Here is an 85,660-nt window from a genome sequence, read left to right on the forward strand (position 1 = left end):
GGCGGGGCGGGGGGCGGGGCGGGGGCGGGCGGGGCGGGGGGCGGGGCGGGGGGCGGGGCGGGGCGGGGGCGGGCGGGGCGGGGGGCGGGGCGGGGGGCGGGGCGGGGCGGTCAGGACGGGTTTAGTACTACCTTGATCACTCCGTCCTTACGGTGGTTGAAGCGGCGGTAGAAATCGGGGGCGTCGGCGAGGCTGCCGTGGTGGGTGACGATCATGCTGGGCCGCGCCCGGCCCGCGACGACCAGATCCCGCAGCAGGACGGTGTAGCGGCGGTCGTGGGTGCGGCCGAACCGGACCGCGACTCCCTTGCTGAACAGCGCACCCCAGGGCGCGACGATGTTCTCGTGGTTGTCCGCGCCGGGGCCGGGGTGCGGGTCCCGGTCCGGGTACACGCCGGCGACCGCGATCGCGCCAGCGGCGTTGACCAGCCGGGCCGCGTCGGTGATGACCTGGTTCGGACGCTCCCGGTCGGGGTGTTCCCGGTCGCGGGCCTGGAACCCGACCGCGTCGATGACCTTGTCGACTCCGCCGATCTTCTCCTCACCGAGGGGCAGCCCGGTCCGGGCTCGGTCGGCACGGATCTGCTCGACGGGGTCGCCGCGGCGGAAGTCGATCGGCACGGCGCCGATCTCGCCGGCCTTGTCGAGCCGGGCGTCGACGCCGTCGACGCAGTACACGACCCGGGCGCCGCGCAGCAGCGCCGAGTACGCGCCGAGCAGACCGACGGTGCCGGCGCCGAACACCGCCACGGTGTCGCCGGGCTCGACCTCGGCGAGGGTGGCGGCGGCGTGCCACCCGGTGACGAACGCGTCGGCGAGCAGCACGAAGTCGTCCTCGTACGCGTCCCCCGGCTCGCCTGGAAGGGGTACGCAGTTGGCGTCGGCCCACGGCACGCGCAGCAGGTCGGCCTGCGCCCCGCGGTACGGGCCCATGCCGGCGTATCCGTACGCCGCGCCCGGTCCCTCGGCGCGGGCCCGCAGGCAGGCCGCCGAGAGTCCGCGAGCGCACATCACACACGTGCCGCAGAACAGGTGGGTGGGGATCACCACCCGTGTGCCGGGCCGGACGGTCTGCACGGCGGCGCCCACCTCCTGCACCACACCCAGCGGCTCGTGACCGAGGACCAGACCGGGCTCGGCGCTGGTCCGCCCGTCGTACATGTGCAGGTCGGTGCCGCACAGGGCGGTGGAGGTGATCCGAACGAGCACGTCGGTCTCCGCCTCGAGCGTCGCGTCGGGCACCTCCCGCAGCTCGACCGCCCGGACGCCCGCGTACACGACGGCTCTCATCCCGGCTCTCCTGCTCGGCGGCGGAACGGCCGGTCTTCCCCCGACCGGGCCGTTCATGCCCGTCCCGGAGCGACGTGTATCTTAGGGTGCCTAAGTTATTTCCTAGCGAAGGATAGTTTCGACATGCCACGGCAGGGCCTGACCAGCGCGCGCGTCTCGGCTGCCGCAGCCGAACTGGCGGACGAGGTCGGGCTGGCGCGGTTGACGGTCGCGGCCGTCGCCAGGCACTTCGGGGTCACGGACGCCGCCCTGTACGTGCACGTCCGCAGCCGTGACGCCCTGATCGAGCACGTCGCGGTCCGGGCGGCCGCCACGTTCGCCGACGCGCTGGCGATCGCGGTGGCGGGGCGGGCCGGCCGCCAGGCCCTGGTCGGGTTCGCCGACGCCTGGCGCGCCTTCGCCGTCGCGCACCCCGGGCAGTACGCGGCGACCCAGCTTCAACTGCCGCCCGAGGTCGGCACCCAGTCAGCCGGGCACCTGCGCCTGATCGAGTTGAGCTACGCGACGCTGCGCGGGTACGGGCTCGACGAGCCGGCTCTGACCGATGCGGTGCGATTCGTTCGCAGCACCTTCCACGGCTTCGCGAGCCTGGAAACGGTCGACGGATTCGGGCATCCCCGCGCTGTCGACACGTCGTGGCAGTCGATCCTCGACGCGGTGCACACCGCGTTGTGCAACTGGCCAACCCAGGAACGGGAGTAGCAGTGAACAGCCACGATCAGTCGGTCCGCTCGGCCGACGGAACCCGCCTGGTGGTTCGGCGCCTGGGCGTCGGGGACCCGGTTGTCCTGGTGCACGGCTCTGGTGGCGGGCTGCACTCGTGGGCCGCCGTCGCGGAGCACCTCGCCCACGACCACGAGGTGTGGCTGCCGGCCCGGCGCGGGTACGGCCCCAGCGACGTTCCGGCCGGCATCAAGTCCTTCCCGGACGAGACAGCCGACCTGCTCGCCGTCGTCGAGGCGGCCCGCAGGTCCTCGGGCCGCCCGGTCCATCTCGTCGGCGCTTCCTACGGAGCGACGCTGGCGTTGCACACCGCCCGGACAGATCTGCCTGACGTACGCTCCCTGGCTCTCTTCGAGCCGCCGCTCTACGCGGCCGGGGCGGCTGTCGCGCCGCTGCTGGACAGGTACCGTGCCGCCTTCGAGCGCGACGACCCCGCCGCGATGGCGGCGGCCCTGAACGAGGTGACGCGGGTTCCGGCGAAGATCGTCGACGCGATGGCCTCCGGTCGTCGGGTGCCCGACCCGGTCGAGGCACGCCGCTCGGCGGTCGGCTGGTTGCACGATCTCGAGGCCCTCGCACAGGACAGCACGGACCTCACCCGGTGGTCCGCGATCGCCGTGCCGACCCTGCTGATGGCCGGCGCCGACACCTGGGAGCCGATGCCCACCACGATGAACGCCCTGGCGAGGGCGATTCCGTCGGCCCGCTACGTCGTCTGGTCGGGCCAGTCGCACTTCGTGACCATGACGGCACCGACCCTGGTAGCCGACGCGCTACGGCAGTTCTTCAGCGAGGTGGCCGCGGCCGCCTGACGCCGTCAGCCCATCGACCGCACCCGGTCAGGCTCGATGGTCAGGATGATCCGAACCTGGTCACGGCCGCCGAACCACGGGTACGGCCCACCGAGGTAGCGCTGGGCCAGCCGGTCGATGTGCTCGGCGGCGCCCTCGGTGCTGGTGCGCACCACCCGCCCCCGAACCTCGTGGTAGCGGCCCGGCTTCTGCGGGTCGGAGACCGCCACCGCCACTCGGGGATCCCGCCGGACGTTGCGGGTCTTCTGGTGGGTCTCCACCGTGTTGATCAGAATGTGCGTGCCGTCGGTGTCCACCCAGGTCTGGGTGAGCTGTGGCGAGCCGTCAGGCATCAGCGTCGTGACGAAGCAGGTGCTCGGCTCGCGCAGCAGCGTGAGCAGGTCCTCTGGCAGATCCACGGGTCGGTCTCCTTCCGGGTGACCAACCACGTGCTGATCACGCGTCAACGGTCGCACAACATGATCAGTGCCGCAGAGTGGCGACGGCCGGTGATCGACCGGCGCGCGATGAGGTCGCGCGCGGGTGTCTCACCGGCCGTCGCCGGGCAGGATCTTCGCGATCGAGGTGGACGTTCCGCAAGGCTGGCGGGCATCGGGTTCTACTGAGGTGCCTGTTGCCTGCGGAACTGTTCGACCGGGAGGCCACCGCGACCCCAGTTCTCGGTCTCGACCTCGTCGATCACCACGAAGGTCGACGTCAACGGCTTGTTGAGGACGTCGCGCAGCAGTTCACTCACCCCCTTGATGAGGGCGGCCTTCTCGTCGGCGGTCGCCGCGGTCGCGCCCGGGGTGCTGCCCTCGCGGGTGATCTGGATGGTCACGATCGGCATGGTCGCTCCTTCTCGCTCGGGCCCGGAATCAGTGACCGGCGTTCTGGCCACCGTCGACGTGCAGGATCTCGCCGGTGACGAACGGGGCGGACTCGAGGTAGACGACGGCGTCGACGACGTCGCTGGTCTCACCCATCCGGCCCACCGGGTGCAGGCCCGCAAGCGTCTCGTGCGTCTCGACCGGGTGCATCGGGGTCTTGATGACGCCCGGCGCGACGGCGTTGACCCGTACACCGCGACCCGCGTACTCGATGGCCAGCGACTTCGTCGCCGAGCTGAGACCACCCTTGGTCAGCGACGCGAGCACCGACGGAACGTTCGAGTTGGGCTGGTCGACGAAGCTGGTCGTGATGCTGACGATGTGACCGGCGCCGCTGTCCAGCAGGTGCGGCATGACGCGCCGGGTGAGGTGGAAGAAGCCGGCGAGGTTGATCGCGGTGACCTGGTCGAAATCCTCGTCGGTGTAGTCGGTGAACGGCTTGGCGACGAAGACGCCGGCGTTGTTCACCAGGGTGTCGATCCGCCCGAACCGGTCCAGAGCGGCACGCACCACCCGCTCGGCCGTGTCGGCGTCGGCGATGTCGCCCCGAACGGTGACGATCTCCGGGTCGTTGGAGGCGCTGATCGAGCGTGAGGTCGCCACGACGCCGTACCCGAGCTTGCGGTAGGCGTCCACGAGACCGGCACCGATGCCCTGCGAGGCGCCGGTGATCACAACGACCTTCTGTCCCTGAGCGCTGTTCATGACAAGACCACTTTCACTAGACGACTGGTCTACTAAAAGCTAGACGACTGGTCGTGTATCGTCAAAGCATGGGACGGACAAGTGACGCGAAGAACAAGATCCTCGACGCGGCCGCCTCGCTGATCGAGCAGCGCGGCTACACGGCCCTCGGCGTCGCCGAGATCTGCGCGGCGGCCGGGGTGCCGAAGGGCAGCTTCTACTACTTCTTCGAGTCCAAGCAGGCGCTCGCCCGCGCCGTGATCGACGCGCACTGGGTCACCCAGCGCCGCCAGTGGGAGCAGGTGCTCGGCAGCGAGCGCGACCCGCTCCAGCGGCTCCGCGACCTGTTCGAGGCCACCGAGGAGGTCCAGCGCGTCGGCCAGCAGAATGCCGGCGTGGTCGCGGGCTGCCTGTTCGGCAACCTCGCCCTCGAACTCAGCAACCAGGCCGAGGAGATCCGCGGGCGACTCCAGGAGATCTTCGAGGAGCAGATCGGCCTCATCGAGCAGGTCGTCACCGAAGCGAAGGAGCGCGGTCTGGCCGGCCCGTCGGTCGACACCCGGGAGGCCGCCCGATCGATCGTCGCCCAGATCGAGGGGCGGGTCCTGCTCGCGAAGCTGCTCAACGACCCGACCCAGTTGGAGACGCTGTGGCGCAACTGCCTGGATCTCCTCCAGGTGCCGGCGCAGGCGCGGGACCAGCACTGACTGAGGTGCCCGCGCAGGCGGACCAGCACTGACTGAACGGACGACGGTCGCTGACCGTCCACTGCGGGCGTACTGCGCGGTCGCTCAGTAACATCGGCGGGGCACGATTTGCAGGCGGACCCCTCCCGACCGGATCGAGCAGTCGACATGACGACCGAGCAGACCACGTCTCCCCCGCGCGCCGGTGTCGGCATCGCCGCCCAGGGGCTCACCCGCAGCGTCCGGAGCGGTCGCCAGATCCTGGCCGACGTCTCGCTGAGCATCGTGCCGGGCGAGCTGGTAGCGATCATCGGTGCCAGTGGCGCCGGCAAGACCACCCTGCTGGAGGTCCTCGCCGGGATCCAGCGACCGACGACGGGCACCGTGACGTACGACGGCACCGCCGGGGCCGGCGCGATCGGCGTCGTTCCACAGGACGACATCATCCACCGCGAACTGCCGCTGGCCCGTACCCTGCGGTACGCCGCCCGGCTGCGCCTGCCCGCCAGCACCGGGGCGACCGAGATCAGTGCCCGGGTCGCCGAGGTGCTCGCCGAACTGCGACTCACCGACCGGGCCGCCACGCCGGTCGGGCTGCTCAGCGGTGGTGAGCGCAAGCGCGCCAGCATCGCCGTCGAGTTGCTCACCCGGCCCGGTGTGTTCTTCCTGGACGAACCCACCTCCGGGTTGGACCCGGCAATCGCCGTGGAGTTGCTCCGGGTGCTCCGCGCGCTCGCCGACGCGGGAGCGACGGTCGTGCTGACCACCCACCAGGTCACCGACGTGGACCACTGCGACCGGGTCGTCGTGCTGACCCGTGCGGGCCGCCTGGCGTTCAGCGGCTCCCCGGCCGCCGCCCGGGAGTTCTTCGGCCTGAGGTCCCTCGTCGAGGTGCACCTCCGGCTCGACGAAGCGACGCGACCCACCGAGTGGCCCGACCGTTTCGCCACGCAACGTACGACCGAGCAACGTCCGACCGAGCAGCAGCCTGCGACCGCGCAGCGTACGACCGAACGGCCCGCGGCCGAGCAGCCTGCGACCGCGCAGCGTACGACCGAACGGCCTGCGGCCCGCACGGCCGACGACTGCGGTCTCGCCGCGACGCCGACGCGACGGGTCGGCCGGCTGCGCCAGTGGGCGGTCCTCACCGCCCGCAACGCGGAGATCGTCGCGCGCAACCGGCTGACCCTGGCGATCCTGCTCGGCTCCCCACTGATGGTGCTCGGCATGTTCGCGCTGCTGTTCCGCCCGGGGGCGTTCGAGCCGACCACCCCCAGCCCGACGGTGACCGTGATGATCCTGTTCTGGATCGCGTTCGGCGGCTTCTTCTTCGGGCTGACCTACGGGCTCCTCCAGATCTGCACCGAGCTGCCGGTCCTGCGCCGGGAGCGGCTGGCCGGGGTCCGGCTGGCCCCGTACCTGTTGGCGAAGGTGGCGGTGCTCCTGCCGCTGCTGGCCCTGGTCGACCTGGCGCTGCTCGGGGTGCTGCGCGGCATGGACCGGCTGCCGCCGGTGGGCGGCAGCGACTTCGCCGCCCTGTACGCGACCCTGCTGCTCTCCTCGGCGGCAGCGCTCGCCCTCGGCCTGCTGTGCTCGGCTGCCGTCTCCGACGCTGCCCAGGCGACGCTCATGCTGCCGATGCTGTGCTTCCCCCAGGTGCTGTTCGTCGGTGCGATCCTGCCGGTGCCGGCCATGGCGGTCGGCGGGCAGTGGCTCAGCTACGCGATGTCGAACCGGTGGGCGTTCGAAGGGCTGGGGCACACCGCCGGGGTGGAGAGACTCTGGCGCGACGGCGGTTCCCCGCTCGGCCCGCCGCTGCTCGCCACGTACGGCGAGAGTTTCTCCCGGCCGGTGTGGGTCGACTGGCTGGTCCTCGGCGGGTTCGTGCTGCTCTTCCTGGGTGCGGCCTGGGCGGTCCTGCTCCGACGGGACCCCCGTCGTGCGTCCTGAGCCGGGCGCGCACGCCTCCCCCACCACGCTGCCGGGGTACGCCGCCACCGGCCGGATCGACGAGCTGCGCGCCACCGAGTACCGGCACCTGGACACCGACGGGCAGGTGTACCTCGACTACGCCGGGGCCGGGGTGGCGGCTCGGGCCCAGATTCGCGCCCACCACGACCGGCTGCTCGCCGGCGCGTACGGGAACCCGCACTCGGAGAACCCCACGAGCGTGGCGGCGGGTTCGCTTGTGGAGTCGGCGCGACGCGCGGTGCTCGAATTCTTCCGCGCCGACCCAGCCGAGTACACGGTCGTCTTCACCCCGAACGCCAGCGGCGCCTGCCGGCTGGTCGGCGAGGCGTACGACTTCGGTCGGGCCGCGCCGCTGGTGCTGACCTGGGACAACCACAATTCGGTGAACGGCATCCGCGAGTACGCCAGGTCGGCCGGCGCCACCGTGCGCTACGTGCCGCTGAGCGGGCCGGAGCTGCGGGTCGCCGAGTCGGAGCTGGTCGCGGCGCTCGATGCCGGCCGGGGCGGCCTCGCCAGTCGGTGGGGTCGGCCCGGCCGTCGCGGGCTGTTCGCCTATCCGGCGCAGAGCAACTTCTCCGGCGTGCAGCACCCGCTCGACTGGGTGGAGCTGGCCCACCAGCGGGGCTACGACGTGCTGCTCGACGCCGCCGCCTTCGCGCCGACGAACCGACTGGACCTCAGCGTCGTCAGGCCGGACTTCGTCTGCCTGAGCTGGTACAAGCTCTTCGGCTACCCCACCGGGGTCGGCGCGCTGCTGGCCCGCCGCACGGCGCTGGCCCGGTTGCGGCGGCCGTGGTTCGCCGGCGGCACCATCCGCGCGGTGAGCGTGCAGGGCGACTGGCACCGGCCGATGGACGACGAGACGGCGTTCGAGGACGGCACGCTCAACTTCCTGAGCATCCCCGACGTGGAGTTCGGGCTGCGCTGGCTCGACTCGATCGGCGTGGACGTCGTCCACTCCCGGGTCGGCCTGCTCACCGAATGGCTGCTGGCGCGGCTGGGCACCCTGCGACACGACAGCGGTGGAGCCCTGGTGCAGGTGTACGGGCCGACAAAGGGTGCGGGGCGCGGTGGCACGGTGACGTTCAACCTCCGTCACCCGGACGGCACGCTCGTCGACGAACGGCTCGTCGCACGGGAGGCGGCGGCGGCCGGCTTCTCCCTGCGTACCGGCTGTTTCTGCAATCCCGGCGCGGGCGAGGGCGCGTTCGGCATCAGCCGGTCGTCGACACGACAGCGGCTGTTGGAAAGGGTCGGCACGATTGACCAGTACCTCGCCGCGCTGCGTCTGCCGACGGGCGGCGCGGTGCGTGTCTCGTTCGGACTGGCCTCCACGGCGACCGACGCGGAACGCTTCGTCGCCTTCGCGCAGTCGACCTACCTCAACCGCGACGTCGGTGCCGGGTCACCCCTGCCACCTCGGCTGCGCTGTTGACCTGCCCGCCCGCTGCGGCTAGCCGACCTGGGCCACCGGCGACGGGCGGTGCTTGATCTCCTCCATGAACGGGAACCGGACGGTCAGCTCGGCGATGGTCAGGCCGGCCCGCCAGGCCGCCGCCACCTGGGCGACCTTCAGCAGGTCCATCACGTCACCGCGGGCGAGGACCTCTCCCGAGACGCGAAGGTCGATCATGAAGTATCGGGCCTGCGAACCCAGCCCGACGCACACCACGCCCTCGTCGGAGTGCAGTTCGGCGGAGGTGAACCGGGCCCGCCCCTGCTCCGGTGCGGTCACCCGGCCGACGTCGAGCCCGTGGCGGGTGGCGGTTTCGATGAGCGCGGGGGCAAGGCCACCCCGCTCGACCAGATCCGGGTAGAGGCGCACACCCAGCGCCGTCGAAGCCTCGCTCATGACTGACTCCCACTTCCTTGTGACAGAGACCAGCAGCGCGCAGGTTACGGGAACGTTTCCAGCACGCCTCGCCATCCTGTCCCGGGTGGACGCCCCACGGCAATAGGAAGGGTCGATTCGACCGCCATCGAGTAGCCCCGGCTCTCGCCGACCTCCGTCGATGGGCGCGCCGAAACCCTGAGACGGTCAGCGCCGTCCAACTCGGAGACACCGGCCGACGTCACCCCGCTGAGCGACACTCGCTCACTCGTCCGCATCGGGCGGTAACGGACGGTCGTGATATTGGAAACACTCTTGACAGAAAGACACGATATCAACATGCTTCGCTATAGAGAGCGCTCTCTATCCTGGTAGATCCCCTCCACCGCCCCCACGCTGAGGAGCCTCCCGTGTTCACAGCCCGGCCCAGCCTCCGCTTCCGTCCCCTCGTACTCCTGGCGGTCGCGCTCGTCGCGACCACGACGGCGCTCGTCGTCCCGGCGCACCCCGACCGGGCCGAGGCCGCCATCGGCCCGATCAGCTGGCAGGACGAGTTCAACTCCCCGGCCGGTACGCCCGTCGACCAGAACAAGTGGCGGTTCGACACCGGCGGCGGGGGCTGGGGCAACAACGAGCGGCAGTACTACACCAACAGCACGAGCAACGCCGTCCACGACGGCCAGGGCAACCTCGTCATCACCGCCCGCCGGGACAACCCCGCCAACTACCAGTGCCACTACGGGCGCTGCGAGTACACGTCGGCGCGGTTGCTGACGGCGGCCACCTTCACCCAGACGTACGGGCGCTTCGAGGCCCGGATCAAGATCCCGCGCGGTCAGGGCATCTGGCCGGCCTTCTGGATGCTCGGCACCGGCGGCGGTTGGCCGGACGCGGGCGAGATCGACGTCATGGAGAACATCGGCCGGGAGCCCAACACCGTCTACGGCACCGTGCACGGGCCCGGCTACTCCGGCAGCGGCGGCATCACGGGCAGCCGTACCCTCGGCGCGCCGCTCGCCGACACCTTCCACACCTACCGGGTGGACTGGGAACCGAACGTGATCACGTGGTACGTCGACGGGGTGCAGTACCACCGGGTCGACCCGGCGCGCCTCGGCGGCAGCCGCTGGGTGTTCGACCACCCCTTCTTCATGATCCTCAACGTGGCGGTCGGTGGTAACTGGCCCGGCTACCCGGACGGCTCGACCCAGTTCCCGCAGCAGATGCTCGTCGACTACGTCCGGGTGTCCAGCTACACCTCAGGCGGGGGTGACCCGGCTCCCGGCACCAGCCGGATCCGGGGTGCGCAGAGCGGTCGCTGCATCGACATCCCCGGCGCCAACCCGGTGGAGGGCGCCAAGCTCCAGATCTGGGACTGCAACACCACGGCGGCCCAGAGCTGGACCTTCGCCTCCGACGGGACCGTCCGCGCGATGGGCAAGTGCATGGACCCGGCCTGGGCCGGCACCGCCAACGGCACCGAGGTAAATCTGGTCAGCTGCAACGGCAACACCGCGCAACGCTTCACCCTCAACGCCGCCGGCGACCTGGTCAACCTCAACGCCAACAAGTGCGTGGACGTACGGGAGGCCAACCCGAACAACGGCGGCAAGCTGCACCTGTGGGAGTGCCTCGGCGCCGCCAACCAGAAGTGGTCTCGGATCTGACGAACCGGCACGATCTCGTGGGCCGTCCGAGGACAACTCGGGCGGCCCACCGCCGTGCGGCCCCCGCTCCCGACCGGATTGGCGCGATGGGCCGAGAGCCGGACTCACGCCCACTATGTTCGGATTAGTCCAGAATCCGGCAGTTCCGGGAGTGAGCTCATGTCGCACCACCTCGATACCCCCCTCGCCGCCCAGGGCGGCCAGTTGTACATCGACGACCTGTACGTCTTCGACGGCGACCGGGCAACGGTGTTCGTGATGGACGTCAACAGCTCGGTGACCAAGGCCGACATCAAGCGCGGCTTCCACGCCGAGGCACGCTACGAGATCAAGATTCACATCAACGGCGCCGAGATGGAGGATCTGACCTACCGGTTCGCCTTCGGCGAGCCGGACGGCGACGCGCGGCAGACCCTCCAGCTGTACGAGCTGACCGGCGCGGACGCCCGCGACGACGCCGCGATGGGTACCCCGATCGCCGAGGGACGGACCGGCGAGGTGACCACCGGCGGCAACGTCCGGATCTGGGTCGGGCGGATCACCGACCCCTTCTTCGTCGACCTCGACGAACTCGCCACCATCAACGGCGCGGTCAAGAACGGTTCGCCGGTGGACCGCTCGGCGTGGCGGGTCGACCAGGCGAAGAACAGCTTCGCCGGCACCACCGTCGAGTCGATAGTTCTCGAGGTCTCCCACGACGAGCCACTCCTGCGCGACGGCACCGAGATCGGCGTGTGGTGCCGCACCATGCTGGCCACCGACGCGGGTGGATGGCGGCAGATCAACCGCGCCGGGCACCCGATGATGTGGCCGATCTTCTGGCCCCACGACACCGACTTCTCCGACCCCGCCAACTTCCGGCACCCCGGCAGCGACCTCACCGAGGGCGGCGAGGAGATCGCCAACGCGGTCGCCGGGGTCGTCAAGGCCAACGGCACCGCGCCGGACCCACAGGCGTACGGCTGGAGCGTTGCTCGGCAGCTCTACCCGGACCTGCTGTCCTACACGGTCGGTACCGCCGCGAACTTCGGCTTCGCGATCCGCAACGGCCGGGCCCTGGCCGACAATGCACCCGAGGTGATGTTCTCCCTGGTCCTCAACACCGGCACCACGTCCGGTCTCAGCTCGGAGGTCACGAAGGCCGCCCGTTCGGCCACGTTCCCGTACGTGGTCGCGGCCTGAATCCGCTCGCGGCGCTCGGCGGCCAGCACGCCGCCGGGCCCCTGCCGTGCCCGCCCTCCGCACGAGCCCAGCACGCGCGCAGCGGGCCACCATGATCGCGCACACACGACGCCACGACATCCAGGATCGAGCACGATCATCGAACGCCCACGGGTGATGCCCGCGCCATTCTGGCCCATATGGGCGTTTTGCGTAGTTAGTCTCTTAACTGCTTGTCAGGGTTCGTTTCGGACAAAGGAGACTTGATGCGTAGAAAGATTCTCGCGGGCATGGCCGGCGTCGCCGCCGTCGTCGCGCTTGCCGGGCCGGCCGCCGCGGACACCACCGGGGACACGATCGTGACCCTCACCGTCGACGCCGCAGGTGGCCTGTCGATCACCGTACCGGCGACGGCGAACATCGGACACGGCGTGGAGGGCTCCACCGTCACCGGTCAACTCGGCCCGGTCACCGTGCTGGACCAGCGCGGGTCGCTCACCCCCAACTGGACCGCGAACGTCATCTCCACCGACTTCGTAACCGGCGGTGGCTCCTCCGGCGAGACGATCCCGAACATCAACGTCCTCTACTGGTCCGGCCCCGCCACGGCGACCGCCGGCGGTGGCACCTTCACACCGGGTCAGCCCACCGCGGCCCAGCAGGTGATCATCAACGTCCCCCGGACGGCGATGAGCCACACCGGCGGCACCGGCAACAACTTCGCCACCTGGAACCCCACCCTGGTGGTGAACATCCCCGTCGGCACCGTCCAGGGTGTCTACACCGGGACGGTGACACATTCGGTGTTCTGAGCCGCTCGGCCGGCTGGTGCTGCTGGCCTCGGTCGCCCTCGTGGCGCTCGGGGTTTCGGCGGCACCAGCCGTTGCCGTGCGGGAGCAGCGACAGGACCCGGCCGACGAGGCCGCGATCAGCATCCGCATGCTGGACATTCCGGCCAGTCGGGTGCAGGATCCCCGCGCCCAGGTGTACATCGTGGACCACCTGAAGCCGGGGACGACGATCCACCGCCGGGTCGAGGTGCAGAACACCTCCGGCGAGACGCAGAAGATCGAGTTCTACTCGGGTGCGGCGTCGGTCGAGAACAACGCCTTCACCGTGCCCGAGGCACGCACGGGCAACGAACTCAGCGGGTGGATCCGACTCAGGACCGCCACGATGGAGCTGGGTCCGGGCGAGCGACGTCCGGTCGAGGTCGAGATCGCCGTGCCGAGGAAAGCGTCGAAGGGCGAGCGGTACGCCGCGATCTGGGCGCAGGTCACCAGCGCGAAGGAACGCACCGGAAATGTCACCCAGGTCCACCGGGTGGGCATCCGGGTCTACCTCGACATCGGTCCGGGTGGTGAGCCGCCGACCGACTTCCGGATCGACGGTCTGGCCGCGGAACCCGGCACCGGTGAGTTCCCGGTGGTCACCGCTAAGGTCACCAACACCGGCCAGCGCGCGCTGGACATGACCGGGACGCTGACGTTGCGCAAGGCGGCGGTGCAGGCCGGTCCGTTCAAGGTGACGAACGGCGTGACGATCCTGCCCGGCCAGAACGGGCAGGTGCGCATCGAGGTCAACCAGTCCCTGCCGGCGGGCACCTGGGAGGTGCACGCGAAGCTCGCCAGCGGCACCGTCGAGCGCACCGCGACCGGAACGATCGTCCTCCCCGTCGCCGCGCCGATGGCGGTCGCGACGTCGAGCGGGCCGAGTTGGCTGGTCTACACGGTTGGCGGGATCGCCCTGCTGGTGCTCGTCACCCTCGGTGGCTGGTATCTCGTCCGCCGAAACCGGATGCAGTTCGCCTGACGTCGTCACCCCTCGACACTGCCCGGCCGTTCCCCCCGGAGCGGCCGGGCAGAACTGTCCGACCGGGTCGATCATGGAGTTGTGGTGCCCGGCTCGGGCACCACAAGAATGGTTTGTCACCCACCACAACTCCATGATCGACGCCCGCAGGCGGCGGGCGCGACGGGCAGCCCCGGGGCCGGTCGGGGGGCGGTCAGATGACGGAGTGCGTGACGACCGCCGCGTAGGTGCCGACCACGACCCCGGACGGCAGCGTCACCCACAGGGTCGGGTTCCAGGTGGCGGTGTTCGGGCCCCCGGCCTGGCCGGACCACCCGGCAGCGGTACGCGGGGTGTTCAGCACCGCCCCGGGCTGCGGGACGAACGTTCCGACGCCGGTGGTCGCGACGGCCGCCCCGGAGGCGTACGTGATGTTGCCGTTGGGGATGGTCTCGCCGGCCGTGCCGGAGCCCGTGGTCAGGTTCGTGCTGGAGACGACGGTCACCCAGTTCCCGGAGAACGGCCCCCGGTCGTCGGTGACCGTCACCGGGCCGAGCTGGCCCGAGACACCTGTCGCGCCCGAGCTGACGGTGCCCAGCGCGGAGATCGCCGGGACGCTTATGGAGAGCCCGCCGAGCGGCGTGATGACCAGCTCCACCGGCCGGGTCGCGGACCTGTCGAACGAGTCGGTGACCCGCACGGTGAACGGGAACGTCCCGGCGACGGTGGGGGTGCCGGCGAGCAGACCGGTGACCGGGTCGAGGGTCAGCCCGGCGGGCAGGCTCCCGGCGCTCACCGCCCAGGTGTACGGGGCGGTGCCACCGGCCACCGTCAACTGGTACTGGTACGGCTCGTACGCCTTGCCGGGTGGCGGCGGCGGGAAGGTGAGCGTGGGCGGCGCGTTGACAGTCACCGCCGCGGTGGGCCCCGACTGCGGGCCGGTCCCGGCGGCATTCGTCGCGGCCACCCGGAAGGTGTACGTGGCGCCGCCGGTCAACCCGGTGACGACCTGGGTGGTGGCGGTTCCGGTGAACGTCTGCGGCGCCTGGGCCACACCGTTCAGGTAGGGCGTCACGGTGTAACCGGTGATCGACGACCCCCCGTTGGCGGGGGCCGTCCAGCTCACCCGGGCGGCGTTGGTCCCGGCCGTGGCCGAGGCGTTCGTCGGCGCGCCCGGCAGGGTGTACGGGACCACCGCCGCCGAGGGCGGGCTGGCCGCGCCGGTCCCGAACGCGTTCACCGCCGCGACCTGGAAGGCGTACGACGAGCCCGCGGTCAGCCCGGTCAGGGTGCGGCTGGTGGTGGAGGCGTCGAACGTGAGGGTCGGTTGGGTGACCCCGTCCCGGATCGGGGTGATCAGGTAGCTGGTGATCGGGCTGCCGTTGTTCGCCGGCGCGGTCCAGCTCACGGTGGCGCTGGTGACGCCGGCGACCGCGGTGGGCGTGGTCGGCGTGCCGGGCGTGGACGCGTACACGAAGTTCGCCGACCCGGCCGAGCCTCGGGTGACGACGCTGACCGTGACCGTCGCGGGGCCGGACCGGGCGGGCATGGAGGAGACGGCGAGGGTGCCGTTGGGGTTCACGCTGAAGCAGCCGGCGGCGGGGCCGGAGGTGCACGGCACCAGCAGCACGGACGTGCCGGCCTGCTGTTCGGCGGCCGTGCCGATGGTGATCGCGGTGGCGCCGGCGAGGTTGCTGCCGCCGACGGTGACCGGGATGCCCCCGGAGACCGAACTCTGGGCCGGGGTGACGGTGACGCCGCTGGGCGCGGTGGCCGGCGCGACAGGTGTGGTGCCGGTGGCGAGACCCGGGTTCGCGTCGATCGAGGACGAGGTCGCCACCGTCGCGGTCTGGATCTGCGTCGGCGTGACCCCGGTGCCGGTGACTGTCGCGACGACGGTGATGGGCGGCAGCGAGGTGCCGCCGGCGAACGGGCCGTTGCTGTTGGTGCAGGTGACGGTCTGGCCGGACGGTGCGGCGCAGACCCAGCCGGAACCGTAGGCGGCGCGTGGGACGACACCGGCGGGCACGGTCTGGGTGACCGAGATCGGCGACGGTTCGGTCGCGCCGGCATCGACCCCGGCCGTGATCGAGTAGGTGACCGGGTCGCCGGGCTGGGGGGCGGCGCCGACGGCGCTGGTCTGAGCCACGTTCAGGTCCGGCACCGGGTTGAAGCTGACCGCCCGGGCGTTGTCGACCTCGTGGAAGTCGGTGACCGAGCCGGTCGAGCCCACCCAGCCGAAGGCGACCTGCCGTGGATAGCCGCTGGGGGTCAGCCAGGTCGACGACGGGTACAGGCTCGGCGACACCACCGGAAGCGCGCCCTCCAGGGTTCGGGCGGAGCCGCCGACCGGGGTGAACCGGACCCGGTACTGGCCCGCCGGAGTGGTGATGCCGGTGTCGGTGGTGTACGGGGAACTGGTCGTGTTGATGACGACCTCGACCGGCACCACGGACGCCGCCCGGGTGCTGGCCCGCAGCGGGAGGGCGGGGGCCGAGGTGCTGCCGGCGGTGCTGTTGATCGCGCAGTAGCCCACGCTGTTGCGGCCCGGCCCACGGATCACCACCTGGCCGGGGACCCGCCCGCCGGTGGTCGAGATGTACGGCGGGTTCGTGCAGCCGGTGCCCTGGTAGGTGCTGTTGCTGTAGTTGCCGAAGACGTCCAGCCCGACGCCCAGGTAGCCGTTGGAGAGGCCCGCGGACACGCCGTTGAACGCCGCCGAGTAGCCAAGCGAGCCGCCGGGCTGGCCGAGGGTGGTCGGGGGTCTCGGGTTGGCCGGGTCCACCGCGGCCAGGACGAAGGCGAGGCCGTCCGCGCCCGGGTTGGTGCCGCCGTACTGGTAGGTGTTGAAGGTGACGTGCAGGCCCTGCGAGGTGGGCACGCTCACTGCCCCGAACACCCCGCCCTGGCGGGTGACGGCGGCAGGGGTGAGGCGCAGTTTGCCCGAGCCCTGCGGGTCGGTGGAGCTGGTGCAACTGAGCAGCGGGCCGGTGGTGGTGTTGCCGGCCGCGCTCAGGCAGGCGGCGTTGGTGGCGAGAACGCCGGGGACCGCTGGTACCGCCACCGTGCCGATGCCGTTCGCGGTGTTGTTGCGGAATGGCTGGTCGAACAGGACGGAGCCGGCTGCCGACGCCGGCAGCGGCGTGACCGCGAGCACTCCCACGGTCACGGCTGTCACCAGCGCTGCGATGCTGCTCGGACGACGCCGACCCCGAAACGACATGTCCACTCCCAGCTTTCACTTCAGTCCCGATCTGGACTATAACCCCCCAAAACGCCCATAATTCCCGTACTCGGAAGCTCGCCCCTTCACCGCGTTCCTCAGGAGACAGCCGGACAGTTGTTGCTCACCCGCCGGAGAATCTGTTCGCGTTCGTCGGTGGTGATGCCCGACGGCGCACCGTCGAAGTGGGTCTCGACCTTCTCCCAGCCACGCCGCTGCTCGTAGTGCAGATGCGGCGCGCCGGAGTTGCCGGTACTGCCGAGCCGCCCGATCTGGTCACCCTGCGCGACCTCCTGGCCGACCGTGACCAGTGGCGGTTCGAGCAGGTGCAGGTACTGCGTCTCCCACTTCCCCCCGTGGTCGATCTTGACCCAGTAACCGCCACCTCGACCCCGTGGACCCTCCGGGTTCTCCGGGTTACGACCACCGAGCGAGCCGTTGATGCCCGCCACGGTGACCGTGCCGGCGTACGACGCGAGCACCGGCCGCCCCCACGTCTCGCCCTCGACCGGGAAGAAGTCGACGTCGTAGTCGTCGTGACCGGGGTAGGTGCTGAGCTGCCACGTCTCGCCGCAGGTCACCGGCATCTGGAAGAGCGGGCGCGGCCCGGCCGGTCGCAGCATCGGCACCGCGACCACGGCGATGCCGAGGAGGGCCGCCAGCGCGACGAGCGCGAGGAGGATGCGGAGGGCACGACGTCGGGGGCGGCGGTGGGAGCGGGCGGTGCTGGGGCGGCCGGTCGTCACCGGCCCGAGCATGGCAGATGCCGGCAACCGCGTCGCCGCGAGGCCGCACCCCGGCGGCGGTGACATTGCAGTCGCATCGTGAACGAGATACGGTCATGTCCAATGCAGTTGTATTGCAACGAAGGTGGGCTGCCATGCACGTGATCGCACTGTCCGAGGTGACCGCCGCCATGACCGCTCTGGTCGGCGGCAAGGCGGCCGGGCTCGGCGAGCTGATCCGGCACGGCGAGCAGGTCCCCGACGGATTCTGCGTCACCACCGAGGCACACCGGCTCGGCGTCGTCCCCGTCGCCGAGGTCGTCGCCGCGTACGAGCGGCTCGGCGCGGGCCCGGTGGCGGTACGCTCCAGCGCCACCGCCGAGGATCTGCCGGACGCGAGCTTCGCCGGGCAACAGGACACCGTCCTCGACGTCACGGGCACCGCCGAGCTGATCGCCGCCATCGAGACGTGCTGGGGCTCGCTGCACAGCGACCGCGCGACCGCCTACCGCGACGCCCGGGGCATCGACCACGACACCGTGTGGATGGCCGTCGTCGTGCAGCGCATGGTCACACCGACGGTGGCGGGGGTGTTGTTCACCGCGAACCCGCTGACCGGTCGCCGCGACGAGATGGCTGTCGACGCCGCCCCCGGCCTCGGCACCACGGTCGTCGACGGCGCCGCGACAGTCGACCACTACGTGCTCGACGAGGTCACGCACGACGACACCGGCTGCCTGACGTCCGGGCAGCTTGCCCGCCTGCGCGCCGCCGGCGAGCGGCTGCAGACCCGGTTCGGCGGCCCGCAGGACGTCGAGTGGGCCATCGACGCCGACGACGTGCTGTGGCTCCTCCAGTCCCGACCGATCACCAGCCTGTTCCCCGCCCCGCCGCCGAGCGGGAAACCTCTCCCCCGGGTCTACCTGGAGTTCGGGCACGTCCAGGGCATGCTCCAACCGGTCACCCCGATGGGCATGTCGACGCTGCGGGCGCAGATCGCCGCGATGCTCGCCGCACTCGGGGTGCGGGTCGAGATCGTCGACATCGGCGGCCGCCTCTACGGTGACCTGACCGACCTCGCGCGCGACCGTTCGTCCCGCAAACGACTGGTGAAGCTCCTGGCGGTCGACTTCGGGCCCCGCGCCCAGGCCGTGATGCAGCACGTGCTTGCGGACCCCCGGTTCGCCCCGACCGGCGGCGGTGCCGCGCGCGGCGGGGCACCGGAGGCCGCGTCGCTGCGGACGGCCGGCCGCGCGGTGGTGGGGATCCTGCGGGCGCTGGCCCGTCCCGACGCCGCGCGGACCAGGATGTTCGCGGCGGTCGAGCAGTTGCGAGTACGCTCAGCCGCCCCCGCCGACCTGCGGACCACCGCCGACCGGCTGCGCTTCGTGCAGGAGCGCGACGGCGACGACGGCAGCGCCGACGCGATCATGTGGCCGATCGTCGCCGGCATGCTCGCCGCCGCGCTGCCGACCGCGCTGCTCAAGGGCGTCGCCGGCCCGGACGAGGTGCACGCCGTGCTGGGTGGCATGCCGCACAACGTCACCATCGAGATGGACCTGGCCCTGTGGCGGCTCGCCCAGGGCGCGGGCGAGCACCGACAGCTCCTGCTCGACACCCCACCGGCCGAGCTGGCCGCCCGCTACCTGCGCGGGGCGCTGCCCGACATCGGCCTGACGGCCTTCCTGAACGACTACGGCCACCGGGGCGTCGCCGAGGTCGACCTCGGGGTGCCGCGCTGGGCGGAGGACCCCACGCCGGTCTTCGCCGCGGTCGCCAACTACCTGCGGGTCACCGATCCGCAGCAGGGCCCCGACAAACGCTTCGAGCGGTCCGCCGCGGCGGCGGAGACGGCGCTACGGGAACTGGTCACCCGAGCCCGCCGTCGACGCCCGGTGCGGGGCCGGCTGGCCGGTTTCCTGTTGCGCCGGGCGCGATCGTTGGCCGGCCTGCGCGAGGCCGGCAAGTTCGCCGGGTTGTACCCGCTGCGGGAGACCCGACGCCAACTGCTGCTCATCGGCGAAGACCTGCACGGTTCCGGGCTGCTGAACCAGCCCGACGACATCATGTTCCTGACCCTCGACGAGGTGCACACCGTCGTACACCAGGGTGTCGACCTGCGTGGGACCGTGACCGCCCGACGGGCGGTGCACCGCCGGGAGCTGCGGCGGACGACGGTGCCGGTGGCGCTGCTCTCCGACGGCACGGACGTCGAGACAGTCCTGCCGGGGACGCCGGCCGACGACGGGACGCTCGCCGGAGTGGGTGCGTCGGCGGGCCGGGTGACCGGGCCCGCACGGGTCGTCCACGACCCGGGCACCGCCCACATCGAGCCCGGCGAGGTTCTGGTGGCCGCGACCACGGACCCCGGCTGGACCCCGCTGTTCCTCACCGCCGCGGCGCTGGTCACCGAGACCGGCGCGATCATGGCGCACGGCCCGACGGTGGCCCGGGAGTACGGCATTCCCGCGGTCATCTGCGTGCCGGACGCCACCCGGGCCATCTCCACCGGGCAACTCGTCACCGTGGACGGTGCCGCCGGGACCATCACCCTCCACTGACCGTCGGCCCCCGAGCGAAGAAGGACCACGATGACCGACACGAAGGCACCCACCACGGCGCGGGTGGGCCCGCTGCTGCGTCGGGCGGCCAGGGCCGAGGCCGCCACGTGGCGCAGCTTGTACGTCTGGGCCCGCCGCCGCCCACTACCGCTGGAGCCCGGCGACGAGCCGTTCGGCTACCTCGGCGTGGTCAAGCCGATCCTCGGCATCTTCATCGCCCTGTCGGTCGTGGAGATCCCGATCTTCGACATCGTCGTCACCCACGTGGTGCCGTGGCGGCCGGCCCGGTGGATCGTGCTGGCCCTCGGCATCTGGGGTCTGCTCTGGATGATCGGCCTGTTCGCCAGCATGACGATCCACCCCCACCTCGTCGGCGACCAGGGCCTGCGGGTGCGGCTCAGCTCGGGTGTCGACATCTGGATCCCGTGGACCGACGTCGAGGCGCTGCGCAAACGCCACCGCTCGTTGCCGTCGAGCAGGTCGGTGCAGGTCGAGCAGGAGGGCGACCGCCGGGTGGTCTCCATCTCGGTCGGCAGCCAGACGAGCATCGACGTCCTGCTCCGCCGGCCGCTCACCTTCGACCTGGCCAGGACCGGAGCCATGCCCATGAACGAACTGCGACTGTACGCCGACGACCCCGACGGGCTGCTGCGCAGCGCGCGGGGCACTCCCGCCGGCACCACCGTCAGCCGGTGACCGCCGCCGCTGGCGGGGCAGCCGGATCACCCACTGTGAAACGATCGAGGCCATGCCCAAGAAGGTCGACCACCAGGAGCGACGCACCCTCATCGCGGACGCGCTGATGCGGGTCGCCGCGGATCAGGGCCTGGAGGCCGTGAGCCTCCGACACGTGGCTGCCGCGGCCGGGGTGTCCGCCGGAATGGTCCAGCACTACTTCCGGACCAAGGACGAGATGATGGCGTTCGCCCTGAGCGTGGTACGCGAACGCAGCCAACTCCGGGTCACCGGGGCGGTGGCGGGGCTCGGTGCGAACCCGGCGCCTCGGCTGCTGCTGCGTACGATGCTCGCCGCGCTGCTGCCGCTCGACGACCGCACCCGCGACGACGGGCGGGTGGCGCTCGCGTTCCTCGCCTACACGGCGGTGCGACCATCGGCCGCGCCCGGCCTGCACGAGGACACCGCACAGTTCACCGCGTTCATCGCCAGCGTCCTCCCCGACCGTCACGGTGCCGCCGCCGCGGCCGGCCTGCTGGCGTTGATGGAGGGGCTCGGTGTCTACCTGCTCGGTGGTCAGTACACCGCCGACGAGGCCCTGAACGCCCTCGACGCCCACCTCGACCTGCTCTTCGGCTGATCGCGTCACAGCTGGGCGTTGGCCCCCGGCCACCGTGCCGAAGAGACCAGGATGGGCGGATGAGCCGCGTCCACCGAGCCCGGCCGGTGCTTGTCGAGGAGGCGCACCGGGCCACCACCTTCGAGATCTTCTTCGACCTGGTCCTGGTCTTCGCGCTCACTCGGCTCATCGGTTTCATGGCGGAGTCGCTGAGCCCACTCACCCTCTACCAGGGGCTGCTGCTCCTGCTCTGGTTCTGGTACGCGTGGAGCTGCTATGCGTGGCTGGCCAATCAGGTCCGCGCGGACAACGAGCCGGTGCTCGCCGGGATGCTCGCGGCGATGGCCGCCATCTTCGTGGCCGCGCTGGTGATTCCGGAGGCGTGGCAACGCCACGACGGCGCGCTGAGCCCGCCGCTCACCCTGGCCGTCGCCTACATCGTGGTACGCGGGCTGCACCTCGCCCTGATGACCTACGCCTCGTCCGGCAACGCGCGCTACCGCCGGCAGACGCTGCGCTTCGCCGTGTCCACCACGCTCGCCTGGGCTCCGCTGGTGGTGGGCGCGGCCCTCGGCGGGGCCGCGCAGACGGTGCTGTGGACGGTGGCGTTCCTCCTCGACTACGGCGGCGGTCGGATCGCCACCGCCGCCAGCTTCGGGGAGGTCCGCAGCGGAGCCCACTTCGCCGAACGCCACGGCCTGGTGCTGATCATCGTGCTCGGCGAGTCCCTGCTGTCGGCCGGGGCCGGCGCGGGCCTGACATCGATCGCCTGGCCGGTCCTGCTGGCCTCGGTGTTCGGCTTCGCCGCGACCGTGTGCCTGTGGTGGCTCTACTTCGTGCGCGTCGCCCCGGCCGCCGCGACGGTGCTGACCTCGGCGTCGCCGCGCTCCCGGCGTCGCCAACAGGTGGCGTCGGACGCGTACACGCTGGCACACCTGCCGCTTGTCGCCGGGGTCGTCTACTTCGCCCTGGGCATCCACCTGGTCCTCGCGAGCCTGACGGACCAACCCCGGCACCCCGCCGGGGCGCCTGTGGGGTGGACGGCGGCGACGGTGCTCTACGGCGGTGCGGCGCTCTACCTCACCGGTCGACTGCTGATCCTCCGGTTGACCGTGGGTGGCTCGCCGACTCGGCTCGCCGCGATCGGCGTCGTCCTCCTGGTGCTGCCGGTCGCCCGGACGCTGCCCGCGCTGGCGGCCCTCGGGCTGCTGACGGCCCTCCTCGCCACCCTGGTGCTGCACGAGCGGCTGACCAACGCCGCCTGACCGCGTCGTAGCGGGATTCGTGCCGCCCCCGCCCACCTCGGCCACCCCGTCGTCCCGTGGCGGGAACGACGGGGTGGCGAAGGCCGGCGGCGAACCCGACCGGGCCGTCTGACCGGGGCCGGTCACCTTCAGTGCGTCGTCGCACCCGCCCGCGCCTTCAACCGGCGCAGCTCGTCGGCGGACATCAGCCAGGTGGAGTTCGTCGTCCCCAGCCCGAGGAGCACCTGGTCGAAGGAGTTGCCGTCGTTGTCGTCGGTGTAGCAGACGCTCACCTCACCCCACGGCGACGCGGCGACGGCGAAGTGCTCCTGGCGACCCGTCGTGGTCTGGCTCAGCGCCTGGGCGGCGAGCCGGCCGGTGGACGTGCCGTCCGGGTTGAGCCCGCGCGCCCAGACGTCCGGGTTGGCGCCGGACACCGTCCAACCGACCACGGCGTTGTCCTGGTCGTCGATGCCGACGCTGGGCACGACGGCACCGGTGCCGGTGGACACCTGAACCTCGTCGTGCCGGGCGGTGCCGGCAGCGGTGAACGACCGGGCCCAGACGCCCCGGGTGCCGGTGTGGTCGGACTCCCACCCGACGGTGAAGTCACCGGCGAAGTTCGCCGCCACCGAGGCACGTTGCTGCTGCCCGCCGCTCTGCGCGTTGGCCGTCCGCCGGGACAGCACCACCGCACCGTTGGACCGGGCCAGCCGGGTCAGCCCGATGTTGTACGAGCCGTTCGCGTCGGCGTCCTCGTCCCAGACCACCAGGGCCTCGCCGGAGGCGGACACCGCCACGTCGGGGCGGTGGTGCTGGCCGGTCGTCTGCGAGGCCGTCACCTCGTACGCCTTGGTGGTGGCCGCGGTGAAGCCGGCGGCCTTGACGGTGGCGGGGGCGGTGCCCTGCACGTCCTCCCACACCACGGTGAAGCCGACGGCGGCGGTGTTGCTTGGCGCGCCGTCCGGGTCGACCGAGACCTTCGGCCAGATCTGCTGCCCGGCGTCGCTGGCGTTGACCTGGCCCGACCCGAGCACCGCGCCGGCGGGTGACACCACCCGGTACTGGATGTTGTAGACGCCGTTGCCGTCGCCGTCGGCGGCCCAGACCACCACGGCGTTGCCCCGGTCGTCGAGCCCCACGTCGGGGCTGAGGTGCCGCCAGGCGGCACCACTGGTTCCCCCGGCGGAGAGCTTCAGCTCGTACGCGGGTGTGCCGTCGCGGAACAGCCTGAGGTAGATCTCGCTGCGCGTGTCGTCCTGCGGGGCGGTGCTGTCCCGGTCGTCCTCCCAGACCACCGCGACGTGACCGTTGCGGTTCATGGCGATGGAGGGCAGGTCCTGGTCGCCGGTGGCGACGCTGTTCGCGGTGGTCCAGGTGACCGCCTCGGCGGTCATCGCGGTCGGGGCCGGCACCACGTTCGGGACCAGCAGGGACACGGTGAGCAGTGCGGTTATCGGGGTCATGGTTGCTCTCTCCCTCAGCCGGCCTGCAGGCCGGGCTGGCCGTCGAGGATGACGAACGAGCGCACGGTGGAGGCCGCGGCGCCGTGTTCGGTCACCGTGTTCACCGCGCGGAAGTCCGCGCGGACCTGGCTGCGGCTGATCGTGGTACGGACGTAGCCGCGCCGGTCGGAGTGGAACTTGAGGTGCGGGTTGGCCGCCGCGTTCGGGACGGTGGTGCTGCCGCTGCCGTTGCCGGTCGAGCTGATCGAGGTGCAGACCAACTCGGTGCCGATGGTCGCCGAGTTGGCGTCTGCGTAGTCGGCCTTGAGGTCGTTGGCCCAGGAGCGGTGCACGTCGCCGGTGAGCACCAGCGGGTTGCGTACCCCACGCTGCTGCCAGCCGGTCTGGATCCGGCTGCGGGAGGCCCGGTAGCCGTCCCAGGCGTCCATGCTCGCCGCCCCGTTCGCGTCGAGCTGCTGGGCGAAGAAGACCTGCTGGCCGAGGATGTCCCAGGTGCCGTAGCGCTGGGCCAGCCCGTCGAGCAACCAGGCCTCCTGGGTGGCGCCGGTCAGCGACCGGGAGGCCAGGTCCGCGTCGGCGCAGACCTTCCAACCGTCCCCGCAGGCCTGGTCGTCACGGAACTGCCGGGTGTCGAGCATGTGGAAGGTGGCGAGCTGCCCCCACCGGACCCGTCGGTACAGCGGGATGCTGTTGCCGGTGGCGGCGGAGGCCGGCCGCAGCGGCATGTTCTCGTAGTAGGCCCGGTACGCGGCGGTCCGCCGCGCGGTCCACTGGGCCGCGGTGAGCGTGGGGCTGCTGTCGTTGCGGACCATGTTGGCGTAGTTGTTCTCCACCTCGTGGTCGTCCGGCACCACCAGCCAGGGCGCCGCCGCGTGGGCCGCCTGCAGGTCCGGGTCGGACTTGTAGAGCGCGTACCGGCGGCGGTAGTCGGCGAGCGACACGATCTCGGTGCCGACGTGCTGGCGCACCGTGGAGCTGCCGACACCGCCCTCGTAGATGTAGTCGCCCAGGTGCAGGATCAGGCCGGGGTTGTCCTCGGCCATCCGCCGGTACGCGGTGTAGTAGCCGGCCTCGTAGTGGGCGCAGGAGGCGAAGGCCATCACCAGGTCGCGGCCGAAGGCGCTGGGGGCGGGGGCTGTCCTGGTCCGCCCGACCGGCGAGATCTGCCCCTGCGCGCGGAACCGGTAGTAGTAGTCGGAATCGGCGGCGAGCCCGCCCGCGATGGCGTGCACGGAGTGCGCGTCGGCGTACCGGGCCACCACCGAGCCGGACGCGACGAGCGAGGTGAACCTGTCGGTGGTGGACACCTGCCACTCCACCGTCACGTCGGCGTTGGCCATGCCGCCCTGCCCGTCGGCGTTGAGCGGGGATGGTGCCAGCCGGGTCCAGAGGACCACGCTGTCGGGCGCCGGATCACCTGACGCCACACCGAGTTTGAAGGGGTACGGCACCGCGGCGCGGGCACCCTGACGGGGTGTCAGCGCGACTCCGGCGGTCACGAGTCCACCGAGGACGAAGATGCGACGGCTCAGCCTTGTCATGGTCAACAGCCTCGGGAGCGTCGATGAACGGCGATGGCTGCGGGGCGGAATCCGACATGACGGAATGCTGTCCGCGTGAAGGCATTCAGGTGTCCGGGCCGCCGGGCCCGGGACGACCCGTCAGGTCAACGGCGACGGCGACTCAGCGCCGGGGATCATCAGCGCCGGCGCACCGGAGCCGTCCGCCGGGACGCTCCACACGTCGGGCTGACCGTCGTCCCGGCGCAGCGTGTAGGCGAGTTTCCCGGTGTCCAGCCAGGCGGCCTGGTCGTCGACGCTGCGGGTCTCGGCGGTCGCGGTGACCCGCATGCTCGCCAGGTCGAGGACCGACAGCCGCCAGCCCTTCGCCGGGTCGGCGTCGACCGCCTCCTTGAACGCGAGCCGGGTGCCGTCCGGGGACAACGACGGGCACTCGACGTTCTCCTTCAGCGTCTCGACGGTACGGGCGGCGAGGTCACCCCGGACGAGGTACCGCTTGCCCCCGGTCGACATGCTCGCGTAGAAGCGGTTGTCGTCGGCCGTGAAGGTGACACCCCAGTAGTTGACGTCCGGGTTGCGGTAGGCCCGGCCCTCCCGGGTGATCGTGAACTCCTCGAGCGAGGACACCGTGGCACCGGTGCGGCCGTCGAGGATCCCGGTGCGGGTGGAGAAACCACCTGAGGTGTACGAGTCGCCACCGACGAAGGTGGTCCAGGAGACCATCCGGCCGGAGGCCGAGACCCGGGCCCGGTTCGGCAGACCCGGCACGCTCACCGCCCGGGTCTGACGCAGCGTCGCGTCGAGCACGACGACCTGGTACGACCACGCCGTCTCCGGCTTGAGACAGACCCCGGTGCCAGCCGCGGCGTACACCCGCAGGCATTCCAGGCCGGCGACGGTACGCGGCCCGCCGGGGTCCGTCGCGGCGACGGTGGAGACGTGCCGGTCGGTGATCGCCAGCAGGCGCGGCCCGGGTGTCAGGGTGACCGCCTGCTCCCCGCTGGTGGCCGGCGGCGGCGGCGCCTCTGCCGCCGTCGCGGCGTAGCCGGCCGCCACCGCGCCCAGCAGCACGGCCGAGGCGACCACCACGCCGAGCTTGGCTCGGTTCGACATCGCGGTCATCGGGGCACCTTCCGGGTGGTGAGTCGGGACGGGGGGACCAGCAGGAGCAGCGTGCCGACCAGGACGCCCGCGACGGCCACGGCCGCCGCGCGGACCGCGTTCTCCGGCCCCCACGCCTGCCAGGCGAGACCGAAGAGCACCGAGGAGACGAGGTACGCGAGGGCCTGCCCGGTCTGCACCAACGCGATTCCGGTGGTCCGCAGCCGGGCCGGCAGCACCGGGCCGGCAAGCGCGATGAGCACGCCGTCGGTGGCCGCGTAGAACGCGCCGTAGAGGGTCAGCGTCAGCGCGATCAGCGGCCACCCGTCGACCGGGCCGGCAAGCAGCAGGTACGTCACGCCGAGGGCGGTGTAGCCACCGATCACCACGGGCAGGCGGCCGACCCGGTCGGCGAGGACGCCGAGCGGGGCGGCGAGCAGCAGGTAGGCCAGGCTGGTCCCCACCGCGAGCAGCGGGAACCAGCGCAGTCCAAGGTCCATCCGGCGTTGCAGCAACAGGTAGACGAAGCCGTCTCCGATGGTGGCCAGCCCGAGCATCGCGGCGGCCAGCACCAACCGCCGGGCCGGCCCGCCGCGGAGCAGGCCGAACGCCTCGCGGACGGAGACCTTCGCATCGTTCGGCCCGTCCGCCGTCTCGCCGTCGGCCACCGCGCCGGGCGGGTGTTCCCGGACGAAGAGGACGAGCACCACGACGGCCAGGGCCGCGACGCAGAAGCTGGTGACGAAGACCGCGTCGTACGACTGCCCGACGACGAGCAGGACCGCGAACGCGGCGAGCGGCCCGAGGAACGCGCCGACGCTGTCCATCGCCCGGTGCACCCCGAACGCCCGACCCAACGCCTCGGGCGGCGTGGAGAGCGTGATCAGCGCGTCGCGCGGGGCGCTCCGCACGCCCTTGCCGATCCGGTCGACGGCGATGACGGCGCCGATCGCCGGGATCGACCGGCCGGCGAGCAGCAGGCCGAGCTTCGCGACCGCGGAGAGCGCGTACCCGATGCCGGCGATCAGCTTGCGTCGCCGGAACCGGTCGGCGGCGAACCCACCGACGACCCGGAGCAGCGCGGTGGCACCGGTGTGGACACCGTCCAGCACGCCGAAGGCCACCGGGCTGAGGTGCAGGCCCAGCACCAGATACAGCGGTAGGACCGCGGCGACCATCTCGGCGGAGACGTCGGTGATCAGACTGACCGTGCCGAGCGCGACGACGTTGCCGCTGACCATCGCGAACCGGCGGCGTCGGGGTCCCGATCCGGGCTGGTCGGCGACCGGACGGGAGACGGTCGACAGGTACACGCGCATCTCCTCGGGTCGACGACTGACGGTCAGCCATCGTGGCGACCGGGCCGGAAGGGCCGCAAGGGACCGTGGGTGTCAGGCGGACATGCGACGGATGAACACACGACTAACATCGAGGAGTTTCGCTGTTTCAGCGTACTGTTCATGTGGCGGCAGTGCGCCGGTTCATCGGCCTTCCTACATTCCTTGCGCTCTTCCCACGAGGTAAGGAGTCCTGCATGGACATTCGATTCCCCCGCCCGTCGGTGACGCTGGGGGTGGTCACGGTGGTCGTCGCCGCGACCGCCGCCGTCGTCGTGACCGGCGCCGGCGTGGCGTCGGCGGCGAGCGTGACCTTCACGCCGGTCGCCGACACCTACGTCCAGAGCGACACGGCCGCCACCAACTACGGCACGTCCACGCAGGTCGTGGTCGACAACTCACCGGCGCGGCGCTCGTTCCTGCGTTTCACCGTCAGCGGTGTCAGCGGCACCGTGACAAGCGCCAAGCTGCGGCTGCGCACGATCAGCGGCAACAGCGGCAGCGACGCCGGTGGCACGTTCCGCCGGATGTCCAACACCACCTGGTCGGAGACCGGCACCACCTGGAACAACCAGCCGGCCATCGACGGGGCCACGCTCGGCACCGTCGGCGCGGTCAGCGGCAACAGCTGGTACGAGGTCGACGTCACGGCCGCGGTCACCGGCAACGGCACGTACAGTTTCGGTGCCACCTCGGCCAGCGGCGACGGCGCCTACTACGACACCCGCGAGAGTGGCGCGGACGCCCCGCAACTGGTGGTCACCACCGGGACCACCACGCCACCCCCGTCGGGTGACCCGGTGCTCGTCGGTGCCGGCGACATCGCCGACTCGGGCTCCGGCGACAGCGCCACCGCGACGTTGCTCGACACCATCTCCGGGACCGTCTTCACCACCGGCGACAACGTCTACGACAGCGGCACCGCGTCGCAGTTCAACAGCTACTACGAGCCCACCTGGGGTCGGCACAAGTCCCGCACCCGTCCGTCGCCGGGCAACCACGACTACAACACGTCGGGCGCGACCGGCTACTACAACTACTTCGGTACGTCCGCCGGCCCGAGCGGTCGCGGCTACTACTCGTTCGACCTGGGCAACTGGCACGTCGTGTCGCTGAACTCGAACATCAGCATGTCGGCCGGCTCGACTCAGGAGCAGTGGCTGCGCGCCGACCTGGCGGCCAGCAGCAAGCCCTGCACGATCGCGTACTGGCACCACCCGCTCTACACGTCCAGCTCCAACCACGCACCCTCGACGTCGACGCGCCCGCTCTACCAGGCCCTCTACGACTACAACGCCGACGTCGTGGTGTGGGGACACAACCACGTGTACGAGCGGTTCGCCCCGATGAACCCGTCCGGTGGCGCCGACTCCAGCCGGGGCCTGCGCAGCTTCGTCGCCGGGATGGGCGGCGCGAGCCACTACGGCTTCGGCACCATCCAGCCCAACAGCGAGGCGCGCAACAGCTCGGCCTGGGGAGTCCTGAAGTTCACCCTGCACAACACCAGCTACGACTGGCAGTTCGTACCAGTAACCGGCCAAACCTACACCGACACCGGCACCGCCACCTGCCACTAACCCCCACCCTGCCCTGCCCTGCCCCACCCCACCCCGTCGATCTTGCAGTTTGTGTCGCGACTTTTGCCGCGAAAGCCGCATAACGTCGACAGAAAGTGCAAGATCGCGGGGTTCGGGCTCACCTACGCAGATGGCCCCTGACCGTTGCCGGTCAGGGGCCACGTGCGTGTCGGGCCAGGTGTCAGCGAGCCGTGCCGGCGCGACGCTTGTTGTAGACGTCGAAGGCGACCGCCACGAGCAGGACGAGCCCCTTCACCACCGACTGGGTCGACTGGTCGATGCCCATCAGCTGCATGCCGTTGCTCATCACCGCCATGATCAGACCACCGACCATCGCGCCCACCACGGTGCCCACGCCGCCGGTGACCGCCGCGCCGCCGATGAAGGCCGCAGCGATCGCGTCCAGCTCGAACATGTTGCCGGCAGCGGGCTGCGCGCCGTTGGACCGCGACGAGTAGATGACGCCGGCGACCGCCGCCAGGAAGCCCATGTTGACGAACATCCAGAAGTTGACGGTACGGACCTTCACCCCGGACAGCGCCGCCGCCGACAGGTTGCCGCCGATCGCGTAGACCTGGCGACCGAAGACGGTACGCCGGGTGAGCAGGCCGTAGACCAGCACCAGGAACGCCAGGATGATCAGCACGATCGGCAGCCCTCGGGCGTGTGCCAACTGCCAGGCGAAGTACATGAGGACCGCGCCGACGAGCACGACCCGGGCGACGAAGAGCGGGAACGACTCGACGGGCTGCTGGTAGCGGATCCGTGCCACCCGGGTGCGGAAGCCGCTCACCGCGTAGCCGGCCACGGCGATGGCGCCGATCAGCAACGTGAAGGCGTCGAACCCGTTCCCGCCGAGCAGGCCGTTGAGGAAGCCCGCCGCGACCTGCTGGTACTCCGACGGGAACGGCGACAGCGAGATGTTGTCGAGCACCCGCAGGGTGAGACCCCGGAAGAGCAGCATGCCGGCGAGCGTCACGATGAAGGCCGGAATGCCGGCGTACGCCACCCAGAACCCGTGCCAGGCACCGACCGCGACGCCGACGACGAGCGCGGCCACGATGCCGACCCACCACGGGTGACCCTGCTGGATCACCAGGACGGCGGAGACCGCTCCGGTAAGCGCGACCACCGATCCGACCGACAGGTCGATGTGCCCGCCGATGATCAGGATGACCATGCCGATCGCGAGGACCAGGATGTACGAGTACTGGAGGACGATGTTGGTGATGTTGCCGGGGCTCAGCAGCACCCCGTCGGTCAGGACCGCGAAGAGCGCGACGATGACGACCAGGGCGACGTAGATCCCGCTCTGCCGCAGGTTGTTCAGCACCAGCGCCCGCAGGTCGCTCGTCCCGCTGTGCAGGGCGGCGGCGGGTGCGCTGTCCGAGGGCGTCGGGCGCTCCGTCGAAGGGGTCTTGATGTCGGTCATCCGACGAGCTCCTTGTCCTTTGTCATCAGCTCCATGAGGGTCTCCTGAGTTGCCTCGGCCACCGGCATCTCGCCGGTGATCCGGCCGGCGGCGAGGGTGTAGATCCGGTCGCACATGCCGAGCAGCTCCGGCAGCTCGGAGGAGATGACGATCACCGCCTTACCGGCTGCCACCAACCGGTTGATGATCGTGTAGATCTCGTACTTGGCGCCGACGTCGATGCCCCGGGTGGGTTCGTCGAGGATCAGCACGTCCGGGTCGGTGAACAGCCACTTCGACAGCACGACCTTCTGCTGGTTGCCGCCGGAGAGCTTGCCGACCACCGCCATGACGCTCGGCGTTCGGATGTTCATCTCCTTGCGGCTCGTCTCGGCAACCTTGATCTCCTCGTTGCCGTTCACCCAGCCCATGCGGGACAGCCGGTCCAACGCGGCGGCGGACACGTTGCGCCGCACGTCGTCGATGAGGTTGAGGCCGTAGCGCTTGCGGTCCTCGGTGACGTAGGCGATGCCGTTGTCGATCGCCTCGGCGACGGTGCGCGCCTGCACCTCCCGCCCGTGGACGAAGAGCCGGCCGCGGATGTCCCGGCCGTAGGAGCGGCCGAACACGCTCATCGCCAGCTCGGTCCGCCCGGCCCCCATCAGGCCCGCGATGCCGACGACCTCGCCGGCGCGGACGGACAGGCCGACACCCTCGACGACCATCCGGTCCTGGACCGGGTGCCGCACCGTCCAGTCCTCGATCCGGAGGACCTCGTCACCTGGCGACGACTCGCGGTCGGGGTAGAAGCTGTCCAGGTCGCGCCCGACCATGCCCCGGATGATCCGCTGCTGGCTGACGTCCTCGGCCTTCATGTCGAGGGTCTCCACCGCCCGCCCGTCGCGGATGACGGTGGTCGAGTCGGCGATGGCGGTGATCTCGTTGAGCTTGTGCGAGATCATGATGCAGGTGATGCCCTGCTCCTTGAGTGCCCGCAACAGGTCGAGCAGGTGAGCCGAGTCGATGTCGTTGAGCGCGGCGGTCGGCTCGTCCAGGATCAGCAGGCGCACCTTCTTCGACAGCGCCTTGGCGATCTCCACGAGCTGCTGCTTGCCGACGCCGAGCTGGATCACCGGAGTGACCGGGTTCTCGTGCAGCCCGACGGACGCCAGCAGCTTCGCCGCCTCGGCGTTGGCGAAGTTCCAGTCGATGAGCCCGCTGCGGCCGCGCCGCTCGTTACCGAGGAAGATGTTCTCCGCGATCGACAGGTACGGCACCAGGGCGAGCTCCTGGTGGATGATGACGATGCCGTTGGCCTCGCTGTCGCGGATGCCACGGAACTGCATCGGCTTACCGTCGAAAAGGATCTCGCCGTCGTACGAGCCGGACGGGTAGACGCCGGACAACACCTTCATCAGGGTGGACTTGCCGGCGCCGTTCTCACCGCAGATGGCGTGGATCTCGCCGCGGCGCACGGCAAGGGTGACGTCCTCCAGCGCGGTCACGCCGGGGAAGGTCTTGGTGATACGACGCATCTCGAGGATGGTGTCGTCCATGGTCACTGTCCTCCGTCAGGTCTGGGCACGGTACGCGCCCAGGCGTCGGGCCCGGCGGGTGACCGCCGGGCCCGACGAGTGGCTTACTTCTTGGCCTGACCGGCGGCGACCTCTTCCGCCGTCCAGTAGCCGGAGTCGATCAGCGTCGCCTTGATGTCGTCCTTGTAGACGGTCGCGATCGGCAGCAGGTACGCCGGGACGACCTTGACGCCGTTGTCGTACGTCTTGGTGTCGTTGGCCTGCGGCTGCTTCTTCTGCAGGAACGCCTCAGCGGCGTTGACAGCCTGCTCGGCGAGCAGGCGGGTGTCCTTGAAGACCGTGGAGTTCTGCACGCCGTCGTTGATCAGCTTGATCGAGGCGATCTCCGCGTCCTGGCCGGTCACCACCGGCAGCTTCTTCGCGCCCTTGCCGTAGCCGGCGTTCTGCAGGGCGGTGATGATGCCCCGGGAGATGCCGTCGTACGGCGACAGCACCCCGTCGACCTTCGAGCCGTCGTTGTAGCTGGAGGTGAGCAGGTTCTCCATCCGCTTCTGCGCGGTCTCCTGCTGCCACCGCAGGATGGCGACCTGCTCGGGGGTGGTCTGCTTGGACTTGACGACAAGCGTCCCGTTGTCGATGAACGGCTTGAGCGTGTCCATCGCACCGCCGTAGAAGTACTGGGTGTTGTTGTCGTCGAGCGAACCGGCGAAGATCTCGACGTTCAGCGGCCCCTTGGCCGTGCCCTTCGAGCCGTCCTTGTTCAGCAGACCGAGACCGACGAGCAGGGCGGTGCCCTGGGCGACGCCGACCTTGTAGTTGTCGAAGCTGACGTAGAAGTCGACGTCCTTGCTGCCACGGATCAGCCGGTCGTAGGAGATGACCGGGATCTTCGCGGCTGCGGCGGCCTGCAGCTGGCTGTTGAGCGCCGTGCCGTCGATCGCCGCGATCACCAGGACGTCAGCACCCTGGGTGATCATCTGGTCCACCTGCTGTGACTGGGTGGGGATGTCGTCGCCGGCGTACTGGAGGTCGACCTTGTAGCCCTTCGCCTCGAGCTTGGACTTCACCGCGTTGCCGTCGGCGATCCACCGCTCCGAGGTCTGGGTCGGCATCGACACACCGATGGTCAGGTCGCTGGGCTTCTCGCCGCTCTTGTCGCCGTCGCCGCCCGCACCCTCACCACTGCACGCCGCCAGGCTCAACGCCAGCGCCGCGCTGCCGAGCGCAACCAGGAATTTCCTGCGCACGGGGTTCTCCTCTCTGGACTCCCCCGCCGACTGCCGGGGCCAACTGTCATCTTTCGGGTAGTGTTAGCGCTCACATAGATTGCGTCAACACCAGATCCGAAATACCGGTGTCACGGTCTCGTAACGGAGCATCCAGGCGAGCGTAGCCATCGGGTCAATCGGCCGGAAGTGAGGATACGACGACTCTCCGACATCGGCTGACCCCCCGCACAGTGGTGCCCGCGGACGACGGGGTGTCGTCCACGGGCACCAGCACCAGTGTCGGGCCGAGGGGGCGTCGCGACCTCGGCGGTCGGCGGATCAGTCGGCTACCGCTGTGACCACCGCTGGTTGGCCGCCGCGGTGCAGGTCCAGAGGATCACCGTGGTGCCGTTGGCCGTGGCGTTGTTGTTGACGTCGAGGCAGAGGCCGGACTGCCCGTTGCTGATCGTCCCATTCGCGTTGGTCGTCCACTGCTGGTTGGTGCCGCCGTTGCAGTCCCAGATCTGCACCTTGGAGCCGGCCGTCGCGTTCGCCGGGGCATCCAGGCACTTGCCGAGGGACTGCAACGTCTGACCGTTGCGGGTCCACCGCTGGTTCGCGGCGCCGTTGCAGTCCCAGATGACCGGCTGGGTGCCGTTCGTGGTGTTGCTGTTCGGCACGTCCAGGCAGCGACCGGATGCGGCGCTGGCGTACGCGCTCGACGTGGTCGGCGGCGGCGTGGTCGGCGGGGTCGTCCCGCCACCACTGACCCGGTACACCACCGTGCCGTGCGCGGGCACGCTGGCGCTGATCGTCCCGCTGCTCGAGCTGGTGCCACCGGTCCACGCGTCCACCAGGGTGAACGACGAGCCGGACTTGCCGATGGCCGCAGCCGTGGTGGAGATCGTCGTCGTCGAGCCACCCTGGTTGAACAGGGCGACGGCGACGTCACCGTTGGCGAGGCGCTTGGCCAGCACCCGACGTGTGCCGTCGAAGGACACCTGCACGCCCTGCAACCCGAGCGTGTCCTGGTTGATGGCGATCAGGTTGGCATTCTTGAGGATGGTCTGCGTCGCGGCGTTCATGTTCCGCACGTCGTTCCCGGCGATCAGCGGCGACGCCATGATCGCCCACATGGCGAAGTGGCTGCGCATCTCGGTGTCGTTCATGCCACCGCGACCGACCTCCATCATGTCCGGGTCGTTGAACCCACCCGGGCGCGCGTAGGAGGCCAGCGGAACGGTCACGTTGATGATGTTCTGGATGCCCATCGGGTAGCCGTTGGTCTGGCCGGTGTCCCACGCGTTGGTGATGTCCTCGGTGGTCCGCCACATGTTCGCCACGTCGCCCCAGTTGCGCTGCGGGCCGGTCTTGGCGTGGATGCTGTTCGAGTTGATGCTGTAGACGATCGGTCGGCCGGTGGCGGCCAGCGCGTCGCGCATCTTGGCGAAGGTGGTCACCTGGTCGTTGATGCTGCCCTCCGGCGAGCACCAGTCGTACTTCAGGAAGTCCACACCCCAGGCCGCGAACTGCCGGGCGTCCTGCACCTCGTGGCCGCGGCTACCGGTGGCACCGGGGTAGGCGCCGAAGTACTGCGCGCAGGTCTTGTCGACCGGCACCTGGTAGAGGCCGAACTTCAGGCCCCGGGCGTGCAGATAGTCGCCGAGCGCCTTCATTCCGCTGGGGAAACGGGTCGGGTCGCCCTGGATGTTGCCGGAGCTGTCCCGGTTCGGGTTGAACCAGCAGTCGTCGACGACGACGTACTCGTAGCCCAGGTCGCGCATCCCGCTGCTGACGATCGCATCCGCCGTGCTGCGGATCAGCGCCTCGTTGATGTTGCAGCCGAACGTGTTCCACGAATTCCAACCCATCGGGGGAGTACGCGCCACGCCGTTGTCGAGCGCCTGCGCCGCCGGGGCACGAAGGCCGACCAGGGTGCCGGCGAGCAGGATTCCGGCTGCCAGCACGCTCCCCCAGCGACGACCTCGGGTAGTGCGGTTCATCGAGCCTCCTTGTCGGTGACGCACGCCGATGACTACGATCTCTGGCCGGTGCGCCGATAGTTGGACGCCAATTTTTGTTAGCGTTAACAGAGACGCCCATCATGTTACGGCGGCATTTCATGAGTTTCAATACCTGAGCGCCACCCCATCGTCCGACATCGATTGACTACGCTCTGCGACAGATCGAACCGTGTCTTATCTGCGGCGAGGTCAGGAATTGGCGCGCACGCTGGCATTGGCGCGCACGCGCGTACACCACTCGGCAAGGAGTGGGTCCCGCCGCCCCCGACGGCCGGCACCGGCGGGTGCGGCAGTCAGCGACGAGGTGGGGCGACGCTGTCGCGCGAGACCAGGGCCGGGGCGATGGTCTGCCGCAGCGCCCCACTGACGCCCGACTCGATCTGGGACAGCAGCATCTGCAGGCTCGCCCGCGCCACCGCGTCGAAGTCCGGTCGGACGGTGGTCAGCGGCGGAATGAAGTAGGCCGCCTCCGGCACGTCGTCGAAGCCGACCACGCTGATCTCGTCCGGAACACGCCTGCCGAACTCGTGCAGCGCCCGCAGCACGCCCAACGCGAGATGGTCGTTGGCCGTGAAGACGGCGGTGACCTCCGGCATCCGCGCCAACATCTGCCCACACCGGTAACCCGAGGAAGCGGACCAGTCCCCCGGCATCGGTGGCGGCGGATCCAACCCGGCGGCCAGCAGCGCCTGCCGCCAGCCGTCGATGCGACCGACGCTGTCGAACCAGTCGGTCGGACCGGAGACGTGCCAGACCGTATGGTGCCCGGCGTCGAGAAGGTGTTGCGTCGCCGCCCGGGCACCCGCCACCTGGTCGACCGTCACCAGCGGGACCGGCCGGTTCGGGTCACCGTCGACGGTGACCAGCGGGACATCCTTGGGCAGCCGTTCGAGTGCCTCACCGGCCGACTCGACCGGGGCGATGACCACGATGCCGGCGACCCGGTGCGACAGGTGCCGCTCGACGGCCGCCGAGATGGAACTGTGGTCCAGGTTGCGTACGCTGCCGACGCTTACCGCGAAACCCTCCTGGGCGGCGGTCTGCTCCAACGCGGCCAGCAGCGACGCCGGGCCGTAGAGCGTCGTGTTCTGCGCGACCACGCCGATGACCTGCGACCGGCCCGTCACCAGCGCACGTGCCGCGCCATTGGGCCGGTAGCCGAGCTCGGCGATCGCCGCCCGCACCCGGAGCCGGGTCTGCTCACGGACGTTGGGATGCCCGTTGAGCACCCGCGACACCGTCTGATGGGAGACACCGGCGAGACGAGCGACGTCTGTCATCGCGGGACCGTGGACGGCCATTTCACTCCCCCCGCTACATCGCCGGACCGCAGCCCGTCGACGTCGACTGGAGCGGCCCGGCCCGATCCCCCTCGCTCAGTCACCACGCCGGTGCTGAATCCCAGGTGACCAGCGCTGGATCGCCGATAGTCTACGCCAGCAACAGCCTCGAACACGGCATGGCTGCGCGGGGACTGCCCGACGCGCCAGTGCCGTACAACGCGGTGCCCACAAGGAGTACGCCTCCAGCAGGTGCCGGGCACCGTACCCATGTGGTGCGCCGGCCCGCCCTCACTCCTGGACAGAGCGTGGAGCAGGCCGGCGCGGGCCGGACGCGATGGCGCCGACTCCGCACGCGGCAGGCATGCGGTGCCGACGCCACCGGTCAGACCGATCGTCGGGTGACTGGTGTCACGGGGTTGTCAGGTCGAACCGCCGCACGGTGACCGCGCCGCCGAGCGCCTGTGTGGCGTGGTTGAAGATGGCGAATCGGTAGCCCATGAAGAACTGCCAGTTGTTCGCGAGCGTCAGGGCGTTGCCGAACGAGGTGAAGTTGACCCCGTCGGTGCTGTACGAGAAGCGGGCCTGTCGGCCGGAGCCGGGTCTGATGTCGGCGTTGGCACGCAGCCAGATCCGGCCACCGGAGACGGCGGTGCTCGCCACCTCGCTACCGGTGCTCGTGGTGTTCCAACTGCCGTCCATCGTCAGCCCGTTCTGCATGACCAGCCGGGTGGACCCGTTGTCCCGTCTGATGCCGATCCAGGCCGACGAGTTACGCAGCACCGCCAGACCGGTGCGATCACCGTCGCGCATCGTGGAGTAGTCCAACTCGATCGTCGCGGTCGAGGTGGGACCCTGGATGCGGTGGGTCAACGTGTTGCGAGCCTTGTACAGGTCGCCGGTGACGGTCGCGGTCTGCAGGTTCAGCCCGTTGTTGACCGACCACTTGCTGTTGTCGGGGTTGTGGTTCCACTCCCACTGCGGGCCGAGCGTGGTGCCGGCGAACGTGTCGGTGCCGGTGAGCGGCTTGACCGCCCGGGGCGGCGCGGGCAGGTTCGGCTTCGGGTAGGTGCTGCCCCACGCGCCGTTGACCGTCTGCAGCACCGGCCAACCGTCGCCGGTCCAGGTGATCGGCGCCAGGGCCGGCATCCGACCACCGGGGTACGCGTCGACGAAGGACATGTAGTACCAGTCGCCGTTCTGGGTCTGCACCAACCCACCCTGGTGTGGCACGCCACCGCCGGAGATCGGGCCGGGCAGGTTGAGCAGCACCTGACGCTGCTCGTACGGGCCGAACGGGCCGTTCGTCGACTTCAACACGTACTGGCCGTTTGCCGGCCGGGTGAGCCAGATGTAGTAGGCGCCGTTGCGCTTGTAGAAGCGGGCGCCCTCGAGCGTCCCGATGCTCGACGGCGTCTGGTACACCTGCTGGGCCCGGACCTGGGACTTCCCGTCCGCGGAGAGCTGGGCGACGCTGATGGTGCCGTTGCCGTACGCGACGTACGGGGTGTCGTTGTCGTCGAACAGCAGGCCGGCGTCGTAGTAGCAGTTGGGGATCGTGGTGTGCTTGCTCCAGGTGCTGTCGACGGCCGACGCGGTGTAGATGTGGGTCTGCGCGAAGTCGATGCACCCGGCCCAGTAGTACTGCCTGTTGCTCGGCCGGTAGTTGAGCGTCGACGCCCAGATCCCGTCGACGTACGCGTTACCGCCGCTCATGTCGTACTTCGAGCCGAAGTCGAGCCGGGGCACGGCGTGACCTGCGAACTCCCAGTTCACCAGGTCGTACGAGCGCAGGACCGGCGCGCCGGGCGAGTAGTGCATGGTGGACGACGTCAGGTAGTAGACGTTGTCCACCCGGATGATGTCGACGTCGGCGAAGTCCTGCCAGATGGCCGGGTTCGAGAACGTGCCGTTCGACGGGGGCGGCGTGGTGGGGGGCGGCGTCGTGGGGTCGGTTCCGCCGTCGACGCGGACGAACTGCCACTGCTGGTTGGTGCCGTTCCAGTCGTCGTACTGCACGATGTTGCCGCCGTCGGCGGTCGAGGCGCCCTGCACCTCCATCACCTTGTTGCTGTTCCGGTTGATCAACCGGACATAGCCGCCGTCGGAGTCGGCCAACCGGAACTGCTGGTTGGTGCCGTTGTTGTCGCTCCACTGCACGATGCTGCCGCCGTTGGCGGTCGAACGGCCCGACACGTCCAGCACCTTGCCGGAGAGCCGCGACTTCACCCGGTAGTAGCCACCACCGGAGTCGACGAACTGCCACTGCTGCTGGTTGCCGTTGTTACGGGTCCACTGGGTGATCCGCGCACCGTCGTTCGTGGCCAGGTTGTACACGTCCAGGGCCTTGCCGCTGTTGCGGTTGACCAACACGTACCACGCACTGGTGTCCACGGTCGCCGCCGAGGCCGGTGACGGGGCGACGGCGGCGAGAGCCGTACCGATCACCACCGCCACCGCGGCGGCGAGTAGTGACAACCTCGCGCGCCGGCGCGGCGCTCCCCGTGGAACCTGTCCGGTGGAAATCATGATCCTCCTTAGCTGGCCTGAGGTGCCGGACGTTCTCAGCCGGCATCCGCATCGCTGGTCGGCACGCAGGCCGGACCGCTGATGTGATCGCTAACAGCACCCTCCGCCAAGTCCCGGAGATCGTTCGACCTCGACGGGGAGGCGCGCGGATCAGAGCCGGTGCGGCGCAGGAATCGAACTCTGTTGATGCTTACTGTTATCGATAACAAGACCGTAGTCAAGCCGAAACATGGGAGCGCGGCCGAGCGGACGCGCGGGCCTCGAAGAGCGCGAGGGCGGGCGGAGTCCGCCGGGGGCGCGGGGAGCGCGGGCGGAGTCCGCCGGAAGGCGCGAGAGGACGCGAGACGTGCGTGTGGCGCGGTCGGGGACGCGCGATCGGTGGCAGCTCAGCGGTGCGGTGCTCGGCGTGTCAAGTGGCTAAGCTGCCACCGATCGCCAGGTCAGGACGGGGCCACTCGGCCGCCCCATCGGCGCCGGCCTACGCCCCGCTGATCACGTGCAGGACAACACGATCCACTCGGGTTTCTTGATGTCGGGCCTTCCGCACCTGTCGGATACCGCGCTTTCATGCAAACCGAGTGGATCAACCCCATGTCGGGGGTCAGGCAGGTGGTACGGAGGAGCGCGGGTGTGATCGACCCGGACCGGCGAGGGTCCGGGTCGATCACGCCACGGCGGCAGGGGTCAGAAGCCCCGGGCCAGCCGGTGGTAGGCCTGGTTCCAGCGCAGCTCGTCGGCGAAGCGGCGCGGCTGCGTGTCGGCGTCGATGACGACCAGCTCGGTGCGGCTCATCTCCGCCAGGTCGTGCAGCTCCTCCACGCCGACCGCCTGGGACAGCACGGTGTGGTGCGGGGCGCCCGCGGTGATCCACGCCTCGGCCGAGACGGGCAGGTCGGGGCGCGGACGCCAGACGGCCCGGGCGACCGGCAACCGGCGCAGTGGCTGCGGCGGGGCCACCACGTCGATCTCGTTGGCCACCAGCCGGAAGCGCTCACCCATGTCGGACAGGCCGAGCACCACCGCCGGGCCGGGTGCGGCGTCGAACACCAGCCGGACCGGGTCCTCCCGCCCACCGATGCTCAGCGGGTGGATCTCCACGTTCGGCACGTCGGACGCGATGGTCGGGCAGACCTCGAGCATGTGGGCGCCGAGCACCAGCTCGTTGCCCGGGGTGAGGTCGTAGGTGTAGTCCTCCATGAAGGACGTACCGCCGCTGACGCCCACCGACATCGCCTTGAGCGTGCGGACCAGGACCGAGGTCTTCCAGTCACCCTCGCCACCGAAGCCGTAGCCGTCCGCCATCAGCCGCTGCACGGCGATGCCCGGAAGCTGACGCAGCCCCCCGAGGTCCTCGAAGTTCGTGGTGAAGGCCCGGAACCCGCCAGCGTCCAGGAAGGCACGCATGCCCAGCTCCAGGCGCGCGGCGTACCGCAGCGAGTCGTGCTGGTCGCCACCGGGCAGCAGCGCGCCGACGATGCGGTAGGTGTCCTCGTACTCCTTCACGAGATCGTCCACCTGCGCGTCGGTGACCTCGCCGACCACCTCGACCAGGTCGTTGACGCCGTAGGTGTTGACCGAGACCCCGAACCGCAGCTCGGCCTCCACCTTGTCACCCTCGGTGACCGCGACGTCGCGCATGTTGTCACCGAAGCGGGCCAGGCGCAGCGACCGCATGGCCGACCAGCCCAGCGCGGCGCGCGCCCAGGCTCCGACCCGTTCGGTAACCCGCGGGTCGCTGACGTGCCCGGCCACCGTCTTACGGGCCACGCCCAGACGCGTCTGGATGTACCCGAACTCCCGGTCGCCGTGGGCGGCCTGGTTCAGGTTCATGAAGTCCATGTCGATGTCGTTCCACGGCAACAGGACGTTGGCCTGGGTGTGCAGGTGCAGCAGCGGCGTCTGCAACGCGTCCAGACCGGAGATCCACATCTTGGCCGGTGAGAACGTGTGCATCCAGGCGATGACCCCGACGGCACCCTGAGCGGCGGCGTCCCGGCAGACCTGCAGGATCTCACCGCTGTTGGTCAGGACGGGCTTCCAGACCACGCGGGCGGGAATCTGCGGTGAGTCGTCGAGCGCTGCCGCGATCTGGCGAGACTGCTCGGCCACCTGGCGGAGCGTCTCCTCGCCGTACATGCCTTGGCTGCCGGTGAGGAACCAGATCTCGGGTTGTGTGTGTGGTGCCATGGAGTTGCCTTCCGCGAGAGGGGCGGTCACTTGTAACGGATTCCGATGAGACGCTGGAGGAGGATGAACGCGAAGAGCAGGCCGCCAATCACGATCTTGGTCCACCAGGAGTTGAGGCTCCCATCGAAGGTGATGAGGGTCTGGATCACGCCCAGGACCAGGACGCCGAGCACCGTCCCGAAGACGTAGCCCGCGCCGCCGGTGAGCACCGTGCCACCGATGACGACGGCGGCGATGACGTCCAGCTCCATCCCCACGGCGATCAGCGGCGCGCCGGAGAGGGTGTAGAAGGACAGCAGGATCCCGCCGATGGCCGAGCACAGACCGCTGATCGTGTAGACGGCGATCCGGGTGCGCCCCACCGGCAGGCCCATCAGCAGCGCCGACTGCGGGTTGCCGCCGATGGCGTACACGTTGCGACCCAGGCGGGTGTAGGCCAGCGTGTACGCGGCGACGACGACCACGGCGAAGGCGATCAGCACGCTGATCGAGACGAAGTTGCCGGAGGGATTGCCGATCCGCTCCTGCGACATCGAGGTCCAGAACCCATCGGTGATCGGGATGGACGCGCCGGAGATGAACGTACACATGCCCCGGGCGAAGAACATCCCGGCGAGCGTCACGATGAACGGCTGGATCTCGAAGAAGTGGATGGCGCAGCCCATCAGCAGGCCGAGCGTCGGACCGATGAGCAGGGCGATGACCAGCACCAGCGCCGCCGGCATGCCGTCCCTGAGCAGCGCGGCGGACACCATCGCCGTCATGGCGACGACCGACCCGACCGACAGGTCGATGCCGCCGGTGAGGATCACGAAGGTCATGCCCACCGCGACGACGAGCAGGAAGCCGTTGTCGATGAACACGTTGAAGATGACCTGCACGTTTGAGAACGCCGTGTACTGGGACACGCCGATGCCGTACATCACCAGCAGCAGGGCGAGCGTCGCCAGCACCGGGATCTGCTTCCTCGGCAGCCGGAACCGGGTACGACCGGCGGTAAGCGTTCCAGTGGTCATGCCGGCACCTGCTCCTTCGGCTTGTCGGCGATGGTGGCGGGCGGCGGCGCGTTGCGCCTACGGCGGCTGAACCGGGCCCGGAAGGCCGGCGCCTGGATCAGGCAGACGGCGATGACCACGACCGCTTTGAACAGCAGCGAGGTCTGCGGTGAGATGTCCATGGCGTACACCGTGGTGGTCAGGGTCTGGATGATCAGCGCGCCGATGATGGTGCCACCGAGGAAGAACCGGCCGCCCGCGAGGGAGGTGCCGCCGATGACGACCGCGAGGATCGCGTCCAGCTCCACCCACAGACCGGCCGCGTTGCCGTCGGCGCTGGACACGTTCGCGGTCATCATGAAGCCGGCCACCGCGGCGCACGCGGCACTGGCCACGTACACGAGGAACACCACCCGGCCGGAGCGGATGCCCGCCAACCGGCTGGCCTCGGAGTTGCCGCCCACCGACTCGATGATCATGCCGAGTGCGGTGCGACGGGTGAACGCGGCGACGAGCAGGGCCGCGGCGAGGGCGATGAAGATGGCAAGCGGCAGGGTCAGCAGGTGACCCAGCCCGATCGCCCGGTACGGCTCGGAGTTGATGGTGATGATCTGACCCTCGGTGATCAGCTGGGCGAGACCCCGCCCGGCCACCATCAGGATCAGGGTGGCGATGATCGGTTGGATGCCGATCACGGCCACCAGCACGCCGTTCCAGGCGCCGAGCACGAGCGAGATGCCAAGCGCCATGGCGAGCGCGGTCAGCACCACGCCGAGGCTGTTCTGGTCGGGCTGCTTGCTGATGTACATGCAGGCGACCGCGCCGCTGATCGCACAGAGCGAGCCGACCGACAGGTCGATGCCGCCGGTGGAGATGACCAGGGTCATGCCCAACGCGACGAGGATCAGCGGTGCGCTCAACCGCAGGATGTCGATAGGCGTCCCGTACAGGTGCCCGTCCTTGAGCTCGATGGACAGGAACCCGGGCCGGTAGATCGTGTTCGCGGCGAGCATGACGAACAGCACGGCGGCGGGCCAGAACAGCCGGTGACCGATCATCGTCCGATAGCGGCTCGTGGTGTCGTTCATCGGTCTGCCTCCTCCCGGTGGGATCCGCTGGCGATGGTCTGCATGATGCGGTCGGCGTCGAGGCCCTCGTCGTTGGCGAGCTGCGCGACCATCTGGCGGTCCCGCATGACGGCCACCTTGTGGCTGAGGCGCAGCACCTCCTCCAGCTCGGCGGAGATGAACAGCACCGCCATGCCCCCGTCGGACAGCTGCGTCACGAGCTTCTGGATCTCGGTCTTCGCGCCGATGTCGATGCCCCGGGTCGGCTCGTCCAGGATCAGCAGTCGCGGCTCGGTGATCAACCACCGGGCCAGCAGCACCTTCTGCTGATTGCCGCCGGAGAGGTTGCGTACCGGAACCTCCGGGTCCGCCGGCCGGATGTTGAGCGCCTTGACGTACTTGTCGACAAGCTCGTCCTGGCGACGGCGCGGAATGGGACGCAGCCAGCCGCGAGCCGCCTGCATGGCGAGGATCATGTTCTCGCGGACCGACAGGTCCGCGACGATGCCCTCCGCGCGGCGGTTCTCCGAGCAGAAGCCCACGCCGTGGTCGATGGCCTGCGCGGGGGTGCGCAGGCTGCTCGCCGTGCCGTCGATCGCGACCTGGCCACCGTCGGTGCGGTCGGCCCCGAACAGCAGACGCGCGACCTCGGTACGCCCGGAGCCCAGCAGACCGGCCAGGCCCACCACCTCACCGGAGTGGATGGTGAGGCTGAACGGCTCGACCGCGCCCGAGCGGGAGAAGTTCGACACCGCCACCAGCGGGGTGCCCTCCTCCAGCGCGGCCAGGTCCCGGCGGGAGTGCTCCTCGATGCCCTCCAGGACGTCGAGTTCCTTGCCGATCATCTTCTCGACGAGGGAGAGCTGGGGCAGCTCGGCGGTGAGGTACTCGCCGACGAGCCCACCGTTGCGCAGCACCGTGATCCGGTCGGAGATCTCGTAGACCTGGTCGAGGAAGTGGGTCACGAACAGGATGGCGATGCCCTCGTCGCGGAGCTGCCGCATGATCCGGAACAGCTGCGCCACCTCACCGGCGTCGAGACTCGACGTCGGCTCGTCCAGGATCAGCACCCGGGCCTGGATGTCGATCGCGCGGGCGATGGCGACCATCTGTTGGATCGCCAGGGAGTACGAGCCGAGTGGCGCGCTGACGTCGAGGTCGAGATCGAGGCGGGCCAGCAGGGCTCGGGCGCGGCGGCGAACCTCACCCCAGCGGACGGCGCCGAGCAGCCGGGGCTCACGGCCGATGAAGATGTTCTCCGCCACCGAGAGGTTGGTGCAGAGGTTGACTTCCTGGAAAACGGTGCTCACACCGGCGGCGGTCGCCTGCATCGGCCCGCTGAACGACACGGGCTCGCCGTCGAGGGTGATCGCGCCCTGGTCGGTGTCGTAGACGCCGGTGAGCACCTTGATGAGGGTCGACTTGCCGGCGCCGTTCTCGCCCATCAGGGCGTGCACCTCGCCGGGGAAGAGCCGGAAGTTGACGTCGTGGAGTGCGCGCACCCCGGGGAAGGACTTGCTGATCCCGGTCATGGTCAGGACCGGACGGCTATCCGTCATCCCATCAGACCTCTTCTGGGTTGTCGACACGGAAGGGCCGCTACGCCCCGCCACGCCCGCCCGGTCGTCCCTGCGGGGTCGCTCGGGCGGGCGTGGTACGGGGGTCGTCGCGGGCCAAGCCCGGTCCGTTTCGGGTAGGGAGGCGACGCGGCGGGGCCGCCACGCGAGCGCGGCGACCCCGTCGTCGATCAGTACTTACGGTTGGGCAGGGCTTCCTTCGCCTGCTCCTGGGTGAAGGTGGTCTCCTCGGTCTCGATCCGAGGCGGCACCTCCTCGCCCGCGTGGACCTTCTTGGCCAGGTCCATCAGCTGCGGGCCAAGCAGCGGGCTGCACTCCGCGATGAAGTTGAACTTCCCGTCGGCGAGAGCCTGCATGCCGTCCTTCACCGCGTCGACGGTGATGATGGTGATGTCCTTGCCGGGAACCTTGCCGGCGGCGGTGATCGCCTCGAGCGCGCCCAGACCCATGTCGTCGTTGTGCGCGAACAGCACGTCGATCTTCGGGTTGGCCTTGAGGAACTGCTCCATGACCTGCTTGCCGCCGGCCCGGGTGAAGTCGCCCGGCTGGGAGGCGATGATCTTCAGGTTGGGGTTGGCGGCGATGGCCTCGCCGAAGCCCTTCTTCCGGTCGTTGGCCGGCGCCGCACCGGTGTTGCCCTGCAGCTCGACGATGTTCACCGGGCCGGAGGCGGTCTTCTTCTGCTCGACCAGCCACTCACCCGCGAGCCGGCCCTCCTTGACGAAGTCCGAGCCGAGGAACGTCTTGTAGAGCGTCTTGTCGGCCGAGTCCACCGAGCGGTCGGTCAGGATGACCGGGATCTTGGCGTCCTTGGCCTCCTTGAGCACGGTGTCCCACCCGGACTCCACCACCGGCGAGAAGGCGATGACGTCGACCTTCTGCTGGATGTAGTTGCGGATCGCCTTGATCTGGTTTTCCTGCTTCTGCTGCGCGTCGTCGAACTTCAGCTCGACCCCCGCAGCGGTCGCGGACTCCTTGATCGAGGTGGTGTTCGCGGTACGCCAGCCGCTCTCCGCACCGACCTGGGAGAAGCCCATCGTGATCTTGCCGTCGTCCTTGGACCCGCCGCCGCCGGTGTCACTGTTGCCACAGGCCGCCACGCCGCCGACCAGCAACACGCTGGCGAGGACCGCGGCAGCGCGCCACCGAACGGACTGCGTTCGCATCTTTCCCATCGAATCTCCTTGGCTGGATGTGGTGGGTAACCGCGTCCGCCGCCGAGGTGCGTGAGGGCGGCGTACGCGGGTGGTGCGTGCTGGTGCGTCGTGGTGCAGACCGGCGGGCCCTGGGTCTTCTGTGCAGGGTCAGGAACCCGCCGGTGCGACTTGTTGTTGGCCGTAGACGTTCTGGTAGCGGTCGTAGAGCGAGTCGATGTCGGCCTGTGCCATCGGGACCGGCTGCCCGAGGGTGTGGGCCAGGTGCGCGGTACGGGCCACGTCCTCGCACATCACCGCCGCCTTGACCGCCGCGCGGGCGTCGCGGCCGATGGTGAACACGCCGTGGTTGCGCATCAGCACCGCTGGCGAGCGGTGCCCGGCCAGGGTGGCGACGATGCCCTTGCCGATGTCGTCACCGCCGATCAGGGCGAACGGGCCGATCGGGATCTCCCCACCGAACTCGTCGGCCTGTGCGGTGAGGTGACAGGGGATCGACTCCCCGCACGCGGCCCAGGCGGTCGCGTACGAGCTGTGCGTGTGCACGACCCCACCGACCTCGGGCATGGCCCGGTAGACGTAGGCGTGCGCTGCGGTGTCGCTGGACGGGGCGAAGTCACCCTCGACGAGCACGCCGTCGAGGTCGCAGACCACCATCGTGGCCGCGGTGAGGTCGTCGTAGCTCACCCCGCTCGGCTTGATCACCATCAGGTCCTGGCCGGGAACCCGCGCGGAGACGTTGCCGGACGTCCAGGCGACCAGGTTGTACCGGGTCAGCTCGGCGTGCAGGCGCGCGACGGTCTCGCGCAGCTCGCCGATCTGTCGGGTCACCTCGGCGTTCACGCGACCACCTCCAGCGCAGCCTCGTCCGCGACCGCGGCGGTCTCGACCGCCGCGTTACGGATCGCCCGCAGGCGGAGCATGACGTCGTTGCCGCCCCGACCGAAGTGGTCGTGCAGCGCCCGGTACTCGGCGTAGAGAGCGTCGTAGGCAGCCGCCCGCTCCGGATCCGGGCGGTAGACGGCCTCGTGCACCCGCCCCATCGCCTGCGACGCCTCGTGGATCGAGGGGAACTCACCGGCGGCGACGGCGGCGTGGATCGCCGAGCCCAGCGCCGGCCCCTGCGCCGAGGCAATGATGTTCAGCGGGCGCCTGGTCACGTCGGCGTAGATCTGCATCAGCAGCGCGTTGTTCGTCAGACCACCGGCGATCACCAGGTCGTTCACCGGGACTCCGGCGTCGACGAACGCCTCGATGATCATGCGAGTGCCGTACGCGGTGGACTCCAGCAGAGCCCGGTAGATGTCCGCCGGCCGGGTGGCCAGGGTCATGCCGACGATCATCCCGCTGAGGTCGTGGTTGACCAGCAGGGAACGGTTGCCGTTCCACCAGTCCAGTGCGATCAGGCCGTGCGCGCCGACGGGCTGGCTCGCGGCCAGCTCGGTGAGGCGTTCGTGCGAGTCGACGCCCGCCGGGGCGGCGTGCTCGACGAACCAGCCGAAGATGTCGCCGACGCCGCTCTGCCCGGCCTCGTAACCCCACGCGCCGGGGCTGATGCCACCGTCCACCACACCGCACATGCCGGCCACCTCGGCGACCTCCGCGCCGTTGACGACGTGGCAGGTCGAGGTGCCCATGATGGCGACGAGCCGACCGGGCTGCACCGCCTGCGCGGACGCCGCGGTGACGTGCGCGTCGACGTTGCCGACGGCCACCGCGATGCCCTCCGGCAGGCCGGTCCAGGCGGCGGCCTGGGCGGTGAGGGAGCCGGCCCGGGCACCGAGGGGCAGCAACGGACCGTCCAGCTTGGCCACGAAGCCGCCGAAGTCGGGGTTGAGCGCGGTCAGGAAGCCCTCGGAGGGGTAGTGACCGTCCTGCAGGATGCCCTTGTACCCGGCCGTGCAGACGTTGCGGGTCTCGGTGCCGCAGAGCTGCCAGACGATCCAGTCGGCGGCCTCGATGAAGCGCTCGGCCCGGTCGTAGACCTCCGGGTCCTCCTCGAGGAGCTGCAGACCCTTGGCGTACTGCCACTCGGCGGAGATCTTGCCGCCGTACCGGCCGATCCACGGCTCGGCCCGCTCGTGGGCCAACGCGTTGATCCGGTCGGCGTGCGGCTGGGCGGCGTGGTGCTTCCACAGCTTGACCCAGGCGTGCGGTCGGTCGCGCAGCTCGGGCGTCTCGCACAGCGGGGTGCCGTCGGCGAGCGTCGGCAGCACGGTGCAGGCGGTGAAGTCGATGCCGATGCCGACCACCGCCGCCGGGTCCACCCCCGCCGCGGACAGTGCCGCCGGTACGGCGTAGCGCAGCACGTCGCGGTAGTCCTGCGGGTTCTGCAGGGCCCAGTCCGGGGGTAGTGATCGGCCTCCCGGAAGAGCCGTGCTGATCACGCCGTCGCCGTACTCGTGCACCGCGGTCCCCAACTCGGCACCATCGCCGACACGGACCACCAGAGCGCGCCCGGACAGGGTGCCGTAATCGACACCGACGACGTAGCGGTCGTCAGCTCCGTCCACACGGTTCATGTTCACCTCCACCTTAACGGGGATAGTGTTAACGCTCACATCCAGACTCGTCAAGACATCCAGCCGCAACAGCTCCGTAACGGAACACGGAAGAGCGCCGACTCGGGAGGGTTGATAGCGGACCAGCGTAAAAGGCGCGAATCCGACGCCACCGGTCGGATTCAACCGACGAATGGGCTGTCGCGCGGAGCGGGTGCCGACCCGACGACCCGGCGACCGACGGGTCCACCGCGCCCAGCGGGCCGGACACCGGGGGTAACCGCCAGATGGCGACCACTCCCCCCGGCGGAAGAATGGCAGCGATAACATCGCCGGGGCGCCGCGTTCCCGGGCATGGATCCACACCGCAGCCATCGATGGTCATACGGGCTCATCGGCGAGCGCGCCGGGGCGGCGCCCGACGCCGCGCCCCACCGGACGAAGCGATCGTGTTATCGATAACATTCAACGTCTTGATGGACCTGCGAAGCCCGGGTCGGCCTACGCGTCAGACGGTGCCGGGGGCCAAGGTCGACTCGTGTTTCCTGAAGTCGCGTGGTCCGTCGCGGTGCGACCGGCCGAGGTCATGAAACCCGAGTCAATCATGCGCTCGCGCCGGCCACCCGCCCCCGAGCGACGCCACCGGCCACCGAACCAACGACGCGACGAGCCGGCGGCTCGGCCCAGAGGGGCCGAGCCGCCGGCTCGGTGATGCGGTACCTGGACGAGCGCCGGGTCGGATCAGGTCGCCCGGTTGCGGTTGTACAGGACCTTGGCCCAGAGGAAGGAGGCCACCGTGATGACGGCGCACCAGACCACCGCGATGATCGCGTTGTTCCCGATCCCGGTGCCCAGGAGCAGGCCGCGAAGGGTCTCCATGATGGGCGTGAAGGGCTGGTAGTCAGCGAACAACCGCACGGCGGCCGGCATCGAGTCGGTGGGAACGAACCCGCTGCCGAGGAACGGCAGCAGGATCAGCGGCATGGGCAGGTTGCTTGCCGTCTCGACGCTGTCACTGACCAGACCGAGGGCGACGGAGAGCCAGGTCAGCGCAAACGTGGCCAGGGCGAGGACGCCCACCGCGGCGAGCCACTCCACCGGGTTGGCCGTGGGCCGGAACCCGACAAGCAGCGCCACGACGGTGACGGCCGCGAGGCTGAGCATGGTCTGGACCAGGCTGCCCAGCACGTGGCCGGTCAGGACCGACGGCCGGAAGATCGACATCGTGCGGAACCGGGCGATGATCCCCTCGGTCATGTCCATCGCGACCGAGATGGCGGTGCCCTGTGCGGCGCTGACCACGGTGATGAGCAGGATGCCGGGGGTGACGTAGTTGGCGTACTGGGAACGGTCGCCGGACGGGCCGAGCCCGGCGCCGAGCGTGCCGCCGAAGACGTAGACGAAGAGCAGCAGGACGATGATCGGCATACCGATGAGCAGAAACGTCATCGACGGGTACCGCCGCATGTGCAGCAGGTTGCGCCGCAGCATGGTGCTCGAGTCGCGGACGGCGAGGGAGAGGGTGCTCATCGCGCGGGTGCCCTTTCGTGGTCGGGTCGGTCGGCCCGGGAATCGGGCTGACCGGTGAGGGTGAGGAACACGTCGTCCAGGTCGGGGGTGTGTACGGAGAGCCCGGCCACGGTGATCGAGGCGCGGTCGAGCTGGTCGAGCAGGGTTCGCAACGATCCGACCCCGCCGTCACTTGGCACCTGGAGGGTGAGCGCCGCGTCGTCCCGGGTGGCTGCGTCGAACGTCCGGGCCGCCGAGTCGAGCCCCTCCTGGTCGGCGAACTGCAACACGACGTGCCCGCCCGGGATGAGCCGCTTGAGTTCGCGCGGCGTGCCCTCGGCGATCAGTCGGCCGTGGTCGAGGAAGGCCACCCGGTCGGCGAGTTGGTCGGCCTCCTCCAGGTACTGCGTGGTGAGCAGGATGGTGACGCCCTCGGCGGCGAGGCCGCGGATGATCTCCCACATGGCCCGCCGGCTGCGCGGGTCGAGGCCGGTGGTCGGCTCGTCGAGGAAGATGACGCGGGGCTCACCGACCAGGGTCATCGCGAGGTCGAGCCGTCGACGCATGCCGCCGGAGTAGGTCGACACCGGCTTGGCGGCCGCCTCGGTCAGGTCGAACTGGTCGAGCAACTCGGTGATCCGTCGCCGACCGGCGGCCCGGTCCAGGTGGCACAGGTCGGCCATCAGGATCAGGTTCTCCCGCCCGGTGAGCAGGTTGTCGACGGCGGAGAACTGGCCGGTGACACCGATCAGCGCGCGGACCGCGTCGGGCTGCCGGCTCAGGTCGTGGCCGAAGACGCGGGCGTTGCCGCCGTCGGCGTCGATCAGGGTGGAGAGGATCTGCACGGTGGTGGTCTTGCCGGCGCCGTTGGGACCGAGCAACGCGAAGATCGTGCCCTCGGTGATCATCAGGTCGATGCCGTCCAGCACGACCTTGGCGCCGTAGGACTTGCGCAGGTCGGTGGCGACGATCGCGGGGTTCGTGGGGCTGGTCATGGTCTCCTCATCCGAGGTCGGCGTGGTGGTGGGTCAGGCGCGGCGGATCATGATGTCGCCGAAGGAGGTGTTCGCCCGGACCTCGACCGTCTCGTCGGTCTGTGCCGGGCTGTCGGTCGACTCCAGTGCGTTGTGCACGCGGCCGTGCTTGGAACTGACGTCCAGCCACGCGGCGGTCCCGCGACGGACGCCGACCTCGATGGCGCCGTAGGCGGTCTGCAGCTCGACGGCTCCCCGGACGACCTCGCCGAGGCGCAGGTTGCCGTACGCGGTGCGGGCGGTCACCGAGGCCAGTGAGGTGTCCACGGTGACGTCGCCGTAGGCCGTGTTGATCCGGACGTCGCCGCCGCCGCTGCCGATCCAGCAGTCACCGGAGGAGTTCTTGATCTCGGCGTTGCCGTCGACAGCACCGAGACGTACCTTGCCGGACGACACCTTCACCCGGGCGGAACCGAGGACGCGCTCGACCGCGACCTCGCCGTGGCTGGAGTCGATGTCCAGCGGCCCGGTCTCGTCGAGCCGGATGTTGCCTCCGGTCTTGATGCGGCACTCGCCGAGCCGACCCTCGCAGCGGAACGCCGCCCACGACGACTCGGCCTGTACCCCCGATCCGGTCGGCAGCTCGATCAGGACGTCGACCGACGGTCCGGCACCGAACCCGTAGCGACGCCAGTTCTTCGGCACCCTGACCACCAGGCGCCCGGCGGCGTACTCGACTGTGGTCTGCTCCGCGGCGCTCAGGTCGGCCTTGCTCGACGGGTCGCGGGGCCGCACGTTCACCACCGTGTCGGTGCGTTCGCTGGCGGCGATCCAGACGTCGCCGACCGGGATCTCGATCCGGGTGAAAATCGGTTCTGGCGTGTCGAAAACAGGCATGGTGGTCTCCCGAAAGGTGGTCGGCGAAGGTCACCGCTGGTCAGCGGCGTGATGTGTTGGGGGTGCGAGGAGTCAGCGGGCCCAGCCGGTGAAGTGCTGGCCGAAGCGCGGCTCCGGACGGCGGGGCGGCCGGCGCTCCGCCTCGCCCGCGCCGGCGGCACCGGCGACGGCACCGGCGACGGCGCGCACCAACCAGGCGTTGACCGAGAGGCCCGCACGCCCGGCTGCCTCCTCGACGCTGGCCTTGACGTGGTCGGGGAGGCGCAGGTTGATCCGCGAGGTGCCGCCCTCGTCCCCCTCCGGCGCGGCCAGCGGCACCGACATCGGCGGCGGAGCACTCGCTTCGCTCGCCGGCTCGACCGGCGGGCTGGCGGGCGCCACCACGAAGTCGGGCTCACGCCCACGCAGCCGGACGTGCACCGAACCCGGCGCGAGCTCCCGGGTGATCTCGTCGGCCGCGTCGGACAGCGCCTCGAGCAGGGTGAGACGGGTGGCCGCCTCCAGTTGCGTGAAGAGCCGTTCGGCGAGGACCCGGGCCTCCGGATCCACACCCTCCGCAGCAACGGCGAACTCGTTACGCAGGTTCTCGACGTATGACCTCAGCTCCATGGCACCATCATGGCACCACTCTGGCTCAGAGTGCAACAGCTCTGGCTCAGCAGAATGGCGCCAATTGGCTCAGTTACTGGTCAGCGGGCTCTCGGAGGTCACCAAAGACCCGCCGGACGAGGTGGTTCGCGTCCTCCTGGGTCAGCCCGGACGCCACCAGGAGGTCGCTGACGGTCGTCCGCACCTGCGCCACCACCACCGCGCCGGAGAAGCCGACACCGTCCCGATAGGCGTGCCCGGCCATCCGGACCGCGTGCAGCGCCTGCTCCCGCGCCCGATTCGGCTCGACACCGGCGGCGAACTGCCGCTTGAGCAGGCGAACGGCCTCGCCGAGATCGGTAAGCGCCGTCGGCAACGACTCCGGCACCGGCTCGTCGTCCTCGATGAGCGTCACCGACCGCCGGATCAGGGTGCCGCTGTTGCGCATCGCCCGGTCGATCGGCTCCGCCGCCCGCGCGTAGCGGCCCACCGGCCCGTGCCGCTGGCGCCAGTACACCGGTGACAGGGTGCTGGCCTCCCGGGCACCCTGGGTCGCTTCGACGAACGCCTTCAACCGGCCCGCGCTCTGCCGCAGCTCACTCCGGGCGGCGCGGGCCTGAGCCGCGTCCCGGTGGCTCAGCGCCTCGGCGGTGGCGTCCAACTGGGTCGCGAGGAGATCCAACGCCGGCCGTGCCGCCCGGTTGAGCACCCGCAACGGGTTCAGCGGCAGCAACACGGCAGTGACCAGCAGCGCCACCCCTCCCCCGACGAGCGCGTCCACGAACCGGGGGATCTCCAGGTCACGCACGACCGGGCTGAGCGTGACGATGAGCACCGCCGTCGCCCCGGCCTGGACCACCACCGCCGCACTGCCCGCCAGGAAGAGCGCCACGACGATCGCCAGCACCACGATCAGGGCGAGCTGCCACCACCCGGTGCCGATGACCAGGAGCAGCAGGTCACCGATCAGCACCCCGACGGTGACCCCGATGATCAGCTCGACGGTGCGACGCAACCGCTGGCCGACGGACGCCGCGAGCGTCGAGACGGCCGAGATCGGCGCGAAGACCGGCTGCGACACGTGCAGCAGCGAGTGCGCCACGAACCAGGACAGCCCCGCGGCCAGGCCGGCCTGCAGGGCGAGGCCGCCGATGGTCCGTACCCGACGGATCCGCTCGCGCACGGCGGCGAGCACCCGGTCCCGGAGCCGCACGACCGTCGACGGACCCGCGTCCGCTCCGCGGCGACCGGCAGCGACCATGGCGGCACGTACCCCGCCACGATCGGCTCATTCCTCGCCGACCCGCGCCGGCCGCCGTCAGCGCGAGGCGGGTGCCTTCTCGGCGTACGCCCAGAGCCGGTCGGCGGCGGCCGGGTCCACCGACGTACCCGAAGCGACGGTGACCGCCGGTCGGGCCCGACCTGGGCGGTAGTGCCCCGGGCCGCGGCGATTGGGGGCGTCCGGATCGGGTAGACCCTGCCGTCACCGCGGTCGACGGCGCCCCCGGCGCGGGACGCCGGGGCAGGTCGCGGGGCAAAGGCTGCGAGACGCCTCGGGGGTACGTCGGATGGGTCGACGCGGTTGAGCGGGCCGGACGACTCCGGTGACGTCGTGGAGCTGCGCGTACACGGAGTCTCCGGCGCGAACGCCGCCCAGGTGCTGGACCTGCAGCCCACCGGGCAGGTCGCCGGCGACCGCAGTGGTGGCTTCTACCGGCCGCGCCCCTCGAACGACGCGGGCGTGCCCGGGGTGACGCTCGAGGCGTACCGCTGGGGTGACCTGCCCTCCGGGACCGTGGCCCGCTCCCTGGCGGTGGTCTTCCTGCTCCCCTTCATGCTCGTCAACGTCGCGATCTGGATGCGCCCGGCGAACCCAGGTTCCGAGGCGATGGTCAAGTCCCTGTGCCGGCTGTTGGCGCTCACCCTCACCGTGCTGTACGTGCTCGCCATCGCCGGCGTCGCCCTGGACCTCGTCGGCTGGAAGTGCCTGGCCTCGTCGGACTGCCTGGCCGGACGTAGTTGGTTGTCCTGGTTGGGTGGGCGCCCGGTCGGACAGCGGCTCGCCGTGCTCGCGCTGGCCCCGGTCGCCGCGATCGGCCTGATCTGGCGGGCCAGCTCCCGTCCGGGGCGGACCTTCGAGGCGTTCCGCGCACCGGACCAGGGCGTCTCCACGTCCCGGCTCGGCACCATCGGTCAGTGGGACGCCGAACCACTCGTGGGTCGGCTGCGGTCCATCCACGTCGCCGCGGCCTTCGCGACGCTGAATGTCGTCCTGCTCCTGGCCCGGGGCCCGACGGCGGCGACGATCGCGCTGACGGCGGTCACCGGGATCATCCTGGTGGGCTGCGTGGGGCTGCTCTGCACCCCGCCGCTGATCGACCGGGCCCCCGGCGACAGGCGGCTCGACCGGGTCACCCGCACTCTCCGAACGGCCGCCGTCATCCTGACCGTGGTCGTCCTCGCGCACGTGCTGACCAGCTCGCAGCCGTGGCCGCAGGAGCACGGGCTGCCCGGCTACGACACGACGCTGGCCGGCCTGTTCCTCGCGCAGACGACGCTGCTGGCCGCCCTGGGCGTGGTGCTGCTCTGGCACCGCCGCCGCGAGGGTGGCGCGACCCCGCTGTTCGGTCTGGGCGCCCTCGGCGTCGCGGCCACCGGCATCAGCATGGCGCTTGCGTACTCCGCCGAGTTGATCTACCGGGTGGCGGACTTCCTGGACCGCGACGTGCCGACCGGAGAGGGCATCGTCTCCGGCCCGCCCCGGGCCTACACCTGGGCGATCTACGGTTTCCTCCGGGCGTTGGTGGTCACGGTGATCATCGCTGGGCTCGTCGTGCTGCTCTCCCGCCCGGGTCGTCGTCGCGCCGCCGCGGCGATCGTCGCACGCGACTTTCCGAACCCACCAGCCGAGGTGAGGCCCCGGCTGCGGCAGGTCCGCGACGCCATAGCCCGGGCCCGTTTCACCGAGAAGCTGGTGCCGCTGGCCGTGCTCTACGGCTGTCTCGCCGGGCTCGCCACGGCCACCACCACCGTCGGCCTGCTGGGGCAGTTCCCGAGCGACGTCATCGAGCGCAACATCGGACTGCCGGCGGACGCTGTCACGTTCGGCATCGCCTTCGGAAGCTGGGTGATCGCGGCGGTCATCCTCGGCCTGGTCGTCGGCGGTATCTTCGCGTACCGGACCGAGCCGTACCGTCGACACATCGGTGTCCTCTGGGACCTCGGCACCTTCTGGCCCCGCGCCGCCCACCCGTTCGCACCGCCCTGCTATTCCGAGCGGGCGGTGCCGGAGCTGGCCCGCCGGATCACCTACCTCGTCGAACGCGGCGACGCGGTGCTGCTCACCGGGCACAGCCACGGTTCGGTTCTGCTCGCCGCCACCGTGCTCCAGCTGCCACCGCAGGTCGGCGACCGGGTCGCCCTGCTCACCCACGGCTCACCGTTGCGCCGCCTCTACGCCCGGCTCTTCCCCGCCTACGTCGACGACGCGGCACTGCACGAGATCGGCCGGCGGGTGGGCTGGCGCTGGGTCAACCTGTGGCGTGACACCGACCCCATCGGCGGCTGGGTCTTCTCCCCACGCCCGTCCCCCACGTCGGCCGGCGACGCCGACCCGGCCGTCGCGGTGGACCGCCGACAGCGTGATCCCCGCGATCTGGTGACGCCACCGGGGGACAGCGTCGCCCCACCCATCCACGGACACTGGCCGGGCGAGTCCGACGAGCCGTTCGCCGAGGTGGTACGGGAGTTGGCGCAGCGCCTCCGTGGGCGGTCCGGCCGGCCCGGGACGCCGGGGTAGCGGGCCGACTCAGCGACCCCGGCCCGCCCGCGTACGCCACTGGTCGAGGCCGGTGTCGGCGAGGCGGGCGCCGCCGGCCGGGACGAGCGAGCGTTCGCCCAGCTTGGCGCCGAAGTACCGGGCGTCGGGGTCGGCCACCACCGAGCGACGGTCCTGCTGATCGGCGAGGAGGGACCGACCCAACTCGTCGAGCCGGAACTGTTCCGGACCGGCGACCTCGACCACGGAGTTCGTCGGCGCGCCGAGCACGACGTCGGTCACCGCGGCCGCGACGTCGTCCGCGGCCATCGGCTGGATGAGCACCGGCGCGAGGTGCACGGTGTCGCCGTCCGTGGCGGCGTCGATGATGCCCTGGAGGAACTCGAAGAACTGGGTCGCGTGCACCACCGAGTACGGGATTCCGGAGGCGACGACGAGCTTCTCCTGGGCGACCTTCGCGCGCATGTACCCGCTGTCCGGGATCCGGTCGCACCCGACGATGGAGAGTGCCACGTAGTGGCTCACACCGGCGTCCGACGCGGCGGCGAGGAGCGTCCGGGTCGACGTCTCGAAGAACTCCAGCACGGCGGCGTCCTCGAACGACGGCGAGTTCGACACGTCGACGACGACGTCGGCGCCGGTGAGCGCGTCGGCCACCCCCTCGCCGGTCAGGGTGTTCACGCCGGTCTTCGGCGATGCCGGCACCACCTCGTGGCCCTGGGCGCCGAGACGGTCCACGACCTTGGAACCGATGAGGCCGCTGCCCCCGATGACGACGATCTTCATGGTCGAACCACGTCCTGTCTGCGCTGGGTCGGGTGGTGCTGCAAACCAGTAAGACGGAAAGCGTGCACGGATGCAGGACAATCGCCGGAGAACGGTCGGACGGAGATCAGGGGGTGGACGTGGCGACGGTGTCCCACCCGGTGTTCGCCCGGGTGTACGAGCGGCTCAGCGTCGCCATGGACCGCGCCGGCACCGCGGCGTTCCGGCGGGACCTGGTCGCCGGCCTGTCCGGCCGGGTGATCGAGATCGGTGCGGGCAACGGACGGATGTTCTCCCACTATCCCCCCGGGGTGACCCAGGTCCTCGCGGTCGAGCCGGAGCGACGTCTGCGGGCCGCCGCCGAGCGGGCCGCGTCGTCCGCGCCGGTTCCGGTCACCGTCGTCGATGGTCTGGCCGAGGCGCTGCCCGCCGGCGACGGCGAGTTCGACTCGGCAGTCGTCGCGCTGGTGCTGTGCACCGTGCCCGATCAGGCGAGCGCGTTGGCCGAGATCAGCCGGGTGCTGCGCCCGGCAGGCCAGGTGCGGTTCTTCGAGCACGTGGCCGCCGAGAAGGCCACCGGTCTGCACCGCGCCCAACGACTCGTCGACGCCACCCTGTGGCCGAGGCTGTTCGCCGGCTGCCACACCAGCCGCGACACCGTCGCCGCTCTCGGGGCGGCCGGCTTCGAGGTGGCGGAGCTGCGCCGGTTCCGCTTCCCGGCGACCAGCAACAGTCCCTCCTCGCCCTGCGTCCTCGGCCGCGCGGTCAGGCCGGACTGACACCGCCGACGGCCGCACCGCTCACCGGCGGGGCAGCCCGGTCAGCCAGACGTCCAGCTCCGCCGGGGAGCGCAGCAGCACCACCGACGGCGCGGACGGGTCGGCCTGCCAGGCCCGCATCCGTCGTCGGGCCCGACCGAACGCGGTGACGTGCCACAGCAGGATCGAGTCGCGGGACAGCACGCTGCTCAGCGACTCACGGTTGCCGTTGCAGATCACCTCGCCGGTGACCACCCGGCGGACGGTGCGGCGGAACAGCCGTCCGAACGAGCGCCACCGTGGGTAGTCCAGGCCGACGACCAGATCGGCGCGGGACATCGGGACGTCCCGCCAGCCGTGGTACGCCCCGTCGATGATCCAGCGGTCCCGTCGACAGATCTCCTCGATGCGGCTGCGCTGCCTGGTGACCGGCACCTCGACCCAGCCCGGTTCCCAGAGCAGATCGTCCACCGGATACCAGGGCAGTCCGAGGTGGTCGGCCAGCCGCGCCGCGAGGGTCGACTTGCCGGAGCCGTACACCCCGTAGACCAGGATGCGACGCGGGGCGCTCATCGCGGCAGCGTACGTCGTGAAGAAAAGTCGGTTGTCGTGCCCGGCGCGGCTCGGCAGAGTGACGTCCATGACGTACTGACGGAAACCACCCCTGCTCCGCGCCACCGGTGTTGCCTCCCGGGGGCCGTGACGCCGTCCGTTCTTACGTCCGCCCCCAGAAGTGAGCCCCGTTCTTCCCAGCACGACCTTCCTCGGGAGTCCCCGCCCCCGTCCGCCCCGGCCACCGTCACGGTGTTCGCCCGTTACCTTTTTGATCGTCCCCAGCCGGGGACCCTCGGTCGCCCGGCCCGGTATGACTTCCTGCTCAAGCGGGCCGTGCCGGAACGGCTCGCCGCCCGGTTCCCCGACCTCGACCAGGCGCTCGACCCGGTGCGGGACGCCGACGACCCGGCCTGGGCCGTCGTCGACGGGGCAACCACTTCGTGGAGTTGGCGCGCGTCGACACCGTCCTCGACCCCGCTCACGCGAGCCGACTCGGGCTCGACCGGGGCGACCTCGTGCTCATCGTGCACAGCGGTTCCCGCGGTCTGGGCGAACGGATCCTGCGGGCGCACACCGAGGTCCACGGTGCCGGGCCGGCTCCCGACCCGGCCGCCTACCTGGGCCGGCACGACGAGGCGGCGCGCTGGGGTTCGCTCAACCGGCGGGTGCTTGCCGCCCGGGTGGCGCACGCGTTGGGGGCCGAGCCCCGCACCGATCGTCGGCAGGTGCCACAACCTCGTCGAGGTCCGGGACGGGGTCTACCTGCACCGCAAGGGCGCGGCGCCGGGTGACGGGTGCGATGTGCTGATCGCCGGCACCCGAGGCACGGCGTCCTATCTGGTGGCGGCGCACGCCGGGCCGGACGCCAACCACTCGGTGGCCCATGGCGCTGGACGCAAGATGTCACGCGCCGACGCCCTGCGGCGGGGCCGGGCCAAGCACACGGTCGAGGAGCTGCGCCGTACGCCGGTGGGGTCGCTGGTGGTGTGCGGGGACCGGCAGTTGCTCTTCGAGGAGGCGCCCACGGCGTACAAGCGCTCGACCGCCGGACCGCCCTGGACCTGCTGCGTCACCGCGTCGCGCAGGGCGACGAGCCGCGCGGCGTGCCGTCACCACCGCCCGGTGGCGCGTCCACGACGGGCTGGTTCGCGGCGACCCGGTACGGGTGGAACGGCCGACGCCGTAACGACTCAGACCTCCAGCACCGCGTCGGCGAACGCCTGTGGCGCCTCCTGCGGCAGGTTGTGCCCGACGCCGCCGCCGACGGTCCGGTGCTCGTACTGGCCGGTGAACTGCTTGGCGTAGACGGTGGGCTCGACGTGGGGCGCGCCGTTGGCGTCGCCCTCCATCGAGATGCTGGGCACGCTGATCTTCGGCTGCGTGGCCAGGCGCTTCTCCAGTTCGTCGTACTGTGCCTCGCCGTCGGCGAGGGCCATCCGCCACCGATAGTTGTGGATCACGATGTCGACGTGGTCGGGGTTGTCGAACGACGCCGCGCTGCGGTCGTACGTCGCGTCGTCGAACTTCCACTGGGGGGACGCGGTGTGCCAGATCAGCTTGTTGAAGTCGCGCCGGTTCTTGTCGTAGCCTTCCCGCCCGCGTTCGGTGGCGAAGTAGTACTGGTACCACCACGCCAGCTCCGCCTTCGGCGGCAACGGCGCCTTACCGGACTCCTGGCTCGCGATCAGGTAGCCACTCACCGAGACCAGCCCCCGGCAGCGCTCCGGCCACAGGGCGGCCACCACGTCGGCCGTTCGCGCGCCCCAGTCGAACCCGGCGAGCTTGGCGGTGTCGATCTTGATGGCGTCCATCAGGGCGATCAGGTCGAGGCCCATGGCGGCCGGCTCGCCGTTGCGCATGGTGTCGTCGGAGAGGAACCGGGTCGTACCGAAGCCCCGCAGGTACGGGACGACGACCCGGTGACCGGCGGCGGTGAGCAACGGTACGACGTCGACGAAGCTGTGGATGTCGTAGGGCCACCCGTGCAGGAGGATCACCGCCTCCCCGTCCGGCGGCCCGGCATCGACATATCCGACGTTCAACAGCCCGGCATCGACCTGCTTCAGGTCGGTGAACCCGCCCGCGGCCTTCGCCATCGACTTCTCCTCGCGCCTGACCTGCTCGGATGCTGACCACGGCCGAATCTAGCGACCAGCCCGGGGGCCCGGTCGCAGTTCCCGCCAGGCCCGCTCGGCGTTCGCTGAACTGGGTAAAATGCCCGCTACCGCGGACGGTCTCGGTGCAGGTCGTCGGGTTGTGGCCGGATGACCGTAGGGTGATGGCATGGCTGAGCGACCTCTGACCCTGATGGCGGTGCACGCCCACCCCGACGACGAGGCGACGAGCACCGGCGGCGTCCTCGCCCGCTATGCCGCCGAGGGGGTCACCACCGTGCTGGTGACCTGCACCGACGGGCGATGTGGGGACGGCCCGGGTGGGGTCAAGCCGGGCGACGAGGGGCACGACCCGGCAGCCGTCGTCGCGATGCGCCAGGCCGAGTTGGAGGCCAGTTGCGCGACGCTCAACGTCACCCACCTGGAGACCCTCGGCTACGCCGACTCCGGGATGATGGGTTGGCCGACGAACGACCAGCCCGGCGCGTTCTGGGTCACCCCGGTGCCGGAGGCGGCGGCCCGGCTCGCGGAGCTGATCCGGCAGTACCAGCCGGACGTGATCGTCACGTACGACGAGAACGGTTTCTACGGTCACCCGGACCACATCCAGGCCCACCGGATCACCATGGCCGCTGTCGAGCAGACGGACATTCCGGCGAAGGTCTACTGGACCACGGTGCCGCGTACGACGTTCGGGGAGTTCGGTCGGATCATGAAGGAGCTCGGCGTGGAGTGGGCCGAGCCGGAGGAGGGGCCGCAGCTCGGCCTCCCCGACGACGAGATCACCACCTGGGTCGACACCAGCAAGTACGGCGGGCAGAAGTTCGACGCGCTTGCCGCACACGCCAGTCAGACCGAGAACATCTTCTTCCTGCAACTGGGCCAGGAGCGGTTCACCGAGCTGATGGGTGTGGAGACCTTCCTGCGGGTCCAGGACCGGACGGGCGTGCCGACGCCCGAGGACGACCTCTTCGCCGGCCTGCGCTGACCGGTCTGGGCCAGCCCTCGCGCCGGAACGCGCTGCTCCTGCGGGGGCGTGGCGTCGCCAGGCGTCGTCGGCCAGCTCGATCACACGGGCAACCGGCGCGGGAGACACTGCGGTAGCCTGCGCGAGCAAGATGACCACGTCGTTCGCGCGAGGTATGTCCAGTGGGGAGCGTCGTAGATCCGGGTGACGTGCCGGGCTCTCTCCTGCGCACCGGCTCACCGCAGATCGAGCCGGACGACCGACCACGGCAGCGGTGGTGAGATCATGGCAGAGGGTTTGCAAGTCGACACCGACGAGATCCGCGCGCACGCGCGCACGATCGAGGCACTGCGGGAGCAGTTCGACGCCATCAAGGCGGCCAGCGCGCACATCAGTCAGGACGACAGGGCCTACGGCCTGCTGTGCGGGTGGATCTCCGGGATCCTGGAGAGCAGGCACACCCGCCAGGACGAGCTGATCGCCGGTGTCGAGGAGAACCTCTGGCTGGTTGTCGACGGCTTGTACCGGACCGGCGAGGCCTACGATGCCGTCGAGGGTGACACCAACACCATGATGGGCACGCTGAGCAATCAGCTGGGGCCCGGGTGAGTGGGCAGCGATGACCGACGGGTCACTGATCGCCGACGTCGAGTCGTCCCGGAGGGCCTGGACCGGCTCGTCGATGGGCGAGAGCATCCAGGGTGTGGTCGAGGCCATCCAGAGCCGGGGCTGGGTCGACGACCTACTGGCCGGCGCTGGTTTCGGCGTCGAGGTCGCCGTGACCGTGCTGGACCCTTTCAGCGCGTTGCTCTCCAACGGGCTCGGCTGGGCGATGGAGTACTTCGAGCCGCTGCGGCAGATGCTCGACGAACTGACCGGCATGCCCGATGTGGTCACCTCGCACGCGGCCACCTGGAGCAACATGGCCGACGCGCTGCACGGGATGGCGCAGAGACTGCGCACGGCACTCGACTCTGACATGCCCAGTTGGCAGGGGCAGGCCGCCGACGCGTACCACCGCCTGATGGCCAACAACTTCGACGCGTTGGGCGCGCTCAGCACCGTCTCGGTCGCGATGGCGGAGGCCACCCGGGCGGCCGGGGACCTGGTGGCGTTCACCCGTGAGATCGTGCGTGATCTCATCGCCGATCTGGTGGCGCGGGTGATCGTGTGGGCGGTCGAGGCGATCTTCGTCGTCACCATCCCGGTGGTTGCGGCACAGATCGTGGCGGCCGTGGTCAAGTGGGCCGGGCGCATCCTGACGTTCATCGGCGCATTGATCATGAGTCTCGGCAACCTCACCCGGCTGTTGAACGGCTAGGCGAGGCGATGGCAAAACCACACCCGAAACCGGGCGGCGACGCGGACGCCCCCGGGTCGCCACGGCGGGTCAGCCCTGGCGACGCGCGCAGCGTCAGCACCGTGCAGGACGTCGCCGGGCAGGCCGTCGACCTGGGTCGCCCGCCGTCACAGCGTGCCCTACCGCCGGGCAACACCAATCGGACGCTCAACCAGATTCGGCGGACCAAAGACAAGAGAAAGCGGTGGCAGCGCGCCGAGGAATATGTTCGAGAAATGTACGGCGGCAATCCCGAAACGCATTACCCCGTAGCGACCAACTCCGATCCCGATTTCCCGGTAACCGCCGTCGGCGGGCGTAAGGTGGACGTTCCGGTCGAGTCGAACGGGCGCACGGTAGCGGTCGAGGTGAAGATGTACCAGCAGTACCGGACGGTCGAGGTCGCCCCGGACCAGAAGGTGACACACCGCGTCGAGGTTCCGCTCAGTTCCCATATCAGGGAGCAGATCAACAAGGATGTGGCGCTGCGCAGATCGGACCCCAACTACGATCCACGTTGGGCATTTCTCAATGCCGGGCCGTCGCAGGAGCTGCGGGACCATCTCACCAAGGCTGGTATCATTTTCCTCGAGTACAACTAAGTGAATGACGGGAGCACAATGAGCAACAACGGCATGGCTCAGGCGCAGGACGAGCTGCCGACGTGGGCGAGTGACTCTCACCAGAACTTCGAAGAGTTCGCCCAGGAGACGAACGCTCCCGTTCAGGCGCTCAGCGGTGACCCGATCGCACTGGTGCCGTACGTGCAGGTATATCTGTCGGGGCTCCCGCTCGCCGAGTTCACCCAGGACGACTGGGTCACCCTGCACACCGACCTGGCGTCGTTCCTCGCGGAGCTGATGATCAGGAATCACGCGGCGAGCTGGGTCGTCCGGGAGGCACCGAGCTCGCCCCGCGGCTTCCGTTACGTGCTCGCGGTCGACCGACCCCTGGCCGGATCCGGTGTGGTCGACCCGTTCGAGGTCGTGGCCAGTGAGTTCCGCTCGCCGCCCATCGAGGTCGCGCGCATGATCGCCACGGCGGAGTTGACCGCCGGCGTCACCCGTCGCTACGACCAGTAGCCCGGTAGCCAGCCGGCGAGGTTGGTGACGGCCGTCCACCTGGCGCGGCCTGCCACACCCCCGCCCGCCCGCCGGCCTCCGAAAGTTTCAACGGCGAGCCGTTCGAGGCCCCGCAGCTCATGCAAGTAATTTCCGGAAGTATCGACGGTTGACGTCTCGACATCGACCGCCTTAACGTTTCGAGCGAGTTTCCGGTTACCGGTCGGAGCTACCGCTCACCGACCCCCTGCTCCACCTGTCAACACCGAACCCTGCGCTTCAAGATCGACACTTGTCTATGAATGTGAGGGGAACGTAGATGAAGCTGAGACAGTGGTCGACAGTCGGCCTGGTCGCCGTCGCGACCGTCGCGACGCTGAACGCGGTGCCGGCCACCGCGAACCGGCCGTACGACCCGACGACGCAGAGCCTCGCCACCCTCGGCCTGCGGCACGGCCTGCACGTCGGCACCGCGGTGAGCATGGATGCCCTCAACGACGCCAGCGACCCGCAGTACCGCAGGCTGGCCTCCTCCGAGTTCGCCTCGGTCACCGCCGAGAACGTGATGAAGTGGGAGAGCCTGGAACCCACCCGCGGCAGCTACAACTGGGCGCCGGCCGACGAGTTCGTCGAGTTCGCCAAGCGCAACCGGCAGAGCGTGCGCGGCCACGTGCTGGTCTGGCACAACCAGCTGCCCGCCTGGCTGACCAGCGGCGTCGCCGACGGCTCGATCAGCAAGCAGGAGTTGCGCGAGCTGCTGCGCAAGCACATCACCACGGTCGTCAACCGCTACCAGGGCAAGATCTGGCAGTGGGACGTGGTCAACGAGGCGGTCAGCGACCCGTGGGACACCCCGTCGACGCTGCACTACAAGGGCTTCTGGGCGCAGAACCTCGGGCCCGGCTACATCGCCGACGCGTTCCGCTGGGCACGGGCCGCCGACCCCAAGGCCCTGCTGTTCTACAACGACTACAACATCGAGGCGTTCGGCTCGGGCAACCCGGTGGACGACAAGACCCAGTTCGTGTACGACATGACCAGGAGCCTGCGCGCCCAGGGTGTGCCGATCGACGGCGTGGGTTCCCAGGGACACCTCGGCACCCAGTACGGCAACTTCGACACCCTCCAGGTGACCGCCGCGCTGAAGAAGTTCGGCGGGCTCGGCGTCTCGACCGCGTTCACCGAGGTCGACGTCCGCAGCCGGCTGACCGATGGCGTCCAGGCGGGCGACTCGGAGGAGATCAACCCCCGGCTTCAGGCGTCGGCCGCCAACTTCAGCGTGCTGATGAAGGCGTGCCTCGCCGTACGGAGCTGCCTGTCGTACACGGTCTGGGGTTTCAGCGACAACCACTCCTGGGTGCCCGGCTGGTTCGACGACCCGCCGGAGGGCCTGGCCACCATCTACGACGAGAACTACCAGCCCAAGCGGGCCTACCAGGAGTTGAAGTCCGACCTGATCTTCGCCGGGCCGCCGTACGTCCTGCCCCGCATCGCGCCCAGACCCCGCCGCTGACCCGCACCGCCCTAAGGGCCGTGTGGAGCTTGCCGAAGCTCCACACGGCCCGGACGCCACCACGGACGTCGCCGGTCGACTCACGTTCGGCGCGTCCGGAGCGCCATCCGGACGCCATCGGAGGTCTGGTGCCGGTTCTGCCGGTTTATTGATGGTGTTGGTGTCACTATGGCAGGCGTGGGAACTGCGAAAACTGCCATGCCTGCGATCTCGCCGCTCACCGGCGATCCCATCAAGCGGGCCGATGCCGAACGGCTAGCGGGGGTGCTGAAGGCCTTCGCCGATCCGGCGCGACTCCGGTTGCTCAGCCTGATCCAGTCCGCGCCGGAAGGTGAGGCGTCCGTCAGCGACCTCACCTCGGCGCTCAATCTCTCCCAACCGACCGTGAGTCATCACCTTCGGATCCTCACCGAGGCCGGTCTACTCGAACGCGACAAGCGTGGCGTCTGGGCGTACTACCGCCTGGTGCCCGCCGCGATCGCGCAGATCGCCGACCTGCTGACGCCGCCCCGGAAGCGGGCGACGAAGCGGGCCCGCTGACCGGGTCGCGCGGCTGGCACCGTCACATCCGCTCCGGTGTGCGGATGCCGAGCAGGTCCAGCCCCTGCCGCAGGGTCCGGGCGGTCAACTCGGCCAGCAGCAGCCTGCTCTCCCGCAGGTCGTCCGAAGCCCGCAGCACCGGGCAGCGCTCGTAGAACGCCGGCGAAGCCGAGCAGCTCGACCGCGAGCGCCCGCTCCGCCGGGTGCGCGAACACGATCGGCGCGCCCGGCCGCACGGCGGTCCCGGCCCGCCGCAGCACCGACCGCTGCCAGGCGGGTCGTCGACGGGGAGACAGCGGCGGACCGAGGATGGCCAGCGGAACGGCCGGCGGCTCGATCCGCCGGTCGCAGGAAACAGGTCAGCGCGGGCGGGCGACGGATCGCCGGTGTCGCCAGGCAGCAACCTGGACGTCACACGACGGTCCGGTGCAGGTGGCGATCACGCTGGTCATGCCCGGCAGCGCAGCGGCGCGGCCGAGGCGGAGCACGCCAATTGCCGCTGTCCGGTCCATGTCCGAGGCGCTGCCTGGTCGTTTCGGTCGGTGCAGGGTAGGGAACTAGACCGTGGGACGACAAGGGGTGATCATGAACCGACACACGCCACCGCCGACAGCCCGTACGCGCCGTGCGCTCGCACTGCTGGGCGCCATCGCACTGACCGCTGCCTGCAGCACCCCTGACGAGCCGGTCGGCTCGGCCCCGACGACCTCGGCACCGTCGACCGCGTCGGCATCGGCGTCGGCGCTTCCGACCGACTCACCGTCCCCGAGTGCGAGCACCCGGGTGACCATCCCGACCTCGGCCTTCGTCGAGCTGCCCGCCGAGCTGCGGAAGTCGCCGCGACGGACGACACCGGTCGAGGAGGCCCTGCCGAAGCTGTGCGCCAACGAGTTCGGCACCGGCGGCCGGCAGGTCACCGCGAGCGCGGCGATGACCGTCACCTACCAGAAGCCCGGCGAACCCTCCAGCAACGTGCCGCAGGGGATGATCCACCAGACCATCTTCACGTTCGAGAGCGCCGGCGCCTCGGCCTACCTGGACCGTCTCCGCACCGCCCTGGCCGCCTGCCCCGGGTACGACCAGTCGGGCAACCGGGTGACCGTCACGAGCAAGATTCTGTCCGACGTCGGGAACGAGGCGCTGCTGCTGACCCGGACCTGGCCCGAGACGAGCCTGAACGGCGAGCGCACCGGCAGGACCGCGTCCAGCCAGATCGCCGTGGCCCGCGTCGACACCACGGTCACCGTCTTCGACGACGAGGGGTGGGAGGGCACCAGCGGCAACCCGGCCATCCTGGACCGGGTGGCCCGGGACGGCGTCCGCACCATCGAGGCCTGGCAGCGCTGACTGACCCGGTCGCCGACGCGGGGCTTCCACCGATCGGTCCGACCCTCGGTCGGATCATGGACAACAGGACGCGAGCCACGCCCGCTTCGGAAGACTGGGGGACCTCGGTCCACAGTGGGGTCTGCCGGTCGGACACGACAGCCCCAGCGGGCCACCAGCAGGTGTCGGTGGAGGAGGTCGTCATGGCGGATGGTCAGGGCACGAAGGCACCGTGGCTTCCGCCGCGGTGGTTCATTCGACTGGCCTGGTCGGTGCACCGGGGCCTGTACCGGGTCACCGGCAGCCGGGTCGGGCTGTGGCGACCGCGCGAGCACCGCTGGGGCACGCTGCGGCTGACCACGATCGGTCGCCGCACCGGTCAGCAGCGCAGCGTCATTCTCGCGTACTTCGAGGACGACTCGAACCTGGTCGGCGTGGCGATGAACGGCTGGGGCGAGGGTGCCCCCGCCTGGTGGCTCAACCTGCAGGCCCATCCGGACGCGTCGGTCGACCTGGCTGACGGGCGACGGCTCGTCCGCGGCCGGGCCGCCACCGACGACGAGCAGTCGCGGCTGTGGCCCCGCTGGCATGCGGCCGACAAGAACTTCGACGCCCACGCGGCGCGGCGCTCCTCCGAGACCGTCATGGTGGTGCTCGAGCCCAGGTCGACAGGCGACCCCCGGCCCTGACGGCGGGGCCTCGGCTGCGGCCCGCGGAGACAACCACGGCGGTACGCCAGCACTCTCGCCTGCATCCCGGGTGGTAGGCCCGGTGGCAACTCTCGCATGACGACTCCGGTGCGGTCCGCTACCTACGCTGCCGGCTGTACCGTCACGCGATCGAGAGGATCCACGATGTCCGTCCGTCACCTGCTCTCCACCGCCGTAGCCGCGCCGCTCGACGGGATCACGCTTGCCGCCCCCGCGGCCGCACACGTGTCGGCCCAGCCGACCGCCGCGCTCGCCATGAGCGCCGGGCGTTTCGGTGCAAGTGTCGCCGTCCTGTTGGGGGTTGTCGGTGCCGTCGTCGGAGGGCTGGCCCTGGCCCGCCCCGCCACTCGCCTCGGCACCGACTCGGGCAGCCTCGGCGCCGTCCTGGCCCTGGCGACCGGGCTGATCGGCATGGCGCTCGGTGGGCTGGTGGTGGCCACCTCCGACAGCGGCATCGGCACGGGCAACGGGCGAGGCGGCGCGTTCGTGGCCCTGGTGGTCGGACTGGCCGCCGTGGTCCTCGGCGGGCTGGCCCTGGCCCGCGCCCGCGCCACCGCTCGGCTGACCGCCTGACCCGTCCGGACACAGGGCGGCGTACCCGGGACGCGGCTGCGGCCGGCCGGGAGCCGCGGTCAGGAGCGGGTGAGCCAACCGGGCACGGTCAGGCCGGACTCGTAGGCGAGGATCACCAACTGGGCGCGGTCGCGGGCACCCGCCTTCGTCATGATCCGGCTGACGTGTGTCTTGGCGGTGGCCGGGCTCAGCACCAACCGCGCGGCGATCTCGTCGTTGGACAGACCGGCCGCGACGAGCGCCAGCACCTCCCGCTCGCGCTCGGTGAGCACGCTCAGTCGCGGCCCGGGGTCGGGATGCCCGGCCCGGGTCGCGAACTCGGCGATCAACCGGCGGGTGATCGACGGCGCGATCAGCGCGTCGCCCCGCGCCACCACCCGCACGCCGTGGATCAACTCGGCCGGCTCGGTGTCCTTCACCAGGAACCCACTGGCACCGGCGCGCAGCGCCGCGTAGACGTATTCGTCCAGGTCGAACGTGGTCAGGATGATGACGCGGGCATCGACGCCGGCCACGATCTCGGCGGTGGCGGAAAGGCCGTCCAGCCCGGGCATCCGGATGTCCATCAGGACGACGTCGGGCCGCAGGTGCCGGGCGAGCCGCACCGCCTCGGCCCCGTCGGCAGCCTCACCGACCACCTCGATCCCGTCCTCACCGTCCAGGATGGACCTGAAGCCGGCGCGGACCAGGGTCTGGTCGTCGACGAGCAGCAGACGAATCACCGCTGCTCCCCTGCCGGGCTGCCCCGCATCGGCAGGCGGGCGCGCACCCGGAAGCCGCCGTCCGGCTGCGAGCCCGTCATCAGTGAACCGCCGAGCGCCTGCACCCGCTCACGCATCCCGCGGATTCCGCTGCCGGGCGCACCGGGCTGGCGGCTGCCGTCGTCCTCGACCTCCACCAGCACGTCGTCGTCGTCGGGCCGGACCCGAACCACTGCGCCGGTGGCACCAGCGTGCCGCGCCACATTCGTCAGCGCCTCCTGGACGATCCGAAACACCGCCAGGTCGACCTCCGGCGGCAGCGACCGGGTTTCGGTCAACTCGGCCCGGATCTCCAACTCTGGCCGCGCAGCCGTCCTGATCAGGTCGTCGAGGCGGGTCAGACCGGGTGCGGGCACGACCGTGGGCTCACCCTCCTGCCGCAGTACGCCGAGCGTCGCCCGCAACTCCTGCAACGTCTCCTTGCTGGCCTGCTTGATCGCGGTGAGGGCCTGCTCGGATCGGGCCGGGTCGGGTCGGTGCAGCGCGGCGCTGGCCTGCACGTTGATCAATGACAGGTGGTGACCGAGCACGTCGTGCAGGTCCCGGGCGATGCGCAGCCGCTCCTCGGTGGCCCGGCGCCGGGCCTCCTCCTCCATCCGCTGCTCGGCGACGGCCGCTCGGGCCTGCGCCTCGGCGAGGTAGGCGCGACGGTTGCGGGTGACGCCGACGATGACCGCGACGAGCCAGCCGGCGTGCAGCAGCGTCGCCCCGTTCATGGTGTTCGGGGACCGGTTGTAGCTGTCCGCCACCGCGAAGGCGACGACCGAGGCGAGCCCCAGCCCGATCGCTACCGCGAGGTGGCCCTCGTCGACGACTGTGTAGAGCGCCACGACGAACACCACCATGATCGGACCAGGTCGGTGCAGCAGCGCCCCGTACGCGCCGACGGCGGCCAGCGCCACGACGCCCACCGGCACCGGGTGTCGACGGCGGACGTACAGCGCACCGGAGGAGAGCAGCACCGCAAGCAGCGCGGCCCACTCGGCGGCGGCATCGATGCCGCGCGACTGCACCAGCAGGCCCACGACGGCGACCAGTGCGACGACGAGCACCAGGGCCGCGTTCGTCGTCCGGCCCCGCCACCCTGACATGCGTCGAAGCCTAACCTCCGGCCGCGTCGAGGTGGGTCCGCAGTGCCGTGGCGATCTCGCCGGCCGCGACGACCTGTTCCGGGGTGAGGGCGTCGACGAAGAGCTCACGGATGGCACGCAGGTGGGGGACGGTGGCTCCGGTGAACGCCTCGGTACCGGCCGCGGTGAGCAGCACCTCCGCGCCACGGGGGACCGTCGCGCACTCCTGCCGGCGGATGAGACCCCGCCGTTCCATCCGCCCCAGGTGGTGGGAGAGCCGACTGCGCTCCCACCCGATGTGCGCGGCGAGTTCGGACGACCGCATCGCCTGGTCCTGCGCCTCGCTGAGCGCAAGGAGCACGGCGTAGTCCCCGGTCGAGAGCGAGGAGTCGCGTTGCAGGCGGGATTCGAGCCGGGAGCTGAGCGCCGCCGTCGTCTCGATGAAGTCGCGCCAGATCCGCAGCTCGTCGCCGGTCGGGAGCTGGCGTCCGGCCCGCCGGCCAGGTGTGGCCTCCGTCATCTCACCCTCCCGGGAATTGACGTGTCAATCGAAAAGTTAGCATCATTGACACGTCAACTGCTAGGAGGAGACGATGGTAGCTGCAGACTTCGAGCTGGGGCTCAACTCGTTCGGAGAGGTGGCCACCGACGGCGACCGGGTGCTGAGCGACGCCGAGACCGTACGGCTCCTGGTGGACGAGGCACGACTTGCCGAGTCGGCCGGGGTCGACGTGTTCAGCGTCGGTGAGCACTACCGCGAGGGTCACAACGACTCGGCGACACCCGTCCTGCTGGCGGCGGCCGCGACGGCAACCGAGCGGATTCGCCTCGGCACCTCGGTCACGGTGCTCAGCACGAACGACCCGGTACGGCTCTACCACGAGTTCGCCACCCTCGACGCCGTCTCGAACGGGCGCGCCCAGATGGTCCTCGGACGCGCCTCGGCGACCGAGTCGTTCCCGCTGTTCGGTTACGACCTGACCGACTACGAGCGACTGTTCGAGGAGAAGCTGGACCTCTTCCTGCGACTCCAGCAGGACGAACCGGTCACCTGGTCCGGCACGGTACGAACCCCACTGACCGGCCAACGCCTGCACCCCCGGATGCAGCCGGGTGGCATTCCGACCTGGATCGGAGTCGGCGGAAGCCCCAACTCGGTCATCCGCGCCGCGCGGCACGGCCTGCCGCTGATGCTCGCGATCATCGGTGGGCGTCCCCAGCGCTTCGCCGGCCACGTCGACCTCTACACCAGGGCGCTCGCCCAGTTCGGGCATACCCTCCAGCCAATCGGGCAGCACTCACTGGGCCTTGTCGCGGACACCGACGAGGAGGCGGTGGAGACGTGGTGGCGATACTGGCAGCCGGTGGTGGCGGCCCTGGCCGCCGAACGCGGCTTCTACAAACCGGACCGCGCGCGCTACGAGGCCGAGATCGACCACGGAGCGCTCTTCGTCGGTTCACCCGAGACAGTGGCACAGAAGATCGCCAAGGTCGCCCGCGACCTGCGGCTGAGCCGCTTCGACCTGAAGTACGACATCATGCACCTGCCCCGCGAGGCACGCGCGCGCACCATCCAACTGCTGGGCAGTGAGGTGGCACCGCGGGTCCGGGAGCTGTTGGCGAAGGAGCCCACCCATGTCTGATCTCATGTTCGGCCTGGACACGTTCGGCGACGTACCGCAGGACGACACCGGCAAGCTCGTCTCCCACGCGGCGGCGATCCGGCAGGTCGTCGACGAGGCCGTGCTCGCCGACCAACTCGGCGTCGACGTCATCGCCCTCGGCGAGCACCACCGCCCGGAATACTCGGTCTCCACGCCGGAGACGGTGCTGGCCGGAATCGCCACCCGCACCTCGCGGATCCGGTTGGCCTCCGGCGTGACGGTGCTCAGTTCGGACGACCCGGTGCGGGTGTTCCAGCGCTTCGCCACCGTGGACGCGCTGTCGAACGGCCGCGCCGAGGTCATCCTCGGTCGCGGCTCGTTCACCGAGTCGTTCCCCCTCTTCGGCTACGACCTGCGCGACTACGACACGCTGTTCGAGGAGAAGATCGAACTGTTCGTGAAGTTGCTCGACGAGAAGCCGGTGACCTGGTCCGGCACCCTGCGTGCCCCGCTGGAGAACGCCGACGTCTTCCCGAAGACCGAGTCGGGTCACCTGGACACCTGGGTCGGTGTCGGTGGCTCGCCGCAGTCGGTGGTCCGCACCGCCCAGTACGGCCTGCCGCTGATGCTCGCCATCATCGGTGGCGCCCCCGAACGCTTCGCGCCCTACATCGACCTCTACCGCCGGGCAGCCGACCAGCTCGGCACGACCGCGCACCCGGTCGGCATGCACTCGCCGGGCTTCATCGCCGACACCGACGAGGAGGCCAAGGAGATCTACTGGCCGCACTACCGGATCATGCGGGACCGGATCGGCAAGCTGCGGGGTTGGCCCCCGATCCGCCGCCAGGAGTTCGACTCCGAGGTGGAGCACGGCTCGCTCTACATCGGTTCGCCGGAGACGGTGGCCCGCCGGGTGGCCCGCGCGATCCGCAGCCTCGGTGTGGGCCGCTTCGACCTCATCTACTCGGCCGGAGCACAGCCGGCGAGCGCGCGGATGCGTGCCGTGGAGCTGTACGGCTCCAAGGTGATCCCCATGGTCCGCGACCTGCTGGCCTGATCGGCACTCCCCAGCGAAAGGACGACATGAACGACAACGACCGGAGCCGGCCGGTGACGATCGGAATCCTCGGAGCCGGCAAGGTGGGCACCGTACTCGCCCGACTCGCCGTCGCCGCCGGCTACCGGGTACGGGTCGCCGGCTCCGGCGACCCGGCGAAGATCGCCCTGACCGTCGAGGTCCTCGCACCGGGGGCCGAGGCCACCACGGCGGTCGACGCCGTGGCCGAGGCCGACATCGTCATCCTCGCCCTGCCCCTGGGCAAGTACCGCAGCGTCCCCGTCGAGGCGTTGCGCGGCAAACTCGTCGTCGACGCCATGAACTACTGGTGGGAGATCGACGGCATCCGCGACGACCTCACCAACCCGCGTACCTCGTCGAGCGAGACCGTCCAGGCGTTCCTGGCCGATTCGCGGGTCGTGAAGGCGTTCAACCACATGGGTTATCACGACCTGGAGGACGAAGCGCGACCGGCGGGGACGACCGGCCGCAAGGCCATCGCGATCGCTGGCGACGACGACGCCGACCGCACCGAGGTCGCGACCCTGGTGGACGCGCTCGGCTTCGATCCGGTCGTCGCCGGTCCGCTGGCCGAGGGGGTACGACTCGAACCGGGCAGCGAGCTGTTCGGCGCGAACGTGAGCGCCGACGAGATCCGCGCGATGCTCGACCGCTTTCCGGAGTCGGAGCGGGGACGGACCATCACCGCCGCCCGAGCCTCGACCGCCCGCTAGTCCGTCCCCACGCCGAAGGCCGCCTTCGGGTCGAGGAGCCGGCCCACGCCGTACTCCTCGTCGAAGGCGGCCGGGCCCAGGGCCTCGGTCGCGGCGGCGCGCATTTTGGCGAGGTCCGCCGCGTCGTCCGGGTCCGGCACCTGGCCGAGCGTCGCGAACGCGGCATCCGCGACACCGATCATCCGCGCCGCGCGAGAGTGGTCCCCCTCGGCAGTCGCGAGCGCGGCGCCGGCAACGCAGACGTACGGCACGAAGTCGGCCCAGCCGTTGCGGAAAACCTGCTCGCGGCTTTCGGCGAACAACGTCCGCGCCTGGTCCAGGTTGCCCAACCCCAACTCGCAGAACGCCAGGTTGTGAACCTCGGAGTTCACCGTCTCGGGCTGGCCGAGCGCCTCGTTGAGCGCGATGCTCTCCCGGTACAGGTCCCGGGCGCGGAGCAGGTCACCGGACATCCGCGCCACGGCGGCCAGCACGTGCCTCGGCCGTTCCTCCAGGGAGCGGTCCCCGGAGCGCAGCGCCACCGCGAGTGCTTCCCCGGCACGTGCCGCACCGCCCGGCAGGTCGCCGCCGCGGATCGCGACCCGGGCGAGGCTGTACCGGGCCTCCACCTCGCCGGCCAGGTCGCCGACCGTCCGGGCCCGCTCGATCTCGGCCTCGCTCATCCGCACCACGGCGTCGGTCTCGCCGCGCCGGAAGGCGGAACGGACGTCTTCGCTGAAGGTCATGCGTTCTTCCTGTTCTTCCGGCCGTCAGTTCGCCTGGAACACGGTCCAGGTCTCCACGAGCGTGAAGCCCATCGCCTCGTAGAGCGGTCGACCCGTCGGGCTGGCGTGCAGGTACGCGGCGTCCGCGCCGGCGGCGACGCCGTCGCGCAGCGCCGCCTCGGTGAGCGCCCGGCCCAGGCCACGACCCCGTGCGGACGGTACGACGGCGATGTTGAACACCCCGATCACGCTGGAGGTGTGGATCCCGAGCCCGGTGCCGACCGGACTGCCGGACTCCTCGGCCAGGTACCCGGTGATGGCGTCGGTGTCGAGCACCGCGCCGCCCATCAGCGGGCCGAAGGCACCGTCGGGCGCCTCGAAGCTCCGGGTGAGGGCGTCGGTGTACCGCTCGTTCTCGGCGGCTCCGACCCTGCGGACCAGCGCCTGCTGGGTCGCGCCGGCCCGGAACACGATGTCGTCGGTGGCGCAGGCCATCAGGGGTAGGTCGCTGCGTCCGCGCAGTCCGTGCCGGGCCGCGAGTTCGGCGACCTCGTCGCTCGCCGCGCCGCGAATGATGATCGACCAGTGGGGTGTCAGTCGGCTGACCTCGGTCGCCAGCTCGTCGATGGCGGCGAGGTCCGGCTCGGTGGTCGTCTCGAGGACCCCGTTGAGCGTCGGAACGTTGGCGTGGGTGAGCCCCGCCCGAGCGGTGCCCCGCTCGGCGTACAAGCCCTTCGGGGTCACCCGGCAGAGCAGTTCGATGGCGTCGAAGTACGCCGTCGCCATCTGGTCGGCGGTGGTGCTCATGTCTGGTCTCCCCCGGAAACGCTCGCTCGTCCTCGTCCGACAACCTAGCCACCGGCCGGGGCGGGGAGCACCGTGGCGAGGCCCAGGTCACCCCGCTGCGGCACCTCGCGGGGGGAGTCGCACACCGATCAGGAATCGAGAAGCCCGCAGGCGCCGCCCGGCCTAGCCTTTCCCCAGGCAGACGGCAGCGCGCCGGGCCTGACGACGAGAGGGAGCCCGAGAATGTCCGCGAAGACCACCACGACCGAGTCCGACGGCTTCAGCGCCGAGGAGCGGGCTGCCATGAAGGAGCGCGCCGCCGAACTACGCGCCGAGGGCAAGAAGGGCGCGAAGAAGGCGGACGGGCTGCAAGCGGTCCTCGACCGGATCGCGCAGATGGACCCGGACGACCGTGCGCTCGCCGAGCGCGTGCACGTGACGGTGACCGCTGCCGCCCCGGGTCTGGCGCCGAAGACCTGGTACGGGATGCCCGCCTACGCGAACGAGGACGGCAAGATCGTCGTCTTCTTCCAGGACTCGGGCAAGTTCAGCTACCGCTACTCGACCCTGGGCTTCCAGGACCCGGCCAACCTCGACGACGGTGACCTCTGGCCGGTGGCGTACGCGTTGCAGCAGTGGAGCCCGGCCGTGGAAAAGAAGATCACCGAACTGGTGCAGAGGGCGGTCTCCTGACCCTCTCCCGGTGGGGCCCGCACCGGGCGGTATCCATGCGAGTATGCGGTCACCGAGCTGAAGGGGTGCCGGATGCCGATCACCGACGAGGCGTTGGCCGTCGCCGCGGCCGAGGCCGGGGCCGACGTCGTCAGGTCTCACTACGGGTCGACGCTTACCCGTTTCACGAAGATCGGGGACGACTTCGCCACCACGGCCGACGTCGAGGCGGAGCGGGCCATCCTCGACGTGCTGCGGGCGGCGCGTCCGCAGGACGATGTGGTGGGTGAGGAGAGCGGGCGCACGGGTACGGGCGGAAACGGGCGCACCTGGCTTGTCGACCCGCTGTGCGGCACGCTGAACTACGCGGCACGCACCATGCTGGCCTCGGTCAACGTCGCGCTGCACACGGGGACGGAGAGCGCCGTGGCGGCATCGGCGGACCCGTTCAGCGGCGAGGTGTTCTGGACCGACGGGAACGGCGCGTACGTCCGGCACGCCGGAACGGACGAACGACTCGCCCCCTCGGCCACGTCGAAGCTCGTCGACGTCAACCTCGACCCACCGTTTCCGAGCCGGGACGTGTTCCTGGCCGCCCGGCTGCTCGCCGACGACGACTTCATCGGCCAGTTTCAACCCCGGGTCGTCTCCACCAGCCTGGCCGTGGCGTGGGTGGCCGCCGGTCGTCGCGCCGCCTACGTGACGGACCGACACGACCTGGGCCGCAGTGTCCACTTCGCGGCCGGAATCGCCCTCTGCCGGGCCACCGGCTGCGTGGTCACGGCGCTGGACGGCCAGCCGCTGCACGCCGGCGGCAACGGCCTGGTCGTGGCCGCCGACGAGCCGACGCACACCGCCCTCCTGACCCTCATCCGGAAGCAGGCCGCGCGGGCAGGCTGACGGGCGCGTCGGCGGGCAGACCCGGCAGCACCCCCAGCCTTGACATGAAGTGCGGTTGAGGTCCTAGCCTGCCGTCCGTCAGCGCACGACCATCGTCGAGGGGATCCCCGATGTTCCTGTCCCGCCTTCTCCGCCCGCGTACCGTCGCGAGCGCGCACTGTGACCTGCCCTGCGGCGTCTACGACCCGGCGCAGGCCCGCATCGAGGCCGAGTCGATCAAGGCGATCTCGGAGAAGTACCAGGCCAGCGACGACCCGGAGTTTCGCACCCGCTCGCTGCTCATCAAGGAGCAGCGGGCCGAGCTGGTTAAGCACCACCTCTGGGTGCTGTGGACCGACTACTTCAAGCAGCCGCACTTCGAGAAGTACCCCCAGCTGCACGGCCTCTTCAACGAGGCGACGAAGCTGGCAGGTGCCGGCGGCGCGAAGGGCGCCGCGGACCCGGCGGTCGCCGAGCAGCTCCTCGGCAAGATCGAGGAGATCTCGAAGATCTTCTGGGAGACCAAGCAGAGCTGACTGGCCGGCACCGGGTGGCGTCGGCCACCCGGTTCGGCGTACCACGTTCGGAAGGAACCGCATGACGTCGCGCACCGACCTCGTCGAAGACCTGATGGGCCGTTTCCCACACGTGCCGCGGGAAGCGGTGCTCAAGGAGGACCTGCTGCGGGGTGGGCTCGCCTTCGACGACACGGCACTGACCGACAACGAGCACGGCGACGTCAAGCCGAAGTCGTACTTCATCTTCTCCTTCGACCACCGGACACTGCCGGAGCTGGGGACGGCAGCGCTGCGCCGTCCACCGGAGGAGATCGTGCTCACCGGAGGGCCGTACGAGCTTCGCCGTACCGTCGTGTCGGTCCGCACCAACCCCAGCTCGCCGTACCGCGTCGGCACCGACGGCGACGGTCGACTGCGCCTGTTCCTGGACGGACGGCCGATCGCCGATGTCGGGCTGCCTCCCATGCCGGCGTACTACCGCCACACGCTCGCCAACGGAAAGTCGGTGATGGAGGTTGCCCCGACCATCCAGTGGGGTTACCTCATCTACCTCACCGCGTTCCGGGTCTGTCAGTACTTCGGCGCCAAGGAGGAGTGCCAGTACTGCGACATCAACCACAACTGGCGGCAGCACAAGCAGGCCGGCCGGCCCTACACCGGGGTCAAGCCCGTCGACGAGGTCCTCGAGGCCCTGGAGATCATCGATCGGCACGACACCGACCGGGCGTCGCAGGCGTACACGCTCACCGGCGGCAGCATCACCTCGCAGGTGAACGGGCTGGCCGAGGCGGACTTCTACGGCCGGTACGCGCAGGCGATCGAGGAGCGTTTCCCGGGGCGGTGGATCGGCAAGGTCGTGGCCCAGGCACTGCCCCGAGCCGACGTGCAGCGCTTCCACGACTACGGGATCCGCATCTACCACCCCAACTACGAGGTGTGGGACAAGCGGCTGTTCGAGTTGTACTGCCCGGGCAAGGAGCGGTACGTCGGCCGGGAGGAGTGGCACCGGCGCATCCTCGACTCCGCCGAGGTGTTCGGCCCCCGCAACGTGATCCCGAACTTCGTGGCGGGCGTCGAGATGGCCGCCCCGCACGGCTTCACGAGCGTCGACGAGGCGATCGACTCCACCACCGAGGGGCTCGACTACTTCATGTCCCGGGGGATCACGCCCAGGTTCACCACCTGGTGCCCGGAGCCCACCACACCGCTCGGCCGGACGAACCCGCAGGGCGCGCCGCTCGAATACCACGTCCGCCTCCTGGAGGCCTACCGGGCGACCATGGACGCTTACGGCCTGTCCAGCCCACCTGGGTACGGCCCCGCCGGGCCTGGGCGAGCGGTCTTCTCGGTCAGCTCCTTCATGGACACCCTGCCGTCGGCGGATTCGTGAAGGACGCACGCGACTGACCCGCCCGGGACGAACTGCCGATGAGCGGTACACCTCAGAGGCATCTGCATGCCTCTGAGGTGTACCGCTCAGAACCCCGTCCGCATGGACGAAGGTGACCGGCGGTGACCGGACCAGCCGCACCCTGCCGGGGTCCGACAGATCGTGCATGCGGCCAGCCGCGCGAACGACACCCGCGGCACCGCACCTCCGCCGCGCCCGCGGCGCCGGTCAGGGTCAGGACGTGCTGGTCTAGCTGGCGTACGTCTCGAACTCGCCGACCCGGGGCGTACCGCTGGAGCTGTTGATCTTGAAGTTGATCTTGCTCATTGCCGTCGCAGAGAAGGTGATCGAACCCGCCCCGCTGCCGGCGGCCAACACGGCCCCGTTGTCGTTGTTGATCAGCTGCCAGGAGCCGATGGAGCCCTGGGTGCCGGACGGCTCCCTGATCACCACCCGGGACACCCGGGTCGCGGAGCCCCACTTGATCGAGATCGTGCCGGTCGACCCGGCCGGCGACCACCAGGTGCTCAGGTTGCCGTCGCGCACGTTGCCGTAGCTGGTCCCGCTGGCCTTGCTGGAGCCGTCGGCGCCGGCGCCGAGGCTGAGGTTGGTCCCACCGGTGGGCGGGGGCGTGGTGGGCGGGGGCGTGGTGGGCGGCGGCGTGGTCGGCGGGGGCGTGGTCGGCGGCGGGGTCTGCGGCGAGCAACTGCCGTCCGACACCCTGAGGCCCGTGTTTGCGCCGACCGTCTGACGGACGACGTCCGGCACGCAGCTCGCCCCGTCGAGGCGGTACCCGTACGGGATGCTGACCGTGGTGGTGGATGTCGGGTTGGGGCCGGCGGGGTAGTTCTCGCTGCCGGCACTGGACCAGGTCACGTTGTCGAAGACGTTGCCGGCGACCTGCCAGTAGCCGCGCTCGTCGGTGTAGAACGTGCCGAGCACGTCCTTCGAGTCGCGGAAGTAGTTGTTCTCGACCTTGGCCCTGGCCCCGGCCCGGGAGTTGATGCCGGACTCGTGCAGGCTCACGTAGTGGTTGTTGTAGATGTGGGCGACACCGCCCCGCAGCAGCGGCGTACGGGAGTCGATGTTCTCGTAGAGGTTGTGGTGGTACGTGATGAAGCCGTTCGACAGGTCGCTCTCACTCGACCCGACGAGGCCACCCCGACCGGAGTTGCGCAGGATGCTGTAGGACAGCGTCACGTACTGCGTGTTGTCCTTCATGTCGAAGAGGCCGTCGTACCCCTCGGACTCCCCGCCCGAGGCCTCCAGGGTGACGTGGTCGACCCAGACGTTGCGGACCGTGCTCTCCATGCCGATGGCGTCCCCACCGTTGGAGGTGGGTGAGCCCGACTTCTTGACGTTCCGCACCGTCACGTTCTGGATGATGATGTTGCTGGAATCGCGGATGTGGATGCCGAGCTGGTCGAAGACGGCACCGCTGCCGACGCCGACGATGGTGACGTTGCTGATCTGCTTGAGCTCGATCACGCCCGCCGCGGTGTTGCAGCTCGACCCCGACACCTTGCTGGTGTTGCCGTGGTTGATGGTCCCGGAGACCTCGATGGTGATCGGGGTGCTGCTGCTGGTCCGACCGCACAGCGCCGCGTGGATCGCCGTGCCCGTGCTGGCCCGTACCGTCTGCCCACCCGCGCCTCCGGTCGTTCCGCCGTTCTGGGTGGCATAGCCGGTGGCACTGCCGACCGCCGCCGATGCCTGCGGGGTCGGCAGGGCCACTCCGACCGCGGTCACCACGGCCGCGGCGGCTACCACCGCCTGACGTCGCAACACGACTGCTCGTCTCATGTCGCCTCACCTTCGCGTTCGTCTGGTCCCGGGCCTCGTCCGATGGCCGTCGCGGCCGCACCTGCCGACGGGCGTCTTCAAAGATTGACGGCAATAAATTGCCATGACGCCATTGCGGTCTCTTACACCCTGGTCAAGGCAGGGGTGCGCTGCGAGCGGGCCACCTGCTCTCCCGCCCGTAAAGGTAAACATCGATGTAACGCAATCGTAGGAAAGCGGTTTCCCTGGGGGCAATAGCTGACGCTTGCAGGTTTGTTGCAGTGCTCGGTATTGACACCGCCGAGCCGGCCATCGATGCTCTGCTAAATCAGTTTAGCGGCCGATTCGCCTCGACCCGTCCCCACTCCCGGCCCCGGACACGGTCGCTGACCGAGCGCACCACCCCGAGAAAGGACCCGCATGAGACTGCGAAGAGGACTGATCCCACTCACCGCCACCCTCGTCCTGACCGCCGCCTCCGGCACGGCGTACGGCAGCCCGGGCGCCGCGGACGGAATCCGCAGCATCACCCCGATCACCACCGTCCACACGTACGGCCAGAAGGTCTCGGCGGTGGCGATCGAGTACCGGGCCACCGTGAACCCCCGCACCCTCGACACCGCCACGTTCTCGGTGACCGACACCATCTACAACTTCCGCTTCAACCCCATCGAGGACCTGCCGAAGCTCGCCGACCGGACCGTCACCCACACCTACACCAACGGGACCCCGGGCACCCGTGCCGACCACCGCTCGGCGCCGGGCAGGTACGTCATCGTCGAACTCGACCCCGCGGACACCGGCGGCTCGACGGTCATCGTCTCCAAGTGCCCGACCTTCCTCTGCACCGTGAAGGTCAACCCCGACCTGCCGACCCGGGTCGTGCAGCGCAAGGACGTCCACGGCCAGCCCGGCCGCGGGTCCGGCAAGGGGCCGCTGCTCGCGCGGGCCACCCCGCGTGAGTCCCGCCCGGTCACCGAGAAGCCGGTGAACCACCTCGTCGACGAGTTCACCTACGGCTCGTTCCTCAGTGGCGGAATGGTGCTGCCGTACCACTACCACCTGCCGAAGAACTACCAGCCGGGCCGCACGTACCCCCTGATGGTCGTCCTGCCCGGCCACGGAATGGGCTGGGACGGCGACAACCTCGGCGTGCAGCTCGCCGCCGACATTCCGGCAACCGCGTGGCTCCAACCGACCTGGACCGGCAGCACCGAGGACGTCATCGTCCTTGCGCCCCAGCACCAGCGGGTCGGCGGGGTCGCCGAGGCGGACCTGCTGGTCAAGCTGCTCGACCAGTTCGTCGACACGTTCGCGGTGGACACCCGTCGGGTGTACGCGACCACGGTGTCGTACGGTTCCCAGCTGCTCTGGGAGGCGTTCGCCAAGCGGCCGGACCTGTTCGCCGGCGGGTTGGTGACGGGTGGATTCCCGGTCAACGCCACCCAGGCGACCGCCATCGCTGCGGCCGAGGTGCCGGTGTGGATCACGCACGGTGAGCACGACCACCTGCTCAACGTCTCGGGCGCCCGCAACTCCACGGCCGAGCTGCGGCAGGCGTACGCCGCCCGGGGCAGGACGCCGGAGCAGGCCGCCGACCTGGTGCGCTACACCGAGTACGCCGACTCCGCATTCTCGTTGCCGGACTACCACGCGGCGTTCGGGCCGACCTACGAGGACGCCAACATCCTGCGCTGGCTGCTCAACCAGTCCAAGCCCTGATCCCCCAACACCCCCACCCCACCCCCTCCCCCGGTGATCATGAAGTTGTTGCCATCGGCCACGGCGTGTCGAGGCAACAACTTCATGATCAACCGAGGGGGCCGGGGTGGGGGTGGGTGGGGTCAGGTGGTGAGGCAGGCGTGGACGGCTGCGGTGAGGCGGTTGGCGCGCTCGTCGCCCATTCCGCGCATCTGGTTGACCACGTAGCCGAAACCCACCTGGTGCTCGGCGTCGGCAAAGGCCAGGTTGCCGCCCGCGCCGTCGTGGCCGAAGCTGCGCTCACCGAGCAGGGGTCGGGCCGGTGGCGAGTGCAGCAGGAAGCCCGTACCCCAGCGCTGGCCGGTGTCCGGCGGGCCGTGTCGCTGCTGACCGCGCGACCGGACGACGACCGCGTCGTCCACCGAAGCGGTGGTGAACAGCGGCCCACCCTCGATCTCCGACACACAGGCCGCGTAGAGGCGGGCGAGGCCGTCGGCGGTGCTCACCGCGCCCGCGCCGGGCACGCCGGCGGCCCGGATGGCGTCGTCGTTGAAGCTCACCAGTCCGTCGGCGTCGGCCGGGAAGGCGAAAGCGCCCCCCATGGTGATGCCCCGCTCGGCGACCGGGTCCACGAACGGGTCGGGGTCCGGGGGCGGTGCCAGGTCCCAGGCCACGGTGTCGCTCTCGGCCGCCGGAAGCCCCAGCCAGGTACGCAGGCCGAGCGGGTCCGCGAGGGTGTCGGCGAAGAACGCGCCGGGAAGCTGGCCGGTGACACGATGGATCACCTCGCCGACCAGCCAGCCGTACGTCATCGAGTGGTAGCCGTGCGCGGTGCCCGGCTCCCACAGCGGCGCCTGCGCCTCGATCGCCTCGACGACCGGATCCCACGCCAGGACCTCGTCGAGGGTCAGGGTGCGGTCCAGCGCGGGCAGACCGGCCTGGTGGGTGAACAGCCAGCGCACCGGAATGTGCGCCTTGCCGTGCTGGCCGAACTCCGGCCAGTAGCGCGTCACGGGGGCGTCGAGGTCGAGCCGGCCCTGTTGGACCAGCAGGTAGGCGCAGATCGCCAGGATCCCCTTGGTGCAGGAGAAGACGACTGCCGGCGTGTGCGCCTCCCAGGGCCGCCCGGTACGGGTGTCGGCCACGCCGCCGTACAGGTCGACGACCCTGCGGCCCCGCACGTAGACGGTGACCGCGGCGCCGACCTCGCCCTGGGAGGTGAAGTTGTCGCGGAAGACGTCGGCGACGCGGCCGTAGCGCTCGTCGACGTCGCCGTGGATCTGTGGCTGTGAGACCACTGCCTACCCCTTCACTGACCCCTGGATCAGGGCCTTGATGAACTGTCGCTGGAAGATCAGGAACACGATGAGGGTCGGGGTGAGAATCAACAGCGACCCGGCACACAGCAGCACCAGATCGGTGCCCCACTGGCCCTGGAACGCGCCGAGCGCGCCGGCCATCGTGCGTTTGGTGGCGTCGTCGACGAGGACGATGGCGAGGAGGAACTGGTTCCACGTCCAGAGGAACATCAGGATCGTCAGCGAGGCGATCGCCGGCCGGGCGAGCGGCACCTGGACCCGCCAGAACAACTGCCACGTGCTGCTGCCGTCCACTCGGGCCGCCTCGGACAACTCGACCGGCACGTTGGTGAAGTGCGCCCGCATCCAGAACACCGCGAACGGCATGTACAGCCCGATCAGCGGCAGGATGATGGCCCAGCGCGTGTTGAGCAGACCGAGGTCCTGCATCTGGTAATAGAGCGGTGTGACCACGGCCTCGAAGGGCAGGGTCAGACCCAGCAGGAAGAGGCCGAAGACGAATCGACCGCCGGGCACCCGGAGCTGACCGAGCCCGAAGCCGGCCATGGTCGCGATGAGCACCGACACCGGCACGACACCGGCCACGATGAGCAGGCTGGAGCGGAGCAGGGCACCCATGTTCGCGGCGGTGAAGGCGTCGGCGAAGTTGCCCCACTGCGGGTCGGACGGCCACTCGAGCCCGTTGGGCACGGTGCCACGGGGCTGCAGCGCCGCCGACAGCATGCTGACGAACGGCAGCAGGGTGACCACGATCAGGGCGATCAGGAAGACGCGGCCGGTCACCTGTTCGCGGCGGCTCAGGTTCACGGCTTCTCCCCTCGGCTCAGACGCTGGATCGGTAGGACACACGCCAGCACCAGCAGCATCAGCACGACGGCGAGCGCCGAGGCGAGCCCCACCTGCCGCTGCGAGAAGGCCAGCCGGTAGATCTCCAGGCCCGGCACGGTGGTCTGGAGGCCGGGGCCGCCGCTCGTCGAGATGTAGACGATGTCGAAGCTCGCCAGCGCCGCGATGATCGTGACGGTGAGGCAGACACCGATCTCCTGGCGCAGGCTGGGCAGGGTCACGGCGAGAAACTCGCGGACCGGACCGGCACCGTCCAGGCGGGCGGCTTCGTACAGCGCTGGATCGATCTTGCTCATGCCGGTGACCAGCAGGATCGTGCAGAGGCCGAGCAGGACCCAGGCCCCGATGACACCCACGGCGGGCAACGCCGTGTCGAAGTCGCCGAGCCAGGCGCGGGCGACGCCACCCAACCCGACCGCGCGCAGCGCCTGGTTGACCAGACCGTTCGACGAGAGCAGCCAACTCCACGCGATGCCCGCCGCCACCAGGGGGATGACCTGCGGCAGGAACAGGATGGTCCGGACCACGGTGCCGAACGCGCCGGTGGTGATCCGGCGCACCATGCTCGCCACCAACAGCCCGAGCGTGACGGGGATGAAGCTGAAGAAGACGATCAGGACGATCGCGTTGCCGATGATCTTCAGCAGGTCGCTGTCGGTGAACACGGTGAGGTAGTTGTCCAGGCCAACCCAGCGGGCCACCCCGATGCCGTTCCAGTCGTAGAGCGAGTACTGCAGCGTCAGGACGAGCGGGCGCAGCACGAACACCGCGTACATCACCAGGGCGGGCAGGACGTACATCTGGGCGTGCGCCAGCACGTACTCGCGGCTGGCCGTCGGGTCCGCCCAGGCCTGCCGGACCGATTCG

75 protein-coding genes and 3 pseudogenes are annotated in these 85,660 nt (G+C 70.3%); 36 read left to right on the forward strand and 42 right to left on the reverse strand.

Translation table 11 applies throughout. The annotated features are described in order from the left end of the window. Window positions 1-110: 110 nt before the first annotated feature. Window positions 111-1,289, reverse strand: a complete 1,179-nt coding sequence (locus tag AB0C15_RS26480) for an alcohol dehydrogenase catalytic domain-containing protein (protein ID WP_357356286.1) — start codon at window positions 1,287-1,289, stop codon at window positions 111-113. Between the two features lie 123 nt (window positions 1,290-1,412). Here AB0C15_RS26480 and AB0C15_RS26485 point away from each other — a divergent pair, with 123 nt between their 5' ends. Continuing rightward, a complete protein-coding gene (locus tag AB0C15_RS26485; protein WP_357356288.1) occupies window positions 1,413-1,991 on the forward strand; it encodes a TetR/AcrR family transcriptional regulator in 579 nt (192 codons plus the stop codon). A 2-nt stretch (window positions 1,992-1,993) separates the two neighbouring features. Beyond that, entirely contained in the window at window positions 1,994-2,824 is an 831-nt protein-coding gene (locus tag AB0C15_RS26490) for an alpha/beta fold hydrolase (RefSeq protein WP_357356290.1), read from the forward strand. Window positions 2,825-2,829: 5 nt separating this feature from the next. Here AB0C15_RS26490 and AB0C15_RS26495 read toward each other — a convergent pair whose 3' ends face one another. The 3 genes from AB0C15_RS26495 to AB0C15_RS26505 all read right to left on the reverse strand — a co-directional run bounded on the left by AB0C15_RS26495 (window position 2,830) and on the right by AB0C15_RS26505 (window position 4,398). After that, window positions 2,830-3,222, reverse strand: a complete 393-nt coding sequence (locus tag AB0C15_RS26495) for a PPOX class F420-dependent oxidoreductase (protein WP_357356292.1) — start codon at window positions 3,220-3,222, stop codon at window positions 2,830-2,832. Window positions 3,223-3,422: 200 nt separating this feature from the next. Further along, window positions 3,423-3,653 (reverse strand): 4-oxalocrotonate tautomerase family protein, encoded by a 231-nt coding sequence (locus AB0C15_RS26500; RefSeq protein WP_357356294.1) that lies wholly within the window; start codon window positions 3,651-3,653, stop codon window positions 3,423-3,425. 28 nt (window positions 3,654-3,681) lie between these two features. After that, on the reverse strand, window positions 3,682-4,398 hold the full coding sequence (locus AB0C15_RS26505; protein ID WP_357356296.1) for an SDR family oxidoreductase: 717 nt from the start codon (window positions 4,396-4,398) through the stop codon (window positions 3,682-3,684). A gap of 68 nt (window positions 4,399-4,466) precedes the next feature. Between AB0C15_RS26505 and AB0C15_RS26510 the strand changes: the two genes are divergently transcribed. The 3 genes from AB0C15_RS26510 (at window position 4,467) to AB0C15_RS26520 (ending at window position 8,469) form a co-directional block, all read left to right on the forward strand. After that, complete coding sequence (locus tag AB0C15_RS26510) at window positions 4,467-5,084, forward strand: TetR/AcrR family transcriptional regulator (RefSeq protein WP_357356298.1); 618 nt, start codon at window positions 4,467-4,469, stop codon at window positions 5,082-5,084. Between the two features lie 147 nt (window positions 5,085-5,231). Next, on the forward strand, window positions 5,232-7,013 hold the full coding sequence (locus AB0C15_RS26515) for an ATP-binding cassette domain-containing protein (RefSeq protein ID WP_357356300.1): 1,782 nt from the start codon (window positions 5,232-5,234) through the stop codon (window positions 7,011-7,013). Further along, a complete protein-coding gene (locus tag AB0C15_RS26520; protein WP_357356302.1) occupies window positions 7,003-8,469 on the forward strand; it encodes an aminotransferase class V-fold PLP-dependent enzyme in 1,467 nt (488 codons plus the stop codon). The genes AB0C15_RS26515 and AB0C15_RS26520 overlap by 11 nt, the downstream gene beginning before the upstream one ends. Window positions 8,470-8,487: 18 nt before the next feature. On the opposite strand, the gene AB0C15_RS26525 is transcribed toward AB0C15_RS26520, so the two are convergent. After that, window positions 8,488-8,886, reverse strand: coding sequence for a hypothetical protein (locus AB0C15_RS26525; RefSeq protein WP_357356304.1), 399 nt, complete (start codon window positions 8,884-8,886; stop codon window positions 8,488-8,490). Between the two features lie 389 nt (window positions 8,887-9,275). On the opposite strand from AB0C15_RS26525, the gene AB0C15_RS26530 reads away from it, so the two are divergent. From AB0C15_RS26530 to AB0C15_RS26545, 4 genes are all read left to right on the forward strand, one after another. Continuing rightward, window positions 9,276-10,532 carry a family 16 glycosylhydrolase gene (locus AB0C15_RS26530; protein WP_357356306.1) on the forward strand — a complete coding sequence of 419 codons (1,257 nt, stop codon included), beginning with the start codon at window positions 9,276-9,278 and terminating at the stop codon, window positions 10,530-10,532. Window positions 10,533-10,691: 159 nt separating this feature from the next. Next, window positions 10,692-11,714, forward strand: coding sequence for a DUF4331 family protein (locus AB0C15_RS26535; protein ID WP_357356308.1), 1,023 nt, complete (start codon window positions 10,692-10,694; stop codon window positions 11,712-11,714). 245 nt (window positions 11,715-11,959) lie between these two features. Beyond that, window positions 11,960-12,505: a hypothetical protein gene (locus tag AB0C15_RS26540; RefSeq protein WP_357356310.1), complete on the forward strand. Its 546-nt coding sequence runs from the start codon at window positions 11,960-11,962 to the stop codon at window positions 12,503-12,505. A gap of 16 nt (window positions 12,506-12,521) precedes the next feature. Next, complete coding sequence (locus AB0C15_RS26545; RefSeq protein ID WP_357356312.1) at window positions 12,522-13,505, forward strand: hypothetical protein; 984 nt, start codon at window positions 12,522-12,524, stop codon at window positions 13,503-13,505. 193 nt (window positions 13,506-13,698) lie between these two features. Here AB0C15_RS26545 and AB0C15_RS26550 read toward each other — a convergent pair whose 3' ends face one another. Beyond that, complete coding sequence (locus tag AB0C15_RS26550; RefSeq protein ID WP_357356314.1) at window positions 13,699-16,662, reverse strand: fibronectin type III domain-containing protein; 2,964 nt, start codon at window positions 16,660-16,662, stop codon at window positions 13,699-13,701. A gap of 143 nt (window positions 16,663-16,805) precedes the next feature. After that, window positions 16,806-17,465 (reverse strand): M23 family metallopeptidase, encoded by a 660-nt coding sequence (locus AB0C15_RS26555; protein WP_357356316.1) that lies wholly within the window; start codon window positions 17,463-17,465, stop codon window positions 16,806-16,808. Between the two features lie 122 nt (window positions 17,466-17,587). Here AB0C15_RS26555 and AB0C15_RS26560 point away from each other — a divergent pair, with 122 nt between their 5' ends. The 4 genes from AB0C15_RS26560 to AB0C15_RS26575 are packed head-to-tail and all read left to right on the forward strand — an operon-like array spanning window position 17,588 to window position 22,552. Continuing rightward, window positions 17,588-19,993, forward strand: a complete 2,406-nt coding sequence (locus AB0C15_RS26560) for a PEP/pyruvate-binding domain-containing protein (RefSeq protein WP_357356318.1) — start codon at window positions 17,588-17,590, stop codon at window positions 19,991-19,993. 30 nt (window positions 19,994-20,023) lie between these two features. Next, window positions 20,024-20,689 carry a hypothetical protein gene (locus AB0C15_RS26565; RefSeq protein ID WP_357356320.1) on the forward strand — a complete coding sequence of 222 codons (666 nt, stop codon included), beginning with the start codon at window positions 20,024-20,026 and terminating at the stop codon, window positions 20,687-20,689. Window positions 20,690-20,741: 52 nt separating this feature from the next. Continuing rightward, on the forward strand, window positions 20,742-21,308 hold the full coding sequence (locus tag AB0C15_RS26570; RefSeq protein ID WP_357356322.1) for a TetR family transcriptional regulator C-terminal domain-containing protein: 567 nt from the start codon (window positions 20,742-20,744) through the stop codon (window positions 21,306-21,308). 59 nt (window positions 21,309-21,367) lie between these two features. Beyond that, a complete protein-coding gene (locus AB0C15_RS26575) occupies window positions 21,368-22,552 on the forward strand; it encodes a low temperature requirement protein A (RefSeq protein WP_357356324.1) in 1,185 nt (394 codons plus the stop codon). Between the two features lie 128 nt (window positions 22,553-22,680). Here AB0C15_RS26575 and AB0C15_RS26580 read toward each other — a convergent pair whose 3' ends face one another. The 4 genes from AB0C15_RS26580 to AB0C15_RS26595 form a co-directional block, all read right to left on the reverse strand. Then, window positions 22,681-23,997 (reverse strand): hypothetical protein, encoded by a 1,317-nt coding sequence (locus tag AB0C15_RS26580; RefSeq protein WP_357356326.1) that lies wholly within the window; start codon window positions 23,995-23,997, stop codon window positions 22,681-22,683. Between the two features lie 14 nt (window positions 23,998-24,011). Next, window positions 24,012-25,538: an alkaline phosphatase D family protein gene (locus AB0C15_RS26585; protein WP_357356328.1), complete on the reverse strand. Its 1,527-nt coding sequence runs from the start codon at window positions 25,536-25,538 to the stop codon at window positions 24,012-24,014. A gap of 120 nt (window positions 25,539-25,658) precedes the next feature. Then, window positions 25,659-26,639, reverse strand: a complete 981-nt coding sequence (locus tag AB0C15_RS26590; protein ID WP_357356330.1) for a hypothetical protein — start codon at window positions 26,637-26,639, stop codon at window positions 25,659-25,661. Continuing rightward, window positions 26,636-27,937: an MFS transporter gene (locus tag AB0C15_RS26595; RefSeq protein WP_357356332.1), complete on the reverse strand. Its 1,302-nt coding sequence runs from the start codon at window positions 27,935-27,937 to the stop codon at window positions 26,636-26,638. Before AB0C15_RS26595 ends, AB0C15_RS26590 begins: the two co-directional genes overlap by 4 nt. A 215-nt stretch (window positions 27,938-28,152) precedes the next feature. Between AB0C15_RS26595 and AB0C15_RS26600 the strand changes: the two genes are divergently transcribed. Then, the gene (locus AB0C15_RS26600) at window positions 28,153-29,532 is read left to right on the forward strand and encodes a DNRLRE domain-containing protein (protein ID WP_357356334.1); all 1,380 of its coding nucleotides are present in this window, start codon (window positions 28,153-28,155) and stop codon (window positions 29,530-29,532) included. Window positions 29,533-29,713: 181 nt separating this feature from the next. On the opposite strand, the gene mmsB is transcribed toward AB0C15_RS26600, so the two are convergent. The 18 genes from mmsB to AB0C15_RS26690 form a co-directional block, all read right to left on the reverse strand. Continuing rightward, window positions 29,714-30,964 (reverse strand): multiple monosaccharide ABC transporter permease, encoded by a 1,251-nt coding sequence (gene mmsB, locus AB0C15_RS26605; RefSeq protein ID WP_357356336.1) that lies wholly within the window; start codon window positions 30,962-30,964, stop codon window positions 29,714-29,716. Next, the gene (gene mmsA / locus AB0C15_RS26610; protein WP_357356338.1) at window positions 30,961-32,499 is read right to left on the reverse strand and encodes a multiple monosaccharide ABC transporter ATP-binding protein; all 1,539 of its coding nucleotides are present in this window, start codon (window positions 32,497-32,499) and stop codon (window positions 30,961-30,963) included. The genes mmsB and mmsA overlap by 4 nt, the downstream gene beginning before the upstream one ends. An 83-nt stretch (window positions 32,500-32,582) precedes the next feature. Then, complete coding sequence (gene chvE / locus AB0C15_RS26615; protein WP_357356340.1) at window positions 32,583-33,725, reverse strand: multiple monosaccharide ABC transporter substrate-binding protein; 1,143 nt, start codon at window positions 33,723-33,725, stop codon at window positions 32,583-32,585. Window positions 33,726-34,033: 308 nt separating this feature from the next. Further along, window positions 34,034-35,689 (reverse strand): ricin-type beta-trefoil lectin domain protein, encoded by a 1,656-nt coding sequence (locus tag AB0C15_RS26620; protein ID WP_357356342.1) that lies wholly within the window; start codon window positions 35,687-35,689, stop codon window positions 34,034-34,036. Window positions 35,690-36,003: 314 nt separating this feature from the next. Next, entirely contained in the window at window positions 36,004-36,990 is a 987-nt protein-coding gene (locus AB0C15_RS26625) for a LacI family DNA-binding transcriptional regulator (protein WP_357356344.1), read from the reverse strand. 411 nt (window positions 36,991-37,401) lie between these two features. Then, the gene (locus AB0C15_RS26630) at window positions 37,402-39,519 is read right to left on the reverse strand and encodes an RICIN domain-containing protein (protein WP_357356346.1); all 2,118 of its coding nucleotides are present in this window, start codon (window positions 39,517-39,519) and stop codon (window positions 37,402-37,404) included. A 684-nt stretch (window positions 39,520-40,203) separates the two neighbouring features. Then, window positions 40,204-41,706: an L-arabinose isomerase gene (gene araA / locus AB0C15_RS26635; RefSeq protein WP_357356348.1), complete on the reverse strand. Its 1,503-nt coding sequence runs from the start codon at window positions 41,704-41,706 to the stop codon at window positions 40,204-40,206. 26 nt (window positions 41,707-41,732) lie between these two features. After that, a complete protein-coding gene (gene yjfF, locus AB0C15_RS26640; RefSeq protein ID WP_357356350.1) occupies window positions 41,733-42,722 on the reverse strand; it encodes a galactofuranose ABC transporter, permease protein YjfF in 990 nt (329 codons plus the stop codon). Continuing rightward, window positions 42,719-43,789, reverse strand: a complete 1,071-nt coding sequence (locus AB0C15_RS26645) for an ABC transporter permease (RefSeq protein WP_357356352.1) — start codon at window positions 43,787-43,789, stop codon at window positions 42,719-42,721. The genes yjfF and AB0C15_RS26645 overlap by 4 nt, the downstream gene beginning before the upstream one ends. After that, window positions 43,786-45,327, reverse strand: coding sequence for a sugar ABC transporter ATP-binding protein (locus AB0C15_RS26650; protein WP_357356354.1), 1,542 nt, complete (start codon window positions 45,325-45,327; stop codon window positions 43,786-43,788). Before AB0C15_RS26650 ends, AB0C15_RS26645 begins: the two co-directional genes overlap by 4 nt. 188 nt (window positions 45,328-45,515) lie before the next feature. Beyond that, window positions 45,516-46,511 (reverse strand): ABC transporter substrate-binding protein, encoded by a 996-nt coding sequence (locus AB0C15_RS26655; RefSeq protein ID WP_357356429.1) that lies wholly within the window; start codon window positions 46,509-46,511, stop codon window positions 45,516-45,518. A 138-nt stretch (window positions 46,512-46,649) separates the two neighbouring features. Beyond that, window positions 46,650-47,342 (reverse strand): L-ribulose-5-phosphate 4-epimerase, encoded by a 693-nt coding sequence (locus tag AB0C15_RS26660; protein WP_357356356.1) that lies wholly within the window; start codon window positions 47,340-47,342, stop codon window positions 46,650-46,652. Then, window positions 47,339-49,021, reverse strand: a complete 1,683-nt coding sequence (araB, locus tag AB0C15_RS26665) for a ribulokinase (protein WP_357356358.1) — start codon at window positions 49,019-49,021, stop codon at window positions 47,339-47,341. Before araB ends, AB0C15_RS26660 begins: the two co-directional genes overlap by 4 nt. 720 nt (window positions 49,022-49,741) lie before the next feature. Beyond that, a complete protein-coding gene (locus tag AB0C15_RS26670) occupies window positions 49,742-50,530 on the reverse strand; it encodes an ABC transporter permease (RefSeq protein WP_357356360.1) in 789 nt (262 codons plus the stop codon). Continuing rightward, on the reverse strand, window positions 50,527-51,504 hold the full coding sequence (locus tag AB0C15_RS26675; protein ID WP_357356362.1) for an ATP-binding cassette domain-containing protein: 978 nt from the start codon (window positions 51,502-51,504) through the stop codon (window positions 50,527-50,529). The genes AB0C15_RS26670 and AB0C15_RS26675 overlap by 4 nt, the downstream gene beginning before the upstream one ends. Window positions 51,505-51,537: 33 nt before the next feature. After that, window positions 51,538-52,380: a DUF4097 family beta strand repeat-containing protein gene (locus AB0C15_RS26680; RefSeq protein WP_357356364.1), complete on the reverse strand. Its 843-nt coding sequence runs from the start codon at window positions 52,378-52,380 to the stop codon at window positions 51,538-51,540. Window positions 52,381-52,452: 72 nt separating this feature from the next. Then, window positions 52,453-52,989 carry a hypothetical protein gene (locus AB0C15_RS26685; RefSeq protein ID WP_357356366.1) on the reverse strand — a complete coding sequence of 179 codons (537 nt, stop codon included), beginning with the start codon at window positions 52,987-52,989 and terminating at the stop codon, window positions 52,453-52,455. Between the two features lie 73 nt (window positions 52,990-53,062). Further along, the gene (locus AB0C15_RS26690; protein WP_357356368.1) at window positions 53,063-54,229 is read right to left on the reverse strand and encodes an FUSC family protein; all 1,167 of its coding nucleotides are present in this window, start codon (window positions 54,227-54,229) and stop codon (window positions 53,063-53,065) included. A gap of 321 nt (window positions 54,230-54,550) precedes the next feature. Between AB0C15_RS26690 and AB0C15_RS26695 the strand changes: the two genes are divergently transcribed. After that, on the forward strand, window positions 54,551-56,767 hold the full coding sequence (locus AB0C15_RS26695) for a hypothetical protein (RefSeq protein ID WP_357356370.1): 2,217 nt from the start codon (window positions 54,551-54,553) through the stop codon (window positions 56,765-56,767). 9 nt (window positions 56,768-56,776) lie between these two features. On the opposite strand, the gene AB0C15_RS26700 is transcribed toward AB0C15_RS26695, so the two are convergent. Next, the gene (locus AB0C15_RS26700; protein ID WP_357356371.1) at window positions 56,777-57,532 is read right to left on the reverse strand and encodes an SDR family oxidoreductase; all 756 of its coding nucleotides are present in this window, start codon (window positions 57,530-57,532) and stop codon (window positions 56,777-56,779) included. A gap of 119 nt (window positions 57,533-57,651) precedes the next feature. Between AB0C15_RS26700 and AB0C15_RS26705 the strand changes: the two genes are divergently transcribed. Further along, entirely contained in the window at window positions 57,652-58,290 is a 639-nt protein-coding gene (locus AB0C15_RS26705) for a class I SAM-dependent methyltransferase (RefSeq protein ID WP_357356373.1), read from the forward strand. 21 nt (window positions 58,291-58,311) lie between these two features. On the opposite strand, the gene AB0C15_RS26710 is transcribed toward AB0C15_RS26705, so the two are convergent. Beyond that, the gene (locus tag AB0C15_RS26710) at window positions 58,312-58,842 is read right to left on the reverse strand and encodes an adenylate kinase (RefSeq protein ID WP_357356375.1); all 531 of its coding nucleotides are present in this window, start codon (window positions 58,840-58,842) and stop codon (window positions 58,312-58,314) included. 75 nt (window positions 58,843-58,917) lie between these two features. On the opposite strand from AB0C15_RS26710, the pseudogene AB0C15_RS26715 reads away from it, so the two are divergent. Together AB0C15_RS26715 and AB0C15_RS26720 are read left to right on the forward strand one after the other, a co-directional pair. Further along, window positions 58,918-59,862 (forward strand): annotated as a pseudogene (locus AB0C15_RS26715) (RtcB family protein); the annotation flags it as partial. Further along, window positions 59,859-60,010 (forward strand): annotated as a pseudogene (locus AB0C15_RS26720) (peptide chain release factor-like protein); the annotation flags it as partial. The pseudogenes AB0C15_RS26715 and AB0C15_RS26720, both read left to right, overlap by 4 nt. A gap of 4 nt (window positions 60,011-60,014) precedes the next feature. Here AB0C15_RS26720 and AB0C15_RS26725 read toward each other — a convergent pair. Beyond that, window positions 60,015-60,920, reverse strand: a complete 906-nt coding sequence (locus tag AB0C15_RS26725; protein WP_357356377.1) for an alpha/beta hydrolase — start codon at window positions 60,918-60,920, stop codon at window positions 60,015-60,017. Between the two features lie 187 nt (window positions 60,921-61,107). Here AB0C15_RS26725 and AB0C15_RS26730 point away from each other — a divergent pair, with 187 nt between their 5' ends. The 7 genes from AB0C15_RS26730 to AB0C15_RS26760 all read left to right on the forward strand — a co-directional run bounded on the left by AB0C15_RS26730 (window position 61,108) and on the right by AB0C15_RS26760 (window position 66,358). Continuing rightward, entirely contained in the window at window positions 61,108-61,926 is an 819-nt protein-coding gene (locus AB0C15_RS26730; RefSeq protein WP_357356379.1) for a PIG-L family deacetylase, read from the forward strand. Between the two features lie 264 nt (window positions 61,927-62,190). Beyond that, window positions 62,191-62,514, forward strand: coding sequence for a hypothetical protein (locus AB0C15_RS26735; protein WP_357356381.1), 324 nt, complete (start codon window positions 62,191-62,193; stop codon window positions 62,512-62,514). Window positions 62,515-62,524: 10 nt separating this feature from the next. Then, complete coding sequence (locus AB0C15_RS26740; RefSeq protein WP_357356383.1) at window positions 62,525-63,226, forward strand: WXG100 family type VII secretion target; 702 nt, start codon at window positions 62,525-62,527, stop codon at window positions 63,224-63,226. A 101-nt stretch (window positions 63,227-63,327) separates the two neighbouring features. Next, window positions 63,328-63,846, forward strand: a complete 519-nt coding sequence (locus AB0C15_RS26745) for a hypothetical protein (RefSeq protein ID WP_357356385.1) — start codon at window positions 63,328-63,330, stop codon at window positions 63,844-63,846. A gap of 18 nt (window positions 63,847-63,864) precedes the next feature. Then, a complete protein-coding gene (locus AB0C15_RS26750; RefSeq protein ID WP_357356387.1) occupies window positions 63,865-64,326 on the forward strand; it encodes a hypothetical protein in 462 nt (153 codons plus the stop codon). Window positions 64,327-64,624: 298 nt separating this feature from the next. After that, a complete protein-coding gene (locus AB0C15_RS26755; protein ID WP_357356389.1) occupies window positions 64,625-65,818 on the forward strand; it encodes an endo-1,4-beta-xylanase in 1,194 nt (397 codons plus the stop codon). Between the two features lie 198 nt (window positions 65,819-66,016). After that, a complete protein-coding gene (locus AB0C15_RS26760) occupies window positions 66,017-66,358 on the forward strand; it encodes a metalloregulator ArsR/SmtB family transcription factor (protein ID WP_030333934.1) in 342 nt (113 codons plus the stop codon). A 22-nt stretch (window positions 66,359-66,380) separates the two neighbouring features. On the opposite strand, the pseudogene AB0C15_RS26765 reads toward AB0C15_RS26760, so the two are convergent. Next, window positions 66,381-66,582 (reverse strand): annotated as a pseudogene (locus tag AB0C15_RS26765) (DALR anticodon-binding domain-containing protein); the annotation flags it as partial. Between the two features lie 361 nt (window positions 66,583-66,943). On the opposite strand from AB0C15_RS26765, the gene AB0C15_RS26770 reads away from it, so the two are divergent. The 3 genes from AB0C15_RS26770 to AB0C15_RS26780 all read left to right on the forward strand — a co-directional run bounded on the left by AB0C15_RS26770 (window position 66,944) and on the right by AB0C15_RS26780 (window position 68,967). Further along, window positions 66,944-67,705 carry a hypothetical protein gene (locus AB0C15_RS26770; protein WP_357356392.1) on the forward strand — a complete coding sequence of 254 codons (762 nt, stop codon included), beginning with the start codon at window positions 66,944-66,946 and terminating at the stop codon, window positions 67,703-67,705. A 182-nt stretch (window positions 67,706-67,887) separates the two neighbouring features. Then, window positions 67,888-68,373 (forward strand): nitroreductase/quinone reductase family protein, encoded by a 486-nt coding sequence (locus tag AB0C15_RS26775; protein ID WP_357356394.1) that lies wholly within the window; start codon window positions 67,888-67,890, stop codon window positions 68,371-68,373. Window positions 68,374-68,538: 165 nt separating this feature from the next. Next, complete coding sequence (locus AB0C15_RS26780; protein WP_357356396.1) at window positions 68,539-68,967, forward strand: DUF6223 family protein; 429 nt, start codon at window positions 68,539-68,541, stop codon at window positions 68,965-68,967. Window positions 68,968-69,026: 59 nt separating this feature from the next. Here AB0C15_RS26780 and AB0C15_RS26785 read toward each other — a convergent pair whose 3' ends face one another. Genes AB0C15_RS26785 through AB0C15_RS26795 form a run of 3 tightly spaced genes read right to left on the reverse strand, consistent with a single transcriptional unit; the run spans window position 69,027 to window position 71,318 of the window. Further along, window positions 69,027-69,689: a response regulator transcription factor gene (locus AB0C15_RS26785; protein WP_357356398.1), complete on the reverse strand. Its 663-nt coding sequence runs from the start codon at window positions 69,687-69,689 to the stop codon at window positions 69,027-69,029. After that, window positions 69,686-70,819 (reverse strand): sensor histidine kinase, encoded by a 1,134-nt coding sequence (locus tag AB0C15_RS26790; RefSeq protein ID WP_357356400.1) that lies wholly within the window; start codon window positions 70,817-70,819, stop codon window positions 69,686-69,688. Before AB0C15_RS26790 ends, AB0C15_RS26785 begins: the two co-directional genes overlap by 4 nt. A gap of 10 nt (window positions 70,820-70,829) precedes the next feature. Then, window positions 70,830-71,318, reverse strand: coding sequence for a MarR family transcriptional regulator (locus tag AB0C15_RS26795; protein WP_357356403.1), 489 nt, complete (start codon window positions 71,316-71,318; stop codon window positions 70,830-70,832). Between the two features lie 73 nt (window positions 71,319-71,391). Here AB0C15_RS26795 and AB0C15_RS26800 point away from each other — a divergent pair, with 73 nt between their 5' ends. The 3 genes from AB0C15_RS26800 to AB0C15_RS26810 are packed head-to-tail and all read left to right on the forward strand — an operon-like array spanning window position 71,392 to window position 74,196. Then, window positions 71,392-72,441 (forward strand): LLM class flavin-dependent oxidoreductase, encoded by a 1,050-nt coding sequence (locus AB0C15_RS26800; protein ID WP_357356405.1) that lies wholly within the window; start codon window positions 71,392-71,394, stop codon window positions 72,439-72,441. Continuing rightward, on the forward strand, window positions 72,434-73,462 hold the full coding sequence (locus tag AB0C15_RS26805) for an LLM class flavin-dependent oxidoreductase (RefSeq protein WP_357356407.1): 1,029 nt from the start codon (window positions 72,434-72,436) through the stop codon (window positions 73,460-73,462). The genes AB0C15_RS26800 and AB0C15_RS26805 overlap by 8 nt, the downstream gene beginning before the upstream one ends. A 26-nt stretch (window positions 73,463-73,488) precedes the next feature. Further along, a complete protein-coding gene (locus tag AB0C15_RS26810; RefSeq protein WP_357356409.1) occupies window positions 73,489-74,196 on the forward strand; it encodes an NADPH-dependent F420 reductase in 708 nt (235 codons plus the stop codon). On the opposite strand, the gene AB0C15_RS26815 is transcribed toward AB0C15_RS26810, so the two are convergent. Then, on the reverse strand, window positions 74,193-74,921 hold the full coding sequence (locus AB0C15_RS26815; protein ID WP_357356411.1) for a tetratricopeptide repeat protein: 729 nt from the start codon (window positions 74,919-74,921) through the stop codon (window positions 74,193-74,195). The two genes, AB0C15_RS26810 and AB0C15_RS26815, sit on opposite strands and share 4 nt — an antisense overlap. Window positions 74,922-74,945: 24 nt before the next feature. Then, on the reverse strand, window positions 74,946-75,707 hold the full coding sequence (locus AB0C15_RS26820; protein ID WP_357356413.1) for a GNAT family N-acetyltransferase: 762 nt from the start codon (window positions 75,705-75,707) through the stop codon (window positions 74,946-74,948). A 222-nt stretch (window positions 75,708-75,929) separates the two neighbouring features. Here AB0C15_RS26820 and AB0C15_RS26825 point away from each other — a divergent pair, with 222 nt between their 5' ends. From AB0C15_RS26825 to AB0C15_RS26840, 4 genes are all read left to right on the forward strand, one after another. Then, window positions 75,930-76,379, forward strand: coding sequence for a hypothetical protein (locus AB0C15_RS26825; protein ID WP_357356415.1), 450 nt, complete (start codon window positions 75,930-75,932; stop codon window positions 76,377-76,379). Between the two features lie 72 nt (window positions 76,380-76,451). Further along, window positions 76,452-77,258: an inositol monophosphatase family protein gene (locus tag AB0C15_RS26830; RefSeq protein ID WP_357356417.1), complete on the forward strand. Its 807-nt coding sequence runs from the start codon at window positions 76,452-76,454 to the stop codon at window positions 77,256-77,258. 110 nt (window positions 77,259-77,368) lie between these two features. Then, the gene (gene sodN / locus AB0C15_RS26835) at window positions 77,369-77,773 is read left to right on the forward strand and encodes a superoxide dismutase, Ni (RefSeq protein ID WP_357356419.1); all 405 of its coding nucleotides are present in this window, start codon (window positions 77,369-77,371) and stop codon (window positions 77,771-77,773) included. A gap of 61 nt (window positions 77,774-77,834) precedes the next feature. Continuing rightward, entirely contained in the window at window positions 77,835-79,145 is a 1,311-nt protein-coding gene (locus tag AB0C15_RS26840; protein ID WP_357356421.1) for a radical SAM protein, read from the forward strand. A 249-nt stretch (window positions 79,146-79,394) separates the two neighbouring features. Here the strand turns inward: AB0C15_RS26840 and AB0C15_RS26845 are convergent, their stop codons facing one another. Then, window positions 79,395-80,948, reverse strand: coding sequence for a pectate lyase (locus tag AB0C15_RS26845; RefSeq protein ID WP_357356423.1), 1,554 nt, complete (start codon window positions 80,946-80,948; stop codon window positions 79,395-79,397). Window positions 80,949-81,347: 399 nt separating this feature from the next. Here AB0C15_RS26845 and AB0C15_RS26850 point away from each other — a divergent pair, with 399 nt between their 5' ends. Next, window positions 81,348-82,649: a hypothetical protein gene (locus AB0C15_RS26850; RefSeq protein ID WP_357356425.1), complete on the forward strand. Its 1,302-nt coding sequence runs from the start codon at window positions 81,348-81,350 to the stop codon at window positions 82,647-82,649. A 122-nt stretch (window positions 82,650-82,771) separates the two neighbouring features. On the opposite strand, the gene AB0C15_RS26855 is transcribed toward AB0C15_RS26850, so the two are convergent. The 3 genes from AB0C15_RS26855 to AB0C15_RS26865 are packed head-to-tail and all read right to left on the reverse strand — an operon-like array spanning window position 82,772 to window position 85,593. Continuing rightward, window positions 82,772-83,926 carry a serine hydrolase domain-containing protein gene (locus AB0C15_RS26855; RefSeq protein ID WP_357356427.1) on the reverse strand — a complete coding sequence of 385 codons (1,155 nt, stop codon included), beginning with the start codon at window positions 83,924-83,926 and terminating at the stop codon, window positions 82,772-82,774. A 3-nt stretch (window positions 83,927-83,929) separates the two neighbouring features. After that, the gene (locus tag AB0C15_RS26860) at window positions 83,930-84,754 is read right to left on the reverse strand and encodes a carbohydrate ABC transporter permease (RefSeq protein WP_130399986.1); all 825 of its coding nucleotides are present in this window, start codon (window positions 84,752-84,754) and stop codon (window positions 83,930-83,932) included. Beyond that, window positions 84,751-85,593 (reverse strand): sugar ABC transporter permease, encoded by an 843-nt coding sequence (locus tag AB0C15_RS26865; RefSeq protein WP_357356431.1) that lies wholly within the window; start codon window positions 85,591-85,593, stop codon window positions 84,751-84,753. The genes AB0C15_RS26860 and AB0C15_RS26865 overlap by 4 nt, the downstream gene beginning before the upstream one ends. Between the last annotated feature and the right edge of the window lie 67 nt (window positions 85,594-85,660).

It is taken from the genome of Micromonospora sp. NPDC048835, from assembly GCF_040649995.1.
Taxonomy (GTDB): Bacteria; Actinomycetota; Actinomycetes; order Mycobacteriales; family Micromonosporaceae; genus Micromonospora.

Coding starts and splice junctions, on each gene's coding strand:
- yjfF (WP_357356350.1), bottom strand. CDS start 42,722: ATGACCACTGGAACGCTTACCGCCGGTCGTACCCGGTTCCGGCTGCCG.
- AB0C15_RS26525 (WP_357356304.1), bottom strand. CDS start 8,886: ATGAGCGAGGCTTCGACGGCGCTGGGTGTGCGCCTCTACCCGGATCTG.
- AB0C15_RS26540 (WP_357356310.1), top strand. CDS start 11,960: ATGCGTAGAAAGATTCTCGCGGGCATGGCCGGCGTCGCCGCCGTCGTC.
- araB (WP_357356358.1), bottom strand. CDS start 49,021: ATGAACCGTGTGGACGGAGCTGACGACCGCTACGTCGTCGGTGTCGAT.
- AB0C15_RS26595 (WP_357356332.1), bottom strand. CDS start 27,937: ATGCGCGTGTACCTGTCGACCGTCTCCCGTCCGGTCGCCGACCAGCCC.
- AB0C15_RS26570 (WP_357356322.1), top strand. CDS start 20,742: ATGCCCAAGAAGGTCGACCACCAGGAGCGACGCACCCTCATCGCGGAC.
- AB0C15_RS26680 (WP_357356364.1), bottom strand. CDS start 52,380: ATGCCTGTTTTCGACACGCCAGAACCGATTTTCACCCGGATCGAGATC.
- AB0C15_RS26625 (WP_357356344.1), bottom strand. CDS start 36,990: ATGACAGACGTCGCTCGTCTCGCCGGTGTCTCCCATCAGACGGTGTCG.
- AB0C15_RS26630 (WP_357356346.1), bottom strand. CDS start 39,519: ATGATTTCCACCGGACAGGTTCCACGGGGAGCGCCGCGCCGGCGCGCG.
- AB0C15_RS26725 (WP_357356377.1), bottom strand. CDS start 60,920: ATGGCGAAGGCCGCGGGCGGGTTCACCGACCTGAAGCAGGTCGATGCC.
- AB0C15_RS26535 (WP_357356308.1), top strand. CDS start 10,692: ATGTCGCACCACCTCGATACCCCCCTCGCCGCCCAGGGCGGCCAGTTG.
- AB0C15_RS26820 (WP_357356413.1), bottom strand. CDS start 75,707: ATGAGCACCACCGCCGACCAGATGGCGACGGCGTACTTCGACGCCATC.
- AB0C15_RS26805 (WP_357356407.1), top strand. CDS start 72,434: ATGTCTGATCTCATGTTCGGCCTGGACACGTTCGGCGACGTACCGCAG.
- AB0C15_RS26815 (WP_357356411.1), bottom strand. CDS start 74,921: ATGACCTTCAGCGAAGACGTCCGTTCCGCCTTCCGGCGCGGCGAGACC.
- AB0C15_RS26735 (WP_357356381.1), top strand. CDS start 62,191: ATGGCAGAGGGTTTGCAAGTCGACACCGACGAGATCCGCGCGCACGCG.
- AB0C15_RS26555 (WP_357356316.1), bottom strand. CDS start 17,465: ATGCTCGGGCCGGTGACGACCGGCCGCCCCAGCACCGCCCGCTCCCAC.
- AB0C15_RS26675 (WP_357356362.1), bottom strand. CDS start 51,504: ATGACCAGCCCCACGAACCCCGCGATCGTCGCCACCGACCTGCGCAAG.
- AB0C15_RS26600 (WP_357356334.1), top strand. CDS start 28,153: ATGGACATTCGATTCCCCCGCCCGTCGGTGACGCTGGGGGTGGTCACG.
- AB0C15_RS26800 (WP_357356405.1), top strand. CDS start 71,392: ATGGTAGCTGCAGACTTCGAGCTGGGGCTCAACTCGTTCGGAGAGGTG.
- mmsB (WP_357356336.1), bottom strand. CDS start 30,964: ATGACCGACATCAAGACCCCTTCGACGGAGCGCCCGACGCCCTCGGAC.
- AB0C15_RS26580 (WP_357356326.1), bottom strand. CDS start 23,997: ATGACCCCGATAACCGCACTGCTCACCGTGTCCCTGCTGGTCCCGAAC.
- AB0C15_RS26770 (WP_357356392.1), top strand. CDS start 66,944: ATGAACCGACACACGCCACCGCCGACAGCCCGTACGCGCCGTGCGCTC.
- AB0C15_RS26845 (WP_357356423.1), bottom strand. CDS start 80,948: ATGAGACGAGCAGTCGTGTTGCGACGTCAGGCGGTGGTAGCCGCCGCG.
- AB0C15_RS26825 (WP_357356415.1), top strand. CDS start 75,930: ATGTCCGCGAAGACCACCACGACCGAGTCCGACGGCTTCAGCGCCGAG.
- AB0C15_RS26775 (WP_357356394.1), top strand. CDS start 67,888: ATGGCGGATGGTCAGGGCACGAAGGCACCGTGGCTTCCGCCGCGGTGG.
- AB0C15_RS26565 (WP_357356320.1), top strand. CDS start 20,024: ATGACCGACACGAAGGCACCCACCACGGCGCGGGTGGGCCCGCTGCTG.
- AB0C15_RS26830 (WP_357356417.1), top strand. CDS start 76,452: ATGCCGATCACCGACGAGGCGTTGGCCGTCGCCGCGGCCGAGGCCGGG.
- AB0C15_RS26650 (WP_357356354.1), bottom strand. CDS start 45,327: ATGACGGATAGCCGTCCGGTCCTGACCATGACCGGGATCAGCAAGTCC.
- AB0C15_RS26795 (WP_357356403.1), bottom strand. CDS start 71,318: ATGACGGAGGCCACACCTGGCCGGCGGGCCGGACGCCAGCTCCCGACC.
- AB0C15_RS26865 (WP_357356431.1), bottom strand. CDS start 85,593: ATGTACGTCCTGCCCGCCCTGGTGATGTACGCGGTGTTCGTGCTGCGC.
- AB0C15_RS26790 (WP_357356400.1), bottom strand. CDS start 70,819: ATGTCAGGGTGGCGGGGCCGGACGACGAACGCGGCCCTGGTGCTCGTC.
- AB0C15_RS26560 (WP_357356318.1), top strand. CDS start 17,588: ATGCACGTGATCGCACTGTCCGAGGTGACCGCCGCCATGACCGCTCTG.
- AB0C15_RS26500 (WP_357356294.1), bottom strand. CDS start 3,653: ATGCCGATCGTGACCATCCAGATCACCCGCGAGGGCAGCACCCCGGGC.
- AB0C15_RS26780 (WP_357356396.1), top strand. CDS start 68,539: ATGTCCGTCCGTCACCTGCTCTCCACCGCCGTAGCCGCGCCGCTCGAC.
- AB0C15_RS26760 (WP_030333934.1), top strand. CDS start 66,017: ATGCCTGCGATCTCGCCGCTCACCGGCGATCCCATCAAGCGGGCCGAT.
- AB0C15_RS26740 (WP_357356383.1), top strand. CDS start 62,525: ATGACCGACGGGTCACTGATCGCCGACGTCGAGTCGTCCCGGAGGGCC.
- AB0C15_RS26620 (WP_357356342.1), bottom strand. CDS start 35,689: ATGAACCGCACTACCCGAGGTCGTCGCTGGGGGAGCGTGCTGGCAGCC.
- AB0C15_RS26755 (WP_357356389.1), top strand. CDS start 64,625: ATGAAGCTGAGACAGTGGTCGACAGTCGGCCTGGTCGCCGTCGCGACC.
- AB0C15_RS26480 (WP_357356286.1), bottom strand. CDS start 1,289: ATGAGAGCCGTCGTGTACGCGGGCGTCCGGGCGGTCGAGCTGCGGGAG.
- araA (WP_357356348.1), bottom strand. CDS start 41,706: ATGGCACCACACACACAACCCGAGATCTGGTTCCTCACCGGCAGCCAA.
- AB0C15_RS26590 (WP_357356330.1), bottom strand. CDS start 26,639: ATGACCGCGATGTCGAACCGAGCCAAGCTCGGCGTGGTGGTCGCCTCG.
- AB0C15_RS26685 (WP_357356366.1), bottom strand. CDS start 52,989: ATGGAGCTGAGGTCATACGTCGAGAACCTGCGTAACGAGTTCGCCGTT.
- AB0C15_RS26670 (WP_357356360.1), bottom strand. CDS start 50,530: ATGAGCACCCTCTCCCTCGCCGTCCGCGACTCGAGCACCATGCTGCGG.
- AB0C15_RS26690 (WP_357356368.1), bottom strand. CDS start 54,229: ATGGTCGCTGCCGGTCGCCGCGGAGCGGACGCGGGTCCGTCGACGGTC.
- AB0C15_RS26575 (WP_357356324.1), top strand. CDS start 21,368: ATGAGCCGCGTCCACCGAGCCCGGCCGGTGCTTGTCGAGGAGGCGCAC.
- AB0C15_RS26730 (WP_357356379.1), top strand. CDS start 61,108: ATGGCTGAGCGACCTCTGACCCTGATGGCGGTGCACGCCCACCCCGAC.
- AB0C15_RS26485 (WP_357356288.1), top strand. CDS start 1,413: ATGCCACGGCAGGGCCTGACCAGCGCGCGCGTCTCGGCTGCCGCAGCC.
- AB0C15_RS26710 (WP_357356375.1), bottom strand. CDS start 58,842: ATGAGCGCCCCGCGTCGCATCCTGGTCTACGGGGTGTACGGCTCCGGC.
- sodN (WP_357356419.1), top strand. CDS start 77,369: ATGTTCCTGTCCCGCCTTCTCCGCCCGCGTACCGTCGCGAGCGCGCAC.
- AB0C15_RS26850 (WP_357356425.1), top strand. CDS start 81,348: ATGAGACTGCGAAGAGGACTGATCCCACTCACCGCCACCCTCGTCCTG.
- AB0C15_RS26840 (WP_357356421.1), top strand. CDS start 77,835: ATGACGTCGCGCACCGACCTCGTCGAAGACCTGATGGGCCGTTTCCCA.
- AB0C15_RS26510 (WP_357356298.1), top strand. CDS start 4,467: ATGGGACGGACAAGTGACGCGAAGAACAAGATCCTCGACGCGGCCGCC.
- mmsA (WP_357356338.1), bottom strand. CDS start 32,499: ATGGACGACACCATCCTCGAGATGCGTCGTATCACCAAGACCTTCCCC.
- AB0C15_RS26810 (WP_357356409.1), top strand. CDS start 73,489: ATGAACGACAACGACCGGAGCCGGCCGGTGACGATCGGAATCCTCGGA.
- AB0C15_RS26515 (WP_357356300.1), top strand. CDS start 5,232: ATGACGACCGAGCAGACCACGTCTCCCCCGCGCGCCGGTGTCGGCATC.
- AB0C15_RS26505 (WP_357356296.1), bottom strand. CDS start 4,398: ATGAACAGCGCTCAGGGACAGAAGGTCGTTGTGATCACCGGCGCCTCG.
- AB0C15_RS26585 (WP_357356328.1), bottom strand. CDS start 25,538: ATGACAAGGCTGAGCCGTCGCATCTTCGTCCTCGGTGGACTCGTGACC.
- AB0C15_RS26700 (WP_357356371.1), bottom strand. CDS start 57,532: ATGAAGATCGTCGTCATCGGGGGCAGCGGCCTCATCGGTTCCAAGGTC.
- AB0C15_RS26655 (WP_357356429.1), bottom strand. CDS start 46,511: ATGCGAACGCAGTCCGTTCGGTGGCGCGCTGCCGCGGTCCTCGCCAGC.
- AB0C15_RS26645 (WP_357356352.1), bottom strand. CDS start 43,789: ATGAACGACACCACGAGCCGCTATCGGACGATGATCGGTCACCGGCTG.
- AB0C15_RS26750 (WP_357356387.1), top strand. CDS start 63,865: ATGAGCAACAACGGCATGGCTCAGGCGCAGGACGAGCTGCCGACGTGG.